An 81,381-nucleotide genomic window follows, 5' to 3' on the forward strand; every position below is an offset into this window, starting at 1 on the left:
TCTTCCCTCTCCTTGTCTCTTCAAGGTAAATTCCTCTTTTAATTCCAGTTTCTTTACCTTTCACTTTTTTGTACCTAAGTAGTTACCTCTGGCAGCTCTTATTTCCGCCCTTCCGCCTCCTTTTCCCCCTCCGGCTCCCGAATAAGAGCTGCCTACCACCTCTATTTGCGCAAAATCGCCGTTTCCGCGCCAATTAAGAGCTGCTGGCGGCTCTTATTTCCGCCGTTCCGCCTCCATTTCCCCCTCCGGCTCCCGAATAAGAGCTGCTAACCACCTCTATTTGCGCAAAATCGCCGTTCCTGCTCTAATTAAGAGGCTCTAACAGCTCCTATCCCCCACCTGCAGCCAGAGCCAGCATAATCCCCCCGCTTCACCTAGCTAAGGTCGTTCTCCCCACTCCCAAACTTAGCTGGCAGCGGTGGCCCTAACCCTTCAGCCGCGTTTCACTTTCGCTTCGATACCGTTTTTTCAAGCATGCATACTAGTTGCGGCAACGACGCAGTCATCTCCTCACCGGCACGCATATCTTTCAGCTTCATTTGGCCCGCGGCTGCCTCCTCTTCTCCGACCAAAATGACGTAACGCGCCCCTTCCGCGGAGGCGGCAGCCAGCGTCCGCTTCAGCTTCCGGCCGGACGGCGCAAGCTTCGCCCATATTCCGGCGTCCCGCAGCATCGACGCAGCGCGGAGCGTCTCGACCATCGTATCGCCGATCGGCACGAGCCATACCGGTTCCATCCTCTGCTCCAGCACCCGGCCCCGGCAGCATTCCAGAATCGAATCGAGGCCGAAGGAGAGACCGACCGCCGGGCAGTTGAACTGCTCCTTGCCGGCGAGCTTGCCGATAATCGCATCGTAGCGGCCCCCGCTGGCTAGACTGGAGCCAAACGATCCGTCTGCTATGAAGCACTCGTACACCGTACCGGTATAGAAAGACAATCCTCTCGACAAAAACGGGTCGAACTTGCAGATTCCGTTCAAGCCGGTTCCTTCGAGGAGCGAGCCGAGCCTGCGGACCTCCGCCGTTCCTTCCTTGTCCGACAGCCCGAACAACGTTACCAGCTCCTCAAAATCCGGAAGCTCCGCTTCAATCAGCCGCACCACCGGACCGTACACGTCCGGCTCCAGCCCTTTATCCGCCAACTCTTGTTCGACGCCTGCGGCACCGATCTTCTCCAGTTTGTCGAGCGTCAGCATGACCGAGGGCATCCAGGTCTCTCCAACCCCCAACCTTCCCAGCAGTTCCCCCAGAAACCGCCGGTTGTTCCACTTGATCACGATCGCAATCCCGAGCTCGCGAAATACGTCGGCGGCCAGCTGCATCAGCTCCGCTTCCGCTTCCGGGCCGGTTATCCCGGCTATATCGGCGTCGCACTGCACAAACTCGCGCAGTCTGCCGCGCTTTACCGGCCCGTCGCGGAATACTTTGCCGATCTCGTATCGTTTGAACGGCAGTTCCAGGCCGGCACTACCCGCGACGAATTTCGCGAAAGGAACGGTCAGGTCGTAGCGTAATCCAAGCTCGCGGCCCCCTTGATCGGACAACGTATACATTTCCTTTAAAATCTCGTCACCGCCTGCATATTTCGAAGCCAGCAGCGAACACTCGTTCACGATCGCCGTCTCCATCGGCTCGAAGTCGTACAAGGCGAAACGGTCCTCCAGCACGCTGCGAATCCGGTTTCGCAGACGTTGTTCCTCCCCGCGGTAATCGAATGTTCCTTTTACATTTTGCATGAATCTGCACTCCTTCCATCGTTTTTAGGAACAAAAAAACGCGCCGGACCTCTTGGTCCTGCGCGCTCGGTATGCCGCAGGGAGGCCAACGCGAACAGCGTTAGCCCACCCTGGAATCAAGCTTAGGGCGTGCTAACGCTTCTTGTGATGATGAAGTTGTGCGAACAAGGCTGTAGCCATGGCGTCCGCCTCCCTCATGTTCCTAATGAATGGTTCTCATTATATCGTGAAGGGGCGCAATATGCAACCGTCATTCCCGAAAAGCAGGCCGGTTCAGCCGTGCTTTATAACTCGGACCAGGTGACGGTCAGCTCAATGACCCCGTCCTTGGAAGCCAGTACGCCTCCGATCATCGACCAGGACTGCTTTTTCGTCTTGTTTTCACCTTGAATGATTATATTTTTATCGTCAATGGTCTGAGCGGCGTCAGCCAAGTTTTGCGTTTTGAAGTAATCCTTGTACAGCTTCGTAACCGAGCTCATGCTTTCTTTAGTCGTGAATACAAGCAAGGCGGACTTTCTGCCGTCGTTAATCCCGGAATGGGACGTCTCGATTTCCGCATCTTTCGGAAGCGGGAAATCGGCCGGCAAATATTCCGGCATGTTCTCCTTGCCAGAAGCCTGGACCGAACTTGGCTTCGAGGTTTCACGGCTTTGCTGGCTAGGAGTTGGATCGGTGAGAGCCGTTGGGCTGCATGCACCGGCCAGCATGGCGGCCATAATGGATATACCGGCAGATTTCCAGATTTTATTTCTCATCTTGTTGTCAGCTCCTTTTCTTTACATGGACTATCTTACCATCCCCTTCCTTTTTCTCCACATGGAGAAAGTCCTAATTTATGTGAAAATTAGATGAAAAGAGCCAGGAGTCCGCAGTCCTTTTTGAACTGCGTCCCCTTTTCGGTGCCGACAGATATCGCATTAATCCGACACGGTATCCGGCCATCTGATGCGGCCCTCCGCAGCCGGGCAGAATAACGAGACAGACGGGCTTCACACGAAAAAAAGCACCGACGGCTTCTGCCGTGATGCTATCTGTACGACTCCCATATCGGTTATGGTAATCGGAATCCTTATGCCGGGAAACTAGCTACGGTCGCACTTGAATCATCTCTCGCATACAGTTGGTGCAGATATGCTTCTCTCTGTACTCCGTAACTCCGTTCATGTCTCCGCAAAACACACATTTCGGGCGGTAGCGCTCGAGCAGTATGTGATCGCCGGAAACCAGTATTTCCACTGGATCCCCTTCGTTCATCTTGTATCTTTTCCTTAACGATTTGGGCAATACGATTCGGCCCAACTGGTCTACTTTCCGTACTACGCCTGCCGGTCTCATCTCGTCTCACCTCGCTTCATTCCGCTTTCATCAATAGTGATTCGCCAAACAAGGATAAATTCCTTCTTTTTACAAAAAGTTCTGGTACCCGCTTTACAGAACGTTTACTTCAGTCCCAGAAACGCGTTCTGCCTCAATCCTTCGAATAAAACGATCGCTGCGGCATTAGACAAATTAAGCGAACGGACGCTGTCCGTCATCGGCATTCTCATGCACGTTTCGGCGTTGGCTTCGATCAGTTCCGGCGGCAGTCCTTTCGTTTCTTTGCCGAAGACAAAGACGTCGCCGTCCTTATAGTCAAACTCCGTATACAGCCGCTGCGCTTTCGTCGTGGCGTAGTAATAACGGCGGCGGCTGCCGAGCTTCTCCTGAAGCTCCCCGAACGAATCGTAGTAGTGAATGTCCACCGAATGCCAATAATCGAGACCCGCCCGCTTCAGCGTTTTGTCGTCGGTCAAAAAACCGAGCGGCCGAATCAGGTGCAAAGACGTCCCCGTTGCGGCGCATGTCCGGGAGATGTTTCCTGTATTCGCGGGAATTTCGGGTTCGACGAGTACAATATGAAAAGCCAAGACTACCGTCACCTCACTGAATTTACAAAAACATACGGTTATTTTAATGAATAAACGATCGAAAGTAAACCTGGGTGAGCCATCATTTGAAGCGTGTATTTTATTGTCCTCACATCAAATTTTACATTGATTTTACGAATCCTTAATCTTGGCATGATCTAACGGGGCGATAATGGAGATACATACTGAAAACTTGCAAGAAAGGGAGACGATGATGACGAAGAAGAAAATACTGGTGGTTGACGACGAGCCCTCGATCTCCATGCTTATCGACTTTAATTTGAAGCTGGTCGGTTATGAAGTGCTGTGCGTATTCGACGGGGAAGCCGTCTTTGAAGTGATTCCGCAATTCCGTCCCGATTTGATCGTGCTCGATCTGATGCTGCCGAAAGCAAACGGCATCGAAGTATGCAAAAGGCTGCGCGAGCAAAACAACCTCGTACCGATTATCATGTTGACAGCGCTGCAGGATTTGTCGGACAAAATCGCAGGACTCGACAACGGAGCGGACGACTATATGACGAAGCCGTTTAGCCCGCAAGAGCTTATATCGCGGATTCAGGCGATCTTCCGCCGGACGAGCGCATTACCTGCAGCCGAGATGGAGACGCTGCACATCGGACCGATCCGGATTCAGCCGGATCAGCGGGAAGTTACGCTGCACGATACGCCGATCGAGCTGACGCCGAAGGAATTCGAGCTGCTGCTGTTTCTGTGCAAGCACCGGGGCAAAGTATTGAGCCGCCAGCAGCTGCTTCACGGCGTATGGGACTACCACTTCATCGGCGACACACGGATTGTCGACGTCCACATCAGCCATCTGCGCGATAAAATCGAGAAAAACGCCCGCAATCCCGAATATATCGTCACAATCCGCAATGTCGGCTATAAGCTGACCGAGTCGGTTGCCAAGGAATCGTTAGCCTGATCCTTCCAAGCGAACCAATTTATGAAGAAGAACCGTCCGGCGTCCGGACGGTTTTTTTTGCGTGCAAACCTCTATACTTTCAAACCGCTCTTATTTCCCCTGCCACGTGGAATTCGGACAAAATAAAAGCTGCAAACCGCTCTTATTCTCACTTCCCTCTTGCCCGTGAGCGGGCTTTCAGAAACGACCATTTACACCGGACAGGAGAAGCGATGCTGCCTCCAGGATCTCAGAAATAAGCCGGCACGGATCGCCGATCAAGAAGAGAATCAGGGTTCCCGCCCCGCCTACAGCTCCATCAGCATTTTATGGAAACGGTCCAGCATGCTCCGGTACACGGCGGGGTCGGAATCCGGCATATAGGGAGTAAACGAGAAATAACCTTTGTAGGAACGCTTCAGCAAAATCGAAGCGAGTTCCTTTACCTCGGCGTTGCCTTCGCCGGGCAGCACCGGTCTCCCGTCCGCGAATAATCCGTCGTTAATCCGCAAAAACCGGATTTTCCCCTTCAGCTTGCTGTTATAAAACGCATGGAAAAACGGATGAGCCTTCACCCGGACAAATTCCAGCGGGTTATAGACGACCGCGGTGTTCTCGTCCTTGATCCGATTGTACAGCGCGGTCAGCTTGCGGTCGTCCGATAAGCACGACAACGAATCGTTTTCGACGACAAGCCCGATCCCCTGCACCCTCGCTGCCGTAACCAGCTTGCGGAGCGCCTCGATCTCGGCCTCTCCGGGCTCCGCCGACGATCCTGCCGGACGAGACGGTTCCCCGCCAACCTCTCCGCCACCGTCTGCTCTCGCCCCTTCCACTGCCGCGTCTCCTGTGCCGCGTATCGTCACCTTGACATGCTCCACTTGCAGAAGCAGCGCTTTCGCCAGCAGTTTCTTATAGTACTCGTAGTCGGTTACCGGACGGCTGCCGTTCAGCAGCACGATTTTTTTGTGGTTGGCAATCAATTGGTTCCGGCCGTACTCGACCTCTTCGCCGTTCCAATCCGCGATCGATTTGCCTTCGAGCTTGTCGTTCAGCTCCATATTCGAAATTTGCAGCTCGCTGCACAACCGGATTTTCTGATCCAGACCGGCTGCCGCCTTGTCCGCCGCCAGTATACTAAAGTTAAACATGGCGCACACCCTTTTCTTCGATCGATGTCAATTGGCAACGACACATATTTCGCATGTACGGTCGGCACAGCCGTTTTCCTTATACACGGACAGATCAACCGGCTCTTCCGAATACAGCCGTCTCGACCAATGGCACGAGTTGCAGTTCGGGTTATGGCATATAAAAAACAGCGGATCGTCCCGAAGCAGCTTTAGCCCGATCTCGAACACGTTTTGGACCTCCATGACGAGCACGGCCGCGTTGCCGATCCGGCCTTCGATCAAGGCGCCGTGCTTCCTCAGGACGGGAGTGAGACGCAGAAAGTCCCGGTGGCCCGGAGGAAATTTGTTCAGGGTTACGGTCTGGTTCTTGTAATCTTCCATATAGGTAGGAGCGGGAATATCGACGGTCAGCAGATAGCGGGCATCGATCGCTTCCTCCAGGGAGTGCATGATCGTATTGCGGTCCATATCGACGCCGAGCATCATCACCTTGCCGCCGAGATCGCGGATCTTGTAATAAGGGGTCCCCGGTCCGCAGCCCGTCTCGCAGTGTTCGTGACCGGACGTGATCCATTCGGCGTGTTTCCCGACCGCGGCAACCGAATGAACGGGATGCAGGCTCCGGTGCGCGTCCGCCCGTCTGCGGAAACCTTCGGATATTTTCCCGACCGCAGACGGGGTGTTCGCCGCATCGAACGGCTCGGACCAGCCGGTCAGCGTCGACATGACGATCGTTCCTTCTTCGCCTACCGTCTCCAGCAAAGCGTCGATCACGGCTTCGGCTCCGCCGTCCACATAACCGATGCTGGTCAAGGAACTGTGCACGAGCACGATATCTCCGGCCTGGATATCCATCAGCTCCAGCGCGGTTTTCATCTCCTCTTTATTTACCATCTCCGCTAACCTCCTTGGGTGATGACCGCCCGGCACGGAACCGCGCTCGTTCCCGGAATGTTCAGCGGCAGCGCGGTCAGCCGGACCTCGCTCTGCCTTACCGATTCGAGGTTGACGCATGGCGCGAGCATCAGAATATCCGCTTCGTAAAACTCCGCGAAAAACTGCTCCGATTGGGCCAAGTTGTCCCACCTCGGAAAATCCGATCCAAGCAAATACGGCTTTTGGCCGATCAGCCATTTCATCGCATCGTATGTAAAGTAAGGCGAACGCTCCAGGTAGCTATCGTCCATCCAATACTTGCCCCAGCCGGTGCCGACAAGAATCGCGTCTCCGGGACGAATCCGCTCGCTCCCCGCACATTTCTCCAGCATGGCCGCATCGATCGCAACACGCCTGCCGGGTACGTCCAGCTTCGCTTCGTTCAGCATCAGCACGACACACCGCATGTTCACCAGCTTGTCAACGGGAATATCGGCGACGTAGTAGCTGCTCTCTCCCCCAAAATAATGGGCTGGCGTCTCCAGATACGTTCCGGTTTGCGAATGAAGCCCTTCGAACACTTCCGCATACACGACAGCCTCCACCCAAGGGACGCGGTCCAGCGGCCGCATCCGGAATTCCGGAAACGGTTTCTCGTAATTCCACATCCCTTGTTGGATGACGCCGGTAATATCGATCACGTTCATCGCTTGCCCCCCTTGTCTTCTAGGCGCAGCAGCGCCGTCCTTGCTCTAGGATGGCATCAAACGGGGACACTTGCAACAGACATATCGTGTCTTTATTCAGCATACAGCTGCGCAGGTCGGTTATCTAGTCGCTAATCGATTCGTTTTAACTAAAAGTCCAGTCACCCACAAGCTCCAGTATTTTGGTTTCTGCGCCATCCATGTTACGGAACGTTATAGAGGCTCCGCGCTGCGTTGTTGATGCTATTGTCTTAATAGCACCATCGAGTGTTATGTTCAAGCCATTCACAGAGACTCCATACGTTGTATGAGTGGATTCAGGGTCAAACACAACTTTTCTTACAGAAAAGTCCCGATCCGTCCGTATTTCACCTGCCACTATGTCAGTAGTGGCTTTATATCGAACAGTTGAACACGCGCGAACCGTAATTTTTGGTGATGATTGATCTAATACGGTCTCACCGTCTAGTTTAAATGTAGAACCAAAAAACGGAAACTGTGCAAGTGTGGTCAAGCCTGCCGCGTATAAGCTTAATTTTCTTTCTGAATTCGGTGCGCATAAGTAACGCGACTCTTGACGATACGGCAAATCGCCCGCATACCAAGCCAAGATAGCATTGCAATTCTCATGAACATTTAAAGTAACCTCAAATGCACCGATTGTTTCATTACCAACGGTGCCGTTATAAGTATGACGCATTGGGAATGCTGTAACGGATCTGGCAATCTCAACATTTTTTATTCGGCACCTGCATCCGCTTTTAACCCAACCGTTTTGCAAACCCATGTAGAACGTGCCGCTGACCATAACATTGTCAATATCTACAAACCCGGTAGACCCGGTTTGAGTGCTAAAAAAACCTAAGCATGTATTTGTAGTGTTGTATAGTTTCATTGTTCCTGTAATACGAACTTCATATCTGCGTTCTTGATAGTTAACGCAATACAGTCCTGCGTAAACATCTTGAATGGTCGGGGATTCAATGAGCAGATTGATACATTCCGGCAATTCTCCGCCTAACGCATTATTGGGCTCTATATCAATTCCCGCTTTCGGAAAAGTGCCTTTCACACCATCATAATCACCAACTTTTTCAATATAGGGTCGAATGATGGATACATTTACAAATGAACGAGATGAGATCCCGTTACGTCTCGCGCCAGAAATGTAGGGTTCAAAGATCGTTACGTTCGTTGGCTCATAACCGCCCACAACGTTTGCCAGTCTTCCGATGTCTATCCCATCGCCCCAACAATCCACTATTCTAGGTTTGTGGAAATAAATATGTTTACAATCAAGAATTTGAATTCCATGTCCCCACTCGCCGGTTGTCCCTGAATGCCGCAGTCGGTCTCCCTCTACTTTAGCGTTAATTACAACGGCATTTTCTACACGATACGTTTTGATTAGCTGATACACGGTATTGGATGAACCTAATAATTTTAACCAGCCGTTCTCAGTAAAACTTAAAACGGAATTAGATAAAACGCTTAGTAGGCAAGTATCTCCCGAATCCACTGCGCCGTAGAATACGGCATCGATGACAAAGGGTCTGCCCTTGGACGCTGCGTACGCATATCCGGTACGTAATTGTGATTTTTGATCTTCCTCTATATGTGGAGTTGCAAACCACGAAGCATAATAAGCGTGCTGGATATCCATTACCCAACTTGAAGTCACAGTTACACCGTTCTCTTCTTCCGCGGTGCTGGGTGTATACGTATAAAATGTTTCAATGGAGCGGACAAATACTCGATCACCGTCTTCAGCATCAAGCGCAATCAGTTCAGCAAGATCTGCAGCCGTTCGAGTTATTGCCGCTGGTTCATCGACGCCCGCCGTAGAAACCGCTTCCAATTGTAAAAACGTTTCATTGATCGCACCGACAAGACTGGACTTATCCGCCGTTTTTAAGGAAGATAAATCTCCAATCTGTTCATGGGGATTACCCCCGCCTTTTCCGTATACGGATAAAGCTGCAGTTGCTGCCGGATTAGCTTGACCCAATGCCTGGGAAACCCCGCCGGTTGCCGCGAAAGTAACACCCGTTATGCCGATAGCCGCCAGCAAATCTCTCCGACTCCATTTATCGTGTGTACGTTTCTCTGATTCCCCTCGTTCCGCTGTCTGATTTTGTTTTTCGTTATCAAGTCTTTGATCGTCCATCTTGACATTCACCCCTGATCTTGAAATGACTCCCCCTTTCGATGCATCGAAGGGGGGCTGATAGGTTTACCGTGAGGATCGAATCGATTTACATTACTTAGCGCCTTGGAGCTCGGCCAGCTTCAGCTTGATTGCTTCCTCTGCTTGCGACAGCGCCTGATTGACGTCGATCGTCCCTTGCAAATACTCTTTGAATTTGTTGATGGCAATGCTTTCACCCTGACTGCGGTATTGCGAGGCAACCGGATATGGAACGGGCTTGCTTTTGAAAATGCTTGGTAAATGTTTGTCTTTCAAGCCGGGGTTGGATGATCCGAGCGCCTGCTTGATCGCATCGCTGGCGAGCGGCGACAGACGACCGCGCTTGGACAATTCCAACTGCACCTCATCCGAGCTCATCGTCTCGATAACGCTGACCGCATCTTGCAAATGTTTTGTCGTTTTGGTCGCAATGACTGTATATACGCTTGCATTGCCGTACGTGTTCGGCTTTTCCGGATAGCTCGGATACTGCGCTACGTCCCAGCTAAGCCCATCCTTTTCGGCTGCAACGAGCTGGTTGAGGATGTTTAGATCAAGCAGCATGCCGAGCTTCTTGCTTTTCATAAACTGATCCTTCGGCGATTCCGCAAGCAGCTCGTTGCCTGGAATCGAGAAAATCTCCTTTGACAACTCGAACACGCGTTTCCACTTGTCGTTGTTGATGACCACTTGATTGTTCGCGTCAAGCGCTGCTACGCCAAGCGGCTGCGACATCCAAATGATCGTGTAGCCCGGGTCGAGACCGCGGATCTGCACGCCGCCATCGGTGCGTGTCACTTTTTTCGCCAGCTTCAGCACGTCATCCCAATACATACCATCGGTCGGGTAGGGGGCACCGGCTTTATCAAAAATGTCTTTATTGTAATACAGCGCATGGTAGTTGACATTAATCGGCAAACCGTACAATTCGTTTTTGTCCGACGCATTGCGGACGTCTGTAATGTAGTTAGTTTCAAAGCGGTTCAAGGACATGTTCCGCGCTTTGAACAACGGCTCCATGTCGATCACCAGCTCCAAATCCCGGTACGACGCTAAGGCGCCTGTAAAGGTGACAATCAAATCCGGCGTACTGCCGGACGCCATCAGTTCATTTAATGTCGTTCCCTTTGCGTCCGGCACATATTCGAGCGTAATGTGTGGGTATTTTGCCTGGAGACGCTCCCCGACAACTTGTTGAAACTCTTCGTCAAGCAAGGTCCCGACCGCTTGGCTGGCAATACGAAGCGTGACCGGCGACGGCTGATTGACTTTCGTTTCTACGGCGCTGCCTTCTTTGCCGCCACATCCGGACAGTACAACGGCCATTGCAGCAGTGAACAGTGCAATTGTGCGTACTTTAAATCGTTTCATACGAAAAATCCCCCTGTTTGAAAATGAATGGCAAGCGTTCGTGATCCGCTACGGATTTTATAATCCGATAGGATTAAGGATTAATTTCATATAAGGAAGCGCTTTCAAAAAGGGCTTGTTACCTTGATGCGACACCACCAGCGTACGATGCGCGCAGCATCGATCATGCCGCAGTCCCGGAAACTCCCTCGTCGATACGCAGCTGCGTCTGCAGCGTCGTATAGGGACAACATTTCCTTCTATTGCATGACATTCTCACTTGCTCGTATGGGATCCCACTTACCATGTGCACACATTCATCATAAAGGAAACCCCTGTCCTTTTCCTATACAGGAATGATGCACTGCCCATACACTTGATTTCACCCTTCACAAGGCGATATAATGAGGCGCAATAGACGGTTGTATGAGGAGTCGACTTGAAAATGGAACCGTATACACCGGCGCAATTAAGACCCCAACTAGTTCTTCTGGCGGAATGGGTGCAGAAGGAAACGTTTCAGCATCACTCGGTCAATGTTCCCTGGTGGATTTTGTTCTATGTACTGCAAGGGCAGTTCCAGTATCAAATCGGGAAGCACGAAGGCGTGGCCGGCCCGGACGACCTGCTGCTTTGCCCGCCGCACACCCTATTTCGTCGTCACATGACATTGCCTTCGACGTTCCTGCTCGTTAACTTTAACTGGTTTTCCCCGCTAGGAGAGCGGATCGATTCGGACCGTCAGCTGATGCCCAATCCGGTCGGAAAATTTATTATTCAAGATATGCAGCGGCTTGCCTCAACTCATCTCCATTTTCAGAAACTGCTTGACCGAATCGATTCGTTTGCATTGGAACGGCGCGATTTTTTGCTGCAAGACTTGTGGCAGCTGTATACGTGGGAGTGGGACTGCGCCCAGCGGGATTTGCGGGAGCAGGCAATCGACCCGCTGATGAAGCGCGCGGAGCAACTGCTGCGCCATCATGCGATGGGACGCTTGTCGCTCAAATCGATATCCAGCGAGCTCGGTCTTAGTGCCGTGCAGTTTACGCGACGCTTCAAAGCGGTGTACGGCTCGTCGCCGACCGACTACATCACCAGCTTACGGTTATGCAAGGTGCGGACGCTGCTGCTGGAAACCCAACTGACGTTGAATGAAATTGCGAGCCAGTGCGGTTATGAAAACGGGCTGTACTTAAGCCGTGTCTTTTCCCAAAAAATGAACATCAGCCCTTCCCAATACCGGCAAAGCCATCACATATAAAACGGGCGGGAATCCTGCTTAGAAAACTAAAACGGGATGGAAGCCCTGCTCCCATCCCGAAAAATGAAACTAATGATCAGGTAAACAAGCGGACTGTCCTTGGGATGCCGCTTGTTTAATATTTTGCACGGATCGGCTATACGTTCAGCAGCAGCAAAATGATCGACATCATGCTGAAGCAGACGTTGACGAGCCACAGAAACGCGACGACCTGCTTGGGCTTCATGCCGGTCGACAACAGCCTGTAATGCGCCTGGCTGGCGTCAGCCTGATAGATCGGCTTGCCTTGGCGCATCCGCCGGAAGACGACGAACAGATTGTCGAAGATCGGCACGCCCAGCGCCAAAATCGGGATGAACAGCGACAGCACCGTCGCCTGTTTGAACGCCCCGTCGAGAGCGACGACGGCGAGTATAAAGCCGAACAACGTCGCACCGGCATCGCCCATAAACACTTTGGCCGGCGGCTTGTTGTAACGAAGGTAGGCGATCGCAATCGCCACGACGATCATCGCGATCATCGCCGAGCTGGACTGGCCTTTGGCCAGCGCTACGATGAATAGCGTGCCCCCCGATATGGCCGATAAGCCCCCGGCCAGACCGTCCATCCCGTCCGAGAAATTGATCACCGTCGTAACGCCGAATATCCACGTCACCGTCAGAACGAGCTGCAGCCAACCCGGCAGCAGGACCTCCTGCCCGGTAAACGGATTCGTAAATCCATAAAAGACAATGCCGGATTCGTAGACCAGATAAGCGGCTGCCACCTGCACGAGAAATTTCGGCATCGCCGGAAACTCTTTGCGGTGTGTCTTGTACCAATCGTCGATCGTACCGATGATCAGCACCATGAAAGCTCCGACCAGGATGGCGGTCGTCTGTCCCGGCTCCTCGCGGACGAACAGCAGGAAGGCGACGGCGAAGCCGATAAAAATGGCGATGCCCGCCGTGAGCGGAATCGGCTCCCGATGTATTTTCCGTTCGCTGTCTTCCCGGGGCTTGTCCACAAAATCGATCCGGAACGCCAGTTTGCGCAGCGGCGGAATCAAGACGTACACGATCGCGAATGCAACGATAAAGGCAAGTAAGTAATAAATGACAATCCCTCCCGGATTTCAGTACCCTGTTTCCCCTATAGCCCGGACTCTCCGGCTGCCTTCCAGAGTGCCGGGCCTGCCGGTCCGAAGCCAGACGGCTAAACCGGATGAACATCCCGCCGTGCGCTCAGCCTTTGCCGGCTTCCTTCAGCAGCGGCTCGTACATCATAATCGCATGGTTCTCGGTAATGTACTCGTCGCCTATACAGGTTCCTTGCAAGTCGTACACTTTGCGGTATATCGTGTTGTGCCGGACGTAGCGGCCCCAAGTTTCCAAGGTGATGGCATGATCGCGCTCATACACCTCGTAGCGGTGAAGAGGAGCCCGGTCCGTTCTCCACTCTCCGCTCAGAAACGCATCGTCCAGCTCCAGATGCAGCTGATAAGGCCGGTCGGTAGGATTATAAATTTGCAAATCGATGTAATTGTATGCGCACGTGGCTCCGCTTCCGAACGGCTGCGTCCGGGAGGAGTCGGGAAACACGTCATAGCTGTGTCGGTGCCTTTCGACTACTTGCAGAGGCGTATGCAGCGTAATCCAGTAGATCAGGTTCGATAGCTGGCACAGGCCGCCTCCTACTCCGGAACGAAACGAGCCATAAAACAGAACCATCGCCTCCCGGTAGCCTTTCCTCCGCGTCGGTTTGCCAATCAGCTTCCAGTAGGACAACGTCTCGCCCGGGCGAATGACGATGCCGCTCAGCCGCCGGAGAGCGATGGACAAGTTATGCGCCTTATTGCGCTGCATCCACATGTCTACGTTTTTCAGCGAACGGTACACCGGGGTCTGATGACGGAACACCGGGTATGGCTGCCGAGGCTCGTTGTCCCGCAAGGCCGCATAACGACGGGAGCCCAGCCACCAGCTTATCCGTCTGCGCCACGTATAATACCGGGCACCCAGCCAGATGCGCAGCCGGGATCTCGGAATCGGCTTCATCCTCGTATCCTCCAGTCGGATGCCGTCGTATTACGGCAAGTAGTCGCCTTCCGTATTGACGGTTCAACCCGGTAAAAGGTTCATTCTGACAATGGCGGTTTTTGAATATATTGGACATTCGGCGTCGATTTCCCTTCTTTATGACAGGACCACCGGTAACATTATGCTGAATGCCGTCGCTTTCAGTCAGCAAAAAGCCCCTGACGAGCCGGGGCTCGAAGAGGCTTATTCCATCGCACACGGCACGTCCGTCACCTCGATCATCGCCGATGCGTGGCGGTTGCCGCACGTTACTGTGATCGCCGCCGTTCCCGGCGCTTTGCCTGTAACCTTGCCCAGATCGTCCACCTCGGCTGCATCCGGGTTATCGGACGACCATTCCACTTTAAAGGGCGGTGCCACCGGCATCGTGATCGGATGATTGGTGCTGGTCTGAAACGTTCCGTTCGCTGTCAGCGTCATTTCCTGATTCACACCCAGCCTGACCGCAAGAGCGCCGAACGTAATCTCGTCGAGCAGCGGCACGACGTCCCAGCTGATAGAAGCTTCATCCACGTATACGTTCAAATAATGGTAAAAGCCGCCTTTATCCGGCGGAATATGCGTATATTTGCCGCCGCCGCCCGATATGACATAGTCGACACCCTGAACGTTTTTGTGCAGATAGGCGTGAAGATCGCCGCTGAATACGACTACGTTCGTATCGGGGCGTCTGGTCTTGAACGCACCCATCAGATCGTACAAGCGCACCGTATCGTCCGGGTCGCTGAAGCCGTGTCCGGTCTGGAAATGTTCCCCGTCCGCGGAAATCTCGTCCGGAGGAACGTGCATAAATACGATGACATGGCGCTGACTCGTCTGCTCGAGCACTTGCCTGAGCCAGGTCAACTGGGAGGCGTCGGAGCCGGTAATCGAGTTGTTCGCGGAATCGAGTCCGCCCGAGCGGAGCGCCGACTGTGAAGCTCCACCGGACCGACGAAACGTTCCCCGCGAGGTCCGCCGCCGTAACGCTCGCCGTATGCTTCGAATCGGGCTCGAGGGGAACGGGAGGCGTGTAAAACAAAGTGCCGCTGGCCTCGTCGTATGTGTGCCCGACCGTTTCCCCGTCCAGCCCGAGCCGGATCGAAGCGGCATTCACTCCTGTATAGCGGTCCGCCGCATGGATCGTAAGCCTCGGCCGATTCGTCTGCGTCCGGATGCCGTCCATCGGGCTGATGACGCGCAGCGCGGGCGCCTCGGTATCCGGTCCCGTGTACACGACAAAGCTCCAAGCCGCTCCGGGCAGCGCCGGATTACCCGCCTTGTCGGCGGCGTCCACCGTTACCCGTCACTTCTGACGGCCTCCGGCTCCGCCTTCGCATTTTCGTTCCCGTACGCTGCCTTCATGTTCATCGATACCACCTGACTGTTTGCTGATTCGTATGGATATATCCACCTGCCTGGAGCGTGAACCTGTCTGGGAGCTCTCTCCAAGCGACGATGGTCACTTTTCGGAAGCGATTTCATTTAATGTAATAATATTTCTCCGATAATACAATAAATAGTTTATAATGTTCCAACTCTCTTGTATATAGCGAATACTGTCGTTATTTGTAAACGAGACCTGTCTGCTGCAACCGGACATAAGCCCCTGTATCCCGCTTCACCGCTGGCGAAACCGCAGAGATAAAGTCGAAAATTTTTCGCCCGCACAACGAAAAAAATATGCTAAACTAATATACAAGTAATAGACCTGATATGGAGTTGTCTTAGTTGTTATTACGCACGACAGTATAAAAATAAAGGTCTCCAGCACCCTCTAATTTCGGCATAAGGGGATAACAAAGACGAATAAAGGCGATTTGCCACCCTTATTTCAACCAACTGATCGGGTCAGCACCCTTTTCGCGGATTTTAGCAGCTTCAAACCGCTCTTATTCCACCTGCAAGCGGGTTTTCGAACAAAATAAAGGGTGCAAACCACTCTTATTCGTTCCCGGTTCCCTCCTCTCCTGTCTACAAGCGGAGGCACAAGGTCGAGCTGCCATAATGAACGGCTTGCGGCGCTTGCTTGCACGATAAGAAAAGCATGTAACCGAAACGCTTACCACGATGAGTGATCCTGCGCAAGCGGGAGCTTTTCTTAGTTCAGAATGTCTCGGTTCGTCTAACGCATTAGCGAACATCAAAATTCTGAATCGTTCAAAAAGGAGGAATCCGCATGGCGATCTTTCCCGAGTACGAGGACGCCAAAACCGACGACCGTTTTTTGTCCGGTCAGCAGAAGGGCCAGCTGCCCTTTTATATTTCGTGCAACCAGCCGTACTCTCACTACCCGATGCACCATCACGACTTCGCCGAGCTGTCGTTCGTCGTAGAGGGCTCGGGCACCGAATCGATCAACGGGCTGGCCCACGAGCTGCGCCGGGGCACGATGTCGCTGCTGCTGCCCCATCATATTCACGAGCTATACAGCAATCCCGACGATCCGCTTAAATTATACAGCTGCATGTTCGATATCAACGTCTTGTTTGGCAACGCTTACGAATCGTATATGAATCCGTGGATTCACAAAATCGGCTCGGAGATTCCGTCGCATCACCATTTCGAAGGCGAACGGCTCGCGTCCGTAACGTCCCTGATCGAGCAGCTCGTGCTCGAATATAAGGAATCCCGCCTGGGCCGGGACGCGGTCTTGCGGGGCAAGTTGATTGAAGCCGTCACGTTGATGCTGAGGGCGCTGACCGATCCGAACCAGTCCGGAACCGTGAGCAAAAACCAGCCGGGGTCTCGCGTATGGAGCATTTTGCGCTATATTCATCTTCACTTCAACGAGCCGATCTCGCTGAATTCCGTATCCGAGCATTTCGACCTGCATGCTTCGTATATCAGCCGGATGTTTAAGGAGCACACCGGCAAAACGGTCAACGATTACATGCATACGCTGCGCATCACCCGGGCCGCCACGCTGCTCGTGGCAAGCGAGATGTCGATCTCGGACATCTGCATGGAGGTCGGCTATGACAACTACCGTACCTTTGCGCGCGTCTTCCGCGAGCATCACGGCATGTCTCCGTCGGAGTACCGGATGTCGCAGGCCGCCAGACGGGCGAAAGCTTTGTAGGGCAGGGAACCTCCGCTTCGCTCGGCACGGTCAAAAGCATTCCCATAACATGGAACGTCCCGATTTCCATACGAAAGGACCTCAAATCCCACTGTAACGCGTGGGCTGAGGTCCTTTTTCCCAAGAAAAAATGCAGGATTGCGGTTTTATTATGTCACTCCATCGAGGATTACCGCCGCAAATGAGTGCGGACGAAAGGCCACACACGCTCCTTATAATACCGGTGACCGCCGCTGCCTTCATACAGCTCGCAGCTCGATTCGGCATCCATCGCAGCATAAACATTCCGCAGATGGCCGTACGTCTCGCGCGTCCCCTCGATGGGATAAATCTCGTCATGAATGCCGTGGACGATAAGCAGCGGTCTCGGCGCGATCAATGCCGCCACATCGTACATTTCCCCAAGCTCCAGTATGCCGGGAACGATATTGCATGGGCAATGGCCGATCGGAATGATCGATTTCTCGAAGGTGCATACATACGAACCCGGCACGGCGACGGAGATCCGGTCGTCGAGCGCCGCCGCGAACAGCGTGACGGTGCCTCCCCCGGAATTGCCGGTCATCACGATTCGGCTCGTATCGATCTCTGGCCGCGTGGCCGCATAATCGATCAGCCGTCCCATATCATGCACGCGCTCTCCGATCAGTGTCCGCCCGTACATCAGCGCCACTTTTTGAAAATTGACGCAGGAATTCCCTTTCCCATCCGATTTCAGCCATTCCTCTTCTCCGCCCATCTCGTAAAACCCGCGGACGTCCGGAGCGATCACCGCGTAGCCTTCCTTGACGGCCTGCACCGCCACATCCCTCTCGCCCTGCTCGTTGCTGGTCCGATCCTCTTCGGAAGCGTAGTTCGCGACATAAGTTTCTTTGCCGCGTGCTCCATGTCCGTGCGGGGTAATGACCAGCGGATAAGGCCCTTCTCCGGTACCCGGGAGCAGCAAATAAAACGGAATCTCGACGCCGGGCTCGCTTGTCACATACCATTTCTCGCGTGTGTAACCGTCGCATTCGACGCTTTCCGTGCGGCGGGGGTTCAGCCCGACAGGCACCGTCCCGATCCGGTTCAGACCGAGCCGCTCGCGGAGAGCGGCTCGAAAGTCGGCGCGCCAGGCATCCCAGCTTCCGTCCGATAGCGGCGTACGGTAATCGAAGGTGCGGCCCGAGGCGCGGGCCAGATTGTCCCTGTAGCCGGCCGTATTAAAATATTGCATATGACTCTCCTCCTAGCTCTCTTGGATAACGATGCAAGCTTTTAGATCGATTATACCTTGAATCCCGAAACAATGGTATCTATATCCAAAACTTCACTTCCGACCGCGTTCTTCGCGGCTTCGGTTGTGGAGACTGCCATTATACCTCATGCCCGCTTTCGTTGCTTTCGGATTTTTTGGTGACACTTTCGTTTTTTTTGGATGCATCGTCAGCATAAGCGCTACAGCTATTTATTTCGTTTTACATACTCCGACGGACTTTGCCCGGTCTTTTTTTTGAACAATCTGCTGAAATAATAGATGTCGTTGAAGCCTAAGCGCAGAGCGACTTCTGTCACGTTGGATTTTCCGCTTACAAGCAAATCCATGGCAATATTGATCTTCAGCTTGTTCTGGTATTGGATAATCGACATGCCAGTCACTTTTTTGAATAATAGACGAAAATGAGATTGACTCAACTTCGCCAATTGGCTTAATTCGTCGACGGAGTAAAACCGTTGGGAGTTTGCTATCATATAATGAACAATTTGATCAATGATATATACTTGAGGACTGATGTCCTCCTCACTTGCCGACTCCCGGATCAGCATGCTGAGAATATCCATGACTTGGCTGCGGCACTTAATTAAATAACCGGCTCTTTTTTCCACCCACTCGTTATGAAGTGCTTGGAATAACGGCGCGGATTGAAAAAGCAAATTGTTTTTGACGACCGGCCTTATCTCCATCAGCTTATCTTGGTAGGCTGAATCGGTAATGACGATTTTGAAGATAAGGGAGTAATAAGACCAGGGATCATCCACATCGCTTTCGCCTGAATGCCACAGATTTTTGGGGAAGAACAATACATCGCCCTTCTTGATCAAATACTGCTCGCCACGTATCCGATAATGCGCCTTCCCTCCCGTTGATAAGGCGAGAATGTACCAATCCTCGTTGGCATATTCCACTTTCCATGCTGGCTCTGTCTGTTTATGAACTACATATCGAATATCTGTGACGACAAAATCAAAATCTTTTTCAACGGGGGGCATCGGCATCGCACTCCTCGAGCTTTACTTCTTCTCCGCCTCGATCATTTTATTGATCTCCTCCTCCGCCGCACGCAAAGCCGTGTTCATATCGCCTTTTCCTTCGATAAACTCGATATATTTTGACATCACCAAGCGTCTGGCACTTGCCGTGTACTGGGTAAAGGCAGGAGCAGGCGCAGCTTTGCTTTTGAACGCGGATTGTAAATCGATATTGCTTAGTCCTTCCAGATCTTTGCCGAACTGCCGATCCACATCCGGGTTTTGTAATATCGTTTTACGGGCGTATTTCCGAGATGCTAGCAGTTGAACTTCATCAGACATCATTTCCTTTAGCATCAGCATCGCTTCGTTCTTATGCTTGCTTGTCTTTGTGACATAAACCATCCCCGCCGATACGAAGCCATACGTATTCGGACGCTCTGGGTAAGAAGGATATTGAGCTACGCCCAGATTGAATCCATCGCGGATCGTATCTCTGAATGTGCCGAGAATGGATGTCGTAGCCAGCATCGCCGTATTTTTTTCTTTGAAGAACGCGTTCGTATAGCCATTATCTACTCTCGGCGGCTTGTTGCCTGGAATATTGTTGATGCGGTAGCCGAGATCGAACACTTTTTTCCACATTTCATTATTCACCGTTGCCTTCAGCGAAACCCTGTCCACAAAGTCTGGCGACAACGGCATTGCCAGCCTATACACATTCTCATAATGCAATCCTTTATATTGAACGCCCCCGTCCTGCCTGGTCAATCGTCTGGCAAGCTCGACGGTTTCGTCCCACGTCAGTCCATCCTTCGGATAGGAGACTCCAAATTTATCAAAAATATCTTTATTGTAGTATAGCGCATTAAATTGCTGAAAATAAGGCAGTCCGTAAATAAGACCATCGCCAAGTGCATCGCGCACACCGTTGACAACTACCGGATCGAGACGCTCCAGATTTATCCCAAGCATTCGGATCAGCTCCGTATGGTCGAACAGTACCCCATAATCGTAGCTGCTTCCGATGTTCGTATTATCGGACATCACCAAATCCGGTATGTTCCCCGCACCGATCAAGTCTATAAGCTGGCTCCCCTTGCCGGCCCGGATCACTTCAAACGAAATGTTCGGATACTTCTTCTTCACTGGGTCCATAAAGAGAACTTCTACTTCTTCCATGGCAATGCCTGCTCCGATCAGAAATTTCAACGTTACAGGATCCTTCGACACTTGCACTTTCTTTACCGGACCGGGATCTGACGCACTTCCGGCATCCGGAGCAGACTCTTTGGGTCCGCATGCGAACAAGATACCTGCACAAACTGTAATAAGCAAAGCTACATACACTCGTTTACGCATCATTTTCAGTGACCCTCCATTTTTCACCGCAATATTGTCTGTCCATATAAAGTCAATCTAAGGCGCCCAAACATAGATTTGATCCTGCTCCGTCTCGACTTTATATCCGATCAGTTTTACGTTGGCATCGACCAGATGCCGGCCGGTCCTCAGATCGAACTCCCAGCCGTGCCAAGGGCAACGCAAGACTTGTCCTTCCATTCCGTAATCGTACTCGTACACCATGGATGGCAGTCTCGTTCCGCATACTTCACCCCGGCATGCGGGAGCAGCCATATGCGGGCACATGTTGCGCCAGGCGTAATAGTCCTCTCCCAATCGAAATAGGCCGATCTGAACACCGTTTACATCTGCAAGTTTTCTCCCGCCTTCGGGAAGGTCCGACGATTTTGCCACCAAATAACGTTTCATTCGCTCATTCCTCCCGAAACGGTCCCGGGGTAAATCGGTCTACGGGCAAGCCCGTATAAGTCGGCCGCCGTACCTGCCATGATGCGGTGTTTCAACCCCTTATCCATGCCCCGGAATATCATGTTTGGATTATCGTTGTCCCAATGCGGATAATCCGACGAAAACATCAATGTTTTCTCCGCATCGATCATCCGGCAAATTTGCAAAAAATGATTCGGATCGTCCGGCTCCTCGATCGGCTGCGTCGTCAAGCGGATATGAGCCTTTATATATTCCGAAGGCAACCTTTTGAGCCAAGGCGTGGAATCGCGAAGCGCTTTGTAGTTTTTATCCATCCGCCACATAAGGTGGGGCAACCAGGCGACGCCCCCCTCGATCGCGACAAAAGTCAGTCTAGGGAACTTCTCGAAAACGCCCTCGCAGACAAGGCTGTTAATATGAGCCATGTAATTGGTCGGCAAGATGTTGTGCCACTCCATATAACGTGTCGGATAACCTGAAGGAGTAGGAGCGCCCGATACGCCGACTCCTTCCGTTCCGGGATGGATGGCCACAGGAAGACCCAATTGCTCGGCAGCTTCATAAATCGGATGATAGAAACGTTGTCCGTAAAGCATTCTCGTTGCGCTCGCCATGATGATCTGAACGATATCGGGATGCTCGCCGATCCTACGAATTTCTTTGGCGGCTGCCGCCGGATCCGAAGCGTTGACGAACATCGATCCCTTGAACCGGGGGGATACCTTTAACCATGTGTCCACCAAACAATCGTTGAAGGCGGTTATGATGGCATTGGCATAATCCGGGTCGGGATGGAGCGATAAAGCAAGTGCGTTGCCATTCAGTATGGCATAATCGATTCCGTATCTGTCCATATGATCGCTAATCAGAAAATCCGGATCGCTTCCAGGCGCACCGCCTCGTTCCGGTACGGCATCGCTGCGGCTGACCCTGATCGGGGAATGGTACATATATCCCAATCCGATACCATGCGTTTTCCACTGGCTTTGCCATACTTTCGGAAGATAAGGCATGATGTTACCTACTTGAATATGCACGTCCGTATCAATCAGAAGCGGTTCGTTGTTGTCCATCTATGGTTTCCTCCTTGTCCCCTCTATCCGAGCGGGGATTTATGTATCCGATGATCTATAAGGCTTGAATCAGAACGTTGACAATAACCGGAGACGGGTTGCCGTTCGTGATCGTTATGGTTCGGCTGGATCTTGCCGTGGCAAGGGAAATCTCATTTCGCGGCGACGAGCCGCTTTGCAAATCCGACTTGACAACGTTCGGGCCGCCGTAATCGTAAAAGTCGAATCTCATCTGAGACCACTTGGTTGACGGGCTGCTTGGTTCGAATATCGTGCACCATACCACTCCCGCAAAAGGCTCAATCGTATAAGCCTTGTTCAAAACGATGCTTTCAGACTCGCCTGCAGCCAAGCTAAACGTCCTGCGGACAGGCAGCGTCATTCGGTTGAGGACGGATAGCTGGGCTCCTCCAGACTCCGTATAGGTTGCATACGAAACATTCTCTGCTTCCAGTGTCCCTGGCCCCGAGTTTAGCAAGGTGCCTGTCACCTGAATGCCTGTCAACCTTCGATAACCCATTACAAGAGATAAAGTCAGATCCCCGAACAATGAATGGCGAATATCGACATTTTCACACCTCCGGTCGTTGGCGACAGAGTCGCGGGATAAGTTCAACTTTTGTGGAGTAGTGATGCCCTCGATATTCAGCCTGTTGCAGCCTAGCAAACTGAAAGCCATAGTGTTGGTCGACGAGTCCAGCCACCCCCGAATGAAGATATTCTCGGAGCGTCTTGCCCCCTGCGAACCGCCGTGGGTTCCGGCCAGCAAAGCTTTGGGCGTATAGTCGGTCACTATATTTTCATAGATGGAATTTCGGTTCGCATTGTCTTCGAACGCATACTTGCACGCGCCTGCTATTCGCACGTTGCTTCGCACAGAGTTATCATTTCGCACTAGCGAGATAGCCGGATAGAAGAGCGAAGGGCTTGCGTCCGCTATCTCAATATTGTGTAAGCTAACGTTTCGCCCATAGAAGCATTTCAGCTTCTGTCCGTCGCCCGTGCCATCCGGATTGGACGATTGGAATCCATCAATGACAAGGCTGCCGACAAAATCGGCCTTGATCACTTCGCCGTTCGCTGCCGGAGGCTTACTCCCCGTAACTCCTGATGAGATGTCCTTCACATTGTGGAATTCCAAATTGGAAAGGGGCTTGGTAATGTCGTCAATGCAAGAGAACCCGTAGCGTCGAAGATTAACGAAGCTGATGTTGGACGCGTTCAAGTAGCGGACGTTTTTCAAAGCGAAAAAACCGGCATTATTGCCCGAGACGTTGGCCTTATTCCCATCCAGTGTCAGGGAGCCGCTGATCAGGATCGCATCCATATTCGATAAAGAAAAGAGCGGTCCCGTCTTCGCTCCGGCGCTCAACTTGATTGTCGTGCCTCGCGACTCCCATAGGAGACAGCCGGCAGTTGCCGACAGTGTCCCTGCAACTTCGAAAGTTCCCGGGCCGGATGTGATCGACTTGCCTTCCGTAATAGCTCTGACCAGCAAAGAAATATCGTTGACGGTGGACTGGGAGAAGCCCAGATCATGTTCAAGATCCAGCGTCCCGTTGCATACCTGGAAGCGCGGATTCGAAGGAACTTTACCGTAAACGTTCTCGAGAACGGACATGCCGCCGCCCTCGGTTCCGGCCTGTGCGATCAAACTTTGCGAGGTTAGTGCGATTCCAGCTATTCCGATCGCCGATAATAAGGATCTCCTGCTGATCGCCCCCCCTGGAAGAGCTTCTTTATTTATTCGAACATTCCGATCATCATGACTTAAGTTATCCGGCATGGGATCCCTCCTCCTAAGGCTTCAATGCGGTCCGATAATAAAGTGGAGAAAACGGTGTATCGGGATGCAACCGGATGAAAACGAGAAAATGAATCATCCCCCGATTGCCGTTGGATCGGTCAGTAAGCTTCTTCGTCCGTTGATTGAGATCGAGTCGCGCTTGACCGATCCACCAGCACTCCTCATCGGAAGCGTTTTCTTTTTCCACGAGCAACTCGCTCCAACGAACTAGCCTGTCAACCAAACGCTGCAGCTTTTCAAAAGCGCCGATACAATCCCCAAGCGCCTGTCCATGTACCGACTGATCGCTGAATTCCGATCTGGCCGCTGTAGCATAATGAGTCTCTGCTTCATGCAGGGCATCAGCCATGTCGATAATGGCGGCGAATACTTGGGTCCATTCTAGCAGCATAAACGGCTCTTCCCGGCGGTACTTCGCCTTCTCGAGCATTGAAGATGCGATTCCCTCGGCCTTGACCGCGATTTCCCGCAGCTCCGAGCGTACCCTTGAGGTTAGCCACGAACGCGCACCGTACAAGACCGGCAATATGTTTTGCGACCGGAATAAGGCGATCACGAGCTCGCGAATAAGCAACTGCGGCCGATTTTTTTTGGATTCCAACGCCTTTCGCACGTTCTCGTCAATTGTAGCCTCGAAGAGCAACGTCTTTTGCACCTGAACGTCGATCCAATCGTACCACCGAGCCAATTCATCGGAATCTACTCCCCATTCCCTCGCCGTGTACGTCTGAAGAAATTCCATTTCTCTGACGGAATTACCGGCGAACAGAGCACCTTGCATGGCAATCCACGGCCATGCCGGACTGAAGAAGTTGCCTCGGTCGTTCTCCCAAGTACAAAGCAAAACGCCACTTCCATCCGGCTCATAAACGGATTGATTGTCCGCAAAAAAAGATGTGATGTTCAACGTGCTGTTGACCGATAAGACCGGATTGCCATGGAAAAGGTTGACGGCCGGAGCCGCTATCGCGTATTTACCGGCATTCTTGAAGATGTGCTGACTTTTCCGATTGCTTAATTCTTTTAATTGCGGAGCCGAAAAATAAGCCCAGTCACATATAATGACATCGTCAGGGATAAGACTGATCGTATTTTCATACTTGAGCAGCATATCCCCCCACATCATCGGTATTTTGCCGTTGGAACGAACGAGCTCGAGGATATACGTCAGATGTTCCATTGCCTTCGTCCATCGCTGTTCTTCTGTTGCATCCGGCATCTGCATGGCAAGCCAGCGTATCTCATCGCCCCCGATATGAACATAAGCCGAGCTGAACATTGCGAACAAGTCATGGTACAAATCCCGGATTAGCCGAAGCGCTTCCGGATCGCCAACCTTCAGTTGCTCGACACCTCCGGTCGATCCGCTCGGATCAACGACCACATCGCGGTATTGTTCCATATAACCGATACCTTCGCAATGTCCCGCGCTGTTCACGCACGGCACTAAATCCATACCAAGCCGAACCGCGGTTTGATCCAGCCTTTGGATATCGCTCGGACTCAAGCTTGTTGTCGTTCCGATAGCCGGCCGGGAAGGAAACTGCAGACGATTCTCTAATTGAAGAACGAGCATATTAAACCCGTATCTTGCCAATCGCTCGATCATTTTCTCCAAATAATCCGCATCACCTCTTAATCCTCTGGCCAAATCATAAACAAAGCCTTTAATACGCAAAACCATGACCTCCTTGTTAGCAAATTAATCTTTCTACATCATTGTAGTTCAGCAATCAAAAAGGCGGCCATTAACAAATTGGAGCTAATTTTTGTACATTTCGCTTATGCCCGGAAGCGAACAATGCAAGGCTGTGATTACGGCTTAGCTTCCATGAGGACATAGCCATCCTGCATACCGGGAAAATCCCTTCTCATCATGCGATGGAGGGGGTGGCGCGTTTAGCGATTACGTTGGCCCTTCTCTTCATTACTCAGCCGGAGCTTCAGGAAACGCTGCAGCTTCGGGTATAAGCCGATTACGCAGCGAATGATGAAAAAATAATTGACACTCATATAGAAGTATACTAACCTAAAATCATCAACACGGTACTATGGTAATACCATATGACTAATTTGAAACCATAAATCTCAAGTGGTCATACCATAATATCAAAAGAGAGGAATGGAGGTTTTTTCATGCACATCCGTTGTTCCAGTCACAGCCATTCATGCATGTCGTAATATCCATGTCTTAGTATCGTAAGATGTAAGTGCTAAATGTAAGCGTTAACTATATGGACAGTATCGCCAATTAAGGAATCGATAAAGCGGTACAGGGATACATGAGCGGCTATGAACCGGTCAGACTTCGGGCGATGGCAGCCGGCTTATTATTTAAAAGGGGGGATTAAGATGAAATCAAAATTCATCTTGATTTTAATGTTCATTGCAGTTTTTGCAAGTGCTTGCAGCAGTAATAACGGTAAAGCACTGTTGGTGGGAACCGGAAATAATGAGACGTTCACAGAAACATTTCGGTATTTTTGGATTCAAAATGTGAACGGAATTCAGTCATATATTAATCGGGGATTGATCAAACTGGATCCGGACATGAAAAATGTTCATCCGGCACTGGCCGAATCGTACGACGTTTCAAATGATGGACTGACCTATACGTTTACACTGCATGACGGATTGAAGTGGCACGACGGCAAGGAGTTGACCGCAGAGGATGTCAAGTGGAGTATGGAAACAGCTATAAAGGTAGAAATGGTGGTTGATTCTGAATTCGGTTTGAATGCCATTAAAGGGTATGAATCCTTCAAGACAGGAAAAGCGGGTGAATTGGAAGGGGTTGTATATAACGGAAGGACAATCACAATTAAACTTGGAGATTTAAACGTCGCCTTCCTGCAAAAAATTGCCGCCTTCGAAATTCTTCCCAAGCATATCCTAGAGGATGCCAATCTGGCAAAATTCCAGCAGGACCCGTACTGGCTTCACCCAATCGGAAACGGCCCGTACAAGATAAAGGAAGTGAGATTCGGTGAATACGCCCTGCTTGAGGCTTTCGAGGGATTTGTCGGCCCGCAACCGAAGATTAAGGAAGTCATTTATCAGCAAATTCCGAAAAGCCAAATCTTCCCGAAAATTCAAGCCGGCGAACTTGACTACATTGGCGGGTTAAAGAGTAGTGTCGAATCGGTGGAAGAAATTGACGCGCTGCCGGACTATAAAGCTTTCGTTGTTCCGCAAATATTCAATAAGTTCTTTACGGTGAACCTCAAGGGAAGCAAAAGGGTCCAGGATATCAAAGTTCGGCAGGCGTTCATTCATGCGCTGGATCGAAAAGCAATTATTAATGAAACGTTGGAAGGTAAAGCGCAAATTATGAATAGTCTCATCCCTCCGGAATTCGAGGAGCATAACAGCTCAATAAAAACGTACGATTACAATCCTGAGCGTACGAAACAGCTGTTGAAGGAAGCCGGGTTTGATTTCAACAAACCGATCACCATCGCATATTACTCCGATGACCAGGCTTCGGTCGACCTATTGAACACCGTGGCGTATTATCTCGGCGAAGTAGGCGTTCAGACAGAAATCAAGCTGTTGACCGGTGACCTTCTGCAATTGATCTATTATGCACCGGAATATGATTTTTTGTTGGCCGCTTACTCTGGTGCCGATCCTTTCGGGGTACTCGAGAGCGTATCGGGGAACAGTCTAATGTACAAGACGATCTGGGAGGGCTTCGAGGGCATCGAAACCGAGCTGCAGCAGTTAAGGAAGACGCTGCATATGGATGAGCGGGTTGCGCTGATCAAGAAAATTGACAGAATCCACTCGGAACGACTGTATCAGCTTCCCTTGTTTCATGAGAATGTGTATAACATCGTGAATGTTAGCCGATTAAAAACAGCGGGGATATATGGTAATGAATGGTATAATTATGAAAAGAAATTAGAGGAATGGGAACTGAAATGATTGAAGTACTGGCTGAAATGTATGGTCATGAGAGGAGTCGAGCGTAGTGATTCAATCGTGGGTTGAACTGGAGCCCTATACTGGTCTTAAAGCTGCGGGCATGCTGCAAGATGAAGCTCAACGAACGGCCTATGTCTGCAATTGGGAGCAATTAAAACGTAATTATGGTGATAATGTCGATTTTCAGCTGCTGCACAAACAAGTAATGTTACGCCGCGAGACGGTTGACTTTTTGTATCAGCAATTCACGCCGACTCAAACATGCTTTCAAGTCGGAACGAGACCATATCTCGAGCAAATCGTGAGCGAAATAACAGACGGCTGCGGCTCAGACGGTCAGAAGGCGTTCGCATTGATGCGTTTTACGCGTAGTTTGTATCAGAAAAATGCTGGCTTGCAGTTGTTCTACGGAGGGACGGAGGAGGAGCTCATCAAAAAGGGTGAGCAACTCTGCGAATGTCTTGGCCGATTATACGTAGCCCTGTGTGAAATCGCCGGAATTCCGGGAAGAATATTGATGCATGTCATTGGTGGTCATATCGTGGCGGAGGTGTATATCGAGGGCAAGTGGGCGTACATGGATCCTCGCATCGGTTTTCATTGCCGATGGCCGGACGGCAGCCTGACAACTGCATGGGAAATCTGGCATCATCCGGAGCTCTTCGATATGCAGGATGATACCGTGAAAGATGAACTTTCCGCCAGATGGACCTGGGAGGACAGAGTTCGATCGAATCGGGCCCGACTGTTTCATCCGCGAGAAATCATAGTGGTCACCAATTATTCATTATCGGATGCACGATCGTACAACTACAACTGGTTGACCAGTATCGATCTGGCCAGGAATGGTTTTACAGCGGCCAATCGGAAATACCGGACAGCTGCGGCAAAGGTATTTGGCCTGACGGATTTGGTAGACAAACCGAGTTTTATTCTTTCCATTAAGGAAGGTCAAGTCGTGCACGGCAGCATTTCGATCATCGCAACGCCGAAGAACTTTACTGTTCCGCCTGTGGAGGTTGACTTTTATATCGACGGACAGCTCGTATATTCCAACCCCGGAATGATACCGATCGGAGAATTGCACAATTACGTTGAAGGAGGCGTTCGCACGTATACCTGTTTTGGTGCAGGTGAAATGTGGGATACGACAACTGTGGAGAACGGTTCGCACACGATAACGGTTTGCACACAAGAAGCGGATATCGGACTGATCTCGGTCGATGTCCACGTTGACGTACACAACAGCTGAACAGCATGAAAGGAGGCTGAGATCAAATGCTTGCATACTTTGGGAAACGGTTGCTGACTGTAGTGCCTATGCTGATCGTCATTAGCATTGTTGTATTTGCCGGGCTGCAGCTTGCACCGGGAGATCCTCTTACGCATCTGATTGATCCGACGAAGATGGACGGCAGCGTGGATTACGACAAACTTCGGGAGGAGATGGGGCTGAACGATCCACTGTATATGCAATATCTTTCCTGGGCGGGCGCCTTTATAAAGGGGGATTGGGGCTACAGTCTTGTGAATGGCGCGAAGATCTCGGGCGTGATTTTGCGCAGGCTTCCTGCGACTTTAGAGTTGGCCGGAGCCGCATTGATTATTTCATCTTTCATGGGGATTGTGCTAGGACTCCTTTCTTCTATCAAGCCTAACTCTTCTCTCGATTATTTCAATCAAGGTGTCGGAGTTGCAGGCGTATCGATTCCGGACTTTTTTTTGGGAATTTGCTCGATACAGATTTTTTCTGTTTATTTGGACTGGTTTCCTGTAGGTGGACGAATGCCGTACGGTTCGAGCGCCCTGTTCAGCCGGTTGGAGCATTTGTTTTTGCCGGCTGTCATTCTGGGCTTCTCATTGACCGCTGCAGTGATGAGGTTTACGCGCGGCTCCATGCTGGATGTGTTGAACAAGGATTACATCAAGACAGCCAGGAGCAAGGGCGTACCGGAATGGCGCGTCTACATCAAGCATGCACTCCGAAATGCCATGATGCCTGTTGTGTTGATTCTCTTGTTCCGACTGTCCTTTCTCGTTGGGGGGGCAATCGTTGTCGAACGAGTGTTCAACTGGCCCGGGATGGGGAGCATGATTCTGGATGCGGTGTCTGGCAATGACTATCCCGTTATTATGGTCACAACCATGCTGGTGGCATATGTCATTCTTCTGGCCAGCCTGCTTGTCGATTTGATTACTGCGCTGCTGGATCCAAGAGTGAGGTTTGAATAATTGATTATAGCGAGGTTAAGCTCATGTCAACAGTTACGCTCAGGCTTGGTTTGCTACGTAAGCAATGGTCGAACTTGAAACGGAATCGATTGGCTGTGTTCGGACTGTTTCTTATTTTGTTTTTAGGACTGTCCACCCTTCTTGCTGATTTGTTGACTTCTTACGATCCGAACGGTGTCGATCTGAAAAATCGCGTACAACCTCCATCGAGCGAGCATATTTTCGGAACGGATAAGCTGGGTCGCGATGTATTCTCACGAATACTGTATGGCGGGAGGCTCTCGATTATGATCGGACTGAGCGGTGCATTGGGAGCCGCATTGATCGGCGTCGTATTGGGAAGCCTCGGCGGTTATTTTGGAGGCTGGATTGACCGTGTTTTTTTGCGTACGTCCGAGACAATAATGTCTTTCCCCGCCCTGGTTCTGATCATGGTGTTTATCGCATTGTTCGGGAGCAATATAATCAATCTCATCATTGTGTTTTCGGTGACGGGCTGGGTAAGTGAATATCGATTGGTCAGAGGCAGGTTCCTGTCCCTGAAGAACGAATATTTCGTTGAGGCTTGCCGAGCATTCGGAATGAGCAATGTAAGGATCATTTTCAGTCATATTTTGCCGAACGCCCTCACTCCAGTCATCGTGTCCATAACGCTGTCTACGGCTCTGTATATACTGACCGAGGCCGGTCTTGGTTATCTCGGTCTGGGGGTTCCCCCGACGACTCCAACGTGGGGGAATATATTGAACGCGGCCCAATCGATTGATGTCGTGCAGGAATATTGGTGGCTTTGGTTAGTTCCAGGCACAGCTATTTCCTTGTTTGTGTTAGGCATCCATACATTCGGCGATGGTCTCAGGGATTTGATCGATCCGAGCAGGTAACCTTATGAACAACGACATCTAAGACAAATTGATAGGAGGGGAACGAAAGTGGATGACCAAACCCTATTAAAAGTTGAGAACCTTGAAACCCGGTTTATATCGGGAGAAACTATCATCCGGGCTGTCAATGATGTATCGTTCACGGTGAAAAAGGGAAAAACGATCGGACTGGTTGGGGAAAGTGGAAGCGGGAAAAGCGTAACCGTGCACTCCATTACACAGTTACTCCCTCCCCTAGGGAAAATTACAGGCGGGAGGATTACGTATATAAAAGACGGCAAAGAAATCGTTTTGAACAAGATTCAAAAAAACGGCAAAACGATGCGCTCCATTCGTGGCAAAGAAATCGGGATGATCTTCCAGGATCCGAATACGTCGCTGAATCCGGTGTATACGATAGGGAATCAAGTTATGGAAAATATTATTCATCATGAGAAGGTGACGAAAAAACAGGCAGCCGAAAAGGCACTGCATATACTGAATTCGCTCGGCATCCCGAATGTGCGTTCGAGAATACATGAATATCCACACCAGTTCAGCGGTGGAATGAAGCAGAGGGTCGGCATCGCGATGTCCATGGTCGGCAATCCGAAAATTTTGATCGCGGACGAACCGACAACGGCCCTCGACGTGACGATCCAACTGCAGATCCTTGAACTGATGAAGAATATACAGGGCGAGTACGGCACCTCAATTATCTTTATTACGCACAATCTGGGAATTGTCGCTCATATGGCCGATGAAATTGGGGTGATGTATATGGGCAGAATCGTTGAATACGGTTTCACACGGCAGGTACTGACCTCTCCGAAGCATCCGTATACCGAGGCGCTGCTGCAATCCGTTCCTTATGTGGGAATGAACAAGCAAGCTCGCTTGAAAACGATTAAAGGAAATACGCCTGACCCGGCAGCATTGCCCGAAGGCTGTACGTTTGCGCCGAGATGTGAATATGCAACCGAGGCTTGCAACGTGTATCCGGACGAGTTCCATCTTGGCGGTGGCCACAAAGTCAGCTGTTGGCTGCATAAAGAGAGAGAGGAGCAACTTGGATAAGATGAACAATGAGATAAAGCTGGAAGTGAAGAATCTGACCAAATATTATCCTGTAGTGAAGGGCGCCTTCAAAAAGGTTGTCGGTCACGTGAAAGCTGTGGATGATGTCAGCTTCTCGGTCAGGCAGGGAGAGACTTTCGGAATCGTAGGTGAAAGTGGGTGCGGCAAAACGAGTTTGGGCAAATGTTTAGTCAGGTTGCAAGAGACCAGCTCTGGAGAATTGGTTTTCCATGACCAGGATGCCGGTGAGATGAATTTGCTGAAGTTAACCAAAGCCCAGTCTTTTCGAATGCGAAAAAAAATACAAATTGTATTTCAGGATCCTTATTCATCCTTGAATCCGTTGAAAACAGTTTATACTTCCTTCGATGAACCGTTAAAAATCCATCACATGGGCGATAAAAAAAAAAGAATGGAAATCATCGCCGAGATGTTCAGGCTCATCAATCTTAATCCCGATTTTATGCACCGGTATCCCCATGAGTTTTCAGGTGGACAGCGGCAGCGCATTTGCATAGCCAGAGCTCTTTGCGTTCAGCCGGATATCGTAGTATGCGACGAGCCTGTTTCAGCTTTGGATGTATCTGTGCAGGCCCAAATTCTGAACTTGTTGAAGGATCTGCAGAAGAGTAGAAGATTGACATATATTTTTATATCCCATGATCTCAGCGTAGTGGAATATATGAGTGATCAAATAGCCGTCATGTACTTAGGTCAAATCGTTGAGCTCGCAAATGCGAAGCACTTGTATGAAACATGCAAACACCCGTATACCAAAGCGCTGATCTCCGCAATACCGGCCATTGATTATGATAAGAAGCCGTTACGGAATCTGGTGGAGGGAGAACTCCCGAATCCGGCCAATCCTCCTGCCGGCTGCAATTTCCATACGCGATGTCCTCTGGCTGATGAACGTTGCAGATCAGAAGAACCTAAGCTAAGGAAAATCGGAGATCTGGAGCATCATTTCGTTGCTTGTCACCTTGCCTGAGGCGTTTTTAACCGCACGAATTATACGAACAAACACCCACCTTGGACCGGTGAACCTTGGGGTGGGTTTTTACTTTCTCTTGTAGTTAATCGCGATGTATGTATATACACCTCACGCCATGTCCGGTTCGTCATCCAGAGCGCGATTGGCCACCAGGGCAAACAAAATGCTTTCGACAAGCGCTGTAAATTTGCGGTCAGCGATTCAGTGCCCGCGTCAACCTTCAACTTATTCCAAGACGCATCCAGTAGCCAAACGTCGCCGATCGACTTGCTACTGATGACAACAGGCACGCCCAAAAGCCGCGCAATGCTCAGGGTAAGAGGGCTCCAACTTTCGAATCCGGGGTTACCGCCAAACTTGGCAAGAAAAAGCCGCTCGATTCCCGACAGAGAAACCGAACGGCAATACATTTCTGTTAAAGATCCTTACGTTCATCTACAAAATAATAGCCAACACTGCCAGCAGCGACCACACTCGGATATCAGGATATCATTGGCGGCAGGAAAAACATCAACGCCCTAGTCATACCCTTGTAGTATCAATAGCTGTTGGTATGTTTGCGCCGCCTGATAGAGTCGTAGTAGAACGCTTTTCAACTAGAAATACCGCAGTGTTTGCCCCTAAAGTCAGGGTTGAGCCATCTACTAGTTGTTCTGCTTTTGTTATTGTCAATCCACCAGAGATATTCATACCAACACCGCCAGTCCCATAATTTCCTTTGTGAGCAATCCTGTTGGCTTGTCCGTCGACATTGTTCATGTAGATCCCGTAGCCGGTAGCCCCCCTAGTTGTTGCTGTTACATGAACGGAGACGTCCAAATCTTCTACTTTCAGACCCGTTAGATAAACAAGAGATCGGCCTGATGTTCCGCTTGGGGTTCCAGAAACAACACTGTTTACTTCTATTTCAAGATTTCCCCTTAGAATGCCTCCTGTTGCAGATGTAGTTGTAAATACCGCATGGCTGGATTCAACTCCATTTGCCGCGCTGGCTCGCCTTATCTTGGTTTTGCCTAAATCTACGTCAACCACGTCGCCAACAACAGACATCGTTATTCGACCGTCTGTCACAATATCAGCTTGAACGATTTCAGCCCCTCCGCCCAAAATGTAATGAGCTCCCGCAGGAGGAGTGCTTTGGATATCGGCGCTGATTTTGGATATACTGATCGCCCCGTACTGTAAATTAACTCTGCCGTTGTTGAACACCGCCCCTACAGAGCCTCTACCCGAGTTTTGCGCATTTGTATTAACCGCAATAGCGAATTTCCCGGTAATGCTGCCGCAGCAACAACCATCTGCGTTGTAAAATGAAACCCCAATCCCCTGCGGTGAACCCGTTGGAAATTTTCCAATACCTAATATGTCACCTACTGTGCAGTTGAGAGATGTTTCTCCGGGTCCACCAAAAAAGACTGCCTGAGACCCAAAACCATCAAAAATATTACCAGCCTGGTTATTAGCCCCTTTCATCCAACATATTCTCGAACCGTATCCTACACCCTTTATATCACCAAACGTCCATCCATCTGCTGTTCCAAGACATTCCACGACAGCGTGCATGGGAAGTGTTGGGTCATCGTTGAATGCTGTAACATTTCCCACCGTTATACCGCCAAAGCTGGCTGCTTTTACAACCCTCTTTGCCACGTTTCTTGCTGTTACGTTGCCAATTGTTACATTAAACTTCTCTGTTGTAGACGTTTCTGCATAACCACGGATCAGGTCTGAGTCCTGAACCGCTCCAAGACCACCATCTACCGTTTTTATATTCTCTCCATGTATGTCTCCTATCGTTCCGTGAGATTTACCGTAAGGTACATGTGCATTAAAACCTACGAGATATAAACCACCTACGAAACCTTTTCCGGTGACGGCGCCATTATCATCCTGTGTAATATTATAAAATTTCTGGTTTCCTATCGTGAATCCGTCAACACCGTACATCGGAACATACAAAGGATAGGTTTGGAAAGCTGTCACTCCGTGAAAGTTCCTCCACTCCATGTCCCCTATGGATACATTAGATGAGGGAGTTGCGATCGTGAAAGGTATAGCATGATCTTTGTCGGCGCCATCAATGATGAATCCACCGATATGGCAATCAGAACTTATTGTGCCAATTATTAATGAATGGTCACATAGAATGGTGGTGTTTTCGCCGTAAAAATGGGTGCCATTGCTGAGATTAATCGGTTGAGTAGTTTTGTATGTGCCTCCCGGCTTAAATTTAATTTTAAGGCCGCTGTCCTGAAGGTAAGCAAATATGTTGGTGTAATCGGAAACACTGCCAGAAACGGCCCCGAAGTGCTCTGCTATCGTTTTATCTTTGAGGACTGCGGTGTTTCCATTACCAGCATCCAGTACATCGAATCCGTTAGGCGTGCCGCCTGTAGATACGTCAAATGCTCCCATGGATCTGTCAGACAATGCAAGTTTTGTCCCTGCAGGGAAAACTCCGCTTGCAAGTTCTGCGACAGTCGTTACGTGAGCGCCGGGGTCGATTCTGCCACCCATCGCACTCACGGTTTGATTCAGCCCTGCATTCAAAATGCTTGGGGCCGCTATCGCCGCACCGGCGATCCCGATGGAAGCAAGCAGCTTCCTCCTGGATATAGAGCCAGACTCATACGCGCGTTCTTTAACACTTTCGTGGTTTGCATGCACTTTCTTTTCCTCGGACATTTCCTCATCCCTCCCCGGCAACGAAAGGAGAAGAACTTATCCTCCCGTTTAGCCTTTTTTTGGTTTCTTGGCACGCGGCAGAGAAACTAATTGTTCCACTTGCCGGTGCAAGCTTTATGAAGTTAGCCGGAAATCGGCTCGAATCTGGCAGAACGGCAGCTAAGAGTAATCATGTAGAAGAAGAAGGATGTCAGTCACTGTACCAAGTCGGCCAGCTTTATTTTTCGAATGCGAAGCCGGGACAAGCAAGATGCGTCCTCCGCTTCGCCCGCGCAATAAGCAAGCAGAAGACTGTCGTCATCGGCGGCATGAATAGCCGTATAGCAGTAGCCTCCTTGATCTTCCGCTTCGCGCTCCAAGGCGAAATAGCGGTCCCATGTTTTGCCGTCATCGGCGCTGATTGCCCCGATCAACGGCGTTCTCCCGACCGTGTGCTTCGCATAGGCCCGCGACATATAGTTCGGAATCGGATTCCATACGGCCAGCAGTTGCCCTTGGGGCAGGCGCTTCATCGAAAGCGGCGAATCGGGCGAAGTAAAGACGGAAGGCGCCGGGATGCTCCACGTTTCGCCGCCGTCGTACGAAAACATTTCATACTGACAGCCGATATCCGTTCTGGCCCACGCCCACAAGACGCCGGATTTCAATTCGACTAAGCCGGGCTCCAGCAAGCCCCTCTTGGCGCGGGGAGCAGGCATTGCACACGCGCCGCTTGCCTCTCTCCACGTCCTTCCGTCGTCGTCCGACAGGAAGAAATGCACGACGCCCCGCCTATCGAACGCGCTCCAGTGGGCGCCGTCTTCCGTCTGCATTTTATGGTAAGCGGCCGGAATAATAAGCCTGCCGCCGGACAGACGGACGACCCGGTCGTTGTTCGTGACGTAGTAGCCTGTCCCGGGCACGCAGCATATCGCCTCTCCCCAGCTTTTCCCTTCGTCCGGGGAACGGCGAATATGCAGCCGCATGTTTTGAAAGCCGTAGCGGATCAAATAAAACATGCCGATATCCCCGTTTTTCATACGCAGCAACGAAACGCTCATAATGTTGCGAGCGTCGTGCTCCTCGGGCATGACAAGCCATTCGTCATCCGACCATGTGCTTCCTTGATCGCTTGAATAACGCGCCGATATCCCCGCTTTTGCGGTGTCGGAATGCGTCTCGCCATAAAACTTGCTGTAGGCGAATAATAGCCGGCCGTCGCGCAGATCGAGAAAAGCCCCTTCGCTGTTGCGCGGATTTCCCGCCTCCGGCCGAATGTCGCATACGATTTCTCCTGCTTTGGGTAACATCTTCAACGCCTCCTGGTCCAAATAACGTGATTACAATACACGCTTCAACCATGGCACCGCCAAATGCTCTTTGAAGTAATGGTTTTGGACGTCCACGTTGGCGCACTCGAGAAATTGGTCCTGGTCGAGCCCTTCCGGAAACTCCTGCATCTCCCACTTGCGCTGTTCGGCGGAAGCGTACATCTCGTAATAGTGATACTGCATCCGCTCCCCCGCTCCCAACTCCTCGTAAGCTTGCTTCACTTTGAGCAGATCGGCCGTTACCCCGCCTTCGGTAATGATAATCGGCCTCGGCGCAAGCGAAGCTACGATGTCCGGAAAAGTGACCCATTCCAGCATATAAGGCACACAGTGCCAAGACGGCTGGGCTACCGTTTCGTTCGAAACGACGCGGCGGATCCGGTTGTCGCACAAAAAATCGTTGAACACGATGGCTTTGATGTGCGGATCCAGCGCGGCGAGCATGATCGCAGGGCCTGTTCCGAGCGAATGTCCGCTCACTGCGATGCGGCCCGGGTCCACGATCGGCTGCCCTTTCAACCATTGCAGGATGTGCAGCTTTTGGAAGACGGACAGGCCCAAATAATTTCTGCCGAGCATGAGCATTTCCCTGGCAAACCAATTTCTGTTCTCGTTCTCCTCATATCGATGGAGCTCGCCGATGCCCGGATTTTCAATGGCGATGGCAATGATGCCCGCTTTTACGTAGTGCAACGCCATTCGATTATGCTCGGGGAACCGGTTGTTCGGATTGGAGACATACGTTTCCGGCTCATCGGCCAACATCTCCTTTGTATGGTTCGAGCCCGTAAAGCATAACACGGCGGGAGCCGGACATTGGGCGGTCGCTTCGGAAGGAACGAGCATCAGGAACGGCACGACGCTCCCCGGCTCGGGAAACGACTCCCATTTTTGCAGCACGTACCCGTCCCGCTGCTCTTCCCACAGCATGCGGGGAGCGGGCTGCTCCTCCGCAAGGTCGGGAAATTTCAGCAACTGCTCCAGCTTTTCGGCCACCTGCCGCTGCCATCGTCCAAAATCTGACCGATTCATGCCGCTCGCATAGGTGAGCTTCGGTCTCAGCCGCTTCCAGTACTGGTACAAAAACTCGTCGGTGCGAATAAATCGGCCGTCCTCACGATCACTGTCAAACATGAAGGGTATGCTCCTTTCGATGATCGTATCGTTATTTTTGTTGCTGCGCCTCAACCTGCTTATCAACCCGTTCCGCCGCTTCGCGCAATACCGTATTCACGTCCTTGCCGCCCATGTATTCCTGTATCGCTTTATCGATTTCCTTATTGGCGATCCCGGTGAAAGGAGTAAACGGCTGCATCGTCGCGAATCGCTTCGGAACCATGCCGCTTACGTTTTTACCGGACAGCCCCGCGATGTTTGTGCCGAAATTTTTCATAATATCGTCCTTCTTCGTCAGAATCGGCAGCAATCCGTACGTGCTGGCCGACCAGCCCTGGTATTCATCCGAAGCTATATAGGAAAGGATCTGAAAGGCCGCATCGCGACTTTTACTTTTGCTGGAAATAAACAGATAGTCCGGATTGACCGATGGCCCTACGCCCGCTTGACCGGGGAAATCAGGAAACCGGGCAATGTCCCAGTTCGCATTCGTCTGCGCGAGCATGGTAACCACGCCGCTGCCGTCCACATGCATGGCGGTCGAATGTTCATTCAAAAACACGTTTCGCGCACTTATCGCTTTTCCCGAGCCGTCTCTCGGTTGATTTCCATTAATGTCCAGGAATCTCGTCACATTCTGAAACACGCGCTTGAATACATCGTCTGTAAATTTGGCCTTGAAGGTCGTCGTATCAAAAAAAGGTGCGCCCAATTGATTCCAGCCGATCGCCTGATTGAATACCCCGAACGTTATTCCTCGATATTGCACGCCCCCTTCGGAACGCGTCATCGTCTTGGCCATATCATACACCTGATCCCAGGTTAAGTCGTCTTTCGGGTAGGGAACCCCGAACTTGTCGAACACATCCTTGTTGTAATAGAACACCTGGGTGGCGACCGTCCATGGCAAAGCCGGCAGCTTGCCGTTCATCAGCTTCCGCAGTTCGTCCAGCGGTGCCGATTCGATTTTGCTTAGATCATATTTATACTTGGCAACCAGATCAGAAATATCGCTTTCAAGGCCGTGCTGCAATACGGTTGTGGACATGCCGGTTCCGGAACTGATGACAATATCGATAGCAGGCGCGGTAGCCACAATATCCGCGATATTGCCGCTCAACAAAGTTATCTTATAATTCGGGAACTTTTTGCGGATTTGATTGCCGAACCGATTGTTAAACAGCTCTTCGCTGTAACCGCCGCCAAGAAATACAACTTCGGCCGGCGACTCGGCGATCTTTTTCGCTTCAGCCTGCGCATCCACCTGCTGCCCCGATCCGGAATCCGGCGTTTTCGTACCGTTGGCGGGGGCGCCGCCGCATGCAGTCAATGAGAATGCCAGGCAACCGGCCGACAACGTAGCCATCAAGTTTTTCGCCAATCTTTTTCTTGAATATATTTGCATAAAATCGTTCTCCCCCATTCTTATAGTTAGCGCTTACATTTATTACTTGCTTCATACGATAATACCGACATGCATGTACCGGCTGTGACTCGATCCAACGGACCGCATGGAAAAACCTCCATCCTTTCTTGAGATATTATGGTATGACCACTAAAGGGTGAATTTGTACTAAATTAGTGATATGGTATTACCATAATACGAATTTGTTAGTTTTAGGATAGTATACTTTGATATTGGTGTCAATTATTTTTGAAAGTCCGGGGCGGACCTCCCCGGACTTCCGTTTATTGCTGCAGATTGCCCCCCTCGATACATGAGAATCGATGGAGCTTATGATTGTCCGAAAGCCACTTTTGGCTTAGGTCCCGCTCAGGTTACGCCTGCAAATAATCGTTCATATCATCCAGCCCCGGGAAACCCTTCACCAATTGGCCGTTTCCGGACGATTGCGCGTTTTGTTCCGCCGGGTTCGGAGAAGGCGAGACGAATACGTTGTTGCGCGAGATGACCGTCTTCTCGTTGTTGAGAACACGGACGCCCAAATTCCGCGAACCGGACGAGAGGTAGAAGCTGTCTTCGAAATAGTTGCTCTCGATCACGGCAATACGCCCAATGGCCGACACATACACATGGTAGGCGGTTCCCGAAGTCTGGCTGTTGCCGAAGCCGACCGACTGGTTGCCGCGGAATACGAGCCTTTGGCCTGCGGTAAACGTAGCTCCGCGCTGCCCTCCCGACGTCGAACTCGGATCGGCAGAGATCAGGTTGCCCTCTACGATCAGATTGTCCCAGCCTCCGTTTTTCTCCTGCCGGAACTCGATACCGAACTCGCGCACATGCTCGATCACATTCATCAGAACGTGTCCGTTGTAAGCGCCTTCGAAACCTTGTATGCCTTTGACGCACTGACGAAACCGGTTGCCGGAGATCAGAAAATTGTCGCTCTCCCGGTAACCGAGCGAGTTCCCGCCCTGAGTGGATACCCCGGTTCGGAACCGGTACACGTCATTGTCGCAGCACATCGAATGGTGCGAGCCGATCAATCGGACCGCATGGCTCTCCGCCACCTTGTAACCTTCCTCGTTGATCATCTGATTGGCGTACACGATCGCATGGTTCTGGAAGAACACTTCGACTCCCATCTTGTTCGTATTCAGCATCCGGTTCATAACCGCCGCATTCCGGTAAGTCACCCGGCCCGGGAATCCTAACGAAGAGTTGCCCCCGCCAAAGCTGATGCAGACGTCGCACTCTTCAAAATCGTTATTGTGCACGACGGCTCTGTCCACGAACCATACCTTGACGCCGGCAAAATTGTTCGCCCCTCCGCTGCCGCTCGGACCCGGCTTCTGGGAGAACTTCAAGGAGTGGACGTTGACGTTCCGGACTCGCGTGATCCGGTCGCTCTTGCCGATCAGCAGCGTGTTCGTCTGGGCTTCGGTAGTCAGATGGGACGACGTGCCCGCTCCGAATATCGTAATGTCTCCCCGCTCGCAGAGAAATCCGGAAGCGCTGTAGTACGTGCCGGGAGGTACGTATAGCGCTCCTCCAGCCGGAACGTCCGCCATAGCGGCGTTCCATGCCGCTGTATCGTCGGTTATGCCGTCGCCTGCCGCTCCGTACCAGCTTAAGTTAACGGCCGTCAAGGCCGCTTCGCTGCGCAAACGCGCCTCCAACTCTTCCCGCAGCTCCTCAATCGCCGCATGGGGGCTCCCGTTACCGTTGCCATTGCCCGGCTTTTTTTCGCCCATAGCCCCAGCTGGAGCTCCAGCTTCCAGCGCGCTTGCAATTCCGCCGGACAGCAGCCCTCCCGCCATGGTCAGCACACCTGCGGCGCCCAGCGTAGTCAGCACTTGCCGGCGATTGATGCGGGCGACCCCCGCACGGTCTCCCGGCTCCTCTCGTTCCTTGCGCACCAACGGATTAACGGCTTGCTCCTTCTTGTCCATTGCATCCACCTCTTCGATTTAAATTGGCCCGTCAGAGGGCCTATGGCACAACCGGCCGCCGCCGGAGGAAGCGGCGCCGGTCCGTGACGCCTCGATCAGCTGAACTACTTCAAATAACCGTTTGCGGTCAGCTCCCGTTTGATCTCATCCAGATACTGCTGGCCTTTGTACTTCGTCAAATAGGTACTCGTGTATTCGTCCCAGCTTTTGTCGTCCAGCGGCACATTGCCGTAGATGAACTTCAGCATCATCTCAGTCACATACTTGGACAGGTCGGCCGCGTATAACGTCGGCTCCTTCGCCTGCCCCATCGCGAAAATGCCGCCGATCTCCGGTTTGTCCCCGATCAGCTTCATCTGCTGCTCGTACAGGAACGGGTCGGGGTAAAACACTTTGACCGTCTCGGGAGCCGTCTTGTTCGCAGGCTCGCCCATTATCGAATAGGCGGACAAGTAGTTGCTCTGGCTGCCGGCGATAAACTCCGTAATAATCCCATTCGTCTTCTTATGATTCAAGCCTTCGATGCCGAACGTAAGCAGCCTCGCTCCCTGTTCCCCGTTCATCCAATTCGCCAGCTCGATCATTTTGTTCACTTTCTCCGGCTGGTCCTTCAGCTTGACGGTCAGGCTCAATATACCGTTCGGCGAGTTCGTTTTGCCGTTGTTCGACGCTTTTCCGGCAGGACCGGTAATCGGAGGCAGCAGCACGACCTCTGCCTGCGGATTCAGCTTCTTCATATTTTGCACGATGGCGTTCGGGTAGCCCGTATTATGGAAAATGCCGATCTGTCCCTGCTCCGCCTTCTGCGTCACCCGGTCGAGGTTGTTCGTCGCCAGATCCGGATCGATCGCTCCGGACTTCATCAGCTCGTTCATATATTGCAAATAGTGGCGGAATTCGCCGCTGACCGGACCGCCCCTCAGCTTGCCGGCCTTATCGACCCAAAACGAGCCGCGCACGTCGCCCGTAAAAGCCGATAACAGCTGCCAGAACGGCTGGCCGTTCATCGAGGAGCCGGAGGCGGAGAAGCCGAACGTATCTTTTTTGCCGTTGCCGTCAGGGTCGTTGCCTGCAAACGCCTGCATAACCGCCTTCAGCTCATCTGTCGTCGTTGGCATCTTCAGGTTCAGCCGGTCGAGCCAGTCTTTGCGGATGAACAAGCTGTTCGTCATCGTCGGCGGACGCGCCGGAATGCCGTGATAGACGCCGTTTTTATCAGAGATGGTGTACAGCATTTCCTTGGTTGCGTATTTCAGGTTGGGCGGCAGCGCATTCGGCTTCAGCACCTCGTTCATCGGTAGCAGATACCCCTGCTCCTGGGCTTTCCGGTAATCCGCCATGTTGAAAAACAAAATCGCTTCCGGCAAATCGTTCGCGCCGATCCGCGCACCGAGCTTCGCCCTCCACTCGTCCGACTTCCCGCTCGAGAACGCATACTTCAAGTCGATGCCGAGATCCTTCCGGATCGTCTGCAGCACGATGTCCTGGTCCGGCGGCGGCACGTCCACCGATACCGATACCCACCGTTCAACCTCGATCGCTACCGGCTTCCCCGCTTCCCCCGCAGACTGCTGCGCCGCGTTTTCTTCCTTCCCGCAAGCGGCCGTCGCTCCGGCAAGAGCGAGCGCCAATACTCCATAACCCCACTTTTTCATCTGGAAACCTCCCTGTTCTCGCTTTGCTCCGTGCTTTCCCGCATTGCCTACCGGCCATAAGGCCGTTAATTGGTCGACTACCCTTTAACCGAGCCGAGCAGCACCCCTTTTGTAAAGTAATTTTGCAGAAACGGATAGATGACGAGCACCGGGATGATCGAGAGAATCACCGCCGCCATCTTGACCGACTCCGTCGGCACGACGATCGTCATATCGCCCATCTCCGAAGGGTCCGGCGTGTTCAGCATCGAACGCAGCACGGCCTGCAGCGGGTGCTTGCTCGTATCGGAGATGTACAGAATCGCCTCGAAAAACGAGTTCCAGTGACTGACTGCATAAAACAAAGAGATGGTGGCGATAATCGGCATGGATAGCGGCAGCACGATTTTAAACAAGTAGCCAATTTCCGTCGAACCGTCGATCAGAGCCGCCTCCTCGAGATTTTGCGGCAAATTTTCGATAAAGCTTTTCATGACGAGCACGTTGAAGACGCTTACGGTGCCCGAAAAGATAAGCGCCCAATAGCTGTTCAGCAGCCCCAGCGATTTGACCAGCATATATTGCGGAATCATGCCGCCCTGGAACATCATCGTGATGAGCAGCAGCAGCAGGATGGCGTTGCGCCCCGGCATCGACCTGCTCGACAGCCCGTAAGCGAGCATCATCGACAGCGCCACTCCGATCGCGGTCGAAACGATCGTCACGTAAGCCGAATTGGCGAGCGCCCTCATGATTTTCGTATCCTGAAGCAGCTCCGCGTACGCCTGGAACGTCACCACTTTCGGGAACACGACGAATCCGCCGTTGCGCACCAATTCGATATAAGGCGTCAGGGAGACGACCAAAACGTAAAATACCGGAAACAGCGCGACCAGGCCGAGCAGCGTAAGCACGATATAGTTAAAGGTTTGAAAGCTGATTTCTCCGGCAGAACGTCTCATCTGCACTCCTCCTCACCAGATTCCGGAATCTCCGAATTTTTTGGCCAGCCGGTTCGCCCCCAGCACCAGCAGCAGCCCGATTACCGATTTGAACAGCCCTACCGCCGTTGCCAGACTGAAGTTGTTGTCGATAATGCCTTTGCGGTACACCCACGTATCGATAATATCGGCCGTGTCGTACACAAGCGGGTTGTACATCGCGTATATTTGCGTGAAGCCCGCGTCCAGAATCGTGCCCATTTTCAAGATCAGCAGCAGGACGATGACATTGCGGATGCCCGGCAGCGTAATATGCCAAGTCTGTTTCCATCTCCCGGCTCCGTCGATCTTCGCCGCTTCGTACAGCTGCTGGTCGATCGCCGTCAACGCGGCCAAGTAAATGATAGCGCCCCAGCCGATGTCTTTCCAGATGTCGGAGAAAATGATGATCCAGCGAAACCAGTCGTTCGAGGTCAAAAACTGTATCGGCTGATATCCCCACTCCTTGAGCGTAAAGTTGATCAACCCCGACGTCGGAGACAGAAACGCGATCAGAATTCCGTAAATGATCACCCACGATAAGAAGTGCGGCATGTACGTAAGCGTCTGGATCGTGCGCTTAAACCAGGAGCGTCCTACTTCGTTAAGCAGCAGCGCGAGTATAATGTCCGGCGTCATCCCGAAGGCGATTTTCATCAGGCTGATGACGATCGTGTTGCCTGTCACCCTCCAGAAATCCGGGCTTTCCCAAAATACCCGGAACCATTTGAGCCCGGCCCAATCGCTGCCGGTTATCCCGAGAAACGGCGAGTAATCTAGAAACGCGATCGATACGCCGTACAACGAGCCGTATTTGAAAATCAGAATGTACAGCAGTCCCGGAGCGATGAGCAAATACCGGTACTTGTACTTCCACAGGACGCGAAGCAGGCGTGGCGCCGTGCGCCCGGCGATCGCCGCGCCGCGTCCGCTTTCCGCAATCGTCTTCATCGTATTGTCCTCCATCTTTGGTTGCGATGATTGGATTGTACCGCATGCCGGCTTGCCGGAGCTTTCGGATTGTTTGGCGAAACTTTCGTTTTTTTTGGGAGGATTGAAATAACGGGTTCAGAAGAGCGTGTTATAATTTTTAATAGAATCAAGACGGGGGGATGCTTATGATCCGCGGTCTGTTCGGCAGCTTGTCGGTTAAATTGTTTACGTTTTGCTTCATCTCCATCTCGCTGCTCGTGTTGCTGCTCGTCGCCGCCTCCCAGCATTACGTATCCGGCCAGTTCGCAAGCCAGCAGACGTCTTACGTCGCTCACGCTCTCAAGCGGACCGATTATTTCCTCAATCAATTCATGAAAAATTTGCAAAAGGATTTGCAGTTCATCGCCCGCGACCGGCGGCTGGCGGGACTGGAGCCCGATGAGACGGTACAGCTGCTGGAGCAATACCGGCTGCAGTGGAAGGATATTAAAAATTTGTACGTCTTCAACTCGGACGGACACGTGCTCGGCACGTCCGGGGCGCTGTGGGAGATCGCCTCCTCGGAAAATATCCGCAGCGTACATCTCGGCCTGACGGCTGGCGATTCGCCGGTCGTGTGGACCGAACCCTACTTCTCCCCGGTATCGGATTATACCGTCACCGTCGCGGTCAAAATCCCGATGGCGGAAGGCGAGTCTCCGGCGATCCTCGCTGCCGATCTGGATCTGGAATCGATTCTCGCCGCTTACGAGGACGAATACCTGGGCTCCAAGGAATCGCTTCTGCTGCTAAGCCGGGCGAACCGCCCGATCTCGGTCCGGTCGCCTTACGTAAAGTACGATGTGTTCGCCAAATCGTATTCGCTGTCCGGGCTTCCCGCCGATTCGCTTCAGCATAACGTGAACGCGTGGCAGGCGGAGGACGAACAAGGGAACCCGCTGCACATCTCCCGGGCGAGCAGCAACATCTGGGGCTGGCAGGTCATCCTTATTTTGAACGACAGCTTTTTGGCCAAATCGCTCGCTTTTATGAAGGCGTTTTCGATACTGATCGGCCTTGCCGGGCTGGTGTTGTCGATCGTGGTATCGTATTATTTGGCCCGTTATATGATCAAACCGCTTAAGCAGCTCATCCCTCAGATGAAAAAAGTGAGCGCAGGCGATTTTCAGACACAGATCGATAGCCGGCGGAACGACGAATTCGGCATCCTGGCCGTCGCCTTTAACCGGATGGTCGTCAAAATCAGCCAGCTAATGGACTCGGTCGTCCAAGCCGAGATTAAGAAAAAGATGTACGAGCTGAAGGTGCTGCAAACGCAAATCCAGCCGCACTTCCTCTACAATACGCTCAATTCGATCAGCTATCTCGCCAAGCGCGGACGGACCCAGGAAGTGGATACGATGATTACGAATTTGTCCTCGCTGCTGCATTTTCATCTGGATAAGGTCGAGGAGTTCGTTCCGTTCGACGAGGAGCTGGAAGGGGTGAAGCGGTATGCATCGATTATGGAGTTCCGGTATCCCGGCCAATTCATCCTCGACTTTGAGATCGACGAGATGGTGAGGCATGTCCCGATTCCAAAATTTACGCTGCAGCCGCTGGTGGAGAATGCGATCTTTCACGGAATTCTGCCCAAAGGCGACCTCGGTTCCATCGTCGTAACCGGGGAACGGGACGGCGAGCGGCTCGTGCTGCGCGTCTCCGACGACGGAATCGGCATACCGGACAACCGGCGCAGCCTGCTGCTGCAAACGAAACCGGACGGCGCTAACGCCGGGTATTATCATCTCGGACTGTTCAGCATTCACGAACGACTGAGGCTGTATTACGGCGAGGGCTACGGACTGCGCATTCATAGTGTCGACAGCGGCGGTACGACGGTAGAAATCATCATTCCGTACAAGGAGGGGACGCAGCATGCAGCTTGACCGGAACGAACCGTCGCCGGACATTCGGGTACTAATCGTAGACGATGAGTATATGGTGCGGAGCACGCTGCGCGAGGAGATCGGCTGGGAGCGGCTCGGCATGAAGGTTGTCGCGGAGGCGTCGAACGGCAGACAGGCTCTGGAGAAATGCGCCGCCTACAGCCCCGATCTGGCCTTGATCGACATCTCCATGCCGGTGATGAGCGGGCTGGAGATGATCGTTTCGGCCAAGCAGGATTTTCCGGGACTCCGCTTCGCGATTCTGACTGCGCATCCAGACTTTGCTTACGCTCAGGAGGCGCTGAATGCGGGCGCGCTCGCTTATGTGCTGAAGACGCCGGTGCTCGTCCAGGATGTGGAGCGGATGCTGGCGAATTGCCGGGACACGATCCGGGCGGAGCGCGAGAGCCACCTCCGGGTCCGGTTCGCCGATCAGGTGCTGAGCCGGCACGCTTGGGACATCCGGCATGCGCTTCTGCTGGATTTGCAGCGGGGCAGCCATATCGCGGAATCGCACTGGGCGTATTTGTTTCCGTACGCCAAGCCGGGGTCCGCGGGCGGGCGGGATCAAGCCGCTTCGGCTTCGGGCGCTTTGGGCGCTCCGTCTGCTCAGCCGAGCCGGCTTCAGGTGATGTATGTAACAGCGCTCCATATGAAGCGTCTTTTGGCCCGCTACCCCGAAGCCGACGCGCCCTTGGTCAAATATTCCTTATTCCAGGCGGTTCAGGAAGTAGCCGCCGATTGCGGCGGAGGAACGGCACTCCCCGACGCTACCGGCGGCGTTTACCTGATCCGCACGCTCCCCGTCTCCGGCAGCAGAACCAAATCGGAGTCGGACGTCCAGCATATCATCACCCGGCTGAACCGGTTTTTCGCCAACTATTACTCCGCCGACGCCGTAATCGGGATCAGCTCTTCCCGTTCGTCGCGCGAGAGCTTGCGGGACATGCTGCACGAGGCCGAAGCCGCCTCGGAGCTTTCCTTTTATATGCCCGGCAGGGAAGCCCCGTATTATGCTTACGAAAAAAAGCCGGCTGTCCGATCGTCGGGGGCCGCATGGCCGAAGGTGGAAGCCGAGCTGCTCGCGAAGTGGCGCCAGCCTCACCGGGCGGACGTCCCGGGCTGCTTGCAGGTGCTCCGCCACTATGCGGAGAGCGATCGGCCCGAGCCGGACAAGCTTCGCCGTCAGACGCTCGCCCTGCTGGAGACGTCCGGTGTGCCGCTGACCCGCAGCGACTGGAACGAGCTGACCGACAACGGGACGCTGAACGCCTGGCTCGACGGTCTGGACAAAGTGCTCGGCCGCGACACCTCGCCTGCGCTGATCTCCCCTGCGGTCCCAGCGATGCATGAGGATATCGGCAAGGCGCTCGACTACATGCGAAGCCATCTGCACGATAACTTGACGCTCGCCAAAGTAGCCGAGCATATTCATATGAATCCGAGCTATTTCAGCCATCTGTTCAAGGTCAACACAGGCACGACGTTTATCGACCATCTGACCGGCCTGCGGATCGAGCGGGCCAAGCAGCTGCTGCAGAGACCGGAGCTGAAAAACTATATGCTCTGTGATGAAATCGGCTTCGCCAGCTATCCGCACTTCTGCACGCAGTTCAAAAAACATACGGGATACACCCCGAGCGAATACAAGCAGCAAGTGCTCGCCTCCGGGACGAGGGACGACGGCGGAAAATGAGGAGTCCACCATAAGGCTCGTCTGTGCGTTCGCGGTCGTATCCATTCGTTCCCATGATCGGGTATACTATTTGATATATGAAAAGCTAGCGGCATCCTGGACCTTATGCACCCGCAAATGGGCGAGAGGGAACCAAATAGGAGTGGTTTGTACCCTTTATTTTGTTCGAAAACCCGCTTGGATACGAAATAAGAGCGGTTTGAAGCTTCTAAAATCCGCGAAAAGGCTGTACACCCCATCAGTTGGTTGAAAAGAGGGGGGCAAGCCTCCCTTATTCACTCCTGTTTCGCGATTGGACTGAAAATAGAGCTGCCAAAGATGCCAAAGACTCTTATCTCTTTTCGTAGGGTCTTACATCTACGTTACCGTGTCATGCAATCCCTTTGGGGCACCTCTTCAGAAAATATAGAAGCTATTACATGGGTGGCCAAAAACCAAAAACGCAAAAAGCCTGCGCATCCTCGCAAGCTTTTTGCGTTCCACAATTCCTCTGCCCGACTTACCCGGACAACCGAACAAGCTTCCTTTACCCGTTCCGGCGCTGGAACTCCTGCATAAACTCGGCCAGCGCCTTGCAGCTTTCGTACGGTACCGCGTTGTACGTGGAGGCGCGCATATGACCGACGTCGCGGTGACCCTTCAGGCCGACGAATCCGGCCGCTTCCGCTTCCTGGATAAACTTCTTCTCCAGCTCGTCGCTGCCGAGCGCGAACGTGATATTCATGAGCGAACGGCTGCCCGGATCGACAAGCCCCTCGAAGAAGCCGCCGCTGCCGTCGATGGCGTCGTAGATCAGCTTCGTTTTGTCGTGATTCAACCGCTCCATCGCTTCCAGTCCACCGAGCCCTTTAATCCACTTCAATACGAGGCTTACGATATAGACGGAGTAAACCGGCGGCGTGTTATACAGCGACTTGCTTTTGGCGTGCGTATCGTAACGAAGCATCGTAGGCAGCCCCTTGGGCGAATCCTTCAGCATGCCTTCCTTCGCGATGACGACCGTAACTCCGGACGGTCCCAGATTTTTCTGGGCGCCGGCATACAGAAAGTCGAACTTCGACACGTCCACCGGACGGCACAAAATATCGCTCGACAAGTCCGCGATCAGCGGCACGCTGCCGATATCCGGGTATTCCGCGTATTGGGAGCCGGCAATCGTCTCGTTCGACGTAATATGAATGTAGGCGGCGTTCGGGCGAACCTCAATCTCATTCGGAGCCGGGATTCGGCGGAATCCGCTTGCTTCGCCGGTACCGGCCACATACGTCTCGCCGATGCCTTTCGCTTCCTTGAGCGCTTTGTCCGCCCAGCTTCCGGTCAGTACATAACCGGCCGCTTGGCCTTGCTGCAAGTAGTTCATCGGGATCATGGCGAATTGCGTGCTGGCTCCTCCTTGGAGAAACAGCACTTCATACCCGTTCGGTACGCCAAGCAGTTCCTTCATGAGCGATTGAGCTTCATCGTTGACTTGCTCGTATTCTTTGCTCCTGTGGGAGATTTCCATAATCGACATGCCGATTCCGCGATAATCGACGAACTCCGCTTGCGCCTGCTGGAGCACGTCCAGAGGCAGCGCAGCCGGTCCGGCGTTAAAGTTGTATGCCCGTTTCGTCACAGTTACCACACCTTTTCCGTTTGTGTAATATGGCTATGATAGCAGTATTCGCGAAGCCGTTCAATACAGCAGGGCGAAATTGTCCGAAAGTTGTCTTAAAATGAAAAAATTTATTCTCCGTCCGGGTGTCCGGATGCACTCCCGGGCACCTTAAGGGTATACTCCTTTTGAACGTACGCCAAACTATGGATACCATGGCAGAAAAGAGGTGAGCATCATCGCAGCATCCGAAATGCACAGGCTGTTTATCGCCGTTCCGCTTCCTGCCGCTCTTCAAAACAAGGCGGCAGACGCGATGGACCGGCTCAGACAGGTTCAGTCGTATAAGAAATGGGTGCACCCTCAAGATTTGCATCTGACGCTAACGTTCATCGGCGACGTCCCTCCGGCCTCCATCGCCGCCATCGAGACCGAGCTGGAGAAGGTCGCTGCGCGCAGCAACCCGTTCCCGCTTCGTCTGCACGGCGCCGGCACCTTCGGACTCCCGCATTCCCCCCGTGTGCTGTGGGCCGGTCTGGACGGCGGAATGGAGCAGCTGCGGCGGCTTCAGGCAGACGTTGAAGGGCAGATGGCCGCGCTCGGCTACCCTCCGGAAAAACGTCCCTACTCGCCACATATTACGTTGGCGCGGCAATATACCGGCGACGATCCGGCACTGGAAGAGGCGCCGGCGGCACTGTTCCGCCCGGACGACGCGGACGGCTCCGCGCTCGCATGGATCGCCGACCGGATCGTCCTGTACCGCAGCCATCTAGGCCGTACGCCGATGTACGAGCCGGTCCGCACCGTCGTCTTTCACGCGGGCGGCTGACAACGCTTCCCCGATGCGCAGCCCAGCCTGGTACAGCCCGGCAGCGGACAGGGGCGGGTATGCAGCTGACAGGCCGCATCTGCCCCGCTTACAGGCCCCATCACAGCTTGTTGCTGCTGCTACTCGCGCTGCGCCAGCCCCCTAGGCATGACGGCGTACGGTCACGGCCGGATCACCTCCGCTTTCCGTACCGCGCGAAACTGCGGGGATCGCGCTTCATGACGGAGTCAACCTCCACATGCCTACACCATCAGCAGTCCAATCGCCTGGCGCACCTCGGCGATTACGCTTTGCGCCTTCTCTCTCGCTTTATCGCGTCCGATCCGAAGCACATCGACAGCGTCCGCTTCGCTTAAACGGGCGTGCCGGAGCCGGAACGGCTCGACGACCGCGTTCAGATTGGCGGCCAGTTGCCCTTTGCAGGCGACACAGCCGATCTCGGCGCGCCGGCACTGCTCCGCAATCGTCTCCCGCTCCGCCTCGCCGGTAAAGTACGAGTGCAGGTGAAACACGTTGCACCCTTCTACGGTCGGATGCCCCGGCTCCTCGCGGTAAACGCGCAACGGATCGGATACCGTCCTGCGCACCTTCTCCCCGATCGCCGTCCCGTCGTCCTTCAGACTGATGTAAGTCGCAGCGCCGTCCGATTTGCTCATTTTCCCGCTTCCGGCAAGCGACGGAACCCGGCCTGCATTTTCAATAATCGGCTGCGCTTCCGGAAATACGTCCCCGTACAGTTGATTGAACCGCCGGGCGATCGTCCGCGCAATCTCCAGATGGACGAGCTGGTCTTCTCCGACCATGACCCGCTCCGTCTTGAACAGCAGGATGTCCGCCGCCATCAGGACCGGGTATCCGACGAGCCCGTAATTAATATTGTCCGGATGCCGCTTCGCCTTCTCTTTGAACGTCGGCACTCTCATCAGCTCGCCAAGCGGCATCACCATACTCAAATAGGTGTGCAGCTCGCATATCTCCGCCGCCAGCGACGATTGCACATACAGCGTGCACCGCTGCGGATCGACGCCTCCTGCGACATAGTTGCGCGCCGTCTCGATCACATAGGAGCGCAGTTGGTCCGGTTTCGGATGCGTCGTCAGCGAATGCAGATCCGCGATAAAATAACGCGCCTCATACCGCTCCTGAGCCTCCACAAGCCCTTTCAGCGCCCCGTAATAGTTCCCTACATGCAGCTCTCCCGTCGGACGAATGCCCGATATCATACTCGTTCTAGTCATTGAAATCCCTCCATTTGTATATGCCTCTTCCGATATGGCGGCTTAGCCGCTTTGCGCCTGGTCTTGCATATTGCTTCCGTCCGTTCCGTTTTTCCGGTACCATCCGCCACCAGCCATCGCTCATTTGCGACCACACTCCTTTCCTATTTCTTCGGCAGCCGTCCCTCTGCTTTGTTATGCAGTAAACGGACTCCCGAAGTCGATTTGACCGCTTATTTAAAAAACAAAAAGAGCCTTCTATCCCCATAAAAAGGACGGAAAGCCCGCGGTGCCACCTTTAATTAGTTTGCCTCATGAGCAAACTCACTTTAGCGGTACGGAGCAATGTCGGAGAGCGCCGGCGCCATAGTCTGCCAAGCGTCACGCATTGTCGATACCGTGCCCCGGGATATCGGGTAGGCGTCCCGCCGGAGCCTAAACGTTCAGGGGGAATCCCCGCAACGGTTCGGTCCGGACGCTCGGAAGTCCATTCGGCAAGACGTCCACACCGGTTCGCACCTGCCACCGGCTCTCTGACGTTTTCGTCGTGCGTACTCCTCTTCTTCATCGCGCGTGTTATACTTACGAATGGATATTATTATACATTCGATGGGACCTCTTACGCAATCCCCTCTCCGGAAACCGCTTGTTTCCTTTGCCGAAAGCCGCCCGGGAATTCCACTGCGCTTTCATTCGCCGCATCTCAAACATTTCGCATATTTCGGCTATTTTTTGCATGAAAAAGGAAACTTTTCGTCGACAGTTGACGTCTAATCGATGTTCGGACAAAATAGGTATATTGACTTCGGAAACGGGTGAAACCAATTGATATGAAAGCCGTCAAATACTTCATTGTCTACTTCATAGCCGTACAGCTGTTGCTGCCATACGCTTTCTCGCTTTCCGACGTTTATAGCAATCGGATGGATTACAAGCTGATGCTGGACAACAACAACATGCACGACATTGACGCCGTGCTTCAACAGGTCAAACGGGATATCGACCGGAACGACCGCAGCGATTATATCGTCATGCTCGGAGACTCGGTCTTCTACGGAAGTCCGGGCAGCTCCAATCAGGCTGTCAACGTATTTCTTCAGCAAAAACCGGGAGCGCCAACCGTATACAATTTATCGTTTCCCGCCATGCAGCTCGGGGATCTTTACACGATGCTGCTGAAGCTGGAGAAGTTCGGCATCTCTACGGACAAGCTGCTGTTTAACATCCGATACGCTTCCTTTATTCCGAGGGATCCTTTTCCGCGCTCGGTATTTTGGCTGGGCGAGCATCTGCGCATCCTCGACCGCGACGCTTACGAGCATGTGCTGCCTCAGCTCAAAAGCTCGGACTTCAAGACGCCGGACGACCCTTACAAGTATTTTCAGCGCGCTCTGCACGAAGAATGGCTGCCACAGTTGTCGCTGATGAGGTACAAAGATTATTTCCGGCAAAACCTGAGTCACGCCTGGCTGAACTTTACGAACCGGCCGATTCCCGACGATGCTCTCGACGATTCCCGCGCCTGGTATATTAAGAAGGAGTGGCAGGAGTCGCAAGGGCTGAATTACAACGAGTTTCTGGAAGATCCGCTCCTCGTTGCAAGCTTTACAGACAAGCCGTTTGACTTGACCGAAAACAACGTGGACGTCTATTTCCTGAACAAAATCATCGAGCGTCAGCAAGGCAAGAAAACTTGGATAGTGCTTAGCGGGACGAATCACGATCTGATGGGAATCTCGGTCGAAAAGCCGGGGTACGGGGCGAACCTGGAAGCGATCGGCCGGATGATGGCGGACAAGCCGGTTACGTATATAAATCTGGAGGGCGTCATCGAAGGTGACTATTTTTCCGATCACACGCACTTTACTCCGGAAGGCAACGCCAAGCTGGCCGACGTGCTGTGGCCGTATTTGAACCAATAGACATTATGATCGGATAGGAGAACGACCATGCTCTTCCATACTCCCGAGTTTTTCTCGCTGATGATCGTCTCGCTGGTGCTGTTTTATGCATTTCCGCGCTGGCGGATTCCGATGCTGACGGTAGCGAACATCGTCTTTTATATCGTGGCCGGGGTCGGCAACCTGATTTTGTTTTTGGCGATGACCGCCTTCACGTATTATTGCTCCAAAGCGCTGCGCGGATCGTACAGCCGCTTTTTCCTTTGGTTTTCGATTATCGTCAACGTAGCGAATCTGCTGTTCTTTAAATATACGACGTTTCTCATCCGCTCGGTGGAAAAGGGGCTGGGCGTATCCCTGCTGACGGAGAACTCGTTTCTGCTCAAAATCGTACTTCCGATCGGGATTTCGTTCTACACGTTCCAGATGATCGCTTACCTTGTCGACGTCTATAAAAAACGGTGGGAGCCCGCCCAGTCGGTGTTCCATTTCTGGGTATTCATCTCGTTTTATGCCCACTTGGTCGCCGGACCGATTATGCGGGGGAGCGAATTTATGCCCCAGATCGACAACTTGCGCAAAATCCGCTTTAGCGCGGACAATTGGCGGCTAGGGGCGTTCTTTTTGTCGCTCGGCATATTCAAAAAAGTCGTACTCGCCGACTATTTGACGCCGCACGTCGATTCGTTTTTTCAGAACACCGCCAACTTGACCGGAGCCGAAGGCTGGATCGCCGCTTACTTGTTCGCGTTCCAGATCTTCTTCGACTTCTCGGCCTACAGCGAGATGGCACTCGGAATTGCGTATTTCTTCGGCCTGGAACTGGCCGTCAACTTTCGAACCCCGTATTTGAGCAAAAATCCGACGGAGTTTTGGCGCCGCTGGCATATTACGCTGTCCAACTGGATCAAGGACTACATCTATATCCCGCTCGGCGGCTCACGCAATGGCGAGATCCGGCAGTTCACGAACCTGTTCATCGCCATGACGATCTCCGGCATCTGGCACGGGGCGTCCTGGACGTTCGTCGCCTGGGGGATGTTTTACGGCGCATTGGCCACGGTGCACAAGCTGTACATGATGCTGAAGGAAAAGCTGGGGCTCGGCTTTCTGGACAAAAGCCGGATCTACCAGTTTATCGCCATCATCGTCTTTTTCCATATCACCTGTATCGCTTGGGTGCTGTTCCGCGCCGAAGGGCTAAGAACCGCGCTGTCGCTGATCAAGCGGATGCTGACGCCTCAGGCGTTCAACTTCGACGGTCACTACTTGTTCCTCGGCATCGTTATCGGATTGTTCGTGCTCCATATCCTCGAATATTTCCTGCACAAGCATCGCACCGGGCTGGGAGTGTGGTGGCACAACTATTTTCCGGCACCGGTACGCGCGATCCTGTACACCGCCGTGGCCGCGTTCCTCATCCTGTTCCTGAAGGGTGAACAGAACACGTTTATTTACTTCCAATTTTAAGAGAGGGGAACGTCCCCCTCTCCAAACAAAAGGACCTCAAGCTTCCCCTGCAAAAGCGGAAACCGGGGTCCTATTTCTTTGCTGCCGGCGACAAAAAAGACCGCCCGGCGGATCGCTCGCGCCGATACGGTCTGACCTCGTTTACAACATACCGCTAGTTACGAATGGAACTCTTGCCCGCAGCTGACTTCTTTCACGTACCCGGCACGTATGACGAAATCGCCGAAATGCTCGCCTTCGTTTCGTTCCTTCGCGTAACGGTTCACGATCGGCTGCAGCGAATCCAAGATGTCCGCCTCACCGATATTTTCCTTATACAGCTTGTTCAGCCGGTTGCCTGCGAATCCGCCGCCCAAGTACATATTGTACTTGCCCGGTGCTTTGCCGATAAAAGCGATCTCCGCCAGCATCGGCCGGGCGCAGCCGTTCGGGCAGCCAGTCATCCGGATGACGATCTCCTCTTCGCGCAAGCCGGCTTCGTCCAGCATCGGCTCGATCTTGTCGATCAGGGAAGGCAGGTAACGTTCCGACTCAGCCATCGCCAGCCCGCAGGTCGGTAGGGCTACGCATGCCATTGAATTTCTTCGCAGCGCCGAATGCTGTTTGCCGTCGTTCAGCCCATATTCCTTGATCATATCCTCGATCTTTTTCTTTTTCTGGGCCGATACGTTGCCGATAATGAGGTTCTGGTTCGCCGTGAGCCGGTAATCCCCCGAATGTACTTTGGCGATTTCCCGCAAACCGGTCATGAGCGGGTAGCCTTCCTCGTCCTTGATCCGTCCGTTCTGGATGAACAATGTGTAATGCCATTTGCCGTTGCTGCCCTTCACCCAGCCGTAACGGTCGCCGCTATGGTCGAACCGGTAGGGACGCGCTTCTTCGAGCTTCCATCCCAGACGATTCGTCAGCTCCTGGATAAACCAGTCGATGCCGCGGTCGTCGATCGTATATTTGAACCGGGCATGCTTCCGCACCGCGCGGTCGCCGTAATCGCGCTGAATCGTCACGGTTTTCTCGGCCACATCGACAATCTGCTCCGGCTTGCAAAATCCGATCACTTGACCGACCTGCGGATACGTTTTCGGATCGCCGTGCGTCATCCCCATCCCGCCGCCTACCGAGACGTTGAACCCTTGCAGCTGTCCGTCCTCAACGATGGCGACAAAGCCCAAATCTTGCGAGAAAACGTCCACGTCGTTGGACGGCGGAACCGCTACGCCGATTTTAAACTTGCGCGGCAAGTAAACCGGTCCGTAAATCGGCTCCTGTTCGGCCTCGGTATCCTGGCTGTCCACCACTTTCTCGCCGTCGAGCCAAATTTCGTAATAAGCTCTCGTCCGCGGGTTTAAATGCTCGCTCACTTGCCGCGCCCACTCGTACACCTCGGCATGAACGTCCGACTGGTACGGGTTCGGGTTGCACATCACGTTGCGGTTCACGTCGCCGCAGGCGGCCAATGTGCTTAGCAGGGCGTCGTTCACTTCGCGGATCGTTTTTTTCAGGTTCCATTTAATAATACCGTGCAGTTGGAACGACTGACGCGTCGTCAAGCGAATCGTCGAGCCGGCAACCTCCTGCGCCAGACGATCCAGCATCAGCCATTGTTCCGGCGTAACGACGCCCCCTGCCGCGCGTACGCGCAGCATGAACTGATAAGCCGGCTCCAGCTTTTGCTTCTGCCGCTCGTTCCGCAAGTCCCGATCGTCCTGCATGTAACTGCCGTGGAATTTCATCAATCGATTGTCGTCTTCGGGAATCGATCCCGTGATGACGTCTTGAAGCGTCTCTTCGAGGCTTCCGCGCAAATAATTGCTTTCCCGTTTAATATGCTCTACTTCGCTGTGCGGCGCACTGTTCGACGAAAGCAAATTGTTGTCCGACATGACATGCCATCTCCTCTCGCAATTGTTCTATAACAAAGCTGCGACTACCCCCAGCCTATTTTAATAAACATCCCGCTGGTAACGCTTCTGCTGCTGCATACGGATCAAATACGATTCGGCTTCCTCCGGGCTCAAATCCCCGTGTTGTTCGAGGATCGTCGCCAAAGCAGCATGGACGTCGTGCGCCATCTTCTTCTCATCGCCGCATACGTATACATGCGCGCCTTCCTGCAGCCATGCGTACAGCTCCCGGCTCTTCTCCATCATCCGGTGCTGCACATACACTTTGCGTTCGGTATCGCGCGAGAACGCCACATCCATCCGTGTCAGCACGCCGTCCTTCAGCAGACGCTGCCATTCGGTCTGGTACAGAAAGTCGGTGGAGAACCGCTGGTCGCCGTAGAACAGCCACGATTTTCCTGCCGCGCCCGTTTCCTGGCGCTCCGCCATAAACGCCCGGAACGGCGCGACACCGGTTCCCGGCCCGATCATAATGATCGGCGTCTCCGGATTTTCAGGAAGCTTGAAATTCGGGTTGTGCTGAATAAATACCGGCAGCGTATCGCCCGGCTCTACCCGATCGGCAAGCTGAACGGAGCAGACACCGTGGCGGACGCGCCCATGCGCTTCGTAACGCACCGCTCGGACCGTAACGTGCACTTCGTCCGGAGTTGCGGCTTGGCTACTGGCGATCGAGTACAGCCGCGGCGGAATTTTGCGCAAAATGGAAACGAACTCGCCGGCCGGCACGCCTTTCAACGAATGATCTTGCACCAGGTCGAGCAAATCCCGTTCAGCGATATACGCCTTAAGCTCCTGCTCCCGTCCCGCCTCCAGCAGTTCCTTCAGCCCGTCATTTGCGGTAAGCTGCAGTGCCTGCGCCAGCAGCGGTTTCGTCAAGACGGTAATTTCGTAATGACGAAGCAGCGCCTCGCGCAGCGGCCGTGTTTCGCCGTTTTTGTTTACGGGCACGGCTTCGTCCGCGTTCCAGCCCATCGCTTCGATCAAGTCGTCGACGAGCTCAGGATGGTTCTCCGGATAGACACCCAGGCTGTCGCCCGGCTCGTACCGCAGATTCGAACCTTCCAGCGACAGCTCAATATGGCGGGTCTCGCGTTGCGATCCACGGCCGTTTAAGTTCAGATTATCGAGCACTTCCGATTGGAACGGATTCGATCGCGAATATTCCGATTCCGTATCGGCCACCGCCGAACCTGCGCTGGACTGAATAGGCGCAGCCGCCGACTCACCGAGCTTCGCCAGAACAGCATTCATCCATTCTGCCGCGCTCTCGCCGAAATCGACGTCGCAATCGACGCGCGGAACAAGCCGCTCGCCGCCCAGCTCTTCCAGTTGTTTGTCAAAGTCTTTGCCCGTCTGGCAAAAAAACTCGTAGGACGTATCCCCAAGCGCCAGCACGGAGAAGCGGAGACCTTCCAGCCGCGGCGCTCTTTTGCTATGAAGAAATTCGTAGAAAGTAACGGCGTTGTCCGGAGCGTCTCCTTCCCCATGGGTGCTGACCAGAATGAACAGGTTTTCAACCTTCTTTAAGCCGTTCGTCTTAAAATCGCTCATCGAGGAGAGCGAAGCCCGGAAGCCTTGCTCCTCCAGCTTTTTGGCGAATTTCTTGGCAAGCCCCGCGCAGTTGCCGGTCTGCGATCCGTAAATCACGGTCGCTTCCTTGGAAACAGCCGCTACGCTGCCGGTTGAAGCCGCAGGCACTGCCGTACCCGATGCAGCCGATGAACCTGCCGCCTGAAAGGCCGTGAGGTAGCCGCTCAACCAATTACGCTGCGCTTCCGTCAGCGTCGGCAGCAGCCGGTTAAGCAGTTCGGCCTGCTCCTGACTAAAGGGACTGTTCGTGACTCGAAGTTCCAAACGTATACACCTCGCCTAACATCCACTGAAATAAATTCCAAGTATTCTTATCTAAATTATACTTCCCTCTTGAACCCTACCACTACAGGCGGTATCGGTCAATTAGAGTGATCTTATAGGATTCATCAGGAATACTGATAAAAGGAAATCTTCACAAAAAAAGACCGCCTGCGGATGACTCCGCCGGACGGCCGCTTTGACGCTAAAAAAAATTGCCTGTAAGAGATCCCGTTCCCGCTGAATACCATTCCGCCCGACTTCCGATCATGTCCAACGTTTCGAAGTCTTCCTTTATAAAGGAGGCAAGCATCTCCGCCACCCGGCAAGGCCGCTTCTTCAAGGCTCGATTTTTTGCAAAGGGACTGGATCAGTCTGCTTGTTGCGGCGGTATTCGCTCGGGGAGATGCCGTAGTACTTTTTGAATGTGCTGGTAAAGGTGGAGGAATTCAGATAGCCGGTTTTCTCGCCGATCTCGGCAACCGACCATTCGGTGCGCTTCAGCATGTCTTTGGCATGCGACAGCCGGACTTTGTTCAAATACTCGACGAAGTTGACGCCGAACGTTTTTTTGAAGTAGTTGGAAAAATATTTCGGGGTCGTCTCCAGCTTCTCCGCCATATGGTCGAGATGGAGGTTTTCATTATAGTGCAGGTCGATGTACCGGGCGATGGATACCGCGTCGAGCTTGCTTTTATGTCCGAGATTCGTTTTGTCCGCGATCGCCTTGATTGCTCTCACGAGCGCCTTCTTCATCTCCTCCTGCCGGGAGGCGCTGTCCAACCGGCGGATAAACTCCGCCTCCAGCACGGCGATCTCGGACGGGTCCGCTTCGCTCGTCTCGAGCAGCTTCAGCATCCGGTAAAACACCGTCTTGACTACAAGGGCCAGCTGATGGTAATGCACGTGCTTCTCCTTATTCTGAGCGAACATATCGTCGATCAGCCGGAAGCATTCGGCTTCGTTGCCGGTTACGAGACAGTGGGCCGCTTTCTCGATATCGTATAACGGCACGTGCACCTTCCAGGTATGCCGGATCGTCTGCACGTCCGTTACCGGGCTATCGGCGTGGATATGACGATAGGCGAAGCCGTCTTCCGCCTCGCGATACGCCTTGTGCACGTTCGCCGCTTCGGAAGCATACAGACGGCTGATCGACGCCGAAGCCGTATAACCGTCCCATGCTTCGTTTGCCCCTTTCGGCATCAGCCCGTTCAACTCCCGGGTGATCGGATCGCGCGCTGAAGCGCCGGGCAAGCCGATCACCGCCACCAGCCGCCGCCCGGCCATCGGGAATACATGCACCGGCCGCTCCGTCAGCCGCATCCCTTCTTGCAGCCGCAAGGCGATTTCCTCCAGACGCCCGGAACCGGGCTGCCCGCCGTCCCCGTTCGCCCGCAAGCCGACGATGACAAGAACGAAGCTTTTCTCTTCATAAAATTCCTTGAAATATTGCTGCAGCCGGAGCTCGGCCTCCCGCGAAGGAGCTTCGTCCAGCAGCAAGCGGTGGAACGCCGACTTGCGCATCTCCGCGCGAAATACGTCCATCTCGGTGCGGATCGAGACGTTCTCCTCCTGAATTCTCGTAATCCCGCTGCGGATAATCCGGTAATCGGCGCCTGCTTCGCGCTGATCCCGCAGCCCGACCAGCTTGACGATGCTGCGCACCGGCCGGTACAAATAAAAACTGAGCAGCACCGACAGCACGATCGCGCAGGCGATTGCCACGGCCATAATGTTCCGGTTCACTTCTGTGACCGCTTCCATATTGGCAAACCGGTACGGCGATTTATTAATATACAGAAACCCGTTATAGTCGGACTTGAACAAATTGTACTCGTAATCTTTATTTTTGAGCGTCTCCTCTGCGTTCGATCCGAAACGAAGCTCGCCCAGCATATCGACCAGATCCCAGCTTTCTTCGGTATTCAGGACGATATTGCGGTCCTGATCCATCACGATCAGCGACGTGCCCTGCATCATCGCCTGCTGGTTGACATGCTGCATCAGCCTCTCGTTGTCCAGAAAGATGAGCACGTTCATATTGGACGTCTGATTACTGCCAAGAACCGGAATGAGTTTTTTCTGCGTTCCTCCGAACTGTCCGGTATCCTCGTACCAGCCGGCTGGATATACCCGCAGTGGATGTTTGGCGTTCGCCTGGAGCTTCCAGTAGTCGGCGCTGTAGGTCGAATTGGCGTAGCCGTTCCGGATCAACTCCGACAGCCGGATCGTGCCGGCGGCCGTGATCGCAAGATCCGAGCTTGGATGGTAAACGATCACTTCCTCGATATATTCGATCGGGGAGAGCAGCAGCCTAATATTCGTATAGGTCATATACGCATCCGGCATGGACAGCGCGCCTTCGCCTTCCGCCTCCCAGGCGTTGTACGGGAGCAGTTGGATCGCATATATAAGTTCGTTAATATCTTTGAAGCTGTCGTCGAACACGCGGATCATATTTTTAACGACCAGCTTGTTGTTTTCACTGACCTGATTGTAGATGCCGGAGAGCGAATTTTTGTATACCAGATAATTGGATACGAACATGATCGTCCCTACAAGCAGCAGCGCTAAGAAGATTTGCAGAAGCCCTTTATTGACCCTCATCATCCTGAGCTTGGTCAAAGCGCCACCCCATTCCTACGCGGGGATAACCCGAGTCGTCGTCTTCGCTATATTCGACAGCAGCTCGGTTATCCCTTCTCCGAGCCGAGCATGATCCCTTTGGCAAAATATCGCTGGGCGAACGGATAGATGAGGAGCACCGGAATCATGGAGATAAAAATCGTCGCGTTTTTTAACGCCTGAGGCGTGAGCGTCGCCTGGTCGATCAACCCCGTCTCGCGGGCCGTATCGAAAAACAGCATGTCGCGCAGCACAACCTGGAGCGGATACAGCGACGTGTCGTTCAAATAAATCATCGGGATAAAGAAGCTGTTCCAGTGTCCCATAAAATAAAACAAACCGATGGAAGCAAGCGCCGGCTTCGACAGCGGAATCATAATGCTGCCCAAAATCCGGTATTCCGAGGCTCCGTCGATCACCGCCGATTCCCGCAAGCTGGGAGACATCGATTCGAAGAAGCTTTTGAGGATCAGCAGCTCGATCGTCCAGATGGCGTTTGGCAGCAGGATTGCCCACATCGTATCGATCAGATGCAGCTTCTGCACGATCAGATAAGTCGGAATAATCCCCCCGGTCAAAAACATCGTCAGCACGATCGCGATCATAAACCATTTTCTGCCGAAAAAGGTCGGTCTCGATAAAGGATATGCCGCAATGGCCGTCATTAGCAGATTGATCAGCGTCCCGAGCCCCGTATATACGATCGTATTCCAGTACGCGCGAGGAATTTTCGGATTCTCCAAAATTTGCTTGTAGGCTTCGATATTAAACCCTTTCGGCCACAAAAACACTTTGTTTTGCACAATGTACGCCGTATCGCTAAAGGAGACGGCCACGATGAACAGCACCGGGTATACTGTGACGATCGCCACAAGACTTAATACAACGACCAGCACCGCATCAAACGGCGTAAACCGCTGCCTTAGCGCTCCCCCTTTTACCATAATCCCCGACCTCCCGCCCGCTTGCTGATCCGATTCGACAGAAGCAGCATGATCAGGGCGATTACCGATTCGAACAGCCCTACCGCCGCCGCGTAGCTATAGTTCGTCTCGAGCAGCCCTTTCCGGTAAACGTAGGTAGAGAACACGTCCGCCACCTCGTAGGTCATCGGATTATACAGCAGCAGCACCTTCTCGTAGCCGATCCGGAACATCGAGCCCGATTTGATAATGAACATGATCAGGATGGTCGGCATGATGCTCGGAATCGTAATGTAGCGCATCATCTGGAACCGGCTTGCTCCGTCCACGCGCGCCGCTTCGTACAACGTCGGATCGATGCTGGCGATGGCCGCGAGGTAGATGATCGCCTCGTAGCCCATATGCTGCCAGATTTCGGACGAGACATAGATGCCCCGGAACCATTCGGGAGCAGCGAGGAAATATTTCGCTTCCAGTCCCAGCGCCTTTAGCGCCTCGTTGACGAGACCGTGCGTCGGGGACAAAAAGTCGATAATCATCGAGCTGACAATCACGACGGACAGAAACGCCGGCAAATAGCTGAACGTTTGCACCGTCTTTTTGAATTTGACGCTCCGCACCTCATTCAGCATCACCGCGAACAGGATCGGGAACGGAAATGCCCATATGAGCGTGAACAATCCGAGCAGAAACGTATTTTTGAACAACAGCCAGAAGTCGGGGCTGTCAAAAAACTTACGGAAATGCTCCAGTCCCACCCACTCGCTGCCGAGTATGCCCTGGTAAACGTTGTAATCTTTAAATGCGATAATGAGTCCGTACAGCGGGCCGTACCGGAACAACGCGTAAAACACGATACAAGGAATAAATAAGATCAGAAGCTGCCGGTCCCGTTTCATATGCCGCCAAGCCGAAACGAGCCGGGAATGCCGGGCGCTCTGCTTCCGCCCTGTAGCCAGCTCGGGCTGTGTCGTTTGCATGGGCTTCCTCCCAGGTCAAGAACAGGACACCCGGATTCGTACAAAGTCAGAGCATGGAAAGACACATGATCGAAGTCTGACCTTATAACCGGCGATTGCCGCCATCCGGGTGCCGCTGACCGACTGTATCTGATTTCATTGAAAAGCATGCCGTTCTGCTAAGCGCAAGCTGCCGCTTCGGACCGAAACGACTCGACCTTGAAATCCTTCGATCGGTCAGCGGAGTATAATCGCTCTTACTTCGTCTCGTCGTACCGTTTCTGCGCGGCATTGTAGGCGTCGATAAACTTTTTCGCGCCGAGCTTTTCGGCCGTTTGCAGCCATTCGTTCCATTGCGCCTCGCCGAATTCTTTTTTCATGACGTATTTCGTGCTGAACTCGTTCGCCGCCTTGTCGATGGCAACCCGGAGCTCCGCGAGCGTTTTCGTTTCCTCATCCGTAAACTTCAGCTCCGGATCGGCCGCTTCGAACTTTCTCGCCTTGACGATTTTGTCCTGCGCTTCCTGCTCCTTCTCCGTGAAGTTGTAGTATACGCTCCGTTTGTCCGGACGCAAGTACATCCCTTCCAACCACATGCCGTATTTCGACTCAAGCGCCTTAATATCGACATTGGCCACATCTTTCAGCTCGGAGTATACCGGCTTGCCGTTCGTCAGGTTGAACGTTTGACCCTCGACGCCCATTGTGACAAGCGACGATCCCGACGGGCTGGTCAAGTAGTCGAGCAGCTTCAGGGCGACTTCTTTGTTTTTGCCGTTAGGCACGACGATGCCGAAATTGCTTATTTTCGGCAGGCTGCGGATATTGCCGGTAGGACCGACCGGGTTGCCGTAACGCAGGTTGTATTCCGGAATTTGCGACTTGACCTGGTTCGCGAACGCATCCAGACGTCCGATCCAGTCGAACGTTACGAACGATTTGTTATTCGTCGTCATTTTGGCCGTCCAGGAAGCGTCGGTATCGGTTATAAATTCAGGGTCCATCAGTCCTTCGTCGTACAGCTTCTTCATGAAGTCGATCATATTTTTGTATTCGGGCGACGTGAACGCAAGCTTCCATGTTTTTGCCTTCTCGTCGTAATAGGCCGGGCTGCCCGAGCCGCCGATGCCCCAGCCGTAAGCCCAGTCGCGGAATATGTTTTCCTTCGTCTTCGAGGCGTACGGGTAAGACTGCGGATAAGCCGCCTTCAACTGCTTAAGCGCTGCGTAAAACTCGTCCGTATTCGTCCACTCTTTAATGTTGATCTTGTCGAAAATATCTTTGCGGTACAGGAAGCCGTGGTTGACGTCGCGGTTCAGCCCGTAGATCGGCCAAGCATACATATTGTTTTTCTCGTCCGACCACGATTTCATGATCCAGTTGTTCTCCGCCGTATCGACATACAGCTTCTTGAAGTTAGGCAGCTGATTCAAGTAGGAGTTGATCGGCGTCAGCGCTCCCTGACCGCCCATCTTATTAATTTCCGCCTGCGTCTGTCCGTGGAAAATGTCCGGAAGCTTGCCGGAAGCGACCACGACCTTCAGCTTGTCTTTAAACGTCTGGGCTGAATACGCCTGAATATCCAATTTAATGCCCGTCCGTTTCTCGATTTCTTTCACGACCATCGAATCGCCCAAGTTCGGATTATCGCTGACCAGCATCCACGTCAGCGTAGTTGGCGTACTGACGATCGGCAGCTTGATTCCCCCGGTATCCCCGTAATCGGCTGCCGCCGCGTTTGGCTTCGGTTCCGCCGTTCCCCCTGCCGCCGGCTGCTTAACTTCCTCGGTTTTGCCTCCGCACCCCGCTACGATCGATGCGGCCAGCGACATCGCCAGCACAAGCGGAGCTTTTTTCATTCCCGCCATATACCCGACTCCTCCTTTTTAACATGGCTTCGGAACCCGTTATCGGTAGTTCCTGCTTCCCCCTGTATGCAACTTCGGTCGCATATCCCCCATTATAGAACGCTTTCGCCGGTAGTAAATAAAGCGTTTTCAACACAGTTCGATTTTTCGCCACGCTCCTTGATAAAACCCCAAAACCGTTGCAGCAGTAGGCATTTCAGGAAGTGGAAAATGCTAATAAGGTAGAAAATAAGCAAATGCCGCAAGCAAAACCGGCCGGCCCGGCTCGTTTTTTTCTTTTCACAATTTCCCACAATCTTTTCATTTTTCTCCCTCAATTTGCCGATATGCTGTAAGTGTAGTCTACGGAACACCTATCCGAACCACAAGGAGGAACGACAATGAAACTGTTGACGAACTGGAAAAAGACGATACTTCCCGCCACCCTGGCACTAGCCTTGCTTATTCCGGCAGCCGCATACGCCGCCGAGCAGAACGGCCAATCCGATTCTTCCGGTTCAATGCCCGGAACGAACAGCACGGCTCCGGCCAAGCCGCGTGGTAAGGACTCGATGAACTTCGGCAAAGGACGCGGCGGCTTCGGCCACGAAGGCTTCGCGATCCAGAAAGGCGGCAAACATTTGATCGGCGGCGATTCCGTCAATCAGCATAAGTATATGGAGCTGCTGGCAGAGAAATATGCGCCGGATACGCTGGACAGCTGGAAGGCGGCTTTGACGGAGCAGGGAACGCTCCATCAGGAGCTGCAAACGCTGCTTCAGGATCAAGGCGTACACGACGCTTTGCAAGCGCAAAGGGACGAGCTGAAGGAACAGATGAAAGCCAAGCAGGACGAGCTGAAGGAGCAAATCAAGGCCAAACAGGATGAGCTCAAACAAAAGCTCGAAAGCGGTGAAATAACGAAGGAGCAGCTTCGTGAACAGATGAAGGACGGCGCTTTGCCTTTCGGCAAAGATATAAAAAGAATCGTTACGGGTGCGGAGCTTCAAGGCGATCCCGCTGCCGCGCAAGCTTCGCGGGCTAACCGCCAGGAGCTGACCGACGCGATCAAGGCGGATAATGCCGACGGCATCCGTACGGCGCTGGCGAAGCTGCTTGAAGATGTGAAGCAGTCCAATACACAGCTTGCCGCCAAGGTGGCGGAGTTGAAAACAAAAGCAACTGGCCAGCAGGTTCAGCCGCAAGCGCCAAAAATGAAGGAACGCGGCAAAGCCGGCTCGCAAAACGACAGCGGCAGCCAAAGCGAAGCTCAGACGCAAAGCTGGAAAGCGCCTAAATCCGGCGGAGCGTCGGTCTCATTGCTGTAAATTCGATTAGGAGTGGGGACGCCCGAAAGCGTCCCTTTTCCATGTTATAATAAAAGCAGCCAACGCCCGGAAGGAGAAGGTTCCCCATGTCGTTCCGCATCCATCTCGTAGAGGACGAACAGAACTTGAACCAGGTGCTCACCACCTATTTGCAAAAGGAAGGCTGGCACGTACACAGCTTCTACAACGGTGAAGACGCTCTTGCCGCCATCCCCCTGAGGCCTCACCTGTGGATTTTGGATATCATGCTCCCCGATCTGGACGGGTTCCAGCTTATACGCGCGATTAAGGCCGATTCTCCGGGTATTCCCGTTATTTTTATATCGGCAAGGGACGCGGATCTCGATCGGGTCATCGGGCTGGAGATGGGCAGCGACGACTATTTGGCGAAGCCGTTTTTGCCGAGGGAACTGGTGATCCGGACGCGCAAACTGCTTGAGCGCATTTACAGTCTGCCTCTGCCCCAATCCCGTGCGCAGCCGGTTATCGGAAGCGCAATCGAGATCGCCCCTTACCGGATCGACGAGAGCAGAAGACTGGTCTACCTCCGGGACGAGAATATCGAGCTGACGTCCAAAGAGTTCGACTTCGTCCTGTTCATGGCCCGCAACCCGGGACAAGCGTTCGCCCGCGAACAGCTGCTGAACCAGGTTTGGGGCGAGGACTATTTCGGCACCGACCGGGTCGTCGACGACCTCGTCCGCCGAATCCGCAAAAAGCTGCCCGAGCTTCGTCTCGAGACGATATACGGATACGGGTACAGGATGGTGCAGCTGTGAACTTGAAAAACAAGCCGCTGTTTGTACAAATCTGGCTCGTCATCGCCGGCATTACGTCGGGAATTACGCTGCTCATCCTGGTCGTGATCCCGCTGTTCCTCGGCGATTTTTTTACAAGAGAAATTTACAATACGATCGAAGACGCTCAAAACTCATTGTTTGCGGGAAGGCAGCAGGACCGCTTGGCGGACCGGTGGCTCGAAGGCTCGAATACGGTCGAGCGCGACCAGCAGCAGCTCAATATCCGCACCGTCCGGCATGTGCTAATCACCGACGACGGCAAGATGGCGCCGAACCTCGCGACGTTGACCGCCGATTTCCGCCAACAGCTGATTGCCGAAGCCCGGTCGCAGACGTCGCAGATCCAGCGTTACTCGCATGCGCTGAATAACGAGAATTTGTTTTATGTCATCCGTTCCGAATCGTACAGGGGAACGAAGCTGTACGTCATGTCGTACATGTGGGACGCTCACCGCAACAAGCTTGTCCGCGAGCTGTCGTTCCGGCTATTCCTCATCCTCGGGCTGATTATGCTGTTCAGCTGGATTCCGGCTTTGTGGCTGGCCAAATATTTGTCGCGCCCGCTCGTAAAGCTCGAAAGCTACGTCAAACATATCGCCGACCGGAACTGGAAAGAGCCGATCGAACTGGACCGCAAAGACGAAATCGGCCGGCTCGCGGTCTCCATGGAGCAAACCCGCCGGCAGCTTCTCCGGCAGGACGAGACGAAGCAGTCGTTTCTACAGCATATTTCTCATGAGCTGAAAACGCCGGTCATGGTCATTCGCAGCTATGCGCAGTCGATCCAGGACGGCATCTACCCGAAGGGCGACCTCCAGACGTCGGTCGACGTGATCGATCAGGAGGCGGAACGGCTGGAGAAGCGGATTCGCTCACTGCTTTATCTGACCAAGCTGGACTACTTGTCGACTCAGAAGCAGGTTCGGCTGGAAACGGTCCGTCTCGACCGTTTGGCGGAGGAGGTCGTCGACCGTCTTCGCTGGAAGCGGCCGGAGCTGGAATGGTCGCTGCAGCTTGATCCGCTTACCGTGCGGGGGGACAGGGAGCAGTGGACGATCGCGCTGGAAAATATGCTGGATAATCAGATCCGCTATGCCGCTTCCGGCATCTCGGTATCGACCGAAGCCGTCGGACCGGGGGGCGGGGGAGGTTTGTTCAAAGTCCGCAACGACGGCCCTCCGATCGAGCCGGACTTGCTGGCCGGATTGTTCGGAGAATTCCGCAAGGGCCAACACGGCGAATTCGGACTCGGACTCGCCATCGTGAAAAGGATCGCCGATCTGCATCAAGCTTCCGTTACGGCCGTTAATACGGCGGAAGGCGTGGAGTTCCGGGTCACCTTCGGTTAGACGGGCCGTCATGTGGCGAGCTTCGGTTGGCGCGGGCTTCGTGTGGGCAGGGTTCGTAGTGGCAGGCTTCGGGGTGGCGGGCTTCGGGGTGGCAAGCTTCGTGCTAGCGGGCTTCGTGTAAAACTCACCATGCTAGAGCAATATAAGAGTCTTAGGCAGTCGCTATTTTTGGCCTTTTCGCTTGACCGGAGCGAATAGAAGCGGTTTGCACCCCTTATTTCCACCGAATGATCGGGTCTGCACCCTTTTTGGCGAATATAGCAGCTTCAAACCAGTCTTATTTCACCGTCCAAGCGAGTTTCGGACCAAATAACAGGTGCAAACCACCCTTATTTGGTGCTTCCCCGCCTGTGCGCAGAGGATGCAATTATACGAAAAAAGCCCAGGGACCACATATCCCGCGGGCTTCTTCGTCTTTCGTCTTTCGTCTTTCGTCCTTACTCTTCCGTCTTCCATCCTTGCTCTTCCGTCTTCCGTCAGCCATCTTTCCTCGCCATCAGCCGTTTTCCGACGGATCATCGTCAATCCGCATCGCGGTCAGATCTGGCTTTCGATCGACTGGCAGCATTGCTTGATTTTCGATAATTCGTTGCGTATCGCTTCATCGGTCGTCATATTTTGCAGCTTGCCGCAGCTCTCGACAATTTTCTGCGCCTGCTGCTTGACATGTTCGCTTGCCAATGGAATTCACCTCCTGCCGTTCCAACCGTTAGGATGCACTGCCGGAGGCGGTGCTATACACAGTTGGCGGTCAAGGTGAACGTCCAGGGCATAAATCACTCTAAAGCCGCATAACCATCATTTCATAGATCGGACATAAAGTTGTCTTTAATTCGCCATACCGGGATTCGTTCGGACCGCAGCCGGCGGGTTATAATGAAATCAACCGCGGAAGTTCTTATGTGTATGAGGAGGGATCCGGATGGAAGCCTTAACCGATCTTCAATATCAACCGCAGCGTACCGCCGATACGAACGATTTCGATCCGTTTTACACAGAATGCAAAAATGCCTGCGATTTTCCGCTATGGCTGAAGCTGCAGCATGACATTCGCGCCGGACTGGAGCAACTGCTGGCCGAGGCCGCACACGCGCTCCCCGAAGATTTCGCCGAACGGCTCAACACGATTAATAACCGGATCAGCGATTATAACAAGCATGTGCCGAGCGTATTTCTACGCAAGCCTGTCCTGACCCCTGGCAATTGGACCGAGGAATGCGAGGACTGGCTGTAAGACTGCAAGACGCAGTCGTTCCTTTACTGCGCTGTACCATGGAGTCTTAACCATTCGCATACAAAAAAGGAGCACCCCCTCACTGCCGGTGCTCCTTTTGCTTGTCCGCTGCTTACGCCAAAAATCCGAGCGTCTCGTACGACTTGCCAAGCGTGCTTTTCGCATCTCCCTGCAGCCAGCGGTCTACGAGCGTATAATACACTGAGCGGAAATCGACCTCGTGCTTCAAATCCCCGTGGGCATCGAGTCGTTCCAGGCTCGGATATACACCGTACATCCCGCCCTTCACCCCGCCTCCCATGACGAATACCGGTCCCGCCGTGCCATGATCGGTGCCGCCGCTTCCGTTCTCCTTCACCCGGCGCCCGAACTCGGAGAACGCGAGTGTAACCACCTTGCCCGCGAGACCTTGCTCCTCCAGATCGGAGTAAAAGGCGGTAACCGCCTCGTCCAGCTCCTGGAGTAGCTTAGCATGCTGCTCCTTCTCGTCCGCGTGATCGTCGAAGCCGCCAAGCTGCGTGTAGAAGACGCGGGTGCCGGACCCTCCGGCGAGCAGTTGGGCGGCCACCTTCAAATCTTTGGCGATTGCCGTTTTCGGATACTCCACTTTGTGTTTGTAAGCCGATGCGAGTTCTTGGATCGCCACTACGCTTTCGTAAGCTTCCGCGCCCCTCCGGCAGGCGACCTGCAGATGAACCCCTTGGCGCTTCGGATCGTACATATCGAGAAACGACTGGGCGAGCCGGTTAAATTCGATCTTCGGCGCTTTGGGGTCGAGCAGCAATTGGTACGATTCGATCGATTGGATGACCGGCGCGTTCACGGTAGCCGACTCGAACGCCTTATTGGCGATATTTCCGATCTGAATCGCCTTCAGCGGATTGCGGTTGCCGCCGAGCGACGATTCGACGTAACGGCCGAGCCAGCCTTCCTTAATGAACTTGTCCGGCTCAGCCGTTTGCCAGATATCCATCGAACGGAAATGGGACCGGTCGGGATTCGGATATCCGACGCCCTGGACGATCGCCAGCTTCCCGGCCTCGTACATCCGGTGCAGTCCTTGCAGACTCGGATGAAGCCCGGATTTCCCGTCGAGATGCAGCACCTCGCTCTCCTTCAAAGCGAGCGTCGAGCGGGAATCGTAGTATACGCCCTGACCGTACGGGATAAGCGTATTGATCCCGTCGTTGCCGCCGGACAACTGAATAACGACCAGCACGGTAGATTCTGCCGTACCGCCGCCCCCCTCTTTACTTTCATCCTGGACCTGCGCTTCGCCGGACGGAGAGAACAGCAGCGGTCCCCCCAGTCCGAGCGTGGCGAACAGAGCCGATCCTCTCACGATAAATTCCCTTCTGGACATTTTCATGAATATCGCCTCCTTCTTAGGCTCCCCTTTGGATTTGCAACATGCTAACCGCCCGTTTCACTTCATCTGGGCTTCCGGACAAACCAGCATCAATTGAAGCAGTCCGCGCATTCCGCTTATATTGGAGGAAGCATGTACGAATGTATCGTCCGCATATTTGGCCAGCACGCTCCGGCTTCGTTCCCCGAGTCCCCACAGTCCGGTATTGCGGCTCCACAGGTCTATCCAAGCCTCAGCGTTATCCTTACGTACGGGCGTATATGCTTCCGATTGATACATGGCGTTTTTGACGCGACTGGCGATCGATTCGGCAAATTGGGAACGCGCCAGCAGCGAACTCGCGATCAGCCAGTCTGCGCCGCCTTCCCAGCCGTTCACATCAGGCGGCATATAAAGCTCCTGCCCCATTTTGCGCATCGTATTCATGAAGCTTTTGGAGATCGGGAGATCAAGCGCCTTGATAATGCCTGCTACGTACTCCGCAGGCGACTTTACGATCGTGAGCCGATATTCCGGTTTGTAGAACTCGTCCGACAGAAAAAGCGATTGAAGCACTTCTCCTATCGTTTCCTTCGCGGCAAAGTCGGCTGCCACCTCGTTCACCCATGCTTCGGGCGGGCTCGCGGTGCCGAAATATTCGAGCAGCTTACGCGCCATATAAGGAGCCAGCGCCTCCTGCCGGAACAAAACGTCTACAACCGTTTGTTCATTAAAGTTGCCTGTTTCGCCGAGAACCAGCTTCAAACCGTCGTCATGATTTTTTTTGTAAAATTGCACTTTCGCCTCCTTCCGATCATAATGCCAGCCGGTAAAAGCGCGTGCCGCTTCCTGAACGTCTTCTTCCGTATAATTGCCGATCCCGAGCGTGAACAACTCCATCACTTCGCGGGCGTAATTTTCGTTCGGCGTACCCTTCCTATTATTGTTGGAATCGAGCCAAAGCATCATCGCCGGGTCTTGTCCGACCTGAAGCACCAATTTGCGGAAGTTGCCCAGCGCCAGCGAGCGGAACAGATCGTTTTGGTTTCGTATAAGCTCCGTGTAGCCCACCTTCCGGTACGACGTAGCAAAATGGTTATGCCAAAAAAGCGTCATTTTTTCCGCTAGCGGCTCTCCGCTTACCGTCATCCGGTACAGCCAGTATGTCTGATGATCCGTGATGTTGTCCGCCTTCAGTTCTTTACCGTCCGCCATAACTTCTTCGATCGGCGGCAGTTGAACCTTTTCACCGTGAATGGGTTCCCCTGCGATCAGCCGACGCACCGTTTCTTCTTTTCCGAGAGCAAGTGCCGCCTGCACATCTTCCGGCGATACGTGGAAGGTTGCCCTGCTCAGCAAGTGCACCGCCTCGTTTTCCGTCCAAAGTTCTCCCATAAGCTCCCTCCTCCACACACTTACCCTTTAGATTACAACCAAATTGTTACAAAAAAATGACTTTCAGCGAATTCCTTAGGCAAAAAGGAACCGAAAAAGGCGGTCCCCGTAAGGAACCGCCCTTTCTATATAAATCGTACGCACAACGTCTGCCGCCCGGAGCCGCCGCCGTAATTCGGTTCACTCCCGCCAGCCTTACTCCGCCTTCAAGTGGCTGTCAAAAAAACGGACCATCGCGCTGTAAAAATCAATTTTGTTTTCCTCGTTGTAGAAGCCGTGGCCTTCGTTTTCCTTCACCATGTATTCCACTTCCACGCCCCGGTTCCGGAGCGCTTCCACGATCTGGTCGGACTCGGCTTTATTGACCAAAGCGGAATGGCAAGGCATGATGACAGAGCATTTGAATCTGCTTACCCAAGAAGTATCCACCCGTTTAGCCAAAAACTATGCGGAAAACGTCGCTTTGGGCGACTCGATTCAAGCGCAGGCGCTCGACATGGCCGACGTACTGACAAGAGGAATTCTCCAGCAATTCCGAGCAGCACAGAAACAGACGCCTCCATTCCCGCCTTACGGCGGTTTGGCAGCGTCTTTGACGTCTGTTATATCGTTGCGATTATCCTTTGTATCCGCCGCTGGTCGACAGGATCGTCGACAGCTTGCCCGCTGCCTCGGATTTGATCCGGTTCAGCTCTTCGGCTGTGACCGTCTTATCGTTTTTGGCTGCGAAATCGATCGATTGATTCAGCGACTCGATCAGCTGCTTCAGCAAGTCTTCATGCTTCAGTCCGGATGCTTCTACGAGCGTTTTGCCATTTTGCAGCGCATCGACGATTGTGCTGTAATCCTTATCGGCTTGAGCCGACACGCGAATGGCTGTATATGACAGCTCTTTTTCCACCAGCTTCTTGTAATCGACCTTGGCGGCCGCCGCACGATCGTCGTATCCGTTTGTTGTAATGATTTTCGACAGCTTGCCCGCCGCTTCGGATTTGATTCGGCTTATCTCTTCCGCTTCAACCGATTTATCGTTTTTGGCTGCAAAATCGATCGATTGGTTCAGCGAGGCGGTCAGCTTGTCAAGCAATTCCCCGTGCTTCAGGCCCGATGCCTCGACGAGCGTTTTACCTTGCCGCAGCGCATCGCGGATCTCGCTGTCCTTCTTGTCGGCATAAGCGGATACGCGGATAACCGTATAGGACAGCTCCTTCTCCGCCAGTTTGGTATAATCGGTCTCGACAGCGTCATACGTCGAATCGTCATAACCGTTCGTCGAGATGATTTTGGACAATTCGGAGGCCGCTTTCGACTTGATTTCATTCAGCTCTTCCTTCGTTGTCGTCTTGTCGTTTTTGGCTGCAAAATCAATCGACTGGCTGATCGAAGCTTTCAGCTTGTCGAGCAGTTCCCCGTGCTTCAGGCCCGAAGCTTCTACGAGTGTTTTGCCTTCCTGCAGCGCATCGCGGATCACACTGTCCTGCTTGTCGGCATAAGCCGAGACGAGGATAACGACGGACGACAGCTCTCTTTTTACTATTTTATCGTAATCTACCTTGCTATATTTCGTATCGTCGTATCCGTTCGTATTAATGATCGTGGACAGCTTGCCGGCCGCTTCGGACTTGATCCGGTTCAAGTCGTCCTTCTCGATGTCCTTGTCGTTGCGTGCCGCAAAATCAATCGACTGGTTCATCGACTCTACGAGCCGGTTCAGCAGTTCCTGACTGGTCAGTCCGGAAGCTTGAACGAGGCTTTGCCCCTGGCTAAGCGCATCGCGAATCGAATAATCTTCCCGGTCGGCGATCGAAGCGACATGACCGATCACAAACGATAAGTTTTGATCGACTACTTGTTGATAGTTTACTTGCGACTTCACTTCGGCCGCAAATGCCGAACCTCCGAAGCCGGACACCGCTGTGCCGAACATCATCGCCGCCGCCAATCCTCCGACTACTACCGTTTTCTTTACCATCTTTAATGCTTTCATAACAACTCCACCCTATCCTTCTTTTATTTTTTTATCTTTTTGTATGTTGTCTCTCTCCTTCTTTATCTTAGAGAATTACGGCTTCCGGAAAATCGGACCAGGGATTGTTTTTCCAGCCGGACCTTAGTCCAGTAACGGATACGACTCGGGTCTCTGGTCAGCAGGGTGTGTTTTGGCAGTCTGGCAACGGCAAACGGTTTCATTCCAAAACACCAAAAAAACCGGACGAATAACGGTACTGGCCGTTATCTCCGCCCGGCTTTCGCTTGTTTCTCCAGTCATTTCGGATTCGGAACGCATCTTCCAGCTGCATCAGCCTCGTTCCGTCCCATTTTCGCCGCCTTCGTCGTCTTCCCCGGCCAATCCGTCCTCGAACGCTTCTTCGGCTTCGCCGACGTCCATCTGATCCGGATACAGCACATTCACGAAAGCTACCGTATCCGCATATTGCCGCAGCACCTCGCCAAACGTCTCGGCATTATCGTAGGCCTCGTTATCCGGCATAACGTCTCTATCTTCGGCTGCATCCAGGTCTTCCATCCACCCATCGTCGGTGGCGAACTTTTCGGTACGCTGCGCCCGATCGTTTTGCGGTTCGAACAAGCCAATCCCCTCCTTCGCTCACAGCTGCTCCCATTATTGTTAGCCGGCCGGACTGGAAATATACGGACTTCCTGCGGCAGCGTCGCTTGCCGATTGCTCTCGTCTCCACCGTGATGCGCAAAAAAGCGAAAACCCCCGGCGGAAGCCCGCCGGAGGCAAAAAGCAACAATACGATTAGCAGTCGAAGTACAACGAATATTCTTGAGGATGAATGCGGATGTTGACCGATTTGGCTTCGCCGCGCTTGTATTCGATATAGTTATTGATGAAGTCCTTGGAGAATACGCCGCCTTGCGTCAAAAACTCGTTATCGGCTTCGAGCGCGTCGAGCGCGTCATCGAGTGTTGCCGGTACGCTGCGGATTTCGTTTTTCTCGGCATCCGACAGCTCGTAAATGTTCGTATCGAACGGACCGTAGCCCAGCTTGCGAGGGTCGATCTTGTTCTGAATGCCATCCAGACCGGCCAGCAGCATAGCCGCGAAAGCCAGGTACGGGTTCGCTGTGGAGTCCGGCGTACGGAACTCGATGCGGCATCCTTTCGGCGTAACGGCTGCGATCGGAATCCGGACCGCTGCGGAACGGTTGCCCTTGGAGAATACAAGGTTAACCGGAGCTTCGTAGCCAGGAACGAGACGTTTGAACGAGTTGGTGCTCGGATTCGTCAGGGCGATCAAAGCCGGAGCATGGTGCAGCACGCCGCCGATGTAATACATCGCCATTTCGCTCAGGTTAGCATAAGCGCCTTTTTCATAAAACAAAGGCGTATCGCCGTCAAAAATCGACATATGAACGTGCATGCCGGACCCGTTATCGCCAAACAGCGGCTTCGGCATAAACGTTGCTACTTTGCCGTACTGGTGAGCGGTGTTGTGCACGATATATTTATATTTAAGCAGATTGTCTGCCGTCTTGGTCAGCGTGTCGAAACGGAAGTTGATCTCGGCTTGGCCGGCAGTCGCTACTTCATGGTGGTGGCGCTCGATGCGAAGGCCCGCTTCCGCCATCAGACGGCACATTTCACTGCGGATATCTTGCTGCTTATCCATCGGTGCGACCGGAACGTATCCGCCTTTGACCGGCACTTTGAAGCCCAGGTTGCCGCCTTCTTCCTTGCGTCCGGAGTTCCATGCCGCTTCCTCGGAATCCACCTCGAAGTACGATTTGTTCATGCCGTTTTCGAAACGGACATCGTCAAAAATAAAGAATTCGGATTCCGGTGCGAAAAACGCCGTCGTGCCTACACCGGACTTCTGCAAATATTCTTCAGCCTTCTGGGCGATCGAACGCGGGTCGCGGTCATAACGTTCGCCGTCCGGCGTATGGATGTCACACATAATGATCAATGTAGGATGTGCGGTGAAAGGATCTACATAAGCCGTCTCGGTATCCGGCATCATAACCATGTCAGATTCTGCGATTCCGCGGAAACCCGGGATGGAAGAACCGTCAAAAGCGACTCCGTTTTGGAAAGTAGCTTCGTCCACCTCGCTCGCCGGCAAGCTGATGTGTTGAGCTTTTCCCGACAATCCGATAAACCGGAAATCGACCCATTCGATATTTTTTTCCTTAATCAGATGGAGCACATTTTGGACAGACATGTTAAAAGCCTCCCTATTTCCGAACATTCTCCGCATTTCCACCGGTCATTGTTCAAGTTTTGGATTGTTTATGGTCCTTATTATACGACTCGACAAAAACAGCGTCAATACTTATGTAAGGTATTTTTTAATCTCATGTCAGGTATGTTTACATCGAAAGCGTTTCCGTTCACATTTTCGTCAAACTCCAAAAATGTTTAACGGCGCCGGATTAGAGTCCATACCGTTTGAGCAGCTTTTGCATCCACTATATGAATGGTAGTGACGCTGCTTACATACGGTTTGAACCGAGTGGGGGTGACAACGCTGAAGGGGAGATGGACAGCCAGAAGCTCTTATTATTGCGCCGTATCGGACGGCTGCCGGAGAGTCTATACGAACAGGGATGCAAGCCCTTCGTTCCAGGCGAACCGGATTCGCGACCCGAAGCGGGTCTCTTACATCAGTTTATACGTGAACGGGGTCATTCAGCCGGATTGCATGTATACGGTCCGGGACGGCAAGCTTACGTTTCGCAGCAAGGAGCTTCCTCCGGAAGGCGCCCCGATCGTGCTTCAGTTCGTACGGATAACAAGTAAATCAAGCAAAAGAAGAAGACGCCGCACCGCAAAGCGCAGCCCCACTTGCAAACGGAAATTTCGGAAAGGGGGTGAACCTATGCCAGCCAGCCTGATCAAACTGTCGATTACTGCTACTTCCAGCCAGCCGACGTTATCCGGAGGCGATGTCGACACGACTGTCACCGCCTCCTCCTCCCAATATGTCGCCCTGGCTTCCGCCGGAACGCTGGACGATACGACCTTGACTATACTTGCCACCGCTTTTGTGGATGACACCGGTACGTCGGTTACTGCCTTCCCCGACAACCTCGGCTACTACAACTTGTATATCAACGGTGTGCTGCAGCAAAACGGACTCTCGACGATTACGACCAGCCAGATCGAGATTGCGGACGGAGACCAGATCAGTTCCACCACCCCAATTGTCGTTCAATTCGTTGCTTCTGCGGCCGATTCCACGCTGACGCCGCCGACCGCCTCCGCTCCCATTATTACGGTTAATACGTGATTGCTTCCATTTGCAGGCAGCACAGAAAAAACCTCCAATCCACTGTTGTACCGTGGTATTGGAGGTTTCTTGTTATGCGGGCCGCTATTAAGCGTGAATCGGTTCTTTTTTCGTTTCGAACGTTTTGCCGCACAGCGGTGCCAGCTTCTCAAGATCCTGGAGCAGCTTCGCGAATTGATCCGGGAACAGCGACTGTACGCCGTCTCCTGTCATCGAATTGTCTGGATCGGTATGCATCTCGACGATCAAGCCGTCTGCGCCTGCCGCTACCGAAGCTTTGCACATCGTCTCGACCAGCTCGCGGCGTCCGGTACCGTGGCTCGGGTCGGAAATGACCGGAAGATGGCTAAGCTGCTGCAATACCGGAATCGCGGTCAGATCGAGCGTGTTCCGGGTGTACGTCTCAAACGTGCGGATGCCGCGCTCGCAAAGCATAACGTTCGGATTGCCGCCTGCGAGAATGTATTCCGCTGCGTTCAGGAATTCGTCGTAAGTGGCGCTGAATCCGCGCTTCAGCAGCACCGGTGTCTGGATCGTGCCCAGCTTGCGAAGCAAGTCGAAGTTTTGCATATTGCGCGTTCCGACCTGGAGAATGTCCGCATGCTCAGCGCATACATCGACATATTCGGGCGTCATTACCTCGGTGATCGTCAGCAGCCCGTGCTTCCGTCCCGCTTCCGCCATCATCTCGAGTCCTTCAACGCCCACGCCTTGGAAGCTGTAAGGACCAGTTCTCGGCTTGAACGCGCCGCCGCGCAGCACTTGGCCGCCTGCCGCCTTCACGAGACGGGCGATCTCGTCGATCTGCTCCGGCGTCTCCACTGCGCAAGGTCCGCCCATCACGACGAGCTCGCCGCCGCCGATGCGTACACCTTTCCTCTCGATGACCGTATTGTCCGGATGGAAATCGCGGCTCGCCAGCTTGTAGGACTTGGAGATTTTGATGACATTGTCGATTCCGGACATTTGGCGGAGCTGTTCAGCCAGCTTCGGGTCGGCTTTGCCGATAATGCCGATGACGGTCTGGTCCGTTCCTTTGGATACGTGTGCTTGTACGCCGTGCTTCTCAATATGGTGGACAATTTCGGCGATGCGCTCGTCGGAAACTTTGTTGGATGCTATTGCGATCATAATGAATTCCTCTCCCCTGATTGTCTTTGTGTCCGTAATGCCGGATCCGGCAAACTTATTCGCACTTAGACGCTTCAACGCGTATTCGCTTTTAAGCTTTTATGCTTTTAATCGTTAAAGCAACTATACAGGATAAACAAGCTTTCCGTCAACCCCCTTTTTTCCCGGAGCGTCCATTTATGAAGGTAAACGACTTTATAACGAAAAAGTCGCATTCCCAGCTCAACTATTCACTTCAAGAGCTCCCCTCTTTCTCTGGCACATTCGATCGATGGACTGCTTGAAAGAGGTCATTTCCTTTACGCCAAACGGAAACGAGACTTCCCCGACCGCTTCCTTTCAACCGGTCTGAAGCATGTTAGGAATGCCGCTTCCGCGAAGGTAGAGACGAATTCATATAATTGCGCACAAATTCAAAAAACTTATCAACATGTGAATGGATTTATGTTCGAAAATGGAGCGAATCAGCCACTTATCCCCGAAATTATTCACTTGTCCACATTACGTCCACAGTTTTCACTTTAGTTATCCACAAGATCCGTCGTTTCAACTTTGTCTTCTATAATAAGTTAAACTAATGAAAATTAAAGTCCATTCCGTTCCGAAAAAATGGCTTGAGGCCTCAGACATCTTGTTTGGAGTCTCGATTGGATTAGCCCTCGGATTGTTGACACTCAAAGCTTATCCTTCCGTAGCAGCTTTATGACGAAAGCTATAAGCCTGTTTCTTTTCTCCACAACATTCTGCTTAACCATGGTGTATATTTAGCTCAACTTACTACAGTTGTCGTCTTATGCAGAAAAAGTAACGGAAGGAAGGACCTCTGCGCAGCCACGATCGCACGAAAGAATCGATATCGGAATCAGAACGGATTCTCAATAAGAAAAGCTTCTAAACGAAGCGTATTCCTCGACGAATGACCCTGCGTAAGAGGTAGCTTTTCTTAGTTCAGAATGCCTCGGCCTCGGTTCGCTTTAACGCTTTAGCGAACATAGACAATCTGAATCGTTAAGTAAGAACTTTCCGTAAAGTACCCGGACGGTTCTTTGACGTGAAAACCCATACGTTTGTACGTTGGAAGGGAATGGGTACCTTCCTTCGCTCCAGCCACTCGCCCTCAGTCGTGTTGTCTTTTTGCAGTGGTATGGCTAACGAACCCAGCATTCGTTATCAGAACCAAATGCGGGCAGAGAGCAAAAACTACAACGGACACAGCGGTCGTTATTACGATGAATATCGATCTATTTGTTTTTTAACGGACATCGATGCAGCTATTTGGTGGGAAATGTTACTTTTAGAGGCGGTTCGGAGTAAATAAGCGCTGTGGTGACCGTTACATTTAAAAAAACGGTTTTTTAGCGAAATAACCTCCACCATGTCCGTTAGAATAAGGTTTAGCTTATATTCCGGTTTTATCTTCGCTTTAATACGGTGAAGAACATAAACATTCTGATCTCTTGAACCTCTCATGACTAAAGTCACGAGATTCTTGGGTAGTCCCTTCTAACGAAGAGAAGTTCACCAAGCTAACCCTGTCGTTCCGACAGTTCGTGTAAGGTTTACACAGC

The 81,381-nt window shown here is 52.9% G+C and carries 63 protein-coding genes, 1 pseudogene and 1 other annotated feature; of the genes and pseudogenes, 20 read left to right on the plus strand and 44 right to left on the minus strand.

The features are described 5' to 3' along the window. Window positions 1–443: 443 nt before the first annotated feature. From hisS to trmL, 4 genes are all read right to left on the minus strand, one after another. The gene (hisS, locus tag IDH45_RS27290; RefSeq protein ID WP_190931317.1) at window positions 444–1,736 is read right to left on the minus strand and encodes a histidine--tRNA ligase; all 1,293 of its coding nucleotides are present in this window, start codon (window positions 1,734–1,736) and stop codon (window positions 444–446) included. A 284-nt stretch (window positions 1,737–2,020) separates the two neighbouring features. Continuing rightward, entirely contained in the window at window positions 2,021–2,494 is a 474-nt protein-coding gene (locus IDH45_RS27295; protein ID WP_190931318.1) for a hypothetical protein, read from the minus strand. Window positions 2,495–2,825: 331 nt separating this feature from the next. After that, window positions 2,826–3,074: an AbrB/MazE/SpoVT family DNA-binding domain-containing protein gene (locus IDH45_RS27300; RefSeq protein WP_190931319.1), complete on the minus strand. Its 249-nt coding sequence runs from the start codon at window positions 3,072–3,074 to the stop codon at window positions 2,826–2,828. A gap of 104 nt (window positions 3,075–3,178) precedes the next feature. Next, window positions 3,179–3,646 carry a tRNA (uridine(34)/cytosine(34)/5-carboxymethylaminomethyluridine(34)-2'-O)-methyltransferase TrmL gene (gene trmL, locus IDH45_RS27305; protein WP_190931320.1) on the minus strand — a complete coding sequence of 156 codons (468 nt, stop codon included), beginning with the start codon at window positions 3,644–3,646 and terminating at the stop codon, window positions 3,179–3,181. A 214-nt stretch (window positions 3,647–3,860) separates the two neighbouring features. Between trmL and IDH45_RS27310 the strand changes: the two genes are divergently transcribed. Then, window positions 3,861–4,574 (plus strand): response regulator transcription factor, encoded by a 714-nt coding sequence (locus IDH45_RS27310; RefSeq protein WP_190931321.1) that lies wholly within the window; start codon window positions 3,861–3,863, stop codon window positions 4,572–4,574. A 287-nt stretch (window positions 4,575–4,861) separates the two neighbouring features. On the opposite strand, the gene IDH45_RS27315 is transcribed toward IDH45_RS27310, so the two are convergent. The 5 genes from IDH45_RS27315 to IDH45_RS27335 all read right to left on the minus strand — a co-directional run bounded on the left by IDH45_RS27315 (window position 4,862) and on the right by IDH45_RS27335 (window position 10,828). Further along, entirely contained in the window at window positions 4,862–5,704 is an 843-nt protein-coding gene (locus IDH45_RS27315) for a hypothetical protein (protein ID WP_190931322.1), read from the minus strand. A gap of 27 nt (window positions 5,705–5,731) precedes the next feature. Further along, entirely contained in the window at window positions 5,732–6,580 is an 849-nt protein-coding gene (locus IDH45_RS27320) for an AAC(3) family N-acetyltransferase (protein ID WP_190931323.1), read from the minus strand. 5 nt (window positions 6,581–6,585) lie between these two features. Beyond that, complete coding sequence (locus tag IDH45_RS27325) at window positions 6,586–7,269, minus strand: cyclase family protein (protein WP_190931324.1); 684 nt, start codon at window positions 7,267–7,269, stop codon at window positions 6,586–6,588. Window positions 7,270–7,414: 145 nt separating this feature from the next. Continuing rightward, complete coding sequence (locus tag IDH45_RS27330) at window positions 7,415–9,436, minus strand: hypothetical protein (protein ID WP_190931325.1); 2,022 nt, start codon at window positions 9,434–9,436, stop codon at window positions 7,415–7,417. 93 nt (window positions 9,437–9,529) lie between these two features. Beyond that, window positions 9,530–10,828, minus strand: a complete 1,299-nt coding sequence (locus tag IDH45_RS27335; protein ID WP_190931326.1) for an ABC transporter substrate-binding protein — start codon at window positions 10,826–10,828, stop codon at window positions 9,530–9,532. Between the two features lie 424 nt (window positions 10,829–11,252). Between IDH45_RS27335 and IDH45_RS27340 the strand changes: the two genes are divergently transcribed. Next, entirely contained in the window at window positions 11,253–12,071 is an 819-nt protein-coding gene (locus IDH45_RS27340) for a helix-turn-helix domain-containing protein (protein WP_190931327.1), read from the plus strand. A 136-nt stretch (window positions 12,072–12,207) separates the two neighbouring features. On the opposite strand, the gene IDH45_RS27345 is transcribed toward IDH45_RS27340, so the two are convergent. From IDH45_RS27345 to IDH45_RS35380, 4 genes are all read right to left on the minus strand, one after another. Beyond that, complete coding sequence (locus IDH45_RS27345) at window positions 12,208–13,173, minus strand: MraY family glycosyltransferase (protein WP_190931375.1); 966 nt, start codon at window positions 13,171–13,173, stop codon at window positions 12,208–12,210. A gap of 121 nt (window positions 13,174–13,294) precedes the next feature. After that, window positions 13,295–14,107, minus strand: coding sequence for a VanW family protein (locus IDH45_RS27350; RefSeq protein WP_190931328.1), 813 nt, complete (start codon window positions 14,105–14,107; stop codon window positions 13,295–13,297). A 225-nt stretch (window positions 14,108–14,332) separates the two neighbouring features. Further along, entirely contained in the window at window positions 14,333–14,569 is a 237-nt protein-coding gene (locus IDH45_RS35375; RefSeq protein WP_223837008.1) for an Ig-like domain-containing protein, read from the minus strand. Window positions 14,570–14,693: 124 nt separating this feature from the next. After that, a complete protein-coding gene (locus IDH45_RS35380; protein WP_223837009.1) occupies window positions 14,694–15,314 on the minus strand; it encodes an Ig-like domain-containing protein in 621 nt (206 codons plus the stop codon). Here IDH45_RS35380 and IDH45_RS27360 point away from each other — a divergent pair. Both IDH45_RS27360 and IDH45_RS27365 read left to right on the plus strand, forming a co-directional pair. Beyond that, the gene (locus IDH45_RS27360; protein ID WP_190931330.1) at window positions 15,267–15,512 is read left to right on the plus strand and encodes a hypothetical protein; all 246 of its coding nucleotides are present in this window, start codon (window positions 15,267–15,269) and stop codon (window positions 15,510–15,512) included. The two genes, IDH45_RS35380 and IDH45_RS27360, sit on opposite strands and share 48 nt — an antisense overlap. A 795-nt stretch (window positions 15,513–16,307) precedes the next feature. Beyond that, window positions 16,308–17,210: a helix-turn-helix transcriptional regulator gene (locus IDH45_RS27365; protein WP_190931331.1), complete on the plus strand. Its 903-nt coding sequence runs from the start codon at window positions 16,308–16,310 to the stop codon at window positions 17,208–17,210. Between the two features lie 169 nt (window positions 17,211–17,379). On the opposite strand, the gene IDH45_RS27370 is transcribed toward IDH45_RS27365, so the two are convergent. The 7 genes from IDH45_RS27370 to IDH45_RS27400 all read right to left on the minus strand — a co-directional run bounded on the left by IDH45_RS27370 (window position 17,380) and on the right by IDH45_RS27400 (window position 25,791). After that, a complete protein-coding gene (locus tag IDH45_RS27370; protein WP_190931332.1) occupies window positions 17,380–18,426 on the minus strand; it encodes an alpha/beta hydrolase family protein in 1,047 nt (348 codons plus the stop codon). 227 nt (window positions 18,427–18,653) lie between these two features. After that, window positions 18,654–19,460: a helix-turn-helix domain-containing protein gene (locus tag IDH45_RS27375; RefSeq protein ID WP_190931333.1), complete on the minus strand. Its 807-nt coding sequence runs from the start codon at window positions 19,458–19,460 to the stop codon at window positions 18,654–18,656. A gap of 21 nt (window positions 19,461–19,481) precedes the next feature. Further along, the gene (locus IDH45_RS27380) at window positions 19,482–20,804 is read right to left on the minus strand and encodes an ABC transporter substrate-binding protein (RefSeq protein ID WP_190931334.1); all 1,323 of its coding nucleotides are present in this window, start codon (window positions 20,802–20,804) and stop codon (window positions 19,482–19,484) included. 54 nt (window positions 20,805–20,858) lie between these two features. After that, on the minus strand, window positions 20,859–21,212 hold the full coding sequence (locus IDH45_RS27385) for a Rieske (2Fe-2S) protein (protein WP_190931335.1): 354 nt from the start codon (window positions 21,210–21,212) through the stop codon (window positions 20,859–20,861). Further along, the gene (locus tag IDH45_RS27390; protein ID WP_190931336.1) at window positions 21,209–22,306 is read right to left on the minus strand and encodes an amidohydrolase family protein; all 1,098 of its coding nucleotides are present in this window, start codon (window positions 22,304–22,306) and stop codon (window positions 21,209–21,211) included. The genes IDH45_RS27385 and IDH45_RS27390 overlap by 4 nt, the downstream gene beginning before the upstream one ends. Window positions 22,307–22,361: 55 nt before the next feature. After that, window positions 22,362–24,092 carry a hypothetical protein gene (locus tag IDH45_RS27395; protein WP_190931337.1) on the minus strand — a complete coding sequence of 577 codons (1,731 nt, stop codon included), beginning with the start codon at window positions 24,090–24,092 and terminating at the stop codon, window positions 22,362–22,364. Window positions 24,093–24,105: 13 nt separating this feature from the next. Beyond that, the gene (locus IDH45_RS27400) at window positions 24,106–25,791 is read right to left on the minus strand and encodes a family 20 glycosylhydrolase (RefSeq protein WP_190931338.1); all 1,686 of its coding nucleotides are present in this window, start codon (window positions 25,789–25,791) and stop codon (window positions 24,106–24,108) included. A gap of 674 nt (window positions 25,792–26,465) precedes the next feature. On the opposite strand from IDH45_RS27400, the gene IDH45_RS27405 reads away from it, so the two are divergent. The 6 genes from IDH45_RS27405 to IDH45_RS27430 are packed head-to-tail and all read left to right on the plus strand — an operon-like array spanning window position 26,466 to window position 33,203. Then, window positions 26,466–28,040, plus strand: a complete 1,575-nt coding sequence (locus tag IDH45_RS27405) for an ABC transporter substrate-binding protein (protein WP_190931339.1) — start codon at window positions 26,466–26,468, stop codon at window positions 28,038–28,040. A 46-nt stretch (window positions 28,041–28,086) separates the two neighbouring features. Continuing rightward, entirely contained in the window at window positions 28,087–29,292 is a 1,206-nt protein-coding gene (locus IDH45_RS27410; RefSeq protein WP_190931340.1) for a transglutaminase domain-containing protein, read from the plus strand. A 26-nt stretch (window positions 29,293–29,318) separates the two neighbouring features. Continuing rightward, window positions 29,319–30,272, plus strand: coding sequence for an ABC transporter permease (locus tag IDH45_RS27415; RefSeq protein WP_190931341.1), 954 nt, complete (start codon window positions 29,319–29,321; stop codon window positions 30,270–30,272). 23 nt (window positions 30,273–30,295) lie between these two features. Further along, on the plus strand, window positions 30,296–31,156 hold the full coding sequence (locus IDH45_RS27420; protein WP_190931342.1) for an ABC transporter permease: 861 nt from the start codon (window positions 30,296–30,298) through the stop codon (window positions 31,154–31,156). A 48-nt stretch (window positions 31,157–31,204) separates the two neighbouring features. Continuing rightward, window positions 31,205–32,212, plus strand: a complete 1,008-nt coding sequence (locus IDH45_RS27425) for an ABC transporter ATP-binding protein (RefSeq protein ID WP_190931343.1) — start codon at window positions 31,205–31,207, stop codon at window positions 32,210–32,212. A gap of 1 nt (window position 32,213) precedes the next feature. Continuing rightward, entirely contained in the window at window positions 32,214–33,203 is a 990-nt protein-coding gene (locus tag IDH45_RS27430; RefSeq protein ID WP_190931344.1) for an ABC transporter ATP-binding protein, read from the plus strand. 525 nt (window positions 33,204–33,728) lie between these two features. On the opposite strand, the gene IDH45_RS27435 is transcribed toward IDH45_RS27430, so the two are convergent. From IDH45_RS27435 to IDH45_RS27470, 8 genes are all read right to left on the minus strand, one after another. Next, window positions 33,729–35,891, minus strand: coding sequence for a hypothetical protein (locus IDH45_RS27435; RefSeq protein WP_190931345.1), 2,163 nt, complete (start codon window positions 35,889–35,891; stop codon window positions 33,729–33,731). Between the two features lie 194 nt (window positions 35,892–36,085). Next, the gene (locus IDH45_RS27440; protein ID WP_190931346.1) at window positions 36,086–37,180 is read right to left on the minus strand and encodes a sialidase family protein; all 1,095 of its coding nucleotides are present in this window, start codon (window positions 37,178–37,180) and stop codon (window positions 36,086–36,088) included. Window positions 37,181–37,210: 30 nt separating this feature from the next. After that, window positions 37,211–38,335 carry an alpha/beta hydrolase family protein gene (locus IDH45_RS27445; protein WP_190931347.1) on the minus strand — a complete coding sequence of 375 codons (1,125 nt, stop codon included), beginning with the start codon at window positions 38,333–38,335 and terminating at the stop codon, window positions 37,211–37,213. 31 nt (window positions 38,336–38,366) lie between these two features. Then, window positions 38,367–39,722, minus strand: coding sequence for an ABC transporter substrate-binding protein (locus tag IDH45_RS27450; protein ID WP_190931348.1), 1,356 nt, complete (start codon window positions 39,720–39,722; stop codon window positions 38,367–38,369). Between the two features lie 374 nt (window positions 39,723–40,096). Further along, the gene (locus IDH45_RS27455) at window positions 40,097–41,671 is read right to left on the minus strand and encodes a glycosyl hydrolase family 28-related protein (RefSeq protein WP_190931349.1); all 1,575 of its coding nucleotides are present in this window, start codon (window positions 41,669–41,671) and stop codon (window positions 40,097–40,099) included. A 104-nt stretch (window positions 41,672–41,775) separates the two neighbouring features. Beyond that, window positions 41,776–43,326 (minus strand): extracellular solute-binding protein, encoded by a 1,551-nt coding sequence (locus IDH45_RS27460; RefSeq protein ID WP_190931350.1) that lies wholly within the window; start codon window positions 43,324–43,326, stop codon window positions 41,776–41,778. A gap of 77 nt (window positions 43,327–43,403) precedes the next feature. Beyond that, entirely contained in the window at window positions 43,404–44,267 is an 864-nt protein-coding gene (locus IDH45_RS27465) for a carbohydrate ABC transporter permease (protein ID WP_190931351.1), read from the minus strand. Window positions 44,268–44,279: 12 nt separating this feature from the next. Then, window positions 44,280–45,236 (minus strand): ABC transporter permease, encoded by a 957-nt coding sequence (locus tag IDH45_RS27470; RefSeq protein WP_190931352.1) that lies wholly within the window; start codon window positions 45,234–45,236, stop codon window positions 44,280–44,282. A gap of 167 nt (window positions 45,237–45,403) precedes the next feature. Between IDH45_RS27470 and IDH45_RS27475 the strand changes: the two genes are divergently transcribed. Together IDH45_RS27475 and IDH45_RS27480 are read left to right on the plus strand one after the other, a co-directional pair. Further along, a complete protein-coding gene (locus tag IDH45_RS27475) occupies window positions 45,404–47,146 on the plus strand; it encodes a sensor histidine kinase (RefSeq protein ID WP_190931353.1) in 1,743 nt (580 codons plus the stop codon). Continuing rightward, window positions 47,136–48,842, plus strand: coding sequence for a response regulator transcription factor (locus tag IDH45_RS27480; RefSeq protein WP_190931354.1), 1,707 nt, complete (start codon window positions 47,136–47,138; stop codon window positions 48,840–48,842). The genes IDH45_RS27475 and IDH45_RS27480 overlap by 11 nt, the downstream gene beginning before the upstream one ends. A 526-nt stretch (window positions 48,843–49,368) precedes the next feature. Here the strand turns inward: IDH45_RS27480 and serC are convergent. Beyond that, entirely contained in the window at window positions 49,369–50,457 is a 1,089-nt protein-coding gene (serC, locus tag IDH45_RS27485) for a 3-phosphoserine/phosphohydroxythreonine transaminase (protein WP_190931355.1), read from the minus strand. Window positions 50,458–50,665: 208 nt separating this feature from the next. Between serC and thpR the strand changes: the two genes are divergently transcribed. Then, on the plus strand, window positions 50,666–51,268 hold the full coding sequence (gene thpR, locus IDH45_RS27490) for an RNA 2',3'-cyclic phosphodiesterase (RefSeq protein WP_317891301.1): 603 nt from the start codon (window positions 50,666–50,668) through the stop codon (window positions 51,266–51,268). Between the two features lie 242 nt (window positions 51,269–51,510). Here the strand turns inward: thpR and trpS are convergent, their stop codons facing one another. After that, window positions 51,511–52,506 carry a tryptophan--tRNA ligase gene (gene trpS / locus IDH45_RS27495; RefSeq protein ID WP_190931356.1) on the minus strand — a complete coding sequence of 332 codons (996 nt, stop codon included), beginning with the start codon at window positions 52,504–52,506 and terminating at the stop codon, window positions 51,511–51,513. Window positions 52,507–52,753: 247 nt separating this feature from the next. Further along, window positions 52,754–53,062: a binding site (T-box leader), on the minus strand. Window positions 53,063–53,315: 253 nt separating this feature from the next. On the opposite strand from trpS, the gene IDH45_RS27500 reads away from it, so the two are divergent. Then, window positions 53,316–54,407 (plus strand): hypothetical protein, encoded by a 1,092-nt coding sequence (locus IDH45_RS27500; protein WP_190931357.1) that lies wholly within the window; start codon window positions 53,316–53,318, stop codon window positions 54,405–54,407. A 27-nt stretch (window positions 54,408–54,434) separates the two neighbouring features. Then, a complete protein-coding gene (locus IDH45_RS27505; protein ID WP_190931358.1) occupies window positions 54,435–55,856 on the plus strand; it encodes an MBOAT family O-acyltransferase in 1,422 nt (473 codons plus the stop codon). Window positions 55,857–56,014: 158 nt separating this feature from the next. Here the strand turns inward: IDH45_RS27505 and cysI are convergent, their stop codons facing one another. The 6 genes from cysI to IDH45_RS27535 form a co-directional block, all read right to left on the minus strand. Continuing rightward, window positions 56,015–57,739, minus strand: coding sequence for an assimilatory sulfite reductase (NADPH) hemoprotein subunit (gene cysI, locus IDH45_RS27510; protein WP_190931359.1), 1,725 nt, complete (start codon window positions 57,737–57,739; stop codon window positions 56,015–56,017). Window positions 57,740–57,799: 60 nt separating this feature from the next. Beyond that, a complete protein-coding gene (locus IDH45_RS27515; protein WP_190931360.1) occupies window positions 57,800–59,617 on the minus strand; it encodes an assimilatory sulfite reductase (NADPH) flavoprotein subunit in 1,818 nt (605 codons plus the stop codon). A 336-nt stretch (window positions 59,618–59,953) separates the two neighbouring features. Then, window positions 59,954–62,242: a helix-turn-helix domain-containing protein gene (locus IDH45_RS27520; RefSeq protein WP_190931361.1), complete on the minus strand. Its 2,289-nt coding sequence runs from the start codon at window positions 62,240–62,242 to the stop codon at window positions 59,954–59,956. Between the two features lie 68 nt (window positions 62,243–62,310). Continuing rightward, entirely contained in the window at window positions 62,311–63,186 is an 876-nt protein-coding gene (locus IDH45_RS27525) for a carbohydrate ABC transporter permease (RefSeq protein ID WP_190931362.1), read from the minus strand. Next, window positions 63,180–64,145, minus strand: a complete 966-nt coding sequence (locus tag IDH45_RS27530) for an ABC transporter permease (RefSeq protein WP_190931363.1) — start codon at window positions 64,143–64,145, stop codon at window positions 63,180–63,182. Before IDH45_RS27530 ends, IDH45_RS27525 begins: the two co-directional genes overlap by 7 nt. 236 nt (window positions 64,146–64,381) lie before the next feature. After that, entirely contained in the window at window positions 64,382–65,992 is a 1,611-nt protein-coding gene (locus tag IDH45_RS27535; protein ID WP_223837006.1) for an extracellular solute-binding protein, read from the minus strand. Window positions 65,993–66,372: 380 nt separating this feature from the next. Between IDH45_RS27535 and IDH45_RS27540 the strand changes: the two genes are divergently transcribed. The 3 genes from IDH45_RS27540 to IDH45_RS27550 all read left to right on the plus strand — a co-directional run bounded on the left by IDH45_RS27540 (window position 66,373) and on the right by IDH45_RS27550 (window position 69,448). After that, on the plus strand, window positions 66,373–67,299 hold the full coding sequence (locus IDH45_RS27540; RefSeq protein ID WP_190931364.1) for a hypothetical protein: 927 nt from the start codon (window positions 66,373–66,375) through the stop codon (window positions 67,297–67,299). Between the two features lie 86 nt (window positions 67,300–67,385). Continuing rightward, window positions 67,386–68,078 (plus strand): response regulator transcription factor, encoded by a 693-nt coding sequence (locus IDH45_RS27545; protein ID WP_190931365.1) that lies wholly within the window; start codon window positions 67,386–67,388, stop codon window positions 68,076–68,078. Then, the gene (locus IDH45_RS27550) at window positions 68,075–69,448 is read left to right on the plus strand and encodes a sensor histidine kinase (RefSeq protein WP_317891302.1); all 1,374 of its coding nucleotides are present in this window, start codon (window positions 68,075–68,077) and stop codon (window positions 69,446–69,448) included. Before IDH45_RS27545 ends, IDH45_RS27550 begins: the two co-directional genes overlap by 4 nt. A 537-nt stretch (window positions 69,449–69,985) precedes the next feature. Here IDH45_RS27550 and IDH45_RS27555 read toward each other — a convergent pair. After that, window positions 69,986–70,129 carry a hypothetical protein gene (locus IDH45_RS27555; protein WP_190931366.1) on the minus strand — a complete coding sequence of 48 codons (144 nt, stop codon included), beginning with the start codon at window positions 70,127–70,129 and terminating at the stop codon, window positions 69,986–69,988. A gap of 241 nt (window positions 70,130–70,370) precedes the next feature. Here IDH45_RS27555 and IDH45_RS27560 point away from each other — a divergent pair, with 241 nt between their 5' ends. After that, a complete protein-coding gene (locus IDH45_RS27560) occupies window positions 70,371–70,682 on the plus strand; it encodes a hypothetical protein (protein WP_190931367.1) in 312 nt (103 codons plus the stop codon). Between the two features lie 112 nt (window positions 70,683–70,794). Here IDH45_RS27560 and IDH45_RS27565 read toward each other — a convergent pair whose 3' ends face one another. From IDH45_RS27565 to glnA, 6 genes and pseudogenes are all read right to left on the minus strand, one after another. After that, window positions 70,795–72,051, minus strand: a complete 1,257-nt coding sequence (locus IDH45_RS27565) for a DUF1501 domain-containing protein (protein WP_190931368.1) — start codon at window positions 72,049–72,051, stop codon at window positions 70,795–70,797. 57 nt (window positions 72,052–72,108) lie between these two features. Next, complete coding sequence (locus IDH45_RS27570; RefSeq protein ID WP_190931369.1) at window positions 72,109–73,425, minus strand: DUF1800 domain-containing protein; 1,317 nt, start codon at window positions 73,423–73,425, stop codon at window positions 72,109–72,111. A gap of 195 nt (window positions 73,426–73,620) precedes the next feature. Continuing rightward, window positions 73,621–73,791 (minus strand): annotated as a pseudogene (locus IDH45_RS27575) (alpha/beta hydrolase family protein); the annotation flags it as partial. Window positions 73,792–74,041: 250 nt separating this feature from the next. Then, on the minus strand, window positions 74,042–75,412 hold the full coding sequence (locus IDH45_RS27580) for a hypothetical protein (RefSeq protein ID WP_190931370.1): 1,371 nt from the start codon (window positions 75,410–75,412) through the stop codon (window positions 74,042–74,044). A 312-nt stretch (window positions 75,413–75,724) separates the two neighbouring features. Next, the gene (locus IDH45_RS27585; RefSeq protein ID WP_190931371.1) at window positions 75,725–76,015 is read right to left on the minus strand and encodes a hypothetical protein; all 291 of its coding nucleotides are present in this window, start codon (window positions 76,013–76,015) and stop codon (window positions 75,725–75,727) included. Window positions 76,016–76,189: 174 nt separating this feature from the next. Continuing rightward, the gene (gene glnA, locus IDH45_RS27590) at window positions 76,190–77,614 is read right to left on the minus strand and encodes a type I glutamate--ammonia ligase (RefSeq protein WP_190931372.1); all 1,425 of its coding nucleotides are present in this window, start codon (window positions 77,612–77,614) and stop codon (window positions 76,190–76,192) included. A 297-nt stretch (window positions 77,615–77,911) separates the two neighbouring features. On the opposite strand from glnA, the gene IDH45_RS27595 reads away from it, so the two are divergent. Beyond that, window positions 77,912–78,682: a DUF4183 domain-containing protein gene (locus IDH45_RS27595; RefSeq protein ID WP_190931373.1), complete on the plus strand. Its 771-nt coding sequence runs from the start codon at window positions 77,912–77,914 to the stop codon at window positions 78,680–78,682. 87 nt (window positions 78,683–78,769) lie between these two features. Here IDH45_RS27595 and aroF read toward each other — a convergent pair whose 3' ends face one another. Further along, window positions 78,770–79,813, minus strand: coding sequence for a 3-deoxy-7-phosphoheptulonate synthase (gene aroF / locus IDH45_RS27600; protein ID WP_190931374.1), 1,044 nt, complete (start codon window positions 79,811–79,813; stop codon window positions 78,770–78,772). Window positions 79,814–81,381: the final 1,568 nt, after the last annotated feature.

Origin of the sequence: Paenibacillus oceani, assembly GCF_014705615.1 — a bacterium.
In the GTDB taxonomy this organism is placed as follows: Bacteria; Bacillota; Bacilli; order Paenibacillales; family NBRC-103111; genus Paenibacillus_AB; species Paenibacillus_AB oceani.

Bases quoted from the DNA above. Each gene is read 5' to 3' on its own strand.
- hisS (WP_190931317.1), bottom strand. From the start codon at position 1,736: ATGCAAAATGTAAAAGGAACATTCGATTACCGCGGGGAGGAACAACGT.
- IDH45_RS27295 (WP_190931318.1), bottom strand. From the start codon at position 2,494: ATGAGAAATAAAATCTGGAAATCTGCCGGTATATCCATTATGGCCGCC.
- IDH45_RS27300 (WP_190931319.1), bottom strand. From the start codon at position 3,074: ATGAGACCGGCAGGCGTAGTACGGAAAGTAGACCAGTTGGGCCGAATC.
- IDH45_RS27310 (WP_190931321.1), top strand. From the start codon at position 3,861: ATGACGAAGAAGAAAATACTGGTGGTTGACGACGAGCCCTCGATCTCC.
- IDH45_RS27315 (WP_190931322.1), bottom strand. From the start codon at position 5,704: ATGTTTAACTTTAGTATACTGGCGGCGGACAAGGCGGCAGCCGGTCTG.
- IDH45_RS27320 (WP_190931323.1), bottom strand. From the start codon at position 6,580: ATGGTAAATAAAGAGGAGATGAAAACCGCGCTGGAGCTGATGGATATC.
- IDH45_RS27325 (WP_190931324.1), bottom strand. From the start codon at position 7,269: ATGAACGTGATCGATATTACCGGCGTCATCCAACAAGGGATGTGGAAT.
- IDH45_RS27330 (WP_190931325.1), bottom strand. From the start codon at position 9,436: ATGGACGATCAAAGACTTGATAACGAAAAACAAAATCAGACAGCGGAA.
- IDH45_RS27335 (WP_190931326.1), bottom strand. From the start codon at position 10,828: ATGAAACGATTTAAAGTACGCACAATTGCACTGTTCACTGCTGCAATG.
- IDH45_RS27340 (WP_190931327.1), top strand. From the start codon at position 11,253: ATGGAACCGTATACACCGGCGCAATTAAGACCCCAACTAGTTCTTCTG.
- IDH45_RS27350 (WP_190931328.1), bottom strand. From the start codon at position 14,107: ATGAAGCCGATTCCGAGATCCCGGCTGCGCATCTGGCTGGGTGCCCGG.
- IDH45_RS35375 (WP_223837008.1), bottom strand. From the start codon at position 14,569: ATGACGCTGACAGCGAACGGAACGTTTCAGACCAGCACCAATCATCCG.
- IDH45_RS27360 (WP_190931330.1), top strand. From the start codon at position 15,267: ATGGATCGTAAGCCTCGGCCGATTCGTCTGCGTCCGGATGCCGTCCAT.
- IDH45_RS35380 (WP_223837009.1), bottom strand. From the start codon at position 15,314: ATGGACGGCATCCGGACGCAGACGAATCGGCCGAGGCTTACGATCCAT.
- IDH45_RS27365 (WP_190931331.1), top strand. From the start codon at position 16,308: ATGGCGATCTTTCCCGAGTACGAGGACGCCAAAACCGACGACCGTTTT.
- IDH45_RS27370 (WP_190931332.1), bottom strand. From the start codon at position 18,426: ATGCAATATTTTAATACGGCCGGCTACAGGGACAATCTGGCCCGCGCC.
- IDH45_RS27375 (WP_190931333.1), bottom strand. From the start codon at position 19,460: ATGCCCCCCGTTGAAAAAGATTTTGATTTTGTCGTCACAGATATTCGA.
- IDH45_RS27380 (WP_190931334.1), bottom strand. From the start codon at position 20,804: ATGATGCGTAAACGAGTGTATGTAGCTTTGCTTATTACAGTTTGTGCA.
- IDH45_RS27385 (WP_190931335.1), bottom strand. From the start codon at position 21,212: ATGAAACGTTATTTGGTGGCAAAATCGTCGGACCTTCCCGAAGGCGGG.
- IDH45_RS27390 (WP_190931336.1), bottom strand. From the start codon at position 22,306: ATGGACAACAACGAACCGCTTCTGATTGATACGGACGTGCATATTCAA.
- IDH45_RS27395 (WP_190931337.1), bottom strand. From the start codon at position 24,092: ATGCCGGATAACTTAAGTCATGATGATCGGAATGTTCGAATAAATAAA.
- IDH45_RS27405 (WP_190931339.1), top strand. From the start codon at position 26,466: ATGAAATCAAAATTCATCTTGATTTTAATGTTCATTGCAGTTTTTGCA.
- IDH45_RS27415 (WP_190931341.1), top strand. From the start codon at position 29,319: ATGCTTGCATACTTTGGGAAACGGTTGCTGACTGTAGTGCCTATGCTG.
- IDH45_RS27420 (WP_190931342.1), top strand. From the start codon at position 30,296: ATGTCAACAGTTACGCTCAGGCTTGGTTTGCTACGTAAGCAATGGTCG.
- IDH45_RS27430 (WP_190931344.1), top strand. From the start codon at position 32,214: ATGAACAATGAGATAAAGCTGGAAGTGAAGAATCTGACCAAATATTAT.
- IDH45_RS27435 (WP_190931345.1), bottom strand. From the start codon at position 35,891: ATGTCCGAGGAAAAGAAAGTGCATGCAAACCACGAAAGTGTTAAAGAA.
- IDH45_RS27440 (WP_190931346.1), bottom strand. From the start codon at position 37,180: ATGTTACCCAAAGCAGGAGAAATCGTATGCGACATTCGGCCGGAGGCG.
- IDH45_RS27445 (WP_190931347.1), bottom strand. From the start codon at position 38,335: ATGTTTGACAGTGATCGTGAGGACGGCCGATTTATTCGCACCGACGAG.
- IDH45_RS27450 (WP_190931348.1), bottom strand. From the start codon at position 39,722: ATGCAAATATATTCAAGAAAAAGATTGGCGAAAAACTTGATGGCTACG.
- IDH45_RS27455 (WP_190931349.1), bottom strand. From the start codon at position 41,671: ATGGACAAGAAGGAGCAAGCCGTTAATCCGTTGGTGCGCAAGGAACGA.
- IDH45_RS27460 (WP_190931350.1), bottom strand. From the start codon at position 43,326: ATGAAAAAGTGGGGTTATGGAGTATTGGCGCTCGCTCTTGCCGGAGCG.
- IDH45_RS27465 (WP_190931351.1), bottom strand. From the start codon at position 44,267: ATGAGACGTTCTGCCGGAGAAATCAGCTTTCAAACCTTTAACTATATC.
- IDH45_RS27470 (WP_190931352.1), bottom strand. From the start codon at position 45,236: ATGAAGACGATTGCGGAAAGCGGACGCGGCGCGGCGATCGCCGGGCGC.
- IDH45_RS27475 (WP_190931353.1), top strand. From the start codon at position 45,404: ATGATCCGCGGTCTGTTCGGCAGCTTGTCGGTTAAATTGTTTACGTTT.
- IDH45_RS27480 (WP_190931354.1), top strand. From the start codon at position 47,136: ATGCAGCTTGACCGGAACGAACCGTCGCCGGACATTCGGGTACTAATC.
- trpS (WP_190931356.1), bottom strand. From the start codon at position 52,506: ATGACTAGAACGAGTATGATATCGGGCATTCGTCCGACGGGAGAGCTG.
- IDH45_RS27500 (WP_190931357.1), top strand. From the start codon at position 53,316: ATGAAAGCCGTCAAATACTTCATTGTCTACTTCATAGCCGTACAGCTG.
- IDH45_RS27505 (WP_190931358.1), top strand. From the start codon at position 54,435: ATGCTCTTCCATACTCCCGAGTTTTTCTCGCTGATGATCGTCTCGCTG.
- cysI (WP_190931359.1), bottom strand. From the start codon at position 57,739: ATGTCGGACAACAATTTGCTTTCGTCGAACAGTGCGCCGCACAGCGAA.
- IDH45_RS27525 (WP_190931362.1), bottom strand. From the start codon at position 63,186: ATGGTAAAAGGGGGAGCGCTAAGGCAGCGGTTTACGCCGTTTGATGCG.
- IDH45_RS27530 (WP_190931363.1), bottom strand. From the start codon at position 64,145: ATGCAAACGACACAGCCCGAGCTGGCTACAGGGCGGAAGCAGAGCGCC.
- IDH45_RS27535 (WP_223837006.1), bottom strand. From the start codon at position 65,992: ATGGCGGGAATGAAAAAAGCTCCGCTTGTGCTGGCGATGTCGCTGGCC.
- IDH45_RS27540 (WP_190931364.1), top strand. From the start codon at position 66,373: ATGAAACTGTTGACGAACTGGAAAAAGACGATACTTCCCGCCACCCTG.
- IDH45_RS27545 (WP_190931365.1), top strand. From the start codon at position 67,386: ATGTCGTTCCGCATCCATCTCGTAGAGGACGAACAGAACTTGAACCAG.
- IDH45_RS27560 (WP_190931367.1), top strand. From the start codon at position 70,371: ATGGAAGCCTTAACCGATCTTCAATATCAACCGCAGCGTACCGCCGAT.
- IDH45_RS27565 (WP_190931368.1), bottom strand. From the start codon at position 72,051: ATGAAAATGTCCAGAAGGGAATTTATCGTGAGAGGATCGGCTCTGTTC.
- IDH45_RS27570 (WP_190931369.1), bottom strand. From the start codon at position 73,425: ATGGGAGAACTTTGGACGGAAAACGAGGCGGTGCACTTGCTGAGCAGG.
- IDH45_RS27580 (WP_190931370.1), bottom strand. From the start codon at position 75,412: ATGAAAGCATTAAAGATGGTAAAGAAAACGGTAGTAGTCGGAGGATTG.
- glnA (WP_190931372.1), bottom strand. From the start codon at position 77,614: ATGTCTGTCCAAAATGTGCTCCATCTGATTAAGGAAAAAAATATCGAA.
- aroF (WP_190931374.1), bottom strand. From the start codon at position 79,813: ATGATCGCAATAGCATCCAACAAAGTTTCCGACGAGCGCATCGCCGAA.